The sequence below is a fragment of the Peribacillus sp. 05N428 genome (genome assembly GCF_056397085.1).
The window spans coordinates 1-115,343 of record NZ_JBFTMS010000009.1; the positions used below are offsets into that span (position 1 = coordinate 1).

General features: G+C 41.3%; 103 protein-coding genes, 1 pseudogene and 2 riboswitches (1 of these 106 running past the window's edge). Of the genes and pseudogenes, 67 read left to right on the forward strand and 37 right to left on the reverse strand.

The genetic code is table 11. From position 1 onward, the window contains the following. Nucleotides 1-205: helix-turn-helix domain-containing protein (locus AC1DIV_RS10915; protein WP_477576380.1), on the reverse strand; the 205-nt coding region annotated here is incomplete at its 3' end. Between the two features lie 107 nt (nt 206-312). Next, a complete protein-coding gene (locus AC1DIV_RS10920) occupies nt 313-873 on the reverse strand; it encodes a nitroreductase family protein (RefSeq protein WP_340874208.1) in 561 nt (186 codons plus the stop codon). Between the two features lie 447 nt (nt 874-1,320). On the opposite strand from AC1DIV_RS10920, the gene AC1DIV_RS10925 reads away from it, so the two are divergent. From AC1DIV_RS10925 to AC1DIV_RS10970, 10 genes are all read left to right on the forward strand, one after another. Further along, nucleotides 1,321-3,069 (forward strand): ABC transporter ATP-binding protein, encoded by a 1,749-nt coding sequence (locus AC1DIV_RS10925; RefSeq protein WP_340874209.1) that lies wholly within the window; start codon nt 1,321-1,323, stop codon nt 3,067-3,069. Continuing rightward, nucleotides 3,044-4,834, forward strand: a complete 1,791-nt coding sequence (locus AC1DIV_RS10930) for an ABC transporter ATP-binding protein (RefSeq protein ID WP_340874210.1) — start codon at nt 3,044-3,046, stop codon at nt 4,832-4,834. The genes AC1DIV_RS10925 and AC1DIV_RS10930 overlap by 26 nt, the downstream gene beginning before the upstream one ends. Before the next feature lie 376 nt (nt 4,835-5,210). Then, a complete protein-coding gene (locus AC1DIV_RS10935) occupies nt 5,211-7,265 on the forward strand; it encodes a carbon starvation CstA family protein (RefSeq protein ID WP_340874211.1) in 2,055 nt (684 codons plus the stop codon). Between the two features lie 13 nt (nt 7,266-7,278). Beyond that, nucleotides 7,279-7,482 carry a YbdD/YjiX family protein gene (locus AC1DIV_RS10940; protein WP_251541563.1) on the forward strand — a complete coding sequence of 68 codons (204 nt, stop codon included), beginning with the start codon at nt 7,279-7,281 and terminating at the stop codon, nt 7,480-7,482. 302 nt (nt 7,483-7,784) lie between these two features. Next, on the forward strand, nt 7,785-8,999 hold the full coding sequence (locus AC1DIV_RS10945) for an ammonium transporter (protein WP_034305862.1): 1,215 nt from the start codon (nt 7,785-7,787) through the stop codon (nt 8,997-8,999). A 14-nt stretch (nt 9,000-9,013) separates the two neighbouring features. Further along, nucleotides 9,014-9,376, forward strand: coding sequence for a P-II family nitrogen regulator (locus AC1DIV_RS10950; RefSeq protein ID WP_048685015.1), 363 nt, complete (start codon nt 9,014-9,016; stop codon nt 9,374-9,376). After that, a complete protein-coding gene (locus AC1DIV_RS10955) occupies nt 9,366-9,605 on the forward strand; it encodes a hypothetical protein (protein WP_340874212.1) in 240 nt (79 codons plus the stop codon). Before AC1DIV_RS10950 ends, AC1DIV_RS10955 begins: the two co-directional genes overlap by 11 nt. A 337-nt stretch (nt 9,606-9,942) precedes the next feature. After that, nucleotides 9,943-10,593 carry a LytTR family DNA-binding domain-containing protein gene (locus tag AC1DIV_RS10960; RefSeq protein ID WP_323066546.1) on the forward strand — a complete coding sequence of 217 codons (651 nt, stop codon included), beginning with the start codon at nt 9,943-9,945 and terminating at the stop codon, nt 10,591-10,593. A gap of 131 nt (nt 10,594-10,724) precedes the next feature. Next, on the forward strand, nt 10,725-12,251 hold the full coding sequence (locus AC1DIV_RS10965) for an acetyl-CoA hydrolase/transferase family protein (protein ID WP_477576382.1): 1,527 nt from the start codon (nt 10,725-10,727) through the stop codon (nt 12,249-12,251). A 394-nt stretch (nt 12,252-12,645) separates the two neighbouring features. Continuing rightward, nucleotides 12,646-13,752 carry an AI-2E family transporter gene (locus tag AC1DIV_RS10970; RefSeq protein ID WP_323596649.1) on the forward strand — a complete coding sequence of 369 codons (1,107 nt, stop codon included), beginning with the start codon at nt 12,646-12,648 and terminating at the stop codon, nt 13,750-13,752. A gap of 55 nt (nt 13,753-13,807) precedes the next feature. On the opposite strand, the gene AC1DIV_RS10975 is transcribed toward AC1DIV_RS10970, so the two are convergent. The 5 genes from AC1DIV_RS10975 to AC1DIV_RS10995 all read right to left on the reverse strand — a co-directional run bounded on the left by AC1DIV_RS10975 (nt 13,808) and on the right by AC1DIV_RS10995 (nt 20,272). Further along, nucleotides 13,808-15,226 carry an NAD-dependent succinate-semialdehyde dehydrogenase gene (locus AC1DIV_RS10975; RefSeq protein WP_048685027.1) on the reverse strand — a complete coding sequence of 473 codons (1,419 nt, stop codon included), beginning with the start codon at nt 15,224-15,226 and terminating at the stop codon, nt 13,808-13,810. A 215-nt stretch (nt 15,227-15,441) separates the two neighbouring features. Continuing rightward, complete coding sequence (locus tag AC1DIV_RS10980) at nt 15,442-16,710, reverse strand: dicarboxylate/amino acid:cation symporter (protein WP_095390446.1); 1,269 nt, start codon at nt 16,708-16,710, stop codon at nt 15,442-15,444. 219 nt (nt 16,711-16,929) lie between these two features. Then, complete coding sequence (locus tag AC1DIV_RS10985) at nt 16,930-17,850, reverse strand: ketopantoate reductase family protein (RefSeq protein WP_477576384.1); 921 nt, start codon at nt 17,848-17,850, stop codon at nt 16,930-16,932. Nucleotides 17,851-17,997: 147 nt separating this feature from the next. Then, nucleotides 17,998-18,561, reverse strand: coding sequence for a 3D domain-containing protein (locus AC1DIV_RS10990; RefSeq protein ID WP_063577450.1), 564 nt, complete (start codon nt 18,559-18,561; stop codon nt 17,998-18,000). A gap of 646 nt (nt 18,562-19,207) precedes the next feature. Then, the gene (locus AC1DIV_RS10995) at nt 19,208-20,272 is read right to left on the reverse strand and encodes a M20 family metallopeptidase (protein WP_340874218.1); all 1,065 of its coding nucleotides are present in this window, start codon (nt 20,270-20,272) and stop codon (nt 19,208-19,210) included. Between the two features lie 163 nt (nt 20,273-20,435). Between AC1DIV_RS10995 and AC1DIV_RS11000 the strand changes: the two genes are divergently transcribed. Continuing rightward, a complete protein-coding gene (locus AC1DIV_RS11000; RefSeq protein WP_477576385.1) occupies nt 20,436-20,942 on the forward strand; it encodes a general stress protein in 507 nt (168 codons plus the stop codon). 49 nt (nt 20,943-20,991) lie between these two features. On the opposite strand, the gene AC1DIV_RS11005 is transcribed toward AC1DIV_RS11000, so the two are convergent. The 3 genes from AC1DIV_RS11005 to AC1DIV_RS11015 all read right to left on the reverse strand — a co-directional run bounded on the left by AC1DIV_RS11005 (nt 20,992) and on the right by AC1DIV_RS11015 (nt 25,152). Then, complete coding sequence (locus AC1DIV_RS11005; protein WP_477576387.1) at nt 20,992-22,986, reverse strand: methyl-accepting chemotaxis protein; 1,995 nt, start codon at nt 22,984-22,986, stop codon at nt 20,992-20,994. Between the two features lie 199 nt (nt 22,987-23,185). Beyond that, nucleotides 23,186-24,658, reverse strand: coding sequence for a PH domain-containing protein (locus AC1DIV_RS11010; RefSeq protein WP_477576389.1), 1,473 nt, complete (start codon nt 24,656-24,658; stop codon nt 23,186-23,188). Continuing rightward, on the reverse strand, nt 24,658-25,152 hold the full coding sequence (locus AC1DIV_RS11015) for a PH domain-containing protein (RefSeq protein ID WP_034305830.1): 495 nt from the start codon (nt 25,150-25,152) through the stop codon (nt 24,658-24,660). The genes AC1DIV_RS11010 and AC1DIV_RS11015 overlap by 1 nt, the downstream gene beginning before the upstream one ends. 303 nt (nt 25,153-25,455) lie before the next feature. On the opposite strand from AC1DIV_RS11015, the gene dacB reads away from it, so the two are divergent. The 3 genes from dacB (at nt 25,456) to bluB (ending at nt 28,685) form a co-directional block, all read left to right on the forward strand. Next, on the forward strand, nt 25,456-26,877 hold the full coding sequence (gene dacB / locus AC1DIV_RS11020) for a D-alanyl-D-alanine carboxypeptidase/D-alanyl-D-alanine endopeptidase (RefSeq protein ID WP_477576435.1): 1,422 nt from the start codon (nt 25,456-25,458) through the stop codon (nt 26,875-26,877). 469 nt (nt 26,878-27,346) lie between these two features. Beyond that, nucleotides 27,347-27,952 carry a uridine kinase family protein gene (locus AC1DIV_RS11025; RefSeq protein ID WP_477576391.1) on the forward strand — a complete coding sequence of 202 codons (606 nt, stop codon included), beginning with the start codon at nt 27,347-27,349 and terminating at the stop codon, nt 27,950-27,952. 91 nt (nt 27,953-28,043) lie between these two features. Next, on the forward strand, nt 28,044-28,685 hold the full coding sequence (bluB, locus tag AC1DIV_RS11030) for a 5,6-dimethylbenzimidazole synthase (RefSeq protein ID WP_048685051.1): 642 nt from the start codon (nt 28,044-28,046) through the stop codon (nt 28,683-28,685). Between the two features lie 119 nt (nt 28,686-28,804). Here the strand turns inward: bluB and rpoN are convergent, their stop codons facing one another. Next, the gene (gene rpoN, locus AC1DIV_RS11035) at nt 28,805-30,160 is read right to left on the reverse strand and encodes an RNA polymerase factor sigma-54 (protein WP_477576393.1); all 1,356 of its coding nucleotides are present in this window, start codon (nt 30,158-30,160) and stop codon (nt 28,805-28,807) included. 381 nt (nt 30,161-30,541) lie between these two features. Here rpoN and AC1DIV_RS11040 point away from each other — a divergent pair, with 381 nt between their 5' ends. The 3 genes from AC1DIV_RS11040 (at nt 30,542) to AC1DIV_RS11050 (ending at nt 35,058) form a co-directional block, all read left to right on the forward strand. Continuing rightward, nucleotides 30,542-31,867: an aminotransferase family protein gene (locus AC1DIV_RS11040; protein WP_477576395.1), complete on the forward strand. Its 1,326-nt coding sequence runs from the start codon at nt 30,542-30,544 to the stop codon at nt 31,865-31,867. Between the two features lie 18 nt (nt 31,868-31,885). Beyond that, nucleotides 31,886-33,319: an aldehyde dehydrogenase family protein gene (locus AC1DIV_RS11045; protein ID WP_034306540.1), complete on the forward strand. Its 1,434-nt coding sequence runs from the start codon at nt 31,886-31,888 to the stop codon at nt 33,317-33,319. A 218-nt stretch (nt 33,320-33,537) separates the two neighbouring features. After that, complete coding sequence (locus AC1DIV_RS11050; protein ID WP_048685059.1) at nt 33,538-35,058, forward strand: aldehyde dehydrogenase family protein; 1,521 nt, start codon at nt 33,538-33,540, stop codon at nt 35,056-35,058. A gap of 206 nt (nt 35,059-35,264) precedes the next feature. Here the strand turns inward: AC1DIV_RS11050 and AC1DIV_RS11055 are convergent, their stop codons facing one another. Then, nucleotides 35,265-37,313 (reverse strand): molybdopterin oxidoreductase family protein, encoded by a 2,049-nt coding sequence (locus AC1DIV_RS11055; RefSeq protein WP_477576396.1) that lies wholly within the window; start codon nt 37,311-37,313, stop codon nt 35,265-35,267. Nucleotides 37,314-37,470: 157 nt separating this feature from the next. On the opposite strand from AC1DIV_RS11055, the gene putP reads away from it, so the two are divergent. The 4 genes from putP (at nt 37,471) to megL (ending at nt 42,956) form a co-directional block, all read left to right on the forward strand. Then, nucleotides 37,471-38,940, forward strand: coding sequence for a sodium/proline symporter PutP (gene putP / locus AC1DIV_RS11060; protein ID WP_477576398.1), 1,470 nt, complete (start codon nt 37,471-37,473; stop codon nt 38,938-38,940). Nucleotides 38,941-39,315: 375 nt separating this feature from the next. Beyond that, complete coding sequence (locus AC1DIV_RS11065; protein ID WP_477576400.1) at nt 39,316-40,383, forward strand: ATP-binding protein; 1,068 nt, start codon at nt 39,316-39,318, stop codon at nt 40,381-40,383. Between the two features lie 47 nt (nt 40,384-40,430). Next, complete coding sequence (locus AC1DIV_RS11070) at nt 40,431-41,567, forward strand: DEAD/DEAH box helicase (protein ID WP_477576402.1); 1,137 nt, start codon at nt 40,431-40,433, stop codon at nt 41,565-41,567. 213 nt (nt 41,568-41,780) lie between these two features. Continuing rightward, a complete protein-coding gene (megL, locus tag AC1DIV_RS11075) occupies nt 41,781-42,956 on the forward strand; it encodes a methionine gamma-lyase (RefSeq protein ID WP_477576404.1) in 1,176 nt (391 codons plus the stop codon). Here megL and AC1DIV_RS11080 read toward each other — a convergent pair. Next, on the reverse strand, nt 42,953-43,690 hold the full coding sequence (locus AC1DIV_RS11080) for a TspO/MBR family protein (protein WP_477576406.1): 738 nt from the start codon (nt 43,688-43,690) through the stop codon (nt 42,953-42,955). The genes megL and AC1DIV_RS11080 overlap by 4 nt on opposite strands. Before the next feature lie 192 nt (nt 43,691-43,882). Continuing rightward, nucleotides 43,883-44,014, forward strand: a riboswitch (FMN riboswitch). 146 nt (nt 44,015-44,160) lie between these two features. Between AC1DIV_RS11080 and ribE the strand changes: the two genes are divergently transcribed. The 4 genes and pseudogenes from ribE to AC1DIV_RS11100 all read left to right on the forward strand — a co-directional run bounded on the left by ribE (nt 44,161) and on the right by AC1DIV_RS11100 (nt 47,582). Next, the gene (ribE, locus tag AC1DIV_RS11085) at nt 44,161-44,799 is read left to right on the forward strand and encodes a riboflavin synthase (protein ID WP_034305702.1); all 639 of its coding nucleotides are present in this window, start codon (nt 44,161-44,163) and stop codon (nt 44,797-44,799) included. Between the two features lie 19 nt (nt 44,800-44,818). Next, a pseudogene (gene ribB / locus AC1DIV_RS11090) lies at nt 44,819-45,457 on the forward strand (3,4-dihydroxy-2-butanone-4-phosphate synthase); the annotation flags it as partial. A 79-nt stretch (nt 45,458-45,536) separates the two neighbouring features. Then, entirely contained in the window at nt 45,537-46,007 is a 471-nt protein-coding gene (gene ribH, locus AC1DIV_RS11095; protein WP_048685088.1) for a 6,7-dimethyl-8-ribityllumazine synthase, read from the forward strand. Between the two features lie 408 nt (nt 46,008-46,415). After that, on the forward strand, nt 46,416-47,582 hold the full coding sequence (locus tag AC1DIV_RS11100; RefSeq protein ID WP_421161623.1) for a DHH family phosphoesterase: 1,167 nt from the start codon (nt 46,416-46,418) through the stop codon (nt 47,580-47,582). A gap of 48 nt (nt 47,583-47,630) precedes the next feature. On the opposite strand, the gene AC1DIV_RS11105 is transcribed toward AC1DIV_RS11100, so the two are convergent. From AC1DIV_RS11105 to AC1DIV_RS11130, 6 genes are all read right to left on the reverse strand, one after another. Next, complete coding sequence (locus AC1DIV_RS11105) at nt 47,631-48,497, reverse strand: YihY/virulence factor BrkB family protein (protein WP_048685095.1); 867 nt, start codon at nt 48,495-48,497, stop codon at nt 47,631-47,633. 365 nt (nt 48,498-48,862) lie between these two features. After that, entirely contained in the window at nt 48,863-50,089 is a 1,227-nt protein-coding gene (locus AC1DIV_RS11110; protein ID WP_063577434.1) for a cation:proton antiporter, read from the reverse strand. A gap of 6 nt (nt 50,090-50,095) precedes the next feature. After that, a complete protein-coding gene (locus AC1DIV_RS11115; RefSeq protein WP_034305691.1) occupies nt 50,096-50,593 on the reverse strand; it encodes a cation:proton antiporter regulatory subunit in 498 nt (165 codons plus the stop codon). A 52-nt stretch (nt 50,594-50,645) separates the two neighbouring features. Further along, nucleotides 50,646-51,209 (reverse strand): tyrosine-type recombinase/integrase, encoded by a 564-nt coding sequence (locus tag AC1DIV_RS11120; protein WP_048685101.1) that lies wholly within the window; start codon nt 51,207-51,209, stop codon nt 50,646-50,648. Between the two features lie 573 nt (nt 51,210-51,782). Next, nucleotides 51,783-52,355: a VanZ family protein gene (locus tag AC1DIV_RS11125; RefSeq protein ID WP_477576408.1), complete on the reverse strand. Its 573-nt coding sequence runs from the start codon at nt 52,353-52,355 to the stop codon at nt 51,783-51,785. 77 nt (nt 52,356-52,432) lie between these two features. Beyond that, nucleotides 52,433-52,855, reverse strand: a complete 423-nt coding sequence (locus AC1DIV_RS11130; protein WP_477576410.1) for a hypothetical protein — start codon at nt 52,853-52,855, stop codon at nt 52,433-52,435. A 364-nt stretch (nt 52,856-53,219) separates the two neighbouring features. On the opposite strand from AC1DIV_RS11130, the gene AC1DIV_RS11135 reads away from it, so the two are divergent. Continuing rightward, entirely contained in the window at nt 53,220-53,420 is a 201-nt protein-coding gene (locus tag AC1DIV_RS11135; RefSeq protein ID WP_477576412.1) for a hypothetical protein, read from the forward strand. Between the two features lie 898 nt (nt 53,421-54,318). Here the strand turns inward: AC1DIV_RS11135 and mreBH are convergent. After that, nucleotides 54,319-55,326 (reverse strand): rod-share determining protein MreBH, encoded by a 1,008-nt coding sequence (gene mreBH, locus AC1DIV_RS11140; protein ID WP_034305687.1) that lies wholly within the window; start codon nt 55,324-55,326, stop codon nt 54,319-54,321. A gap of 292 nt (nt 55,327-55,618) precedes the next feature. Here mreBH and AC1DIV_RS11145 point away from each other — a divergent pair, with 292 nt between their 5' ends. The 6 genes from AC1DIV_RS11145 to map all read left to right on the forward strand — a co-directional run bounded on the left by AC1DIV_RS11145 (nt 55,619) and on the right by map (nt 60,457). Further along, nucleotides 55,619-56,716, forward strand: coding sequence for an AbrB family transcriptional regulator (locus AC1DIV_RS11145; protein ID WP_336863761.1), 1,098 nt, complete (start codon nt 55,619-55,621; stop codon nt 56,714-56,716). A 384-nt stretch (nt 56,717-57,100) separates the two neighbouring features. Next, nucleotides 57,101-57,892: a flagellar motor stator protein MotA gene (gene motA / locus AC1DIV_RS11150; protein ID WP_063595237.1), complete on the forward strand. Its 792-nt coding sequence runs from the start codon at nt 57,101-57,103 to the stop codon at nt 57,890-57,892. Continuing rightward, nucleotides 57,885-58,640 carry a flagellar motor protein MotB gene (motB, locus tag AC1DIV_RS11155; RefSeq protein ID WP_340874244.1) on the forward strand — a complete coding sequence of 252 codons (756 nt, stop codon included), beginning with the start codon at nt 57,885-57,887 and terminating at the stop codon, nt 58,638-58,640. Before motA ends, motB begins: the two co-directional genes overlap by 8 nt. 45 nt (nt 58,641-58,685) lie before the next feature. Next, entirely contained in the window at nt 58,686-58,961 is a 276-nt protein-coding gene (locus AC1DIV_RS11160; RefSeq protein WP_072272367.1) for a late competence development ComFB family protein, read from the forward strand. Between the two features lie 127 nt (nt 58,962-59,088). Next, nucleotides 59,089-59,604 carry a type 1 glutamine amidotransferase domain-containing protein gene (locus tag AC1DIV_RS11165; RefSeq protein ID WP_034305681.1) on the forward strand — a complete coding sequence of 172 codons (516 nt, stop codon included), beginning with the start codon at nt 59,089-59,091 and terminating at the stop codon, nt 59,602-59,604. A 106-nt stretch (nt 59,605-59,710) separates the two neighbouring features. After that, nucleotides 59,711-60,457, forward strand: coding sequence for a type I methionyl aminopeptidase (map, locus tag AC1DIV_RS11170; RefSeq protein ID WP_034305678.1), 747 nt, complete (start codon nt 59,711-59,713; stop codon nt 60,455-60,457). 40 nt (nt 60,458-60,497) lie between these two features. On the opposite strand, the gene AC1DIV_RS11175 is transcribed toward map, so the two are convergent. The 4 genes from AC1DIV_RS11175 to AC1DIV_RS11190 all read right to left on the reverse strand — a co-directional run bounded on the left by AC1DIV_RS11175 (nt 60,498) and on the right by AC1DIV_RS11190 (nt 62,843). Further along, nucleotides 60,498-60,740: a DUF2164 domain-containing protein gene (locus AC1DIV_RS11175; RefSeq protein ID WP_034305676.1), complete on the reverse strand. Its 243-nt coding sequence runs from the start codon at nt 60,738-60,740 to the stop codon at nt 60,498-60,500. 12 nt (nt 60,741-60,752) lie between these two features. Next, on the reverse strand, nt 60,753-61,268 hold the full coding sequence (mobB, locus tag AC1DIV_RS11180; protein WP_063595233.1) for a molybdopterin-guanine dinucleotide biosynthesis protein B: 516 nt from the start codon (nt 61,266-61,268) through the stop codon (nt 60,753-60,755). Then, nucleotides 61,256-62,521 carry a molybdopterin molybdotransferase MoeA gene (locus AC1DIV_RS11185; protein WP_336863768.1) on the reverse strand — a complete coding sequence of 422 codons (1,266 nt, stop codon included), beginning with the start codon at nt 62,519-62,521 and terminating at the stop codon, nt 61,256-61,258. Before AC1DIV_RS11185 ends, mobB begins: the two co-directional genes overlap by 13 nt. A 97-nt stretch (nt 62,522-62,618) precedes the next feature. After that, nucleotides 62,619-62,843 carry a DUF1128 domain-containing protein gene (locus AC1DIV_RS11190; protein ID WP_034305672.1) on the reverse strand — a complete coding sequence of 75 codons (225 nt, stop codon included), beginning with the start codon at nt 62,841-62,843 and terminating at the stop codon, nt 62,619-62,621. Between the two features lie 231 nt (nt 62,844-63,074). Between AC1DIV_RS11190 and AC1DIV_RS11195 the strand changes: the two genes are divergently transcribed. Further along, nucleotides 63,075-63,467, forward strand: a complete 393-nt coding sequence (locus tag AC1DIV_RS11195) for a hypothetical protein (protein WP_063595231.1) — start codon at nt 63,075-63,077, stop codon at nt 63,465-63,467. 16 nt (nt 63,468-63,483) lie between these two features. Next, on the forward strand, nt 63,484-64,323 hold the full coding sequence (locus AC1DIV_RS11200) for a YihY/virulence factor BrkB family protein (protein WP_340874247.1): 840 nt from the start codon (nt 63,484-63,486) through the stop codon (nt 64,321-64,323). 229 nt (nt 64,324-64,552) lie between these two features. Here the strand turns inward: AC1DIV_RS11200 and AC1DIV_RS11205 are convergent, their stop codons facing one another. Further along, complete coding sequence (locus AC1DIV_RS11205) at nt 64,553-66,472, reverse strand: heavy metal translocating P-type ATPase (protein WP_336863772.1); 1,920 nt, start codon at nt 66,470-66,472, stop codon at nt 64,553-64,555. Between the two features lie 332 nt (nt 66,473-66,804). Next, entirely contained in the window at nt 66,805-67,971 is a 1,167-nt protein-coding gene (locus tag AC1DIV_RS11210; protein WP_048685135.1) for an MFS transporter, read from the reverse strand. A 189-nt stretch (nt 67,972-68,160) separates the two neighbouring features. Between AC1DIV_RS11210 and cax the strand changes: the two genes are divergently transcribed. Both cax and AC1DIV_RS11220 read left to right on the forward strand, forming a co-directional pair. Beyond that, a complete protein-coding gene (gene cax / locus AC1DIV_RS11215) occupies nt 68,161-69,219 on the forward strand; it encodes a calcium/proton exchanger (protein WP_477576437.1) in 1,059 nt (352 codons plus the stop codon). 462 nt (nt 69,220-69,681) lie between these two features. Continuing rightward, nucleotides 69,682-70,494, forward strand: a complete 813-nt coding sequence (locus AC1DIV_RS11220; protein WP_336863776.1) for a YfkD famly protein — start codon at nt 69,682-69,684, stop codon at nt 70,492-70,494. 33 nt (nt 70,495-70,527) lie between these two features. Here AC1DIV_RS11220 and yfkAB read toward each other — a convergent pair whose 3' ends face one another. Beyond that, the gene (gene yfkAB, locus AC1DIV_RS11225; protein WP_373689780.1) at nt 70,528-71,649 is read right to left on the reverse strand and encodes a radical SAM/CxCxxxxC motif protein YfkAB; all 1,122 of its coding nucleotides are present in this window, start codon (nt 71,647-71,649) and stop codon (nt 70,528-70,530) included. A 156-nt stretch (nt 71,650-71,805) separates the two neighbouring features. Here yfkAB and AC1DIV_RS11230 point away from each other — a divergent pair, with 156 nt between their 5' ends. Further along, nucleotides 71,806-71,991: an SE1561 family protein gene (locus AC1DIV_RS11230; protein WP_034305661.1), complete on the forward strand. Its 186-nt coding sequence runs from the start codon at nt 71,806-71,808 to the stop codon at nt 71,989-71,991. A 292-nt stretch (nt 71,992-72,283) separates the two neighbouring features. Continuing rightward, complete coding sequence (locus AC1DIV_RS11235; RefSeq protein ID WP_340874249.1) at nt 72,284-73,852, forward strand: fumarate hydratase; 1,569 nt, start codon at nt 72,284-72,286, stop codon at nt 73,850-73,852. A 49-nt stretch (nt 73,853-73,901) separates the two neighbouring features. On the opposite strand, the gene AC1DIV_RS11240 is transcribed toward AC1DIV_RS11235, so the two are convergent. Further along, nucleotides 73,902-74,039, reverse strand: a complete 138-nt coding sequence (locus AC1DIV_RS11240; RefSeq protein WP_164468808.1) for a hypothetical protein — start codon at nt 74,037-74,039, stop codon at nt 73,902-73,904. Between the two features lie 111 nt (nt 74,040-74,150). Here AC1DIV_RS11240 and AC1DIV_RS11245 point away from each other — a divergent pair, with 111 nt between their 5' ends. From AC1DIV_RS11245 to AC1DIV_RS11265, 5 genes are all read left to right on the forward strand, one after another. Further along, nucleotides 74,151-74,336 carry a hypothetical protein gene (locus tag AC1DIV_RS11245; RefSeq protein WP_289348749.1) on the forward strand — a complete coding sequence of 62 codons (186 nt, stop codon included), beginning with the start codon at nt 74,151-74,153 and terminating at the stop codon, nt 74,334-74,336. 147 nt (nt 74,337-74,483) lie between these two features. Next, on the forward strand, nt 74,484-75,269 hold the full coding sequence (pdaA, locus tag AC1DIV_RS11250; RefSeq protein WP_063596049.1) for a delta-lactam-biosynthetic de-N-acetylase: 786 nt from the start codon (nt 74,484-74,486) through the stop codon (nt 75,267-75,269). Nucleotides 75,270-75,391: 122 nt separating this feature from the next. Further along, nucleotides 75,392-76,276, forward strand: coding sequence for a DNA-3-methyladenine glycosylase family protein (locus AC1DIV_RS11255; protein WP_063595228.1), 885 nt, complete (start codon nt 75,392-75,394; stop codon nt 76,274-76,276). Further along, on the forward strand, nt 76,273-77,658 hold the full coding sequence (rlmD, locus tag AC1DIV_RS11260; RefSeq protein ID WP_048685151.1) for a 23S rRNA (uracil(1939)-C(5))-methyltransferase RlmD: 1,386 nt from the start codon (nt 76,273-76,275) through the stop codon (nt 77,656-77,658). The genes AC1DIV_RS11255 and rlmD overlap by 4 nt, the downstream gene beginning before the upstream one ends. A gap of 117 nt (nt 77,659-77,775) precedes the next feature. Next, nucleotides 77,776-78,303: a YehS family protein gene (locus tag AC1DIV_RS11265; protein ID WP_048685154.1), complete on the forward strand. Its 528-nt coding sequence runs from the start codon at nt 77,776-77,778 to the stop codon at nt 78,301-78,303. Between the two features lie 151 nt (nt 78,304-78,454). On the opposite strand, the gene AC1DIV_RS11270 is transcribed toward AC1DIV_RS11265, so the two are convergent. Continuing rightward, nucleotides 78,455-79,354 (reverse strand): 3-hydroxyacyl-CoA dehydrogenase, encoded by a 900-nt coding sequence (locus AC1DIV_RS11270; protein ID WP_340874250.1) that lies wholly within the window; start codon nt 79,352-79,354, stop codon nt 78,455-78,457. 205 nt (nt 79,355-79,559) lie between these two features. On the opposite strand from AC1DIV_RS11270, the gene AC1DIV_RS11275 reads away from it, so the two are divergent. Continuing rightward, complete coding sequence (locus tag AC1DIV_RS11275; protein WP_063595226.1) at nt 79,560-80,345, forward strand: SDR family oxidoreductase; 786 nt, start codon at nt 79,560-79,562, stop codon at nt 80,343-80,345. A gap of 526 nt (nt 80,346-80,871) precedes the next feature. On the opposite strand, the gene AC1DIV_RS11280 is transcribed toward AC1DIV_RS11275, so the two are convergent. Further along, entirely contained in the window at nt 80,872-81,003 is a 132-nt protein-coding gene (locus AC1DIV_RS11280) for a hypothetical protein (RefSeq protein ID WP_258832873.1), read from the reverse strand. A 374-nt stretch (nt 81,004-81,377) separates the two neighbouring features. Between AC1DIV_RS11280 and AC1DIV_RS11285 the strand changes: the two genes are divergently transcribed. The 6 genes from AC1DIV_RS11285 to AC1DIV_RS11310 all read left to right on the forward strand — a co-directional run bounded on the left by AC1DIV_RS11285 (nt 81,378) and on the right by AC1DIV_RS11310 (nt 88,866). Continuing rightward, nucleotides 81,378-82,568: a glycine C-acetyltransferase gene (locus AC1DIV_RS11285; RefSeq protein WP_340874254.1), complete on the forward strand. Its 1,191-nt coding sequence runs from the start codon at nt 81,378-81,380 to the stop codon at nt 82,566-82,568. A 45-nt stretch (nt 82,569-82,613) separates the two neighbouring features. After that, nucleotides 82,614-83,573: an L-threonine 3-dehydrogenase gene (locus tag AC1DIV_RS11290; RefSeq protein ID WP_053533708.1), complete on the forward strand. Its 960-nt coding sequence runs from the start codon at nt 82,614-82,616 to the stop codon at nt 83,571-83,573. Nucleotides 83,574-83,904: 331 nt separating this feature from the next. Further along, on the forward strand, nt 83,905-85,302 hold the full coding sequence (locus AC1DIV_RS11295) for an amino acid permease (RefSeq protein ID WP_034305642.1): 1,398 nt from the start codon (nt 83,905-83,907) through the stop codon (nt 85,300-85,302). Between the two features lie 152 nt (nt 85,303-85,454). Continuing rightward, on the forward strand, nt 85,455-85,748 hold the full coding sequence (locus AC1DIV_RS11300) for an RNA polymerase alpha subunit C-terminal domain-containing protein (protein WP_048685166.1): 294 nt from the start codon (nt 85,455-85,457) through the stop codon (nt 85,746-85,748). Nucleotides 85,749-85,843: 95 nt separating this feature from the next. Further along, nucleotides 85,844-86,764 (forward strand): type I pantothenate kinase, encoded by a 921-nt coding sequence (coaA, locus tag AC1DIV_RS11305; protein WP_063595223.1) that lies wholly within the window; start codon nt 85,844-85,846, stop codon nt 86,762-86,764. 596 nt (nt 86,765-87,360) lie between these two features. After that, nucleotides 87,361-88,866 (forward strand): malate:quinone oxidoreductase, encoded by a 1,506-nt coding sequence (locus AC1DIV_RS11310; RefSeq protein ID WP_048685171.1) that lies wholly within the window; start codon nt 87,361-87,363, stop codon nt 88,864-88,866. 357 nt (nt 88,867-89,223) lie between these two features. Here the strand turns inward: AC1DIV_RS11310 and AC1DIV_RS11315 are convergent, their stop codons facing one another. Next, on the reverse strand, nt 89,224-90,276 hold the full coding sequence (locus tag AC1DIV_RS11315) for a potassium channel family protein (RefSeq protein WP_063595222.1): 1,053 nt from the start codon (nt 90,274-90,276) through the stop codon (nt 89,224-89,226). 672 nt (nt 90,277-90,948) lie between these two features. Between AC1DIV_RS11315 and AC1DIV_RS11320 the strand changes: the two genes are divergently transcribed. The 4 genes from AC1DIV_RS11320 (at nt 90,949) to AC1DIV_RS11335 (ending at nt 95,028) form a co-directional block, all read left to right on the forward strand. After that, nucleotides 90,949-92,286 (forward strand): YjiH family protein, encoded by a 1,338-nt coding sequence (locus AC1DIV_RS11320; RefSeq protein WP_063592195.1) that lies wholly within the window; start codon nt 90,949-90,951, stop codon nt 92,284-92,286. A gap of 516 nt (nt 92,287-92,802) precedes the next feature. After that, nucleotides 92,803-93,579 carry a transporter substrate-binding domain-containing protein gene (locus AC1DIV_RS11325; protein WP_048685177.1) on the forward strand — a complete coding sequence of 259 codons (777 nt, stop codon included), beginning with the start codon at nt 92,803-92,805 and terminating at the stop codon, nt 93,577-93,579. Between the two features lie 73 nt (nt 93,580-93,652). Next, complete coding sequence (locus AC1DIV_RS11330; RefSeq protein ID WP_340874259.1) at nt 93,653-94,297, forward strand: amino acid ABC transporter permease; 645 nt, start codon at nt 93,653-93,655, stop codon at nt 94,295-94,297. Further along, nucleotides 94,294-95,028: an amino acid ABC transporter ATP-binding protein gene (locus AC1DIV_RS11335; RefSeq protein ID WP_048685183.1), complete on the forward strand. Its 735-nt coding sequence runs from the start codon at nt 94,294-94,296 to the stop codon at nt 95,026-95,028. The genes AC1DIV_RS11330 and AC1DIV_RS11335 overlap by 4 nt, the downstream gene beginning before the upstream one ends. Nucleotides 95,029-95,272: 244 nt before the next feature. On the opposite strand, the gene AC1DIV_RS11340 is transcribed toward AC1DIV_RS11335, so the two are convergent. Then, complete coding sequence (locus AC1DIV_RS11340) at nt 95,273-97,780, reverse strand: NEW3 domain-containing protein (RefSeq protein WP_340874262.1); 2,508 nt, start codon at nt 97,778-97,780, stop codon at nt 95,273-95,275. 249 nt (nt 97,781-98,029) lie between these two features. Here AC1DIV_RS11340 and AC1DIV_RS11345 point away from each other — a divergent pair, with 249 nt between their 5' ends. From AC1DIV_RS11345 to argH, 5 genes are read left to right on the forward strand one after another with little or no spacing between them, the layout of a single operon-like run. Beyond that, nucleotides 98,030-99,256 carry an ROK family transcriptional regulator gene (locus AC1DIV_RS11345; RefSeq protein ID WP_048685189.1) on the forward strand — a complete coding sequence of 409 codons (1,227 nt, stop codon included), beginning with the start codon at nt 98,030-98,032 and terminating at the stop codon, nt 99,254-99,256. Continuing rightward, a complete protein-coding gene (locus AC1DIV_RS11350) occupies nt 99,256-100,335 on the forward strand; it encodes an extracellular solute-binding protein (protein ID WP_283867069.1) in 1,080 nt (359 codons plus the stop codon). The genes AC1DIV_RS11345 and AC1DIV_RS11350 overlap by 1 nt, the downstream gene beginning before the upstream one ends. 15 nt (nt 100,336-100,350) lie before the next feature. Beyond that, a complete protein-coding gene (locus AC1DIV_RS11355; protein WP_323598824.1) occupies nt 100,351-101,463 on the forward strand; it encodes an ABC transporter ATP-binding protein in 1,113 nt (370 codons plus the stop codon). After that, a complete protein-coding gene (locus AC1DIV_RS11360) occupies nt 101,460-103,148 on the forward strand; it encodes an ABC transporter permease (protein WP_340874270.1) in 1,689 nt (562 codons plus the stop codon). Before AC1DIV_RS11355 ends, AC1DIV_RS11360 begins: the two co-directional genes overlap by 4 nt. A gap of 15 nt (nt 103,149-103,163) precedes the next feature. Further along, nucleotides 103,164-104,648 (forward strand): argininosuccinate lyase, encoded by a 1,485-nt coding sequence (gene argH / locus AC1DIV_RS11365; RefSeq protein WP_072272376.1) that lies wholly within the window; start codon nt 103,164-103,166, stop codon nt 104,646-104,648. Between the two features lie 8 nt (nt 104,649-104,656). Here argH and AC1DIV_RS11370 read toward each other — a convergent pair whose 3' ends face one another. After that, nucleotides 104,657-104,917: a hypothetical protein gene (locus AC1DIV_RS11370; RefSeq protein WP_477576413.1), complete on the reverse strand. Its 261-nt coding sequence runs from the start codon at nt 104,915-104,917 to the stop codon at nt 104,657-104,659. Nucleotides 104,918-105,096: 179 nt separating this feature from the next. On the opposite strand from AC1DIV_RS11370, the gene AC1DIV_RS11375 reads away from it, so the two are divergent. Beyond that, a complete protein-coding gene (locus tag AC1DIV_RS11375) occupies nt 105,097-105,303 on the forward strand; it encodes a hypothetical protein (RefSeq protein ID WP_323598822.1) in 207 nt (68 codons plus the stop codon). A gap of 133 nt (nt 105,304-105,436) precedes the next feature. On the opposite strand, the gene AC1DIV_RS11380 is transcribed toward AC1DIV_RS11375, so the two are convergent. The 3 genes from AC1DIV_RS11380 to AC1DIV_RS11390 all read right to left on the reverse strand — a co-directional run bounded on the left by AC1DIV_RS11380 (nt 105,437) and on the right by AC1DIV_RS11390 (nt 108,728). Further along, nucleotides 105,437-106,915, reverse strand: a complete 1,479-nt coding sequence (locus AC1DIV_RS11380; RefSeq protein ID WP_323598821.1) for a sodium:solute symporter family protein — start codon at nt 106,913-106,915, stop codon at nt 105,437-105,439. Continuing rightward, complete coding sequence (locus AC1DIV_RS11385; protein WP_048685209.1) at nt 106,912-107,112, reverse strand: DUF3311 domain-containing protein; 201 nt, start codon at nt 107,110-107,112, stop codon at nt 106,912-106,914. Before AC1DIV_RS11385 ends, AC1DIV_RS11380 begins: the two co-directional genes overlap by 4 nt. Nucleotides 107,113-107,384: 272 nt before the next feature. Then, nucleotides 107,385-108,728, reverse strand: a complete 1,344-nt coding sequence (locus AC1DIV_RS11390) for an amino acid permease (RefSeq protein ID WP_477576414.1) — start codon at nt 108,726-108,728, stop codon at nt 107,385-107,387. A 208-nt stretch (nt 108,729-108,936) separates the two neighbouring features. Next, a riboswitch (glycine riboswitch) is annotated at nt 108,937-109,015 on the reverse strand. A gap of 493 nt (nt 109,016-109,508) precedes the next feature. On the opposite strand from AC1DIV_RS11390, the gene AC1DIV_RS11395 reads away from it, so the two are divergent. From AC1DIV_RS11395 to AC1DIV_RS11410, 4 genes are all read left to right on the forward strand, one after another. Beyond that, entirely contained in the window at nt 109,509-110,897 is a 1,389-nt protein-coding gene (locus AC1DIV_RS11395) for an amino acid permease (protein ID WP_340874279.1), read from the forward strand. 64 nt (nt 110,898-110,961) lie between these two features. Next, entirely contained in the window at nt 110,962-111,174 is a 213-nt protein-coding gene (locus AC1DIV_RS11400) for a hypothetical protein (RefSeq protein ID WP_477576416.1), read from the forward strand. 80 nt (nt 111,175-111,254) lie between these two features. Beyond that, nucleotides 111,255-111,392, forward strand: a complete 138-nt coding sequence (locus AC1DIV_RS11405) for a hypothetical protein (protein WP_477576418.1) — start codon at nt 111,255-111,257, stop codon at nt 111,390-111,392. Between the two features lie 188 nt (nt 111,393-111,580). Next, entirely contained in the window at nt 111,581-111,655 is a 75-nt protein-coding gene (locus AC1DIV_RS11410; protein ID WP_419721567.1) for a BBE domain-containing protein, read from the forward strand. 110 nt (nt 111,656-111,765) lie between these two features. Here the strand turns inward: AC1DIV_RS11410 and AC1DIV_RS11415 are convergent, their stop codons facing one another. After that, complete coding sequence (locus tag AC1DIV_RS11415) at nt 111,766-111,978, reverse strand: hypothetical protein (RefSeq protein WP_034305596.1); 213 nt, start codon at nt 111,976-111,978, stop codon at nt 111,766-111,768. A 471-nt stretch (nt 111,979-112,449) separates the two neighbouring features. Here AC1DIV_RS11415 and AC1DIV_RS11420 point away from each other — a divergent pair, with 471 nt between their 5' ends. From AC1DIV_RS11420 to AC1DIV_RS11430, 3 genes are all read left to right on the forward strand, one after another. Continuing rightward, on the forward strand, nt 112,450-113,361 hold the full coding sequence (locus tag AC1DIV_RS11420; RefSeq protein WP_340874287.1) for a LysR family transcriptional regulator: 912 nt from the start codon (nt 112,450-112,452) through the stop codon (nt 113,359-113,361). 133 nt (nt 113,362-113,494) lie between these two features. Next, complete coding sequence (locus AC1DIV_RS11425; RefSeq protein ID WP_340874289.1) at nt 113,495-114,517, forward strand: LLM class flavin-dependent oxidoreductase; 1,023 nt, start codon at nt 113,495-113,497, stop codon at nt 114,515-114,517. 74 nt (nt 114,518-114,591) lie between these two features. Next, on the forward strand, nt 114,592-115,343 hold the 5' portion of the coding sequence (locus AC1DIV_RS11430) for an LLM class flavin-dependent oxidoreductase (RefSeq protein WP_340874292.1). 583 nt of this gene lie beyond the right edge of the window; only the first 752 of its 1,335 coding nucleotides appear in the window; the start codon lies at nt 114,592-114,594; its stop codon lies off the right edge, out of view.

A 115,343-nucleotide genomic window follows, 5' to 3' on the forward strand; every position in this document is an offset into this window, starting at 1 on the left:
TAAGTACATCCATTTTAAACTCCGTAGAATAACTTGTATAGGATTTCTTAAATCCATCGGCTCCTTGAATTTGGTATAAACGAACCCATCCTTGAATCATTTGATACGAAACTTCAAATATTTTCTGAAGATCCATATAGCTGTGCTTTTCTTCAAGGTAAAGTCGTACAATGAATATTTTCTGTTCGGCAGAAAAATTAGCCATAAAAAACACCCCGTAAATGTTAGTTTGGTGTCTAACATTTACGGGGCAGTTCAAGTTTGTCTACAGTCTGAGACTCCAACTGGAAGATTGGAGGCTTTCCTTTTATGTTAGTCCATAATGGTCAGGAGTTGATCGATCGCGTTCCTTGGACGCGGGGCAGGGATCATATCGGGATAGCCAACGTGAAGGCTGCCGACGATCTTCTCGCCTGGGTTCACGCCCAAAGCTTCACGAAACTCCATGCTGTGTATCATGCCGTATGTTTCCCATATCATCCCGATTCCCTGTTCCCAGGCAAGCAGGCTGAAATTCTGGATCAAGGCACTTGTAGCCGCATAATCTTCTTCACGTGTCATGGGATTCGGATTCTCTTCCATGATCACTGCGACAAACATCGGTACACCTATGAGTTTATTATATCCTCGCTGTCCGGCTGCTTTTTTCTTTTCAGGGTCCTTCTCTTTGCCTTCCATGAATGCACGTGTTGCTTCTGCGAGTTTTAAACGGCTATCACCATGCACCACGACGAAGCGCCATGGCTGGGTCATTTTATGGTTCGGTGCCCATGTCGAAGTTTCCAATAATGATTGGATGGTATCAATAGGAACAGGAATGTCCTTAAATCGTTTGATGCTGCGCCGTTCTTTAATGATATCTTCTAGTTTCATGATCATCCTGCTCCTTTAATCATATATGTAAGTTTAATAGTTGAAAAAAATAATCCCCGGCTGCCTAATATGCTTCCAATGTGAATAAATTACTTGAATAAAGAGGGGGCAATATTCTAGTGACTTGCATTCGCTAATGAGCATATAATTTTACTAGGCACAGAGAAGCCGGGGCGACATTGTATCTATGTACAATATCAAAAGGGTACGATAAGAGAATATCGTAATTGCTTATCAAATTTCAGAGATCGATAATGAAATTGAAAATCATTATCAATTAGAATTTTCGCTTATTTCCTGTTATTTGTCAAGGGTATTTATAAAAAAAATTCAAGATATTTACCAATGCTTTAAAACAGTTAAAATCTTTTAAAAAATCTGTATAAAAATGTATAATGAGAGGATGAAAAGATGCTATTTACATACGGAGAATCGAAGGTGTCATAGATGAAAAAATTGTCCTCATTTCTTAAGCCATACTGGCTTTTGATCATTCTTGCTTTATCCTTAATGATTGTCGAGCTCGGGGTAGAGCTATTACAACCTCTATTTATAGCAAAAATCATTGATGATGGCATTTTGCAGAAAGATTTATCGGTGGTGATTAAATGGGGAAGTGTCATGGTTGGACTTTCCGTTTTTTCATTTCTTGGCGGGATCGTTAATTCATTTACGGCATCACATGTAAGTCAAAGCTTTGGACATGATGTCAGGAAAAGCCTTTTTGGTAAAATACAGGCGTTTTCTTTTGCGAACTTGAATAATATCCCGACTTCCTCGTTGATCACAAGGATGACGAATGATGTTACCCAACTTCAAAATACGATTTTTATGGGCTTGCGTATCATGGCAAGGGCGCCGTTGATCGTAATCGGCGGAGCGATCATGGCTATTGCGGTCGATTTGAAATTATCCCTCGTATTGGTCATTTCAATTCCGGTTCTGGTTTTCTTCTTGGGATGGGTTATGAAGCGGGCGGCTAATCTGTTTAAGCTCGTCCAGAAAAAACTCGATAATGTCAATGGAGTCATGAGGGAAAACCTGATAGGCATGCGCTTGATCAAAGCTTTTCTTCGTAAGGAGCATGAAATCGGCCGATTTGACGATGCGAATGAAGAGTTGAAAAGAAAGACTGTGTCTTCCCTTCGTTTAATTGAAACGACGATGCCTGTGCTGATGCTTGTCATGAATGTGGCGATTCTGATCATTCTCTGGCTTGGAAGTGAATTTATAACAACGGGAGATATACAGGTAGGGGAAGTTGTGGCGATTGTCAACTATGCCACGAGGATCGCGGCATCCCTTTCCGTTTTTTCATGGCTGATCATGGTCATTTCCCGTGCAAAGGCTTCAGCGGAACGTGTGACGGAAATATTTGAAACCCCGATAGATATTGATGAAGGTAAGGCGGAAAGCAAGAGTGGGGCCGTCAATGGGGGAGGCATTAAGTTTCTGGATGTATCTTTCCGCTATCCTGGAACCGAAACCCCGATATTGAAAAACCTGACCTTCTCCATCGATCCGGGAGAATCGCTTGCCATCATAGGAGCGACAGGATCAGGGAAAACATCACTGTTTCAGCTGATTCCGAGATTATATGAAGTTGAAATCGGCTCCATTCAAATTGATGGCCAAGATCTGAAAGATATTCCCTTGAATTCGCTGCGGAACAGGATCGGCTATGTACCGCAAGAGGCCCTGCTTTTTTCGGGGACCATAAAAAATAATGTCGCTTGGGGAAAAGAGGGTGCCTCGATGGAGGAAATCATGGCTGCGGCCATGCATGCTCAGGTCCATGAGACCGTAATGAAACTTCCGAAGCAATATGAAACCCAGTTAGGGCAAAAAGGAGTGAACCTTTCGGGAGGGCAAAAGCAGCGCTTATCGATTGCAAGAGCATTGGTGCGCAAACCGAAGATTCTCCTTCTGGATGATAGTACAAGTGCCTTGGATTTGAAGACGGAAAGTAAATTGCTTGCCGCTTTAAAGGACTATACATGCACAACGCTCATCATTACACAAAAAATCAGTACAGCCATGGAGGCTGACAAAATCTTGTTGCTGGAAAGCGGTCAAGTCCTTGCGCTGGGGAAACATCAGGATTTGATGCAAACAAGCGATCTTTATCGAAAAATCGTTCACTCACAGTTTGGGGAGGAGGGGATTTCGCTTGAGTCGAAGAATATCCCCCGATAAGGCAAAGTCTAAACCGGTCAACTCCTGGAATACGGTAAAAAGGATCATTCCCTACTTGGCAACGAATAAAAGCCTGCTATTTTGTGTCCTTTTCATGGTACTGATAAGCTCGGTTTTGGGATTGCTTGGACCCTTTCTTGTTGGGATGGCCATTGATGATTATATTGTCACAAGAGATAGCGGGGGGCTGATCAGCCTTCTTTTAGGGCTTCTCGGAGTCTACATATTTTATTCCCTTTCCATGTGGCTTCAGAATTATTGGATGATCGGAATTGCACAGGATACGGTTTATGCGATGCGCAATCAACTATTCAAAAAGCTTCACCAGTTGTCCATTCCCTTTTTTGATCGGCGTCAGCACGGGGAGTTGATGAGTAGGGTCACGAATGATATTGAAAATGTCAGTTCCACTTTGAATAGTTCCGTCATCCAGATCTTTTCAAGTGTGCTGACACTTGTCGGGACGATCGGAGTCATGCTGTATTTGAGCCCTTTATTAACTATTTTAACCTTATTCATCGTTCCTCTCATGTTCTTCGGTCTGAAGTGGATAACGAACAGGACGGGAAAGCTGTTTAAAGCACAGCAGAAGAACCTTGGAGAACTGAATGGGTTTATAGAAGAAACGATTTCCGGACAACGGATCGTAAAGGCTTTTTCACAGGAAGATAAAGTGATCCGTGATTTTATCATCCGGAGTGAAAATTTAAAGAAAGCCGGATTCCTATCACAATCATACTCAGGGCTGATCCCAAAACTGATGAATTTACTGAACAACTTAAGTTTCACGGTAATAGCCGCTGTCGGCGGGTTTTTGGCGCTGAGTGGCATAGGTACGGTTTCCATCGGGGTCATTGTCATCTTCACAGAGTACTCAAGGCAATTCACCCGTCCGCTCAATGACCTGGCTAACCAATTCAATACACTCCTCTCAGCTGTTGCCGGTGCTGAACGGGTTTTCGCCATACTTGATGAAAAAGAAGAAGAAGTGGATGAGAAACAGGCTTCTGAACTTCGTGAAGTCCGCGGTGAGGTGGACTTTGAGGGTGTTTCCTTTTCGTATAATGATGAGGAGCAAACGATATATGATGTTAGTTTCCATGCAAAAAAAGGGGAGACCGTCGCGCTTGTAGGTCCCACGGGGGCAGGTAAGACCACGATCATTAATCTTCTTGCCCGTTTTTACGAGCCGAACAGCGGCCGGATATTGATTGACGGCCAGGATATCCAACAGGTGACGAGGTCCAGTCTCCGTAAGCATATGGGCTTCGTTTTACAGGATTCCTTCTTGTTTCAAGGTACGATTCGTGAAAATATCCGCTACGGCCGGCTGGAGGCGGAAGATGAAGAAGTGGTGAATGCAGCCAAGCTTGCCAATGCCCATTCCTTTATCATGAAACTGCCAGATCGATACGATACCATCTTGAATCAAGATGGCAGTGGAATAAGTCAGGGGCAGCGCCAGCTAATATCGATTGCCAGGGCTATTTTAGCGGATCCCGTTTTATTGATTTTGGATGAAGCGACAAGTAGCATAGATACGATAACCGAGCTTAAAATCCAGGAAGCATTACAGCGCTTGATGGAGGGAAGGACAAGTTTTGTCATTGCCCACAGATTGAATACAATTCAGCAAAGTGATCAAATCCTCGTACTTGATGAAGGAAGGATCATTGAAAAAGGATCCCATGATGAATTGTTGCGGCAGAGGGGTTTTTATTACGATCTAAACCGCAGCTCATTAAGGGAAAATCAGATAGGATAAAGAAAAAATGTGTGCCATCCGGCGCGCATTTTTTGTGTTGGTCCCATAATGAGCATCATAAACTTGGGGATTGCATCCCGTTCATTTAATGATGAATCTTCTAAAAATGCGTTCACACAATACGATTTTTATAAAGCATGGAAATCATTGATTCCACCAAAGTGGGAAAGGAGGGAATTATCGACAAAATAATGGAAAATACTTTACAAATTGACTAAATTGCTATTGCTAAAAAACCTTATGGTAACATATAATTCAGAATATATATAAAATTCTTTAAATTTAATGGGTACGGGGAGAAATACTGCCCTGACCCCTTATAAATGAAGGTTTTTTATAGTTGTACACTAGATCGATAGAGAGGAGATGGAAAAAAATGAAAGCGCTTAAGTCTGTTATTCTTTGGGGGATCATATCTGCATTGGGTGCGGTGAGCTTTGGTTTCGTCGCGCTAAACCGGGGGGAAAGCATCAATGCCATGTGGATTGTTACTGCGGCACTCTGTGTTTATTCAATTGCATACCGCTTTTATAGTAAATTCATTGCACGGAAAGTGTTTGAGCTAGATGACAATCGCCAGACTCCATCGGAAGCGAATAATGATGGGAAAGATTATGTACCTACAAACAAATGGGTGTTGTTTGGCCACCACTTTGCAGCAATTGCCGGAGCTGGACCTCTCGTAGGCCCTATCCTTGCAGCGCAGATGGGATATTTGCCAGGGACGCTATGGCTTGTAGTCGGAGTTGTTTTGGCTGGTGCCGTACAGGATTTCATCATTCTTTTCGGTTCGATGCGCCGTAACGGCAAATCTTTGGGAGAGATGATCAAAGAGGAGATTGGACCGATTACAGGCTTGATAGCGATGATCGGTATCCTCGGTATCATGATCATTTTACTGGCGGTACTTGCCCTGGTTGTCGTAAAAGCGCTGGTGGGCAGTCCGTGGGGAATGTTCACGATTGCCTCGACCATACCGATTGCAGTCCTGATGGGCATTTACATGCGTTATATAAGGCCGGGACGGGTTGGTGAAGGGTCGATTATCGGAATCATACTTTTGATGCTCGCGTTATATTTCGGCCGCTTTGTAGCCGAGAGTGCAACATTGGCGCCAATGTTCACTTTCAGCGGGGAAACGATTGCCATCATGTTGATTGTCTATGGTTTCGTTGCCTCCGTTTTGCCTGTATGGATGTTATTGGCACCGCGTGATTATTTAAGTACATTCTTGAAAATCGGTACGATCATCGGACTTGCACTTGGTATCTTTATTGTCATGCCGAGCCTTGAAATGCCTGCCGTCACTCAATTCATCGATGGAACGGGACCTGTATTTTCCGGCAATTTATTCCCGTTCCTATTCATTACGATCGCTTGTGGAGCGGTATCGGGATTCCATGCACTCGTTTCCTCAGGTACAACTCCTAAAATGATTGAACGCGAATCACATGCACGTCCAATCGGATACGGGGCGATGTTGACTGAATCCTTTGTAGCCATCATGGCGATGATTGCCGCCTGTGTATTGACGCCAGGCATCTATTTTGCCATTAACAGCCCGGGGGCCGTTGTGGGAACGGAACCAGCGCAAGTGGCTGCTACGATATCAGATTGGGGTTTCCTTGTGACACCTGAGATGATTACCGGCCTTGCAGACGATGTTGGGGAAGAGACAATTATATCCCGTACTGGAGGAGCTCCAACCTTTGCAATCGGCATGGCCCATATCTTCTCCCAAGTGATTGGGGGTGCGTCCCTGATGGCGTTCTGGTATCATTTCGCGATACTGTTCGAGGCATTGTTCATATTAACCACGATTGATGCAGGAACCAGGGTGGGACGTTTTATGATACAGGATATCATCGGCACCTTTTACAAACCATTTGCCGAAACGAATAAATGGCTGCCCAATATAATTGCGACTGCCATTTGTGTAATCGGTTGGGGGTACTTCCTTTATCAAGGGGTCATTGATCCTCTTGGCGGAATCAATACCCTTTGGCCATTGTTTGGAATTGCGAATCAGATGCTTTCCGCCATTGCATTGCTGCTTGGGACGACGGTCCTTTTCAAAATGGGCAAAAAAGCGTACACATGGGTCACTCTTGTGCCCACTACATTCTTGTTGATAGTGACCATGACGGCAGGGTGGCAAAAGCTGTTCCACGAAAACCCGGCAATTGGCTTTTTAGCACATAAGGATAAATTTAAAGAGGCTTATGATAGCGGGGAAGTTCTTGCTCCGGCAGCCAATCTGGCCGAGATGAAGCGGGTTATCGTCAATGATTATGTGGATGCTGCCCTATGTGCCATCTTCATGATCGTGGTGATCACGGTCCTGATTTCTGCCATTAGGTTATGGATAAAAGTCTTGAAGAACCAGAAAATAGATTTACATGAAACGCCTTATGTATCAAGGTCGTCATAAGGGAGGGAAAGCGATGTTGAAAAGAATAATTACAATTCTCAGCTACAGAAAGCAATTCATCAGTTTGCTCGTCGGCGTGCCAAGTTATGATACGTATGTGGCACATATGAGAAAGCATCATCCTGAAGATCCCGTGAAAACCAGGAAAGAATTTTTCTGCGAAGCCCAGGATGAACGGTATAACGCAAAGGGGGGGAAAGTGTCTCGTTGCTGTTAATGAATATTTATTGAAGGGTCCTCAATAGGAGGGCCCTTTTTTTAATGGTTTTTTCGAGGGGGAATAAGTGGAGGGTGAAATGTAACAGCCATGGAGTCGTGAAGATGTGGAAAAGTGACTATTAACCAAAAAAATCACATTTGCTGATCCTTTATTCTTATTGATGTTATATAATCTAACATTTTTTATGAAAAATACAAAAATTAAGTTGAATTATTAGAAAATTAAGTATATGATAAAAAATATAACATAATAGTGTTAGTAAACATAACATATATAAAAAATAAGGGGGAAAAAACAGTATGCAAATGGCAGATTCGGTATTCATGTTTTTGGCGACGATGATGGTTTGGCTAATGACACCAGGAATTGCCCTATTTTATGGAGGTATGGTAAAAAGTAAAAATGTCTTGAATACGGCAATGCATAGTTATATGCCTCTGGCTGTCATTTCTATTCTTTGGGTGCTGATTGGGTATTCATTATCATTTTCACCTGGTAATTCACTTCTGGGCGGTCTGGACTGGGTTGGTTTAAAGGATGTGGGTTTTGCACCTGGACCTTACAGCGAAACAATTCCCCATAGTTTGTTCATGTTATTCCAAATGACTTTTGCCGTTTTAACGGTCTCGATCATTGCGGGTGGCATTGCCGAACGGATGAAGTTTTCAGCATTCCTGATTTTTACGATCCTATGGTCTTTATTCGTATATGCTCCCGTTGCACACTGGGTATGGGGGGGAGGCTGGTTAGCGGAACTGGGTACACTTGACTTTGCAGGTGGCAACGTTGTTCATATATCTTCAGGGGTTGCAGGTTTGGTATTAGCAATCATGTTAGGTAAAAGGAAAGAGTCGGGGGACAGTGCACCGCATAATCTTCCTTTAACATTTCTTGGAGGATCATTAATTTGGTTCGGTTGGTATGGCTTCAACGTCGGAAGCGCACTGACAATCAATGAAGTGGCGATGAATGTATTCGTTAATACAGCTGTTGCAGCAGCTGCTGGTATCATTGGATGGCTGATCGTCGAGTATATGGCTAATAAAAAGGCAACATTGCTGGGTGCAGTATCCGGAGCCATTTCTGGCTTGGTGGCCATTACACCCGCTTGCGGATTCGTAACGCCCGCTTCATCAATCATCATCGGTGTCATCGGCGGTGCCGTTTGTTTCTGGGGCGTATTCTTCCTGAAGAATAAACTGGGTTACGACGATGCGCTTGATGCTTTCGGGTTACATGGAATCGGCGGGACATGGGGTGGCATCGCTACAGGTTTGTTCGCGACAACTTCCGTAAACGAAAGCGGTGCAAATGGTTTATTCTATGGAGATTTCAACTTGTTGTGGAAGCAGCTTGTAGCGATCATTGCGACATATATCTTCGTTGCCGTGGTCACTTATATCGTTGCTAAAGCCATTAACCTTTTCGTACCGTTGCGTGTCAGTGAAGAAGATGAGTCAATGGGGCTTGATCTTACACTTCATGGAGAAAAAGCTTATCACGAATCCATTTAAATGGGGGTGCTCATATGTCCGAGATTTTAACGAAAATAGAAATCATTACACGTCCTATCCAATTTGAACAATTCAAAGCGGAACTTGCAAAAATAGGGGTAAGCGGAATGACAGTATCGGAAGTAAAAGGAACGGGTCTTCAGAAAAGTTATGTGGAAACATATAGAGGCAGAAATCGTGAAATGTCATTGCATGATCGAATGAAAATCGAAATCGTCGTGTGTGAAGTGCCAGTTCAGGATGTTGTGGATGTAGCAAGGAAATTCTTGAGTACCGGTAAACCGGGTGACGGTAAAATCTTCATATATGAATTGGCGAATGTTGTGAATATCCGTACCGGTAAAGAAGGTCATGATGCGTTAAAGAATGACATCTGATGATCAATTCCGCCGGATACAGAAGATAAAAGAAAGGGAGCTGAAAATGGGGAGACTGGTCCGAATTGTTAATGCAAAAAAACAGAAGATCGTTAATACGCTCATTTCAGAGGATGTATATCAACCTGATGACAGACCCTTTTTATTGGAATTGCCACTGAAAAATTTAGAAGAGATTTTATCACTCCGATTAAAATCCACGTTTCAAAATCCCCGTTCAAAAAAATAACCTTTCAGCCGTTATCCTAGGGGAGAGCGGCTTTTTTTGTTTGATGTCCAGCTGGATTGTGACATTTAAATATTAGTATATTAAGGAAACCTTTTTTCTTGAATCCCCCATGGAAATCGCGGAGCATTCCAACTATAATGAATAAGGATATAAATTTAAATACGATTTTTTTGCTTTTTTCGACGCTTTTCGCTTAGTTACTTCAATTTTTCTTTAATTTTCCGAAAAGAAAATTCAAAAAAATGTAAATTTACCAAAAAACTATGAATTACTTCATGAATGCCCCTGCTTAATAATAGGGAAATTATTAATATGTTCTTTTAAGAGGTGAAAGGAAATGGATCAATTTACGGTCGAATCCGTTTTAAATATCATCAGGGAGTTTGTTCCGAAGGATGCTTCAATTTCTGTGGCTGATTCCGAAAAATACATTTATTATCAACCGAGCAAACAAGTGGACTTAAGAATAAAACCAGGTGATTTAATCAGTGAAAATACGGCGACATATAAAGCGCTGAGCGTCCGTAAAAAAATAGGGGTGCAAGTTGAAAGTAATGTATTTGGCGTACCTTACTATGGGCTGAGTGTTCCTATCATGGACGAGGGCAATCCTTTAGGGGCGGTAACGGCCATCTTGCCGTCAAAGCCATTAATTTTACCGACATCATTCCTGACCATTAAAACAGATGACCGCTGGATACCGCTTCCATATGTTGAAATTATGTATCTGGAAGCTCAAAATAGGAAAACTAAAATTCAGTCCGAACGTGTGAGTGGATTTCATAAAATGAATTTAAGTGAATTGGAATTCATTTTACCTAGTGATTTATTCATTCGTGTGCACCGTTCGTACATCGTCAATATCAACTATATAAAAGAGATCCTTCCTGATTTCCATTCTACATTTTTATTGATAATGAAAGATAACTCCAAAATCCAGGTCAGTCAAACATATGCAAGTCAATTCAGGAGGGCTTTGGGGTTTTAGTGATTCTCCTTTGTGTGAAAGAAATGCTGGTTTATGCCCAATTTAAGGCTTTTCATTCGAAAATGAATGTGACGATTACACAGGATTGGTAAAATTAAGTGTAAGAAAAGCGAAAAATGGGGGTCTTTTGTATGAACGAAAGCGTTTTCAAAAAAATTCGCAACGAACAATTTAAGGGGAAAGTAGTTACAGCGGAAGAAGCAGCTTCATGGATTAAAAATGGGATGAAACTAGGTATGAGTGGATTTACCCGTGCTGGTGATGCTAAAGTTATTCCGATGGCTCTAGTTGAAAGAGCTAAAACTGAAAAATTCAAAGTTGACGTATATACTGGTGCCTCATTAGGACCGGAAGTCGACCAACATATGGCGGAAGCAGGTATCATAAATAAACGTTTGCCGTTCCAAGCGGATAAAGGCATTCGCAATAAAATCAATGCTGATGAAGTAACTTATGTGGATCAGCATTTGTCTCATACAGCTGAACAAGTTCGTCAAGGCATTGTCGGACCGATAGATTTTGCAATCATCGAAGCATTGGCGATTACGGAAGATGGATTGATCATCCCGACAACTTCTGTAGGCAACTCAGCCATATTCGTTCAAGAAGCTAAACATGTGATCATTGAATTGAACGTATCCCATCCAGAAGGATTGGAAGGGATGCATGATATATATACACCGGCTAAACAAGGGGAACGCGAACCGATTCCTATGACTAAAGCAAGTGATCGCCTTGGATCGATAGGCATTGCGGTTGATCCTGAAAAAGTAATGGGAATCGTCGTTTCTACAGATCTTGATGCACCTTCTACAATCGTGCCGCCGGATGAAGAAACTGCAACAATCGCCAACCACCTCATTAACTTCCTTCGTGGAGAAATCAAGGCTGGCCGTTTAACTGAAAGCCTTGCTCCGCTTCAGTCGGGTGTAGGTTCAGTGGCAAATGCAGTATTCGCTGGCTTCCTTGATTCTGAATTCAAGGATTTGGAAGTTTATTCAGAAGTGCTGCAAGATGCGGTATTTGATTTAATCGATGCTGGAAAGGTTAAATTCGCTTCAGGGTGTTCGATTACATTAGCTGAAGAAAAAGGGAAACAAGTTTACGGTGAGCTTGAAAAATACCGTGATAAACTAGTTCTTCGTCCACAGGAAATATCTAACCATCCTGAAATCATCCGTCGTTTGGGCTTGATTTCAATCAATACAGCGTTAGAGTGCGATATCTATGGTAATGTAAACTCGACACATGTTTCTGGGACAAGAATGATGAATGGAATCGGCGGATCAGGAGATTTTGCCCGTAATTCACGCCTAGGCATTTTCGTAACGAAATCATATGCAAAAGGCGGCAAAATTTCCAGTATCGTTCCTTTCGTTTCGCATGTGGATCATACTGAACATGATGTGGATGTATTAGTGACAGAGCAAGGGATCGCTGATTTACGTGGCTTGGCACCAAAAGAGCGCGTAGAGTTAATCATAGAAAACTGTGCTCATCCTGACTACCGTCCACAGCTACGTGCATACTTCACTGAAGCTGTTGCGCAAACGGGCGGGCATCAAACTCCGCACATACTTGAAAAAGCATTTTCATGGCATACGAACCTAGCTAAAAACGGTACGATGCTTGAAGTGGTTCTTCAAGATCAAAATTAAGACTCAAAACCCCGCCAATACAGCGGGGTTTTTTATTTGGGTCCGTCTCCGGTATAGGTGAAAACCAATGAATCTTTCGTCACATCAATGGAATATTGAAAGGTAAATAGATTATTTCTCCTAAGTAATTTGTATGGTGTTTCCTATTGATTCTTTTTCCTGCGACAAATAACAGATTTAAAGTGTAAAATGATGCTTAACCATCAAATGGATAGGGAACTGTATCTTTAGGCTTTTTTCTTTTATTTTTGTATATAATTATTCATTCAAGTTATAGAAATATGGTAAACTGCTAACAATGAAAGATTATCATACATAGAATTTTTCACATTCATGATGTTGTTTCCTTAGAAATAGGGAGTTATATAGAATTGCTTATAGTGGAGGAGATAATTTGTTCAAGCAAAAACTGCATTTTTGGACGTTAGAGTTATTACTATTGTCTTTACTTTTTTATGTTGGTACAAAGATTTCTTTTCTTTTTGAACCAATAGTCATTTTTACATCTACATTGTTCTTTCCAATCTTGATTTCGGGTTTTCTCTACTTTTTGTTCAACCCTACCGTTGATTTCCTCGTTAAAAGGAGAGTGCCAAGGGGATTGGCGATTTTATTGCTTTACGTATTTTTCCTTGGGTTGATTAGTTTACTGGTCGGTCTGGTTGGCCCGTCACTTTCCAAACAGGTTACGGACTTAATCAATAACCTTCCGGATTATTTCAATCAAACAAGGAAGTTCATTGAAGATTCTGCGGAGTCAAAATGGTTTTTATGGACGGTGGAACAAGATTATGTACCTCTGCAAGAAGTAGGGGATTCGCTGCAAAAATATTTGACCAACTTACCTAGTAATATAACGAACAGTTTAACTTCCGTTTTCAGCGTGGTGACGAATATTACTTTAGTGGTCGTAACGGTTCCTTTCATCCTGTTTTATATGTTGAAGGATGGGGATAAGCTTCCGGCCGCCATTATGAAATTCGTACCGGTTCGCTATAGAAAACCAGCTTTAACAGTACTTCAGGAAACTGGCGGGACGCTTACTACATACATACAAGGGCAGATTCTTGTTTGCATGTTTGTCGGGATCGGAACGTTCATTGGGTATTTGATCATTGGTTTGCCTTACGCGTTCTTATTCGCGCTGATTGGTGCTGTAACCAATATCATTCCATATGTAGGCCCGTTTATCGGAGCTGCTCCTGCTGTCATTGTGGCATTGATTCATTCACCGACAGAGGCATTATTGGTCATTCTGGTGGTAACGGTCATTCAGCAATTGGATGGTAATTTCATTTCACCGCTAGTCATCGGGAAAAAATTGAACACACATCCGCTGACCATCATCATCCTATTGCTCGTGGCCGGAAACATTGCCGGTATCATCGGCATGATTTTGGCCGTTCCGACCTACTCGGTTGTTAAAACGATAGTATTGAATATCGTTAAATTCATCAGGATCCGAAAAGAGGAAAAGCTTGAAGAAGATATATTGGAATGAAAAAACGGGCCCGACTCAATTGAGTCGGGCCCGTTTTCTTAGTGTGGTAAATAGGTCACAAACCTAAGGAAATATATTTTACTTCCAAGAATTCTTCGATGCCCTGGTGTCCGCCTTCACGGCCGAGTCCGCTTTGCTTGAATCCGCCAAATGGAGCTTGCGGAACGGAAGGAAGTCCATCGTTCAAGCCAACAATACCGAATTCAAGTGCCTCGGTGAATTTGATGCCCTTTGTGATGTTTTCAGTGAAGACGTAAGCTGCCAAACCGAAGATGGAGTCATTTGCCCTCTTGATTGCCTCTTCATCAGTCTTAAAGGAGGCAATGGGAGCTAGTGGACCAAATGTTTCTTCCTTCATGCAGAGCATGCTGTCATCAATGTTGGACAATACGGTCGGTTCAAGAAAAAGGCCGCTTATTGATTTGCCGCCAGCTTCGAGCTTAGCGCCGCTGCTGATTGCTTCATCAATTTGTTTTTGAACCTTATCCACTGCATTTTGATCGATAAGCGGACCGATATCGACGCCATCTTCCAGTCCATTTCCTACCTTTAGTTCCTTGACCTTGGCAACGAGCTTTTCGATGAAGGCCTCTTGAATGGCTTCGTGGACATAAATGCGATTTGAACAGACGCATGTTTGTCCTGCGTTACGGAATTTTGAACTGATGATGCCATCAACCGCTTTATTAAGGTCGGCATCCTCAAGAACGATTGCTGGTGCGTGACCTCCGAGTTCAAGCGAGATTTTCTTTACCGTGTCTGCTGAGCCCCTCATCAGGGTTTTGCCGACTTCTGTAGAACCGGTAAACGTCAATTTACGAACCCTCGTATCTTGAAGCCAAGTTTCGCCGATTTCTGAGGATTTTCCTGTCACGACGTTGATGACTCCTTTTGGAATGCCGGCTTCTTCAGCTAATTCAGCCATTTTTAAAGCTGTTATGGGAGTAAGGTTTGCCGGTTTAATGACGACTGTGCAGCCGACGGCAAGCGCTGGTGCCACTTTTCTTGTAATCATGGCTGCAGGAAAGTTCCAAGGCGTAATGACAGCTACAACTCCGACAGGCTGTTTAGTCACGAAAAGCCGCTTATTGGACACGGAAGCAGGAATCGTTTCGCCGTATACCCTTTTTCCTTCTTCGGCAAACCAAGATAAAAAGCCATTGGCATATGTCATTTCACCAAGAGCTTCTTTAAGGGGCTTTCCTTGCTCTTCAGTCATGATTTTTGCCAGTTCTTCTTTATGATCATCAATCAATCGATGCCATTTCCAAATTAGTTCAGCGCGTTCGTAGACTGAGAGTGCAGCCCAGCCCGTAAAGGCTTCATATGCGGCATCTGCAGCCTTCGCCGCTTCAGTTGCACCGCCTTTAGGAACGGTGGCAACTACTTCATCCGTTGCCGGGTTTCTCACTTCAATTTTATCCAATCCAAAATCCGACCACTCACCGTTAATAAATAATCCGTAATCCTTCATGATAAAACCTCCTAATTTGGTTAAATCCATCAAACTACTAAAACTTTAAACTTTATACTTTATACTTTTACCTGTTACATAAAAGTATAAACACTTTTCAGTGATTCTGAAATTTATTTGATTGGCTATTTATAGAAAAATGGCTTTCATTGCTAGAAAGGGAGAAATACACAAAAAAGAGGTGCAAGTTGCACACCTCTTCATTCAAGGTTCAATTATTTTTCCGATGAGACAGCCACTTCACTCATATCACCTGAGATGGCTTGGTTTGGATTGAATTCACCTTCTGATTTAGAAATGACCACTGTAGCGACACTGTTACCGATAAGATTGGTGATGGCGCGTGCTTCTGACATGAAGCGGTCGACCCCAAGCAGTAATGCCATTCCTTCAACTGGAATCATTGGGAAGGCAGCTAATGTTGCAGCAAGTGTGATGAAACCGGATCCCGTTACACCGGCAGCACCTTTGGATGTTAACATCAAGATTCCTAGAAGGGTCAACTCCTGCCAGATGCTTAAATCGACACCATAGGCTTGGGCGATGAAAATCGCAGCCATGGATAAGTAGATGGAAGTGCCATCAAGGTTGAAAGAATAACCGGTTGGGACAACCAAACCGACTACCGATTTTGAGCAACCGTATTTTTCGAGTTTTTTCATCACGCTTGGCAGGGCGGATTCCGATGAAGAGGTTCCTAAAACTAAGAGGATCTCTTCTTTTATATAGGCAATGAACTTGAAAATATTAAAGCCATACATTTTTGCAATCGAGCCAAGGATAAGAACAATGAAAAGTGCCATTGTGATATAAACACTGCCCATTAATTGTCCTAACGAGGTTAAAGAACCAAGGCCAAACTTACCGATTGTATAAGCCATTGCTCCAAATGCGGCCAATGGAGAAACTTTCATGATCATACCGACGATGCCGAAGAAAATGTCGGCAATATGCTGAAAGAAAGAAACGACTGGCTGCACTCTCGGTCCCATTGCCGCCATTGATAATCCGAATAATACGGCAAAGAATAGAATAGGGAGTAAGTCTCCGCCAGCCAGTGCGGCAACGGCATTATCAGGAATGATATTAGAAATGAAAGCAACGGCGCCATGTTCCGTTTCGGAAGCGGCTGTCGTATATTGTGATACATCTCCGCCCTCGACTGAATCGATGTTAAAGCCTTTACCAGGTCCCAGCAGATTGACCACGATGATTCCGATGGCAAGTGCGAAAGTGGTAACGATTTCAAAATAAAGCAGGGCCTTACCGCCGATGCGGCCAACCTTTTTCATATCACCCATACCGCCAATTCCGATTACGACGGTTAAGAAGATGATTGGTGCGATGACCATTTTAATCATTTTAATAAATAAATCAGCCAATATCTTCAGTTGTTCACCGAAAGCAGGGAAGAAGAAACCGACTGTTATACCCAGAATGATACCGATGATGACCTGAACTGTTAAATTTTTTAATATTTTCAAGGGGCATTCTCCTTTGTTATATGATAGCGCTTTCTTAACTTGATAATAGTGTAACAGAAGAAAGAATCAGAATATTCTTTTGGTGATATTGTTTTCTTTTTGTTCTTTTTGGTCTTGGGGATTTTGAATAACTGAAGAGGAATTAAAAGTGAAGATTAGGATATAAAGAGATTACTAAGCCGTAAAAAAATACCGGTGGAGCACCGGTATTGGCGAAAATCAATTTTCAAATGGTTTTATTAGTGCATATAGGGTTCCAATCACAGGAAGTTTCAAACCGACCTTGTCGGCTAGGCGCAGTGCACCGCCCTGTAAATGTTCCACTTCGAGGGTTAGGCCCTTCCGGCGGTCCTGGTGCATCGAAGAGGTGGATTCATCAGGTAAGCCTGCCATGTTTTCCAACGCTTGAGCAATATTCTCCACAGTAATTCCGACGTCATAAGCATTTGCAAGCTCCTTCATTTCAACAAGGACCTTTTCTAGCAATCCATTGGTTTCCGGGTATCTCCGTATCGTGCCGATAGGGAGGTTCAATGCTGTTGTCACACCGGAAAATGCGGTGATGAACATGTATTTGATCCACATCCTGATCAATATGTTTTCCGTTCTGCTTACCTTCATGATAGCTGATCCCGCCGCCTGTTCGAATTCATCACAAATCTTTTTTTGTGACGGATGAAGCGGGCCATAGATTAAATCGTGATTTTCATTGGAGTGAATGACATGACCTTTTTCATCAAGGGTGGCGATGATGAAGGCACTTCCTCCCAAGACGGCTTCATCGCCCAGCGCCTCCTGTAAAATGGATATATGCTCCAATCCATTCAAAAGCGGGAGGACCTTTGCGCCCTTTTCAACAAGGACCTTTAAATCTGTAAGAGTGCCTTGCAGATGCTGTCCTTTTACGGCGAGAATCACGAGGTCGACCTTTTCTATATCATTTACATTCTCTGTGATATGAAGGTCGTTGAATTGGTAGTTTCCATGTGGGCTGGTTATGCTGATCCCGTTTTCCTTCAATTGTTTGGCGCGGTTTTTTCGGACAAGGTATTGAACATCCTGTCCGGCCTGCTGCAACCTGCCCCCAAAGTAGGAGCCGAGTGCCCCGGCCCCTATAATGACAATATTCAAAGCGCACACCTCTCTTTTGATTAAGATGTACTAATCATAACATTGACTGAAATTTCAGTAAATATTTCCGTTTGAAGGTCAACTGGTTGTTTAGATGTTTGTAAGAATGGGAAAAACAAAAGACCAGCCTGAAAGGTTTCAGGCTGGTGCTTATCATTATTTATAGATTTTTACTTTAACGGTTTTTCTGCCCCAATTGATAGCTTTTGAGTGAGAAGAGTAGAAGACGTCAATTTTATTCCCTTTGATTGCGCCGCCTTTATCTGCCGCAATGGCATCCCCGTATCCTTCTACATGAACTTTTGTTCCTAGTGGAATGACCTTAGGGTCGACCGAGATGGCTTTTACGTTAGGGTTTTTCTTTAAGTTAAGACCAGATGCTGTAATCCCGCTGCAGCCTTTGCAGTTCGCAGTGTAAGCTGTTGCCTTCACCGTGATCGTTTTATATTTCTTGGATGATGATGATGTTTTTGCTTTAGCTTTAGGTTTAGCAGAGGTCGATGTTTTCTTGACCTTTAAAACTTGTTTTGGATGGATGTTATCTTTTTTCAGGTTGTTCCAACTTTTGAGTTGATTGACTGTTATATTATGTTTATTGGCGATACCCCATAGTGTGTCGCCGCTTTTAACTTTGTATGTAGTAGTAGCAGCCGATGAAACTCCGGAAAAACTAAATACCAAAAAGAAAGCAGTGAATAGTGGAAGTAGTATTTTTTTCAAAATGAATAGTCTCCTTTGTTTTAAATCGTAGACTTAGAATAACAGGTCTTTATGACAATAATGTTTCGGTGGAATAGTAATTGTGTTACAAAAAGGTTTCCCTTGATAAATAAATGTAATATAAACTAGGTCAAAAGTACTTATCAGTTAAATGTGAATATATTATTTATTATGTCAGTATAAGCATATTTTTGTTAAATAGTGTTGATGTAATGGCACATCCTGTATGATGAGGTAACATATGGATGTTAAATCCCTGGTTTTAAAGTCCTGTATATTTTGTAAAAAAACAACGTAATAATAGACGATTGAATGCTGTTTATTTTAGTGGGAGAGGATATTCGGAACATGAAAAAAGCCGACATCTATGTGATGCCGGCTCAAACTTAGACAAAATCGATGAAAATCGAGTTTGTCTAAGTTTTTTTGAGAGCTTGTTAAAATTCGAACATTGATTTCCACTCCAGGCACTCGCTTTCCGCGGGCGGTCCGGGAGCCCCTCGGCGCCTTTGCGCCTGTGGGGTCTCCCTTGGACGCGCTTTTCCCGCAGGAGTCTCGCACCTTTCGTTTCAATCAACTTTGTTTTTAAAATGTAGATAGACTTCCTTTTGTCTATATGTGATGCCGGCTTTTTTCATGATTTGGATTAATGTAAAATAAATTCAGAAGCGAAATCGACCAGCATTTTTTGGTAGACTGCTACTGATTCAAGATTGACGCATTCCCTATCTCCATGCCAGTTCTCGCCTTTTGGTCCGAATTCAATCGCTGGGATATCATATGCCGCAAAAAAGACGGTATCTGCAGAGCCATGTTGTCCAAAAATGACAGCATCTTGCTTGGTGTTTCTTTCGATAATCGGTCGGAGCAAAGTGATGAATGGGTCTGATTCTTCGGTTTTTACAGGTTTACTGTACATATTAAGGAGAACATTATTTCCTGTCACACTTTCGATCTGAGCAATGATTTCTTCCATTGTTTGCGTAGGAAGATAGCGAATATCAAGACTTAGCAAACAAGCATCCGGTACCTTATTATAGACATCCCCGCCTTTTATTTTTGCTAGGTTAAGTGAAGGGGAAGAGTAAAGGGGAGTATGATCCCGGGTGAAAGGAAGTTCCTTTATTTTTTGATAGAGATCATAGGCCTTTTCAATTGCATTCACGCCTTCCCATGGACGGCTTCCGTGTGCAGATTTGCCGGATACTTCAATATCGAGACGAAGGGCACCCTTTGCCTGGAGTCCGATTCCCAGTTGCGTCGGTTCAGCACAGATTACAAAGTCCCCCCGATAACCATGTTTCGCTAAATATCCGGAACAGTTCAACCCGCCAATCTCTTCATCGGATACGATCTGTAGCTGGATTTTTAAACCTAAGTCCTTATCTTTCAGTTCGGTAAATGCACACATCATCCCTGCAACTCCAGCTTTCATATCGGCTGTTCCGCGTCCATATAAATTTCCTTCATGAACCTCAGGGAAAAATTGATCCGGCGTACCGCTGACAACATCGACATGGCCATTCCAAATTAGGGTTTTTTCCCCGCTGCCAATCTCGCTAACAAGCATTTTATAACCGTTATTTACAATCACATTCACGGTAAGTCCTTGATCTTTAAGCCAGTCCGCACAGTAATCAACCGCTTGGTTGGCTCCTTCTTTCGATGAACTGTCGATAGATACTAAATCTTTAAGTAACTCGATGAGCAAAAAGAAAACCTCCTAAAAATATGCATACTACTATTATATATACCCTTTCTGAATAAGGGTTAACTCGAAAATATTTTCCTGTTAAATAACGTTTAGCACTTTCATCCCCTGGGGTATGTAAAGGGGGAGCGACAATTTACATTCTTTAAGGAGGATGATAGATATGGATAAACGTATAATTGGTGTATATGAAACTGGAGAAGAAGCTATAAAGGCTGTTGAGTCATTACAGGCCCAAGGGTATAATCGTGAAGATATTTCAGTGGTAGCTAAAGATAAAGAAGAATTAAATGCAGTGAATGAAGAAACGGGTACAAAAGTTGAAGAGGGGCTCGCAGCTGGTGCGGCGACTGGCGGTATTTTGGGCGGTGCTGCCGGATTATTGGCAGGTGTGGGTGCGTTGGCGATTCCGGGAATCGGGCCGGTACTGGCTGCAGGACCGCTTGCTGCAACATTAGCCGGAGCGGCTGTAGGCGCTGGAACAGGAGGATTGGCCGGTACATTAATCGGAATGGGCATACCTGAAGACGAAGCGAATAGTTATGAAGCGGATGTAAAGAGCGGCAAATTGCTTGTGTTAGTCGATTCGGATGCGAGAAAATCCAGTTCTTCTTACTCGGGAATAACCGAAACCGATGCAACGCTGACGAATGGCAGAAGAACTCTATAAGGCGTCATTTTAAAAAGGACGGATCCCTTAGGGGCCGTCCTTTTTTTGATTAGAATGTGAATTTCTTTATTTCTTTGTGCATTTCCTGGGATAGGGCATCCAATTCACTAGCCAGGGCATTTAATTGTTCCATGGAAGCATTCGTTTGTTCTACGGAAGCTGATACCTCTTCGGTTCCTGCCGCAGTTTCCTGACTGATTGAATTTAATTTTTCTGCATTGCCCGCCATCCGTGTGACTTCGTTTACCATATCGTTCATCATCTCTTTTATTTCGTCAAAATTGCTGAATGTGTTCGCGATGATGGATGCAATGTGACTGAAAGCATTTTCCGTATCCGTTACAGAAGTATCCTGAAGATGGATTTTTTGATTGACTTGATCAATCAAATGAACGGTATTGGTTGTATCGTTTTGCATGGCTTGAATGATTTCAGAGATTTCTTTCAGTGATTTTTCCGTTTGTTCGGCCAATTTCTTCACTTCATCGGCAACAACTGCAAACCCTTTTCCGTGTTCACCAGCCCTCGCTGCTTCGATGGCAGCGTTCAGGGCGAGTAAATTCGTTTGTCCTGCAATCCCGCTTATGGTTTTTACGATCGCACTGATATCATTGGATCGTGCATCCAATGATTTGACTGCCGTGCTCATCTTATTGGATATCTGGGACGTTTCATTGAATTGTTGTTTCAGGCCTTGTACTTGAGTGATTCCGTTTTCGGAAGCCTTGAACATATTTTCGGATTCCGTGGCCATTTTTCCCGTTTGCGCCTCAAGATCATTGATTTTGTCAGCCAATAGCTTTACGGCCATTTCGTTATTCTGCCCGACTTCGATTTGGTCTATGGCACCGGCTGCTATTTGTTCCATCGTCATGGCCACTTCGTTAGCTGCTGCTGAATTTTCATCGGCACTGGCCACTAGCGTCATGGAGGAATCAGATACTTTATCGGAAAGGTTGTTGACAACCCCTAACATATGACTCATATTCCTGGTCATTAAGCTGGTGTCTTCTGCAAGTTGGCCAATCTCATCTTTTCTGGAAATGGAATTCCAGGAGGTGAAATCGCCGTCAGCCATTTTCCGTATGGATTCCTGCAGCTTTTTAATGGGATTCGTTAAAGAACGGGTGATGAAGATGGTAGATAGTGCAGTGACGGTAAAGACAATCAATAGTGTGATGACATTATCGATTATCATCGGGCTTGCCCGGACTTTCACTTCATTTTCCTCCATTACCCCTGCTATTCTCCATCCGGTGGTAGGATTTGTGGCGTATCCGACGATCCGGCTTTGCCCTTCAAATTCCTCGATCATTGATCCGGATTCACCTTTCATTTTTTTGAAAATATTTTCCTTTGATATATCCTGTTGAATTTTTTCCTTGTCTGGATGTGTAACGAATGACCCTTTCTGATCAAGCAAAACCGTATAGCCCGTTTCGCCGAATTTCGTTTGATTGACCATCGTGATCAATGTATCGATCGAGATGTCGACACCTAGCACGCCTATTAATTCATCACGATCATCATATATGGCTTTTGCTGCCGTAATGACAAGTTCATTCGTAGCCTGATCGGTATAAGGTTCCGTCCAAATGGTCTTGTTTTTTTGTTTTAATGCGGATTGATACCAATCCCTCTGTCTTGGGTCGTAGTCAGCCGGCAATTCAGTTTCTGGGAATATAAATGCTTTTCCATCTTTCTCTGTGCCGAGATATATACCATTTATTTCAGAGTTACTGGTTTGCGTATAAGAAAATTCATCCATTATGGATTCGAGGTTCTTATCATAAGAAATCATAATAGGATATTTACTGATTCTATCCAATTGGTTTTCCGTTTTTTGAAAGAAGGTCTCGAAAGAATCGTTCATTGACTTGACTTGCTCTTCCGTCGTTCCGGTAAGTTCCTTGGTCGTCAACTCGATACTATTTTTATAGCTCATGTAGGAAATGGCCATTCCGCTTATCATGATCAAAGCTAAAAAGGGAATCAATATTTGTTTTTTTAGCGAATTAAAATACCAGTCTGTCAGTCTTTTCATCTTTAAAATTCTCCTTATATACTTCAAATTAATTTTGACTTCTATTTGATATTTCGGTCTTCTTTCGCTTTTTTTGAAGGGACAAGTTAGAGAATTCCAATATTAATTTTGTCGTGAAGTGCAAAGGTGGGAAGGGGGTGGAATATAGTGGATAAAAAAAGAGCTGACTGCCATGGTCAACTCTTTCATTCATTGAATACTATTCGAATTGGATATTTTTTGTCCTGTCCATATACCATGTGTAAAATTCGTCTGCATATTCAACGGATACATCTTGGAGCTTTGTATGGTGTACAGGCTTGGAGCGGTTGATCGTTTCAATTGTGGCAAGCCCGAAAAGCTTTTGCAGCTTCGAACGTTCCACCTCAATTTGAATGACCTTGCTTCTTTTGGTAATGAATAGTGATGTTTCCAAACTTCCGGATTTGAACTGAATGAACTCATCATTTAACAAGTAACGGCTATTTTTGTAATCCATTATTCTCAATGTATAAATGAGGACGAGTAGAATCAGCGAGATATACCATAGGGAGGGTTTGAAGTAATAAATCGCCAATGTTGTGAGAATCCAGAAAAAGCTGGGCCGCAGCATTCGGATTTTGAAGGCCTGTTTCGATAGTGACCTCATTGATCGTTCCACTTTGTAAGCGGGTAAAATCTCTTCTACCATCCCATATGCCCGTTCAATTGATAAAAAAGGATAGAGGGTGTTCGTTTCCAGCTCTTCATCACCGGTGCTTCCTGCACTGATCAGTTTCACTTCTGCCAACCCCAGCACTCTTTTAATGATTGATTGGGTGATTTCGACTGCTTGTACTTTTTCTTTGCGAATGGAAAAAGCAGATTCGTCCAGAACACCTTTCTTGATATATATGCGCTCGTGATCGGATGAAATTTCATATTTTCCATATCTAACGAATGTGGAAACGATTCCGAAGGCAACGGCGACACATATGAGGCCTGCAATAACGATGGTAATGATCCACCATGTATCCAATAACTTGGCAAGAAACCCTTCGGCGTTCTCCAAATCGAAAAAATCATCGAGTGTATTATATAACGTAGCCAATATCGGGATAAGAGCCAGGAAACTGAGTGATGTAAAGGAAGCTTTCAGCACATCATGTTTGCTTGGAGTGAAATGGATCGTTTTTTCATTGGCTGGTTCCATATCCTCAGCAATTCGTTCTTCGGGAATATCCGCTTCAATAACCGGAAGTTCCTGTTTTGAAGCATATTCCCCCTCAAGCCGTTCGGCCTCTTTTCGGGAAATCATCTCGAAAGGTACGCTACCCTGATCACCAGTCATCCCCGTTTCGAATGTTAAAGAGGTCAATCTGAAAATCTTATGAAATAACGTCGTGCGTTGCTGGACATTCTGAACCTTATGAAGCGGGACAGTTCGATACGATTTCGAGACAAGCCCTGAAGTAATGTATAAGGTACCTTCTTTGATTTGGTATTTGTATGTATACCATCTAAGGATGACAGAAATGACTTTCCAAACCAAATAAACTAGAAAGCCGATTTGGAGTACCTTCATATACATCTTTTCAGAACCGAAATTCAGGACATAAAGCATGATTATGAAAAATACATTTCCTTTCAGCAATTTCCAAAATTCGAAAGGGATTTTGATAGGGTGTAATCGTTTTGCGTGTTCTTCCATCATTAATCCACTTCCTTAATTTTTGCGAAATGGGCAATTTTATCTCGTAATTCATACGCCTCTTTCTCGGGGATGGCTGGTATGTCATGAGAGTCGCCCATTGTTCCGATGCTTAGGGAATAAAGGTTGTATTTTCGCAAAAACGGTCCTTGGTTCAATTTGACAGATTGAACCTTCGTCATCGGAATGAGTTCATGCGTTTCACTCCATGCTCCACGTTTTGTTTGAATGAATTCTTCGTTCACGTCGTAACGCCAATACTTTTGCAAAAGTATCGGTTCAATGAAGATGGACCAGATAGCATGGAAAAAAGATAATACGATAAGTCCGTTTAAAATCCATCCAATCCATTCTTTCCAAGTGAAATAATCATCAACAAATAATAGGATGCCAAGGACGGCGAGGATAATGAGATTGGTAATGGCTTCAGTCATCCGCCACACCTTCACTGATTCTTTGGATATTTTCTTCGTTGGTGGCTGTATCTTGGAATACATATATTCACTCCTTACTATGTCTTTATACTTATACGGATTATCTTGCAAAAAAGTTCCCTATTAAAGGTATATGTATAGAAATTATGCAGCCCATGCCGTGGAGTGGCGGGCGAATAATCGTGCAGTTTCCCGAGTATGTATAAATAAGGAGTTTTCTAGTGGATCTTTTCTTTTTATATGACCGAATAATGGACAAGATAGAAGTGGTGAGTTTCTAAAGTGGGAGTGATAGGTTTGACGTATAAAAGGAAGTTGAGTTTTATATTCTTCCTGTTTTTGATTTGTTTTTTTAATGGAGAATCGATGCAGGCTGCGAATGATGATGGAAACCTAGGGCAGGAAATTCAACGAATATTGGAGCAATCGCCAGGATTGGCTGGGGCGTTGACGGGAATTTCCATCCGTTCAGCTAAAACGGGGGAAATGATTTATGAACGGGGATCGCAAACGAGATTGCGGCCTGCTTCGAATCTTAAGCTTTTGACAGCAGCAGCTGCGTTGGAAACTTTAGGGGAAGATCATGCTTTTCAAACGGAACTATACATAAAAGGAGTGCAGGTTGGCCAAGTTCTGCAGGGCAATGTATACCTGAAGGGAAAAGGGGATCCCACATTATTGGAAAAGGATTTTGATGAGCTGGCAGCTTCACTGAAGCAAAGGCACGTTAAGTTCGTTCATGGGGATCTTATAGGGGACGATTCTTGGTATGATGATGTTCGTTATTCCCAAGACTTGGTTTGGAGCGATGAACAGGAATATTACGGTGCAGCCGTTTCGGCTTTAACTGCTTCCCCGAATGAAGATTACGATACCGGTACCGTCATCGTGGAGATAGCCCCTGGGGAAAAGGCTGGAAAGAGGGCAACGGTAAAGCTGGAGCCTGAAACCGATCACGTGAAGGTCATCAACAAAACGAAAACTGTATCGGCAGATGCTAATAATAAAATTGAAATCGAACGGTCTCATGGCACACAAGTCATTACGGTGACCGGGACCATTCCGGAAGATGCCGGGGTGACCAAAGAGTGGATCTCGGTGGAAGATCCCACAGAATATGCCTTGAGCCTATTTGAAAAATCAATGAAGAAACATGGAATTAAAGTGTTGGGAAAAAGGGAAAAAGGGAAAACGCCAGTAGGAGCGGACATGATTGCCACTCATCAGTCCATGCCGCTTTCACAGCTGCTTATTCCTTTCATGAAATTGAGCAATAACAGCCATGCCGAGGTTTTGGTGAAGGAAATGGGCAAAGAGGCAGATGGGGAGGGAAGCTGGAAGGATGGTTTGAAGGTTGCTCGAAATCAGCTGAAGAGTATGGGTCTCGATATGCAAACGATCATGATGCGTGATGGGTCTGGAATTTCCCAAGTCAATATGATTCCAGCGAATGAAATAACGAAGCTGCTGTATGCCATTCAGGAAAAAACGTGGTTTCCTGCTTACTTGAATGCTTTACCGATTGCAGGCAACGAAAATCGGATGGTGGGCGGTACGCTTAGAAAGAGGATGAAAGGGACACTTGCAGCCGGGAATGTCCGCGCGAAAACAGGGACAATTTCAGGTACGAGCTCCTTATCAGGTTATGTGACGACCAAAAGAGGGGAAAAAATCATATTTTCAATCATCCTTAATAATTTTGTAGAAGAAAAAGGCATTACGGCAATCCAGGATAAGATAGCCGTAATGCTCGCAGAACAGGAAAACCTATTGGGAAGCGGCCATTAGTATCCATGGAAAGCTAAGTTGAAGTTCAGGATCTGCGAGAAAAAGCCAAATCATTTTCTTCGGCAAGTCCGAATTGGCAGCATAATGCCGATAAGCCATTTTATTTGCTGACCCGATCAGGTTTCAATCGCAGATCCGAATGGCGTATTCAAATCGATGGTCATTATATAACATTGCATCAAGTCGCATTCGAACCTTCGAAGGCCTTTCTCCGATATATATGTCTATAACAAGAAGTTTTCAAGTCCATTACATGGAAAGTCCTGGCCGTTTGATCGTAGACAGTTTCTCCATGAAGTGGAGGGAAAGGGGCCTTTTCCTTCTCTGTTTCTTTAATCAGACATGAAGCTTGGGAGCAAATTGGATTTTATTCAATGCCAGCATCTTCTGCTTATTTTTTTAAATTATCCCCTCAAGGAAGGAGTTTAAGGGAGGATTAATAGAAATAAGTAGTATAGGGGGAATGCTTATGAACTTTCCAACACTCAATGGACAGTATACGATCAGCAGTCTTATAGCTGAAATTCACGAAATTTCCAAAAAACGCTCACTCTATATATTGGCCATAGATGGCCGGGGCGGATCTGGAAAAAGTACACTCGCTGCCCGTATCCAAGCAGAATGTCCAGGTAGCGTGGCCGTTCATATGGATGATTTTTATTTGCCGTCATCGGAAAGGGTTCAACTGCCTCCATCCCAAAAGCCTATCGGGGCGGATTATGATTGGGAACGGGTTTGTAACCAAATCCTAAAACCTCTTACAAAGGGGAAAGAAGCAAGATATCAAAGGTATGATTGGGAAACGGACACTATGGCCGAATGGCATGAAGTTCCTGCTGGGGGCCTTGTCATTATAGAAGGAACGTATTCTATCCGTAAAGAATTGGCAGGGTACCCTGATTTCACGATTTGGGTGGAATGTCCCCGTGATCAGCGTTTGAAACGTGGCCTTGAGCGGGATGGTGAAGATGCGCGTCAAATGTGGGAGGATAATTGGATGGTTCATGAAGATCTCTATGTGGGTGTGCAAAGGCCTCAAGAAAGAGCGGATCTTGTTGTGGACGGAATGAGCTGAGCCAGAGGATATTTTAATTGTAAGGGTTTACCTATAAAATATATTGTATGTTTAGATGAATTTCCGGGGAGCCGGAAACAGGGGGGAAACTATGTTTACTAATGAAGAACAAGCTGCCGTATATAAAGCCATTTATAACCGCAGGGATATCAGGAGTTTTTTGCCAAAGCCTATTTCAAAGGATATACTCCGCAGAATTTTGGATGCTGCACATCATGCGCCGTCTGTAGGATTCATGCAGCCTTGGAGTTTCATCGTGATTTCGTCTCAGGAAACAAAGGACAGTTTGGCATGGGCAGCGGATAAAGAAAGAAGGGCCCTCGCTATTCATTATGAAGGAGGTAAAGAAAATAAGTTTCTTAGTTTGAAAGTGGAAGGGTTAAAAGAAGCACCATATACCATTTGTGTTACATGCGACCCGACACGGGGAGGCTCCCATGTTTTAGGGAGGAACTCCATTCCGGAAACCGATATCCTATCCACTGCCTGCGCCATTCAAAATATGTGGCTGGCTGCCTATGCGGAAGGATTGGCAATGGGATGGGTAAGCTTTTACAAGAAAAATGATATTCGTGATATTTTGGAGATTCCGCCGCATATAGAACCTGTTGCACTCCTGTCGATTGGCTATACGGATCAATATCCGGATAAACCTATTCTTGAACTTGCCAATTGGGAAAAAAGAAGGCTGATGGATGAACTTATTTTCGAGGATAAATGGGGGAATAAATAAACCGATATATTATAATTCCAAAACTGTTTATTAAGCCCCTGGTTCAGGGGTGGAAAAAATAGAAGACTCTTACAATAGATACTCCATTGTAAGAGTCTTTTTAAAAATTCGGTTTGATTTTAAAATCTGCGCCGTTTTGAAGATCCTGGTATACCGAGGTCTTCACGGTATTTTGCAATAGTGCGGCGGGAGATCTTCGTCCCTTCATTTTCGAATATTTGACAAAGTTTCTGATCTGAAAAAGGCTTTATTTTATCTTCATCGGCAATCAGGACCTTTATTTTTTCTTTGATGGTGGTCGATGATTCGGTTGCTGGGCTGTTCACGCGGTGTAACCCTCTAGTAAAGAAGTTCCTTAGTTTAAAGAGGCCATGCGGCGTCTGGATATATTTATTGCTCGTCGCCCTGCTGATCGTTGATTCATGAAGCTGAAGTTTTTCCGAAATGTTCTTCAGTGTCATAGGTTTTAATCCCGTAATTCCCTTCATGAAAAACTCATGCTGCTCCTCCACGATTGACGCGGTCACTTTGTAAAGCGTCATTTGCCTTTGTTCGAGCCCTTTTAACAGTAATTGGGCATCATTTATGTGCCCTTTTATATAATCTTTAGCTGGATTAACAGAATTGATGGCGACGTGGTTCTTGTAGTAAGGATTGATGGAAAGTTTAGGTGTACAGCTATCGTTGACCGTTATCAGAAAACCTTCTTTATCTTTTTCCACGTAAACGTCCGGAACGATGTAATGAGTCATATCATCGGAAAAGTGACTGACAGGACGCGGGTTTAACGTACGGATGAAATCCGAGGCCTCTTGTACTTCCTGAACGGTCACTTGGTGAAGGGCGGCAATTTTCCTGTAGCGTTTTTCTGCTAAATCTTCTAAGTGCTTTTTAACGATCTTATACGCCAATTCATTGTGATTCTCATGCTCACGCAGCTGAATGAGTAAACAATCGGTCAGATCTTTAGCACCGACTCCAATTGGGTCAAGGGATTGCAATATTTGAATCATATTTTCGATTTCTTCCACGGGTACGGAAAAATGCGAAGCAGTCCAATGGACATCCAATTCTAGAAATCCATAATCATTTAAGTTTCCAATCAAAAATTGGAGAATCTTCTTTTCAAATGCATTCAATGAACTTAGTAAACTCAATTGTTCCAGTAAATGCCTTTCAAGTGTTTCTGTGCTGACTGAATGATTGTTGATAGGGTTGTAATCATTGTCTCCGTTGAAACCTTTACTTTTAGAGGAAGAACCACGTATCTGAGAATTTATTTTAGTATGAATACTTAGTGATGCGAGGGGTTCTTTAAAGCTAATTTCGAGAACGGGATTTTCGTAAGCCTGCCGGTTCAGGAAATCTATCAGTTCATGGGTGGAATATTGAAGGATATTGATCGATTGCTGTAATTCAGGGGTTAATGACAACTTCAAGGTTTGTTTTTGGTACAGTTCAAATCCTACCTGCATATATATCAACTTCTTTCATTTAGATTAACATAGCGGCTCAAAATTAATGAAAAAATATTAACATGATAATAATACAAATCTTCCGAAAATTCAACATTGTGTGTCAGGTTTTGTAACATCAAATAGAAATAAAGAGGGGGATTCGAAAAAATGCTTGTCATTCAGTAGTAATCTAATGAATGGGAGTTGATTGATTCGAATGTGAATCAAATGATTTATATGTGAATCAACACGTGCTTCTATTGATTTATATATGAATCATTTTAAATTGAATACCTTTAATATAAGGCTCATATAATTTGGCATGCTTCTTGCTACATCTATAAATATAAAAATAAACTAGCTTGAAAAAATCCATTACATGAGAAGGGTGTTTTTTACATGATTAAAGAGACTACGAGTATTCAGGAATTAATCGATTTGGATAAAAAGCATTTTATTCATCCGACTACTGCAATCGAACAACAGCAGGCAGATGGTCCAAGTTTCATCTTTAAGGAAGGAAAGGGAATATATCTTACGGATGTCACGGGCAGGACTGTCATTGATGGCATGGCTTCACTTTGGAATGTGAATATTGGACATGGACAAGAAGAGATGGCTGAAGTCGCGAAGGAACAAATGGCCAAATTAGCTTTCACCTCAAGTTTCGCCACTTTCAGCAATGAGCCAGCAATCCGTTTGGCGGCCAAAATCGCATCCATCGCGCCTGGGGATTTGAATGCAGTTTTCTTCACTTCAGGTGGATCGGAGTCGAATGATACAGCGATCAAACTTGCTCGTCATTACTGGCTTTTGAAAGGGCAGCCTAATCGTCAAAAAATCATTTCCCGCTCGAAGTCCTATCATGGAGTGGCAATGGGAGCTACAAGTGCGACTGGCCTGAAGCCGTTCCGGGATTTCACGAATTCAATCGCACCTGACTTTTATCATGTGGACGGTTCCTCCATCGAGGAGCTGCGTAAGGTCATAGAACAGGAAGGACCGGAAACGATTGCGGCATTTATCGCTGAACCGATTCAAGGAGCCGGTGGCGTGAACCTTCCTCCTGAAGGCTATTTTAAGGAAGTAAGGGAAATTTGTGATGAATACGGCATTTTGATGGTGACGGATGAAGTCATTACAGGTTTCGGAAGAACAGGGACTTATTTTGGGATTGAACACTTTGGTGTTGTGCCTGATATGATGTGCTTTGCAAAAGGTGTGACGAGCGGATATGCACAGTTAGGCGGGGTCGTCCTGAATGATAAGATGCATCAGGATTTCATTGCCCTATCAAAAGGTACGCTTTTACACGGCTACACATACAGTGGCCATCCGATGGCATGTGCGGTTGCTTTGAAAAATATTGATATAATTGAACGTGAAAACCTTATAGAAAACTCGAAACAGCGTGGTGAAGAGTTGCTTGCCGGCTTTAAGAAGCTCCAAAGCAAACATCCGATTGTTGGTGATGTGAGGGCACTTGGACTAATTGGAGGCATCTCCATCGTAAAGGACAAACAAACAGGTGAAGGCTTTGAGACACAGCTTGCTCCAAGACTTGTTGCCGAAGCTGCGAAGAATGGTTTGATTTGCCGTTCGGTTACGTTTGATCAAGATACACTTGTATTCGCACCGCCTTTAATCATTACTAAAGCAGAAGTCGAAAGAATGATTGAAATCCTTGATGAGACATTTACTGCAGTCGAAAAAGAAATTTTATAAGAGGTGAAAGTGATGGTCATGACGGAAACGCTGAAAAAGAAATTATACATTAATGGTAAATGGCAAGAAGCTGAAAAGTTCACGACACTAAAGTCCCCTTATAGCGGGGAAGTTCTAGCGGAGATTCCCTCGGCAAGCCTTGAAGATGTCGAGTTGGCCATAGAATCAGCCTATCAGGCTAGAAAAACGATGGCAGCTTTACCTAGTCATAAACGCGCTGCCATACTTGAAAAGCTTGCGAGCCTTTTGGAAAGCCGCAAAGATGAGGCAGCTGAAATTATTGCAAAAGAGGCAGCGAAACCGATTAAAACGGCAATGGTTGAAGTATCCCGGACGATTGCCACATATAAATTTGCAGCAGAGGAAGCAAAAAGGATTCATGGAGAAACATTGACGATGGATGCCACAGCTGACGGAGAAGGAAGGATAGGATACACGGTCCGTGAGCCTCTAGGCGTTGTGGGTGCGATTACGCCATTTAATTTTCCGATGAACCTGGTTGCCCATAAAGTGGGCCCGGCCATTGCTGCCGGAAATACACTCGTCCTGAAACCTGCGAGCCAAACACCGCTATCTTCACTGTTTCTTGCTGAATTATTGGCCGAAACGGATTTGCCGGCAGGTGCGTTTAATTTAGTTACCGGAAGCGGTTCGGTAATCGGTGATAAATTAGTCACCGATTCACGGGTGAAGAGCATCTCATTTACTGGAAGTCCGGCTGTAGGAATCGGGATCCGTAATAAGGCCGGGTTAAAGAAAGTGAGTCTTGAACTAGGTTCGAATGCGGCTGTCATCGTGGATAAAGGGATCGATATCGATAAAATCATCCAACGCTGTGTATCGGCAGCATTCGCTTTTCAAGGGCAGGTCTGCATTTCCTTACAGCGCGCTTATGTTCATGAAGAGGTGTATGATGAGTTCGTCAAAAAATTCACGGAAGCAACGAATGGCTTGAAACTGGGAGATTCTTTGGACCCGTCTGTGGATATTTCAGCATTGATCAGCGCCGGGGATGTTCAGCGAAGTCTGGATTGGATCGGTGAAGCTAAACAACACGGGGCGATAGTTGCAGCAGGAGGTAAATCTGAAGGGAATATCCTGCATCCCACTGTGTTGCTGGAAGTGGATGCCATGCTTAAGGTATCTTGCCAGGAGGTCTTCGCTCCAATAGTTTTGATCAATAAGGTTTCCTCCGTTGAGGAAGCGATTGACTTTGTCAATGATTCCGAATTCGGATTGCAGGCCGGGATTTACACGGAAAATATCAATCTAGCTCTTTCTGCCGCAGAAAAATTGGAAGTCGGCGGTGTTATCATTAATGATATCCCAACTTACCGTGTTGACAACATGCCATATGGCGGAGTCAAAAAAAGCGGGACTGGGCGCGAAGGATTGAAATATGCCATTGAAGAAATGACGGAAATGAAATTGGTCATTATTAATCGGAATTAATCAGAAAAGAGGTGAGCAGCTGCTCATCTCTTTTTTTCTGTGAAACTTGGAAGAAGTTTTGCCTATGAGTTATGCAAAAATGAATAGGTAATTCACGACTGAATTTAAAAATGACAGGAAAGGGCAAAAAAACGTGAGTTACCTAAAATTTCAAACTGGCATGAATCTTGCTCATATTTATATATAGGTAGATAACTTAAAACAGAGGAGGAAATTACATGCAGGAAACTTTGCAAAATAATACGAAAAAAGAAGGAACGGGAGCATTGGACTTAAAGATGTTCATCAATGGGGAATGGGTGAATTCGACTTCGGGTGAGAAGAGGGATGTATTGAATCCGGCCACGGGGGAAGTTATTGCCAAAGCAGCGGAAGGAACACAGGAAGATGTGGATGCAGCGGTCGAGGCAGCAAAATATGCTTTCTATGAAGGTGGTTGGTGGGGAACTCCTGCCGTCGAAAGAGCTCGCATTTTGTTCAAAATAGCCGACAAAATAGAAGAAAAAGCTGAAGAACTAGCTGCGTTGGAAACATTGGATAATGGGAAACCATTGCGTGAGGCTCGTTTTGATATAGCTGATTCGGCAGCATGTTTTAGGTATTATGCAGGATTGGCCACAAAACCGACAGGTCAGACTTTTGAAGTTCCTGACGGCCAGCAATCGATGGTCGTAAGGGAACCGATCGGTGTATGCGGGCAGATCGTTCCTTGGAATTTCCCGCTAATGATGTCAGCCTGGAAACTCGCTCCGGCGCTTGCTGCAGGAAATTCCGTTGTGTTCAAACCATCTGAAATCACTCCGGTGACGGCGGTCAAACTATTTGAAATCATGGATGAGGTAGGATTGCCAAAAGGTGTCGCGAACCTTGTGTTAGGAGCGGGGCCAGTTGTCGGACAAGCCATTGCAGAGCATGAGGAAATCGATAAAGTAGCCTTTACAGGAGGCACGGCAACAGGGCGTAAGATCATGGAGGCTTCGCTGGGTAACCTAAAGAAAGTCACATTGGAGCTCGGCGGCAAATCTCCTAATATCGTATTTGCGGACTCTGATTTTGAGACTGCCGTTGATTATGCTCTATACGGGATTTTCTGTAATCAAGGACAAGTGTGCTCAGCAGGCTCCCGTTTACTATTGGAAGAATCCATTTACGATCAGTTCATTGCAAGTCTTACTGCGAAGGCGAAAAAAATCAAAGTGGGTTCAGGTTCTGATGAAAACAGCCAGATGGGACCTATCGTTTCAGAAGCCCATATGAACAAAATATTATCGTATATCCAAATCGGAAAAGAAGAAGGTGCCAAATTAATCGTCGGTGGAAATCGAATTAAAGAAGAAGGCATGGATAAAGGTTACTTTGTCGAACCTACTATTTTTGTTGATACGACACCGGATATGCGGATTGTGCAGGAAGAAATTTTTGGACCGGTGCTTGTCGTTCAAAAGTTCAAGGATGAAGCGGAAGCCCTTCGACTTGCCAATGATACGAAATATGGTTTAGCGGGAGCGGTCTTCACGAATGATATCTCAAAAGCGTACCGTGTCATTAAAAAAGTGCGTGCCGGCATCACGTGGATAAACTCATATCATCCGACTTACAACGAAGCTCCTTGGGGAGGGTTCAAGCAAAGTGGAAATGGACGCGAACTGGGAACTTTCGGTTACGAAGCTTATACCGAAGTGAAGCAAATCAATAATAACTTGGATATCCAGCCAACAGGCTGGTTTGATGAAGAGTAAATAGCTTGAAGAAAAAAGGCTGTTCCTTGAGGAACAGCCTTTTTATATAGAATCGCAGATATAATCCGAGAATCGCAGATATAATCCGAGAATCGCAGATATAATTCGAGCAGATATAATCCGAGAATCGCAGATATATCATCCGAAAATCACAGATATAATCCGAAAATCGCAGATATAATCAAAGATTGCTAAACATTTCTTTACTATTGTTGGACTTTTTCAAGATCAACCCGTCCTGAAAAGAAAACGGCGCCATTACCCATATCCGCGAGGCGATCTGGGGTAAGGGAATTGATGTGTTGCTTTGTTTCGGGCGTATTCTGCCACAAGCCTTGGCTGACAAGAACGCCTGGTAACACATTTTCTCCGGGAGCAGCGGTAAGCAAACATTCACCGCGACCGTTCCAGATTCTAACCATATCTCCGGCGGCTATTCCCATTGTTTTGGCATCGGCGGCATTCATGTGCAGTTTCGGTTCCTTTTCCATGGAGATATGTTTGGCATTATTTGAAAAGGTTGAATTCAAGAAATTGTGATTAGGTGCCGGAATGAATAAAAATGGCAGGTCGCTGTCTTTTATGATTGGCGTATATGTGGGCAATGGCTCGTATCCATCCCGCTTCATCCGTTCGGAATAAAGTTCGATTTTACCGCTTGGTGTCGGGAGTTTGCCTGGGAACATCGGCTGCATTTTGGCTTTGACAAATTGATTCCTTGAAAGGGAGTCATAGGTGATGCCTTCCAAATGCGGGTTGTCGGGAAAATCCAGAGCCTGCCGTATCATATCTTCCTCTGAATCTCTAAATGCTGCTTGTTCCCCAAATCCCATCCCGGCAGCCAACAGTTTGAACAATTCAACATTCGATTTCGATTCGCCATATTTTTCGACTACAGGTTTTTGTATTTGGACGTAATTATGCCAATATGAATTATAAAAATCCTCCGTTTCATAAGATGACGTGGCAGGAAGGACGAGGTCGGCAAACATGGCCGTTTCGGTTAAGAATAGATCATGGACCACTGTGAATAGATCTTCCCGCATTAGACCTTCCTGCACCTTATTTGCATTCGGAGCGACAAGTGCTGGGTTGGAGCCGTATACAAACATGGAGCGAATCGGGTTTTCTTTTTCCATAAGAGCTTGGCCGATTTGGTTCATATTAATGGTCCGGGTAGCTTTATTTCGCAATAAATCAGGACGTCTTAAGGCATTTATATTAAAGGCCAGATATCCTGAATTCCCTTTGATGGCTCCGCCGCCTTCCTCCATCCATTGGCCGGTAAGGGCAGGCAGGCAGGCAATGGTACGTACCGCCATGCCTCCATTGTCATGGTGCTGCAGGCCATTGCCTATCCGAACGAATGATGGGCTTGTAGTGCCATACATCCTGGCAAGTTCATATAAGTCATCAATGGGAACGCCAGTTATCGCGGAGACGGTCGCAGGGTCATATTGGCGGACATGTTCGCGCAATTCAGCAGCACCCACTGTGTATTCATTCAGAAAGGGCTGGTCGACTAGATTCTCGGCATAAAGAATATGCATTAATCCGAGGGCAAGTGCACTATCGGTGCCAGGCAGAATCGGAATGAACCAATCTGCCCACTTGCCGGTTTGGTTTTTATGAACGTCAATGACAACTACTTTGGCCCCGTTTTTTCGGGCTTGCTGGGCAAGTGTCACTTGATGCATATTAGTGCTCACAGCGTTGATGCCCCACATGATGAAAAGCTTCGTATGAATCGTTTCTTCTGGATCGATGCCGAATGAACCACCCATTGTATAGTTGTATCCGACTGAGCCTGCCGCATTACAAATGGAACGCTCGAGCATGCTTGCACCGAGTTTGTGGAAAAAGCGGCGATCCATCCCCTCAGCGCTGAGGTTGCCCATGTTTCCGTAAAAGCTGTAGGGAAGTATGCTTTCCGGTCCATGCATTTCGATCAAGTCTTTCCAATTGGAAGTGATTGTGTCAATGGCCTCTTCCCAGCTGATTGGAACGAAATTCCCTTTTCCCTTCGGACCGATGCGCTTTAATGGCTGTTTTAAGCGATTGGAGTCATATAGGCGGGCAGTCATGTTGCGGACTTTGTTGCAAATATTCCCTTTTGTGACTGGATGATCAGGGTCTCCTTGAACTTTAATGATTTTCCCATCTTTTTTGTGGAGAAGTAAACCGCATTGATCAGGACAGTCAAGAGAACAAACAGAGGGAAAGACTCCATCTGGCTGATTGATATAGGATTGCATGGCGCATTCCTCCTAAATGATTTATTCTAATAAAATGAATTTTCTTACTTATATTGAAAGTGAAATCGTTGAAAGGTGCAAGAACTTCTTAACATATGTTTTTTTTTCTGATAAGCTTACAAGATGAAAATTAACCTATAAATAGGAGGATTCATTTTTGGAATATGGAATTATAATATCAATTGCAATATACATGGCAGGCATGCTTTTAATTGGTTATTTGGCCTATCGGAAAACGGCTAACTTAACCGATTACATGCTTGGCGGCCGGAACTTGGGCCCGGCTGTAACGGCATTGAGTGCAGGGGCTTCCGATATGAGTGGCTGGCTGTTGATGGGTCTTCCTGGTGCGATGTACATAAGCGGGTTGAGTGCTGGCTGGATTGTCATCGGCCTGTGTGCAGGCTCTTATTTAAACTGGTTATTCGTGGCACCAAGACTTCGGACATATACGGAAATTGCCGGCAATTCGATTACGATTCCCGACTTTTTGGGAAATCGGTTTAAAGATGGCTCCCGGGTCTTAAAAGTGGTATCAGCATCGGTCATTTTAATTTTCTTCACTTTTTATACCTCTTCAGGCATGGTAGCCGGCGGTGAGCTTTTCCGTACGGCTTTCAATTTAGATTACCGGTGGGGTATCTGGCTGACCGCGAGCGTTGTTATTCTTTATACATTATTTGGCGGATTCCTGGCTGTCAGCTGGACGGACTTCGTACAAGGTACAATCATGTTCATTGCCTTAATTCTAGTACCAGTTGTCACGATTGTAAATATTGGGGGCTGGAATCCTACCTTCAATGAAATAAAATCGATTAACCCGAATTTATTGCATGTTTTTGAAGGAACATCAACCATTGGCATCATATCTCTTCTGGCATGGGGGCTTGGTTATTTCGGACAGCCTCATATAATCGTTCGATTCATGGCGGTCTCATCTGTTAAAGAATTGAAAAGTGCACGGCGTATCGGTATGGGATGGATGATTTTTGCTATCGTCGGAGCGATGTTCACCGGATTGGTGGGAATAGCATATTTTAACCTGACAAATAGTCCTTTAGGGGATAGGAATGCTGAGTCCGTCTTCATCATATTAGCTAAAGAACTGTTTCCATCTTTAATTACAGGCTTCTTGTTGGCTGCGATTTTAGCGGCGGTCATGAGTACGATTGCATCACAGCTGTTGGTATCGGCAAGTGCTCTGACAGATGATTTCTATAAGCAGTTCATTCGGCCGAACGCACCTGATAAGGAATTAGTGCTGGTAGGTCGGTTTGGTGTGTTGGCGATATCTGCCATTGCCCTATTATTGGCTTTTAATCCAAGCGGTACGATCCTTAAATTGGTTGGTTATGCATGGGCTGGTTTTGGGGCGGCATTCGGTCCTGTCATTTTGTTAAGCCTGTACTGGAAACGGATGACGAAATGGGGAGCCTTGGCGGGAATGATTGTCGGTACGGCAACCGTGATCGTCTGGGATATGATCGATAAGTTTGCTGAAATATACGAAATCATTCCTGGTTTCATCGCTGGTTCAATAGCGGTGGTCGTTTTCAGCTTACTATCGGCCAAGCCTACAAAAGATATCGAAGAAGAATTCAATCAAGCCATTAAAGACCTCTCTTGATTTATTGAAAATCCAGTAGTAATGCTGCTGGATTTTTTAACGATATAAAACAATGATTACTATATATATGTTACAATATCGATAGAGTCCTTATGTTGAAAACATGAGGGCTTTTTTTGAGTGATTTGGGAATAATAAACCAAAAAACAATACAAAGGAAAAAATATGAACCAATCTCATAAAATTGCATGTAAAGTGGCTTTTATATATATATTCATTGGGGTCTTATGGATTATCATTACGGATTACATCTCTATGACGCAGGCAAGGTCAGATGTTCAGATATATGCAATGTTTCAACATTCCAAAGGGTGGATGTTCATATTCATAACCGGACTTTTCCTATACTTCATAATCAGGTATTGGACGGGGAAAATGTTGAGGTCCCAACAGGAATTCATTCTGAAGGATGAACAGTATCGGTCGCTGTTCAAGCATAACCCGGATTGTGTCCTTGAGCTGAATCTCGAAGGAAATGTCGTTTCGATAAACCCGGAAGCAGAAAAACTGTTAGGTCATCATAGTGACAATTTGAAAGGCAAGAATGCGAATCATCTCATCAACTGGAATGAAAGTGATAAAGTAGCTGAATTCTTTCTACAGTCCCTTCAAGGGGAGGCTGTAAAATTCGAAACGTCCATTCAGAATAGCAGTGATGAACAACGGATAATCCGTGTAACTTTTTTACCGATCATCGTCCACTCGGAAATGCTTGGAGTATATGCCATCGTAAGGGATATCACCGAATTGCGGCGCGAAGAGGAATTGATGATCATGTCTGAAAAGCTATCTGTTATCGGACATCTGGCTGCGGCCGTCGCACATGAGATAAGGAATCCGCTGACATCTTTAAAAGGATTCGTACAGTTAATGGATATGACCCAGGAAGTGAACCCGCTGCATTCTGATATCATGTTGAAGGAAATTGACCGAATCAATATTATCTCAAGTGAACTTTTGGTTCTCGGGAAGAAACAGGATGTCGCATACTGCAGGATCGATCTTGCCGACAGTTTACAACAGGTATTCACGTTGATGAAAGCAGAAACGAATTTGAATAATATCGAAATGGGGCTAAGGATTAAAACCGCCGAACCGATTTATATTATGGCTGATTCAATTGAACTTAAACAGTTGGTAATCAATATCGTCAAGAACAGCATTGAAGCGATTGAAGATAATGGGGAAATTGATATATCTCTGCAAATAATCGATGGACATGCTGTAGTCAGCGTGAGTGATAATGGCATGGGAATGGGGCCCGAGCGCCTTGAACGGATTGGTGAGCCTTTTTACTCGACGAAGGAAAAAGGTTCAGGGATCGGGCTTGCAATTTGCCGGAAAATCGTTCATCGCCTTCAGGGGGAAATGGATTTTGAAAGTGAGATAAACAAAGGGACGACGGTTACAATTCGTATTCCGTTGGCTACTGGACAAGAATAAATGGTACTATGAAAGATAGGAAAAGTTTTATATTAAAGGAGAACGATATGAGCGAATTACCTGAATTAATAAACGATAGAAAACCATATATACAAGAAGCCTGGAAAAAGTCCGGATTCGGACAACTTACCCCGATACAAACGAAAGCGATCCCCGTGATTGTCGAGGGAAAGGATATCATGGCCGAATCACCGACAGGTACAGGAAAAACATTGGCATATTTACTGCCATTGCTGGAAAAGATTGATCCTGAAAAAAAATCGCCCCAAGCTTTGATTCTGGCATCATCACGAGAACTGGTCATGCAGATCAATGAAGAAATTCGCATTTGGTCAGAGGGAAGCGGCATTACGGGTGCAGCATTCATCGGCGGTGCTAATGTGAAAAGGCAGTTGGACAAACTGAAGAAGCGTCCACAAGTGATTGCTGGAACACCGGGACGGATTTACGAATTGATTGCCCAAAAGAAACTGAAGATGCATGAAGTTAAGACGATAGTACTTGATGAAGGTGACCAATTGATCATTCCAGAGCATATGGGAACGATCAATAATATTATCAAAACAACACTAAAAGATCGACAAATCATGGTATTTTCAGCAACCCTGCCAGAGGAAACGGAAAAAGCGGCCAGGGGATTCATGAATGAACCCGAAATGATCAAGGTCGATAAAAATGAAAAAATGGAATCCAAGGTGGACCATCTTTACTTTGTTGTTGAGAGACGGGAAAAGTCCAAGATTCTCGAGAAAATCACAAGACTTAAAGATGTGAAGGCACTTGCCTTCCTGAATGATATTGCGGAGCTTAGCGTCTTACATGAAAAGCTGAGTTATAAAGGTATTGAAATGGGCGTGCTTCACGGTGAATCCAATAAAGTCGACAGGGAGAAAGCACTGCGCAAGCTTCGTTCCGGAAAATCCCCGATGCTGATAGCAACGGATGTAGCGGCAAGGGGGCTCGATATTAAAGGCCTTACTGCGGTCGTTCATATTGATATGGCTGACAATATCGAACAATATATCCATAGATCCGGGAGAACTGGGCGTGCAGGTGCAGATGGTACGGTCATTTCAATCGTAACGGAAAGAGAAGAGCGAGAGTTGAAAAAAATGGCTCGTGAACTGGAGTTAGCATTAACGAGAGTAACCTTCTATGGTGGAAACATCGTAGTCGATGAATGATTCGCAAAAAGGGACGGCCATGCGGCTGTCCCTTTTTTGCGAATGCCCAGGTAAATCCAACTGGACTTTTTCATCTATTGCCATGGAGTAATCATATTATATTTACTATAAATTCAGGAGTTCATTTATGGGTGATGATCATGAATGAAAACGCTTCCTTTATATGGATTTTTGACATATGATAGCAATAGACATAGGTTAGGAGGAGACGGTATGACAGGAAAGTATAAAAAGTTTGAAACGGCAGTCATCCATGAAGGATATGACTCGAAGAAGCATTTGGGAAGCTTGGCAACCCCCTTATTCCAAACTTCAACATTCACTTTCGAAAATGCCGAGCAAGGGGAAAGGCGTTTTGCCGGTATGGAAGATGGATATATTTATTCACGCCTTGGAAATCCAACGGTACAAGTGCTTGAAGAAAAGATTGCCGCACTGGAAGGCGGGGAAGCTGGTCTTGCTTTCGGTTCAGGCATGGCTGCCGTTTCAGCAGTACTTTTTGCGTTAACTAAAACAGATGATCACATCCTCTGCTCACAGGGGGTATATGGTTGTACATTCGGCCTTCTGCAGCTAATGAAAAATAAATACCGGATCACGCATGATTTTTGTGAAATGGATACTGAAGAACAGGTCAGGAAAATGATCCGGCCGGAAACGACCTGCATCTATGTAGAAACCCCGATCAATCCGACGATGAAAATGATTGACTTACAGATGGTGGTGAAAGTTGCTAAGGAATATAATGTGACGGTCGTAGTCGATAATACGTTTTCGACGCCATACCTACAGAGACCGCTTGAGTATGGCTGTGATATCGTCCTTCATAGCGCTACGAAATATCTTTGCGGGCATGGGGATGTCGTTGCAGGACTTGTCGTCGGTAAGAAGGAATTCATGAATCAGGTAGCTGGGACTACACAAAAGGATATCGGTGGAATCATTTCACCTTTCGATGCCTGGTTACTATTGCGGGGGTTAAAGACCTTGCCTGTCAGGATGGACCGTCATTCGGCCAATGCAATGGAAATCTTTCATGAACTTAAGAAACATCCAAAGGTGAAAAAGGTATATTATCCAGGTGATGAAGCTTCCCCGGATCATTATATCATGCAAAAACAGATGAAACATGGCGGCGGCCTTATCTCTTTCGAATTGCATGGCACAAAACAGGATGCACAGGAATTCCTCAATAAATTGAATCTAATTAAAATTGCCGTAAGTCTTGGGGATGCCGAAACATTGATCCAGCATCCCGCTACCATGACGCACTCTGCCGTTCCTGAAGCTTCAAGGGAACAAATGGGCATCAGTGACCAGCTGGTCCGTCTCTCAGTTGGTCTAGAAGCTTGGCAGGATGTCTGGCAAGATCTTCAGCAAGCATTTTAGGCTACCATATTCCTTCTACTTTTTATGAAGATGGTTATGGATATGATAAAAGTAATGGTAGCGAGGATATAAGAAATGTCCGTGATTACAGGATAGGCGGAGCTATTTCGTATCCCGATGCCTATGAACGCCCAAACGAATACGAGAGGATAGCACCAATCCCGGTTTTTACCTGCGAAGACAAAAGCCAGGATTGTTGCTGCAATCAGCAGGACGATCGTCCAGGATAAACTGGAAACCCCAAAACCGTCCCATTTGATATACGTGAGGTAATAAGAAATGTCAGCGATCGTCGCAACACTTACCCAGCCTGTATAAACGGAAAACGGAAATAGGTCGAAAGCAGTGTGTTCCACTTTTTTAATGCTTGTATAAATGACCATTAAAGTAGCCAAAAGAGCAATGATGATGAATACGGATAACAAAAAGTGTTCATAGTGCCAAGCTAAAAGCCAAGCTCCATTCAAGACACAGCTTAAAGCGAACCAAGGGAAGGATGCCTTATAAGCAGGTCTGTTTTGATGTTTACTTAAAAACTGCCTGAATACCCAGATGGCGAGCAGGAAATAGATCAAGCCCCATATGGAAAATACATATCCGGCAGGAGTGAAAAGGACATTAAGTTTATCGGAAATCTCTCCTGATGTCTGGCCGTTCAATGGCAGGAAATTGGCTGAAAAATTCATCGTGACGACGAACAGATAGAAAATCAAGTTGATGATGGAAATAAGCATTAAGCTTCCTCCTTATATGAAATGTGATCCCCTAATCCTATTCCACATATTTATCCTGCCTAACCTTTTTGGAGCACATCGGGGTTAAATTTACATAAAGATAGGAAGTTCCTGTAACAATTGAACCATTTAAGGTTAGAAATTTTACATCTTCACTTTATGGTGATAAAATATTCAAAGATTCATATTATTTTAGTCCTTCGGGGTCGGGTGAAAATCCCAACCGGCGGTGATGAAGAAATTCTAAGCCCGCGAGCCTGTTAAAAGGCAGGATTTGGTGAGATTCCAAAGCCGACAGTACAGTCTGGATGGGAGAAGGACGTGTGGAACCCAAGTGTATACGTACGCCTAATTTTTCGAAAATGAAAATATTAGGCTTTTTAGGTATACAATTTTTTTCACTCATTTCTCCTGCTAACTCCTTAGGCCATCCTAAGGGGTTTTTTATATTTTATAAAAGGGGGAAAAACATGTTTACGGGAATCATTGAGGATATCGGTACCGTACATTCCTTGAAAAAAGGAAAAAGCAGTATGGAGTTATCGATTCGTTCTGAAAAAATCCTTGAAGATGTGCATCTGGGGGATAGTATTTCAGTCAACGGGGTCTGCTTAACGGTAACGTCCTTCACGAAAAGTTTATTTACGGTCGACGTGATGCCGGAAACGGTCAAAGCTTCCTCGATCCGGACGTTAAAATTGGGATCACCTGTTAATCTCGAACGAGCCATGAGTGCACAGGGAAGGTTTGGCGGTCATTTTGTTTCAGGTCATATCGACGGGACCGGAACGATCATAAAAAAAGAACGGAAAGAAAATGCCGTATATTATGTAATCCAATTGGAAGAAGGGCTTAGTGCCTTTTGCATTCCAAAAGGTTCCGTGGCCATTGATGGAACCAGCTTGACGATATTTGGGATCGAAAGGAACCTTTTGACGGTATCATTGATTCCATTGACTCATCAGGACACCATATTGGGACAAAAAGCGGCTGGCGATATCGTTAACATCGAAAACGACATGATTGGGAAATATATAATACATCAAATGAAAAATGGCAATCCAAAACCAGGACTGAATTTAGAGTTTTTGGCAGAGCATGGATTCTAATAAAAAGGGCGGTGTAATGATGTTCCATACAATAGAAGAAGCAATAGAAGATTTGAAGGCTGGCAAGGTAGTAATCGTGTCCGATGATGAAGACCGTGAAAATGAAGGGGATTTTGTAGTGTTGGCCGAAAAGGCGACACCGGAAGCGATTAATTTCATGGCGACTCATGGACGTGGTTTGATTTGTACGACCATCACTGAACAACTGGCAGCAAAATTGAAACTGCATCCTATGGTTGGAGAAAATACCGATCATCATGGCACTGCTTTTACGGTAAGTGTCGATCATAAAAGCACCTCTACAGGAATCAGTGCTTTTGAACGGTCCTTGACCATCCTTGAGCTTCTTAATGAAGATTCGGTCGCTGAAGATTTCCAAAGGCCTGGTCACACTTTTCCGATAGTCGCTAAAGAAGGCGGCGTATTAAGAAGGGCAGGACATACGGAGGCATCGGTGGACTTGGCGAAGTTATGCGGTGCCGCTCCAGCCGGTGTCATTTGTGAGATCATGAATGAAGATGGATCGATGGCCCGCGTATCCGATTTAGAAGTCATCGCTGATAAATTCAACCTGAAGTTCATTACGATAGCCGATTTGATTCGGTATCTTCAACAAAATGATCCAATCGGGAAACAGGAACTTGAACTGAACATCCCGAAAGCTTGAAGGATTTTTAAGGAATGAAATCTTAACATGAAAAAAAATTATTGTTTTTAAAAATTAGGAGGAATTGGACATGGGGAAAACTATTGAAGCACAATTAATCGGATCAGGATTGAAAGTAGGAATCGTGGTAGGAAGATTTAATGAGTTTATCACAAGCAAGCTTTTAGGAGGGGCGTTGGATGGTCTTAAGCGTCATGGCGTTGATGAGAATGATGTTGACATCGCGTGGGTCCCTGGTGCTTTTGAACTTCCGTTAATTGCTAAGAAACTTGTGAATACAGGTAAATATGATGCGGTAATCGGTCTTGGAACGGTAATCAGGGGTGCTACTTCACATTATGATTATGTCTGCAATGAAGCAGCTAAAGGCATGGCATCCGTTTCATTGGAAACAGGTGTACCGGTTATCTTCGGTTTGCTGACAACTGAGAATATTGAACAAGCCATTGAACGTGCTGGAACAAAATCAGGTAACAAAGGCTATGAAGCTGCGGTTAGTGCCATTGAAATGGCCAACCTTGGAAAATTGATAGAACAGTGATTTCAATAAGGAAGCCGCAGGAAATAACATTCCTGCGGTTTTTTTTGATGTGCCGGATCGTGGGTCTGATTGAGTCAAATTTCTTCAACCATTTGGCAATTCTTCTTAAGTTCGTAAAGTTCCTAGCCATTGATCGATTAGTTATTGCGGCTCTTCGACACTCACCTAAACCCCTTCAATGGAAATACCCCGATTTCAAAGTAATGTGTTTTTTCATTATTTATCATTATAAATTATGGGAAGTAAGGAATCATTAGGTAATTACTCGAAAAAAAACCGAACAAAAGCGTCACGTAATGGAAGCAAGATAAAATATGCAGATATGATTATGCTACAATTGTAAAGATTGCAATTTAAATTCATGTTTTTAGGGAAAAGTAAATTTATTAGTTATTAGGAGGGGTTTGTGTGTACCATCTCTTTACACATAATGATTTAGATGGAGTGGGGTGCGGCATTGTAGCTAAGCTGGCATTCGGGGAAGATGTAGTGGTTAGTTATAATTCAATTGGTCGCCTTAATCAGAATGTAGGCGCATTTCTTGAGCAGGCCAAGATTGAAGATACATTGATCGTTACTGATCTATCGGTTGATGAAGATAATGAAAAAATGATTACTCAGTTTGTGGAAGATGGAGGCAAGGCTCTGCTGATCGATCATCATAAGTCAGCACTGCACTTGAACGAACATGATTGGGCATCTGTAACTGTCGAACAGGAAGATGGTAAACAGACGGCAGCCACATCATTATTCTATCAGTATGCAATTGAAAATAAATTGCTGGAACCTTCAAGCATTGTCGCTGAATTCGTTGAATTGGTCCGTCAATATGATACTTGGGAATGGGAAGTCAATAAAAATACAACGGCAAAGCGATTGAATGACCTGTTTTTCATGATTCCGATAGAGGAATTCGAAATGAAAATCGCAAATAAGCTGTCCACGGCTGAAAGTTTCACTTTTGACGAAGTGGAACAAACGCTTCTGAATGTTGAAGAGAGTCGAGTGGATAGGTACATAAACAGGAAAAAAAGAGAAGTTTATCAAGCTACGGTCGGTCCCCATACAGCTGGTGTGGTCCATGCAGAGTCATACCACTCGGAATTGGGAAATGAACTGTCGAAGGAGTTCTCACATCTGGATTATATAGCCATACTGATGGTAGGAAGTAAAAGAATCAGCTTCCGGACAATCCACGATGATATAGATGTTTCTGAGGTTGCTGGCAAGTACGATGGTGGCGGCCACCAAAAAGCCGCAGGTTGTACGATGTCCGAAAAGGCTTATAGCCAATATGTCGAAAAGACCTTCTATGCCGAGCCCCTTAAACGAGACGCACATAAGAATCAATTGAATGTAAAAGGATCCCCAGAGGGTTGCCTATATTCAACAAGAGACAAACAGGACATATTCATCTATGAAGATGAAGAAGAGGAATGGATTGTTGAAATCAACGGCAAACAACAGAAAAAAACATTCGATACATTTGCGGAAGCGGAAAAATACATGAAGCGGAAATACGCTGCATGGCTGGCCCATGATGAAAGATATGAAGAGTTTGTCAATAAAGGTTAATTAGAAAAGCGGCTGTCCGAATGGGACAGCCGCTTTTTAATCTTGATTTTATCTTTTAAGCGGGACAGGATGAACGATCGTGCGTGACTGTTTTTTTGGAATGGAATTTTGGCGATGAAGAATTGCATTGATTTCTCCGCCGATCACAAAAATCAGACCACTCAAATACAGCCATAGCATCAAGATGATGACGCCTCCTAAACTGCCGTAAGTGGAAGAGTAGTTGGCAAAATTACTGACATAGAATGAAAATCCAAGTGATATTCCCAGCCAAAGTACAGTTGCGGTCACTGCGCCAGGGATGACATGTTTAATGGGAAAACTTTTATTCGGTGCAAAGCGATATAAAAAGGCCAGGACAAGTGAAATGACCACAACCGCGATGACCCACCGTAATAAGCTGAATAAGATTTGCGTTTCTTCTGGGATCGGAATTACCTGCTGTAATAATTCGATGATGACTTTTCCGAAGACGGGGAGACCTAACATGACGATGAATGCTACAACCAGGCCTAATGTCAATATAATGGAAATGAAGCGGGCTTTAATGAAATTCCTTGTTTCTTCCACATCATAGGCAATATTCATGGAATGGATGAACGCATTCATTCCGTTGGAAGCGGACCATATCGTTCCAAGGAAACCAAAAGTCAGTAACCCGCCGTTCCGTTCAGATAATATGTTGATGATATTTTTCTCGATGACTTCCATCGTTTCTGCAGGCATGAAGGTTTTTATCGTGTCGAGGGCTGTCTGAATATCGATGTTCAGATAAGGTAATATGGACAGCAGTAAAATGAGCAAAGGGAATAGTGCCAGTAAATAGTAATAAGCTTGTTCTGCTGCCAGCCCGGTCACACGATCTTCCTTTATTTCTTTAATAAGTTTCTTTGAAAATTGGATCGACTTATTCATCTGGGCATCACTCCTGAATAGTTACTTAGGTTATCTGCTTCTATTCCCTCTGTTCATGTAAGTTAATCCTCAAAAGAAAAGAAATTGAAACCTCTAATCCGGGCACTTGTAGAAGCTTGTGACAATGACATAACCCGCAAAACATATTTGGAGAGTTTAAATGTTTGGTAAAGTCAATTAAAATCCCAAAATCTCAAATTTTCTCGATTAACTGTGAATAGATGCTGATGATAATTCAAGGACGGCACCAATACTACTACTAAGTATGATTTTATGCCCGTTTTCTAACAAGTATTATCATGTTAGTGAGTTATAAAAGGTAAACAGAAAAAAGGCCAGTAAGCAATTTCTCTGGCCTTTTTCTTCTATTGGACTTCTTTTTCCTGTTTCTTTTGAACCTTCGGAGGGGTCCATTTGAATACTTTATTTAGGATATTATAGATGTGTTTGGATTCTTTTGTAAGGATCGGCCCAAGAATCGCTAAGGTTAAAACATAAAGTGCCGCAAACGGGGTTAGTATAGGCATTAAACCTCCTGCAATGCCTAAGTTGGCTAAAATGATGGAGAATTCGCCGCGTGAAACGATCGTTAAACCGATGTTTGCGGAAGCTCTGTGAGATAAACCGGATTTGCGTCCGGCAATCATACCAGCTGCAAAGTTACCGATTATGGTGATGATGACGGCACCAAGAACCATCCAGACAGCTCCGCCAAGGGTCGTCGGATCGATACTCAAGCCAAAGCTGAAGAAAAATATGGCCCCGAAGAAGTCTCTGAAGGGAATGACAAGTTTCTCAATCCTGTCGCTATGCTCTGTTTCAGAAAAGACCAGGCCGAGCAGTAATGCACCAATGGCTTCTGCAACATGAATCGTTTCCGAGAAACCGGCGATGAAGAATAGTAATGCGAACACGACGATGATAAAAATCTCATCGGAGGTTATATTGAATAATTTGTTAAGGACCCCAGATGCTTTCCGGGCGATAACGAAAAATATCAGCATATACCCAATCGCGATAAATGTAGAAAGTAATGTTCCCCAAACGGAACCAGAAGAGCTTAATACCAATCCGGATACGACTGATAAATAAACAGCGAGGAAGATATCTTCAAACATGATGATGCCAAGGATTAGCTCCGTTTCATTGTTACCGGTCCTTTTAAGGTCCACAAGTACCTTTGCCACGATGGCACTTGAAGAAAAACTGATGATCCCGGTTAATATCAGGACCTCTTTTAATGGAAGACCTAGCAGGAAACCATACAGCAAGGCCATTCCCACGTTGATTAAAATGTAATAGGTTCCGCCTGTCACGATATTTTTCCCTGACTTCATAAGCTTTTTGACGGAAAATTCAAGCCCAAGGTAAAACAGAAGGAATAAAATACCGACACGACCGAGGAATGCTATGATTTCATCACTTTCAATGAAACGCAGGTCAATTAATCCGAAGTGCGGGGCATGGGGGCCAACGAGCATCCCGATGATAATTAATAGCGGAACATTTGATATTTTGAATTTACCTGCAACGAGAGCGGCTAATGCCACTAGAAGTAGGGCAGTTCCCACTTCAAAGACTAAATGATCCATATGAGCTTAGTCACTCCTTTCGTCGGTCAATAATTCTCTTATCAGGTTACGGATATCTTTTCTTTCACCGGATATTACAAGGGTGTCGCCTGTTTCGATGATGGAGTCTGGACCAGGATTATTCAGTTGTTTTTTGCCTTTTTTAGAATGGGCGATGACGGTCACGTTATAATTGCTCCTGATATCAATCGAACCAATCGTTTGATTGATGGCCTTTGAACCGGGTTCGACTTTGAACCATTCGATCACCAAGTCACCCAATGACATTTCAATTGTTTCAAGTGCTTGTGGTTTATAGACCATGCCGCCTATGATGGAAGCCAGTTGCCGGGATTCCTGATCATTAAGGGTGATGCTCGATATGACGTCCTCATGTTCATTATCAAAATGGTATAATTCCCGACGGCCATCATCGTGAATGACGATTACTAACTTTTCATCATTTCTCGTTATGATTTCGAATTTTTGACCAATACCAGGAAGTTCACTTTCTCTAATTTTCACTGGAATTCCTCCTTAAAATGTTGGTTAGAGTTAATAGAAGATAGGAGAATGTTTATAAGTTAACGTCAATATTCGTCTTGAATTTCTTCTCCTTGGATATACCGATGTATTTTAATGTCTCCGATGGACTGGAATGATGGTAATGCTTCTGTATCAAGGCCAGTGACACTCCTTGTTTATAGGCATGGTAGCCAAAAGTCTTACGCATCGAACTTGCTCCGAATTTGCCTGTCAGCCCTGCACCTTCCACAGCATCATGGATGATTCGGTGCGCCTGTTGACGTGTAATCGGCTTTTTTGTTTTAGGGGAAAGAAATAAAAACTGACCTTCGATAACCTTCGAGCCTTTAAGGTATTCTTGTAAGGCGGTACGGACTTTCAGGTTCAAATAAATTTGGTTGACTTCGTCACTTTCAGTCCGTTGCTCATAGAACTCCTTGATTTTGCCCGTTTCATCCAGAACGCTGGCGACGGTGATTTCGAGCATTTCATTTATCTTCATACCTGTATTGATGCCGAGTACAAACAATAAATAATCCCGACTGGAGTGAGCGCGTAAGTATGTTTTTATTTTGCTGATTTGATTGATATCCTTAAAGGCTTCTACATATTCCATAGATCTTCTCCTCTTACCAATGTAACATAATTACATTATAACACAAGTTATGTAACATTGCATGCGTTAAGTCCTTTAAGGCTTCTCCAAAAAGCAAAGTACTGTTGAACCGAAAAAAGCTTTTTCTTATTCTCTACACAATTAAGTGAAAATATATATATCAGTTTCTTTTAAAAGCAAAAAGGGGTTTGTCTACATTTTTTTATGGCTTGTACAATGTGGGCGTGTATGTAACGAGAGGCACTAAGGCTTTCCAGAGGCGGTACGGGAGCCGCATCGGCTTTCAGCGAGGCTGCTGAAAAACTAACGGTTTTGAATGAGTTATTGTTTTTTTTCAACAAAAATAGATCACTTCCTGTACGATAATGAACAGGAAGTGATCTATTTCTTTCATATTTAGTTACTTTTCTGCTTTGATTTTCGTGAAAATTCGTTTGAGGTTGACTGCGAAAATGGCTGTTGCTCCTTGAATTCTCATGCCAAATAGAGACCCGCTGATGATGCTTCATCATACCCGTGTCTGTGTAGTCGGATAATGATTTGAAATGGAGTTTTTCACAGGATAAATCGTTATTATGTATTATTGATATGTTTAACTATGGAATTAAACTTTATATGCCACTTTCTCACAAGGATATGAAACGTTAATCTAAATAACTTAAATAAAATGAAGTATCCTAATAATGTCCCTGATATATTAAAGATTACATCATCAATATCAACAAATCTAAAAGTATATCCTGCATATAAAGCTGTTAGTAGTTGACCTGATTCGATAATTATTCCAGTTAATACACCAGCTATTAAAATTTTCTTAAATGAGGCTTTAAATAAGAAGGGTAATCCAAAGCCTAGTGGGACAGTCATTAAAATATTAAAAAAGCTCAATTTGGTAAATTCATATTTAAATGGGGTTAAATTCATTTCTCTCCAAACATTTTGCCCCCCAAATGCTTCTCTTTGATCATCATCTACATAAATGGGAAATTGAGTGAGGTTTATAACATTACATAAATAAACATACATAATTGTATAGAATAAAAGATAGGTATAACTTTTTTTGAAACTTAATTTTAGTATTAGTGCCAAAATGATATATAAAATTATAAAACTGTAAAGAATCCAACCGCTGAAATGATAAACCATTTTAGAGACTCCTATCGTAAAAATATTTTCTTAATAAAGAAAGAACTTATAAAGAATTATAAGCTCTTTCCAGTTGTTTAATTTGATATTTTTCCTGAACCTTTTATATTTCTACCGTCATCAACTCTAAAAATTTGCAAATAATACTTAGTACCCCCACCTAGACCTGAATAGCTACCTGACACACTAGAAGAAGTACCATTTTTATTAGGTGTAGCTTTTATTGTACCAAAACTGTTACCTGAGGTCTTATTCCATAATTGATAAGTTATGGGGTTAGGACCAACAGGGCTAGGGTCAGAGCTATATTGATAATGTGTACCACTTAATTTTGCAGTTCCTTTATTTAATTTAAAATATTGACCGTTTTTACTTCCATCAACTATACGAAGATTCATTGTAAAGCTATAAGCGTTAGTTGCTGCAAAAGCAAAAGAGGGCATTGCTATTATAATTGATAATAAACATATTACTGAAACTGAAAATAATTTAGTTTTCAATAATTACACCCTTTCCGTTTTTTTTAGATGTGACCACATATTACCTATTTGTTAACAAGTACTATAGTATCGTAAATATTCACAATTTACGTCTCAATTTTGAAATGTTCTGTTTCAGAAAAGAATAATAGTATAAAGAAATAAATGGTGAAATGATGTTTGAATATTTAATTTTATTTTAAGTTCATGGTGAATAATAATTGCAAGTTAATGAACAACAGGTGTATTAAAGGAAGTGGTTGTAACGCAGATAATTCAAGTTTATCGAGTTGGGGTATAACCATGAAAAAACAATCTTTTACATAATCACTATGTTATTTATCAGCATACGATTTTAGTAGTAAAGAAATTAAGGTGAAATTTAATGATGTCGAGTGTTAGAAATCTGGGCTATGTGTCTAATATCAGTATTTATGATAAGCCTAAAAAAGTCGCAATTTTAGACAGCCTTATTAATAATCAGCAACCTGCATTAAATGGACAAATTGTTACTAAATATGACGTAATTAAAAAAATAATTATACAAAAGATATCTATGGTCATGGAACTCCAATTGCAAGCATAATTGCCGCAAAGGAAAATGAAGAAACTGTGCAAGGATTGAAAATGAAAGTAATCCAAAAAATCAAGTATATTTAGGACTGCTTGATTGATGCTTTGATGTGTGTGATGAATTTCATCTAGTTGTTAGAAAAGATATGGGTTCGATACAAGGGTTAGAAGAAATAATAAATAAGTTAAAAGCATCATTAATAGAATTGAGATGCGAGTCAACATGGGCTAGTACCACTCTTGGTGATGATCAAACAGCAAATGTTTATTATTTTCACGCTGACGAGAATGCAAAGAAAAGAAAATTATAAGATTGATTACAAAATCGCTTTATGAGTGGGATATGCCAAATTTACCTGAAGATTTGTCATTTTTTAAACAAGGAAAGTTTTGGTTTGGCTACTTCTTCGCATGAAAAAATGCTTTATTTATCCTGAAAATGATACCGAAGCTTCTAGGATTAAGGATATTGAAGGTTAAGAATTCAAGAATTGGAAGATTAACAAATGGGAGTTTTCCTTGATTAAAATAAGGGTGAATCCTATATACCTTTACAAAGCATGAAAGAGTCTCAACTTGAGGTCTTTTTTCTTTTTATTGGATACGCAAAAAAGGTTGCTGGAGGACGGCGCTATGGGGATAGGCGTATCACCTTAGAATTACGTAACCAAGGTGCTCGCATCAAGTGTAATTTTGTATAGGATGAAACAAGTCCTTCCATTCCATGTTTTAGATAGCGACCCATCTTTTCAGAGGGGATAAACCTCATGTCTTTCTTGTTCTTTTTCCTTCTAAGTACTCTAAAACTGCATTTGATTTTTGGTCTATCGTATATTTAGGAAAAAAACCGCACCCCAATTGTTAAATGTTGTCTAACAATTGGGGTGCGGTTCAAAGACAGCCATTTATTTCTAGTACACGGCTTTTTGTAATTTGTGAATGACCTCTAGTGAAAGCCCGGTTCCGATGGCAACTGATTCAAGCGGGTTATCCGCAAGTTGGACAGGGACGACGATTTCATTCGTCAGCCATTCCTGTACCCCGTTGAGAAGTGCACCCCCGCCGGATAGGATGACTCCTTGATCGACGATATCCCCGCTCAATTCAGGAGGACAATCTTCCAAGGTGGCCCTTATCGCCTCCAGTATATGAAGAAGCGATTCCTGGATGGCTTCCTGGACGTCAGTGGATGATATTGTAATCGGTTTTGGTAGCCCCGTTACAAGATCGCGGCCCCTGACTTCCATGGTGATCACGGAATGTTCAACGAGTGCGTAGCCGATTTCTTTTTTTATTTCCTCGGCTGTTCTTTCCCCAATCAGCACATTATGTTTTTTCCTGACATATTGGCTGATATCTTCATCCAATTGATCTCCGCCAATTCTGATTGAATTGCAGGAAACGACGCCGCCATAAGAAATGATTGCGACTTCAGTCGTTCCGCCGCCGATATCAACGATGACATTGGCAACGGGCTCTTCGACAGGCAGGCCCGCACCTATTGCTGCTGCTACTGGTTCCTCGATAAGGTGGACCTGTTTCGCTCCGCAGCTTTTGACTGCATCCTGAATGGCCCTTCTCTCAACTGAAGTGGAACCTGATGGTGTACAGACCACTACACTAGGTTTGCGAATCGATAAACCTAGGGCCTTGCTTGCTTTTTTCATGATTTCCTTAAGCATTTGCGCGGTCACATTAAAATCCGCAATGACACCATCCTTAAGCGGACGGATTGCCACGATATTTCCAGGTGTTTTCCCGATCATGTTTTTTGCATCAACACCGACTGCCAATACTTTATTAGTCTCTATATCAATGGCCACCACAGATGGCTCATTAAATACGATTCCTTTATTTTTACTGTAAACTAGCGTATTTGCAGTTCCTAAGTCAATGCCTATTTCTGTATTTGATAACATCTAGTCACCCCTCCATAAGAGTTTGACCCCCTATATATATTATTCTACCTTTTATTGCGAGTTTGTGGGGGTGGGAAATCTAGTAAATGGTGGAAGTGCCATGCTGTTTCTTTTCATGGAGCGAAAACATGATTAAATATAAAAAAGTGCACTGGAGAAGGCAATTGCTTTTAGTATATTTCCATGCTGCGCTCCTTGCTACAGTCGAAACAAGCGTGGATGACAGCTTTGAACCAACTTATTTTATGTTAAGATATAGATGAAAAACCGCTTAGATAAAGAAGGTAATTTTGTGAGTGTAAATTTAATCGAGAGTAAGAGTTTTAGAATCATTTTTACAGCTTTTCTAGCATTCCTGGGTGGTTACGCGTTTGATAGCCTTGGCATATACCTGCCATGGATGCTAGGACCATTATTCGTCGTGATGATTGCGAAAGTGAAGTTAAGGAAGTACTTATATTGGTCTAAAACCTTTAGAAGTACTGGATTGGTCATTCTAGGTTTACAATTGGGCAGTTCATTCACGAAACAATCGTTAAATGAGATGATTGAATATCTGCCTGTAATGCTTTTTACGACAATCGCAATCATTTCATTTACAGTGTTGACTGGCTGGTTTATCGGAAAACGAATGAACTTATCCTTGGGCACATCCATGCTTGGCAGTTTCCCGGGAGGTCTTTCCCAGATGGTGGTCTTAAGTGAGGAAATGAAGGATAGTGATGAAACGGTTGTAGGCTTTATGCAAACACTGCGGGTCATCCTGGTGATTTCCATTGTTCCGTGGATTGTGACTCATGTAATGTCAGTTGAACCAGGTGCGGTAATGGCCGTCACGGAGCGGCCGTTTTTCTTATTTGAATATGATGGGAAATTAGCCATCATGATGTTGTTAACCTTGCTAGTGTTCATTTTCATCACAAAGAGAGCCAATTTTCCGCTGCCTTTTTTGCTAGGACCTCTCATGGCAGCAGCACTATTCAATTTAGCAGGCCCAGGTGCCCCGCAGATTCCTGACTTTTGGTTGAACCTGTCGCAATTGTTGATCGGCGCACATTTAGGCTACACACTGAAGGTAGATAATCCCCGACTTTTCAGGAAGATGTTCGGAGCCGTGTTCGTCATTAATGTCCTATTGATTGGATTTTGCTATTATCTATCCATTCAGTTTGCCCCAGCCCTATCTTTACAGGCGAATGAACTTTTTTTGAGCATGGCGCCAGGCGGCGTCGCCGAAATGGCAGTCACAGCCATGTCTGTGCATGTGGATTTATCCGTTGTCACAAGCTTTCATTTATTCAGGATCTTATTCATTTTATTTTTTCTGTCCCCCATCATAAAATGGCTGGCCGGAAGAAACCACGGGAAACAAGAACAGGGACAAAGCTGACAGGCTTTGTCCTTTTCTTTCGGAAAAACTGAAGAGTGAGAAAAAATGTCAGCAATATGCGGAATTTACGAGTAAAGTGTGAAACTCACAAGTAAAAGCACGAAACCCACGAGTAAAAGTGTGAAACTCACGAATAAAAGCGTGAAAACCACAAATAAATGCGCATATTCCAGATGTTATGAGAAAATCATGTACGGAACATGCTTGAGGTTCCATTCTTGAAGGAATATTTGTGCTGTTGATAAGCTCATGCAGGCAATAAGGTGGGTAGATTTTGTGATGATTTAATGAAAATTGAAATCGAATAGTAAAATAATCCTCACTTTTTTTAAACTTCATCCGATATAAGGAGGAGACGAGACTTTAAATGAATGGGTGAGTATTATGGATATAACATCAGTTTTGGGCGTAGTTCTTGGTATTGTAGCCATCTTAGTCGGAATGGTGTTGAAAGGTGTTAGTGTAACGGCGCTGATTAATCCGGCGGCTATTTTGATCATCATTGTAGGGACGATAGCTGCTGTCGTAACGGCTTTCCCTTTGTCGGAATTAAAAAGACTGCCAAAAGTATTCAAGATTTTATTCTTTGAACAAAAATTGACAAAGCCGGAAGATTTAATAAAAACCTTTTCGGAATGGGCGGTCATTGCCAGGAAGGAAGGCTTATTGGCCTTGGAAAGCATTTCGGATCAGGTGGATAATGCCTTTTTGAAAAATGGCTTGAACCTAGCAGTCGAAGGTCAGAGTGCCGATTATATTCGTGATATTTTAGCAGAGGAAATAGACGCGATGGAAGAACGTCATCTAAGTGCGGCGGCAATTTTCAGTCAAGCCGGTACATACGCTCCGACGCTTGGCGTATTGGGTGCGGTAATCGGGCTGATTGCTGCATTGGGTAATATGGCTGACACGGAGGCATTGGGACATGCCATATCTGCAGCGTTCGTCGCGACCTTGATGGGGATTTACACGGGGTATGTGTTATGGCATCCTTTTGCCAATAAGCTCAAACGGAAATCGCAGCAGGAAGTCAGAATCAAAGAAATGATGATTGAAGGGATTTTATCGATCATCGAAGGGGAAGCGCCGAGAACGATTGAACAGAAATTAACATCATATTTGCCTGCTGGAGATCGTAAAAAGTGGTTGGAAGGCGATGTGAGAGAAGATGGCTAGCCGCAAAAAGAAACAAAGGCATGAAGAGCATATCGATGAATCATGGCTGGTTCCCTATGCCGATATCTTAACATTGCTTCTTGCGCTTTTTATCGTTTTATTCGCTTCAAGTTCGGTTGATGCAGTAAGGTTCCAGCAGTTGTCCAATGTATTTAACCAGGTTTTTACAAGCGGAACGGGTTTTATGGATTTTCCAAGTGATTCCCCCAGCAATGAGCCGACGTCACCAGAACAAAGAACAGGTGCAGAAGATCTTGAGAAGCTAGGGGAAAACGAGCAGGAAGAACTTACGGAAGTTCAGGAGCGCGTAAATGCCTATATCGAAAAGAATGATTTGACGGATAAATTGGGAACGAACCTTACTGATGAAGGCATGTTGATTTCAATTAGGGAAAATGTGCTGTTCGAATCGGGTGTGGCCGAGGTGAGAAGTGAAAACCGTAAAATTGCTAAAGAAATCTCGGAGTTACTGGTCATGGACTTACCCAGAAACATCATCGTAAGCGGACATACCGATAATATTCCTATTAAAAATTCCAAGTATGAATCCAACTGGGACCTGAGTGTGATGCGATCCGTGAATTTTATGAAACTTCTCCTCGAAAATAAGGATTTGGATCCCGAAATGTTCAGTGCTAAAGGACATGGGGAATTCAAGCCGGTTGCTTCCAATGAAACGAAAAAAGGAAGGGCGAAAAACCGGAGAGTTGAAATCCTAATCGTTCCACGGACAGCGATAAATGAGTGAAAACCTGTCAGGAATGGACGGGTTTTTCTTTTTGAAGGAGAATATATGGAAAGAGAATACACAAATGTGATGGAAGAAATCGTTGTGACATGGGTGCAGGTTTTAATGTCAGGTATAGAATACCAAACATTTTGTTCGTGCAGGAAATGTAAAAATGACATCATCACATTATCATTGAATAACCTGCCTAATTACTATGTAACCACGGAAGTAGGGCGGAAAAGGATATTTGGAAATTTGAATACAGAAGAAAACAGGAAATGGATCAATAAAAGAATCATCAATGCGATACACGTTGTTGGCCAGTACCCTAAACATTGATTCGCGGTATTTTACTCATAAACAAAAGGTCAACTATTAATTATGTGTTTTATTTATAGTGTCAGAGGGAACATAAATAAAGTGCAAAGTAGGTTCATTCGATCAAAAATTGAGGAGATGAATGATTATGGGTAAAAAAATCGCATGTGTAGTAACGAATATGTTTGAGGACTCGGAGTATAGTGAACCGGCAAAAGCATTTGAAGAAGCCGGCCATAAGGTAACGACGATTGAAATGGTAAAAGGGAAAACGGTTAAAGGGAAACAAGGGGAGGTGGAAGTCGAGATTGATGAAAGCATCGACTCGGTGAAACCGGAAAGTTTCGATGCGTTATTCATCCCCGGTGGGTTCTCGCCTGATCAACTGCGTGCTGACGAACGCTTCGTATCTTTCGCAAAATCGTTCATGGATGATAAAAAACCTGTATTTGCGATCTGTCATGGTCCGCAGTTGCTGATTACGGCCAAAACACTTGAAGGACGCCACGCAACAGGGTATACATCCATTAAAGTCGATATGGAGTATGCAGGTGCCACATATTTGGACAAAGAGGTTGTGGTTTGCGGCAACCAGCTTGTAACCAGCAGGACACCTGAAGATCTTCCGGCATTTAACCGGGAATCGCTCAATCTATTGAAATAATGAAAAATCCCGGCAGCTGCCGGGATTTTTCATTTTAAAGGATTCATATACTTCAATCTTTGCAGTAAAATAAAAGGAGAGACGAATAAAAAAGGAAGTGTCACGATTGATCGTATTAAAATCTGCACGTGAAATTCAAGCGATGCATGAATCGGGTAAAATTTTGGCAGCTTGTCATAGGGAGATTGCAAAGTTGATTGTTCCTGGTGTGACAACATGGGAAATAGAAGAATTTGTTGAAGGATTCTTAAAAAAACATGGTGCGAAGCCGGAACAAAAGGGTTACAAAGGGTATGAGTATGCGACATGTGCCAGCATAAATGAAGAAATCTGTCATGGTTTCCCTCGTAAGACCCCTTTGAAAAACGGAGATATCGTAACGATTGATATGGTCGTCAATTATAATGGGGCCCTTGCTGACTCTGCTTGGACGTATACGGTCGGTAAGGTTTCAAAGGAAACCGAACATTTAGTGAATGTGACGAAGGAATCTTTATATAAGGCGATTGAAGTATGTGTGGAAGGCAATCGGATTGGAGATATAGGTCATGCCATACAAACATATGTCGAAGCGGAAGGCTTCTCTGTCGTTCGTGATTTCATCGGACACGGGATAGGGAATGTCATTCATGAAGAGCCTCAGGTTCCGCATTATGGACTGCCGAATAAAGGTCCTCGTCTTAAGGAAGGAATGGTATTCACCATCGAGCCAATGGTAAACGTAGGTACATATAAAGCAAGCCGGAACCCGAATGGATGGACGGCATCCACTGCAGATGGGAAATACTCGGCTCAATATGAGCATACGATTGCCATAACGAAAAACGGTCCGCTTATTCTAACCGAACAGTGAATATAAAAAAACAGCATCGATTATGATGCTGTTTTTCATTTTAATCAATGGGGCGTTCCAATGAATACAAATCCTCTTCGATATTTCCTAATCTGTCCTCCATGACTTTTTTAGCATCTTTGATCCCTTCATTGTAAATAAAGGGAGCGATATTTTCGAAAATGAACTGCAAGTGATTTTCAGCAGCAATTTCACCGATTTCCTTCCCATGTTCCTGATACACATATTCTTGGATACTTTCGATCATTTTACGGCGTTTTTCTATGGGGAATTGAATGAACATTGTCCCACTCCTTCATATTTGTTCTAAAAACCATGTAATGAATTGATCCGAATCCAAAGGGAAGACAGGTACTGAAGCATGATTCCTGGTTCGTTCAAGACATTCGGGCCAAGCCACCGCTGCCTTGACATTGGTAAGCCGTTCCAATAACGGGAGGTCACTTTCTTCCTTGATTAAAATGACCTTGGGAAAATCCTCTTGCTTATACCCTTCAATTAAAATCACATCAGGGAGAAATAGACACAGTAATTGAATCAGCTCAGTGATAGGGGCGCTCCCCCTGAAATTGCCGAGCAGCTCGATTGTTCCATCTCCTTCAACAAGTGAAGCGGCCGCCCCAGCAAGAAAGTGTTTATTGGAATCCTTCGTGCCTGTAACATCTGGTTTTCCGCCATGTCCATGATGTTTTAAAACGGCTGTCTCTAATTTTGCTTCGCGAAGCTTTTTGATTAAAGTCGTTATGAAGGTCGTTTTTCCTCTATTTTGGTAGCCAACCACCTGAAAAATAAAGGGCTTCACCAAGGCCATTTGGAACCTTCCTGGTCATCGAGGAGCAGGATGTCCACGAAGTCTCCCGTTTGGAAACCACGTGTCCCCCCAGGTAAGACGGTCAGTGAATTGGCACCTGCCAAGCTTGTTGTAATATTGGATTTATCCACACCGCTTGGAATTACCTTCATCTGGCCAGATTCGTAAAATAATCGGGTGCGAAGCAGACGTGAGAAAGGATTGGGTTTTAAGAAGTCCTCTGCCAATTGGGCCGTCTCTTTTCTTAAATGCGGATGTTCCGAGAACAGCATCGTGCGGATGATCGGTCTTGCAAATAGTTCAAAGCCGACATAACTGGCGGATGGATTGCCGGATAAACCGAATAAAAATTTGTCATTATATACCGCTACGGTCGTCACGCTGCCGGGGCGCATGGCCACTTTGTTGAATAAGACATCGGCGCCAATCTTTTGATAAATATCCGGGAGAAGGTCAAAATCACCGACAGAAACTCCTCCTGTTGTAATGAGCAGATCCACTTCCTCCAAAGCAGTTGAAATGGCCTCGTAGCTTAATTCGAATTCGTCCTTAAGCTTTCCGTAAAAACGGACTTCCCCCCCGGCCCTCCGAATTTGGGCGGAGATGGCATGTGAGTTGCTGTTTCGGATTTTCCCAGGCTGCAACGGTTCATGAACATCAAGCAGTTCCGATCCCGTAGCGAATAATCCGACGACAGGCTTCCTGGCAACTGGCACTTCCGCATAACCGAATGTTGCCAGCAAGCCGATGATCCCTGGATTGATCGCTGTTCCTTTTTTTACAAGAACATCGCCTTTCTTAGCATCCTCGCCTTGAAAAGAAACGTTTTCGCCTTCCTTAAGTGAGCGTTTAAATGATATGTACTTCTTTCCGTCCTTTTCGAATTCCTTCGTAAGTTCAAGCATGATTACGGCATCACACTCAGCTGGCATCTGGGCTCCAGTCATGATTCTTGCCGCTTGATTTTTTTGAACGGGAATAGTCGATACCATACCCGCAGCCAACTCTTCCACCACTTCGAACTCGAGAGGGTTATTTATGGAACCTTCAGAAGTATCCTTGGACCTGAGGGCGAATCCATCATATGGGGAGCGGTTAAAATGCGGAACATCATTTGTAGCTACAATATCCTGAGCCAAAAAACGGTCTTGGCTGTCCTCTAGGGGAATCAGTTCCACATGTCCTGTTAATTTATGCTTCATCACTTTTTCCACTGCTTCTGCGATGCTGATGGGCGTTCTTCTTTCTACCATGCTTACAACTCCTGTCCGTTTTCAATTTCTATATCAAATGTAGCAGAAATTTTTGGAAAATGAAAAAAATCCTCACCGGTATGGGAGGATTTGAATGTTACTTATTACGCAGTCTTCCAAGTTCTTCAGCGATCGCTTCCATTTCACGGACACTGAAATTCGTTTTTTTCATCACCATTGTATAAATATCGTGCAGTTCTTCGTACATTTCGATATCAAAATGAGTTGATTTGATTGCACCGAAGTTCATCACTTTTAATTTATCCTTGATTGCCTCGATCATAAACTCGACACTTTCGGCTGTGTTTTGCGTTAAATCCATTTCCTTCATCCTTTCATACGTTCCTAAATTATTTTCATCTTTGCATGATTACCGCTGGAAGTCAATGAGTATTCGGGTGGGATATGAAGCTTGACCCCGGATAATCTTGGTGATCTTCGCGTTTTAAAGTGAGAGAGTTTGGGAAAAGATAGGAAAAAACTTTTTTAAACATTGTATAATGGAGAGAGCTACCATTATCCATCAACTAATATATGACGAGGAGGAGAATATATGAGCAACATTCGAGAAGAATATAAGTGTGCCAAGAAAAGTAAATTTATGCAAGCGGTCTTTATTGGGGCGTTAGCTGGGGCGGCAATAAGCCTTTTTGACAAGCAAACGCGTTATTCTGTATTGGAAAACAGCAAAAGCTGCATGAGTAATATGAAGGAATTCGTGAAGAATCCCAATGGGGTGCTTACACAAGTACGTGAAACATCATCCAAGGTCCGTTCCACTGTTGAAAAAATTTCCGAAGATGTATCCTTCATTTCCCAAAAGGTTGAGGAAATGAAAGATATTCCATCACAAGTTGCCCAAGTGGTGATGGAGACGAAGGAAGTTTTTACTGCAGAGGAAGAAGAGCAGTCCTCTAGAGACCACGAACGAATTTCCTTAAATTAAAAAATGGGGTGGAGGTATGGCCAATAAAAAAGAATGGCTGAAAGGCTCATTCTTCAAGACTTTGGTAAAACGGTTACAGGTCGATGATGTGTCGGGGCTTGCCGCACAGCTGTCTTATTTCTTCTTGCTTTCCCTGTTTCCGTTACTTATTTTTTTATTCACTTTATTGGCCTATCTGCCATTTTCACATGAAGATATATTAAATACCGTCCGTACATATGCACCTGACGATTCGATGAAAATCATTGAAGCTAACCTATCGGAAGTGATGGAAGCGAATGGGACTTTATTGTCGTTTGGTGTCATCGGAACGATATGGTCGGCATCGAATGGGATGAATGCAATCATTAAAGCATTTAACCATGCATATGGTGTAAAAGAAAGTCGAACTTTCTTTATTTCCCGGGGAATGTCGATTCTTCTCACTTTAGCGATGATTTTTGTTTTTATTGTCGTTTTATTGCTGCCGGTATTCGGAAAACAGATCGGAGTGTTCCTATTTGCCGAAATTGGACAATCCGATGAGTTTCTTACGATTTGGAACCAACTTCGCTGGGTGGTCAGTACGCTTGTATTTTTAATTGTGTTCACCATCCTTTATTGGATTGCGCCCAACATTAAGCTAAAGTGCATAACCGTACTGCCTGGTGCAATCTTTGCAACGGCAGGATGGAGCCTCGCTTCTTTTTTGTTTTCATTTTATGTGGAGAACTTCGCTAATTATTCCGCAACATATGGAAGTCTTGGAGGGATAATCGTATTAATGGTCTGGTTTTATTTATCGGGGCTCATCATCATACTGGGCGGGGAAATAAATGCGCTCATTAGTGAAAGGAAAAAGCCAGAATGTGCATGAGCTTCCTGGAGTTCCCGTAATAGCGGACTATCATGCTGCGGATACTATTCAAGAAATGACAACTTTTAAAGAGGAGGAGTTCATTCATGAGTAAAAAGGATGGCAGCACAAAACAAAAAGGAAAAAATAAAGGTTCGAACCATAAAACATCAGGTTCTGCAAACGGTAAGAACGGATATCACTAAATGAACATAAAAAAGGGAGCCTTGGATGGCTCCTTTTTCATGGTTTAGTTTCTCAAAAGTCTTAAGCTGTTCAGTATAACGAGGATTGTGCTTCCTTCATGGCCAATGACACCATATGGGAGGTCCAGGAATTGAAGGAAATTGGATGCTATCAGGATCATGATCACCGAAATGGAAAAGATGACGTTTTGTTTGATGATCCGATTCATCTTCTTGGATAATTTGACTGCTTCCGCGATGCGCGGCAGGTCATTCTTCATCAGAACGACATCCGCTGTTTCCAAGGCAACATCCGTTCCTTCACCCATTGCAATACCAACAGATGCTGTTGCCAGAGCAGGTGCATCATTGATGCCATCCCCAACCATCGCTACAGTGCCAAAATGTTCTTTAAGCTTTTTCACTTCAGTCACTTTCGTTTCTGGCAGGCATTCGGCAATATATGCATCAATATGGCTCTCCGAGGCAATCGCTTTAGCCGTTTTTTCACCATCGCCTGTCAGCATGACGGTATGGATGCCCTCATTCCTCAAAGCTTCGATGGCTGTAACTGTCTCTTCACGCATGACATCTTTCAAAGTGAGTATACCGGCAATTCCGTAATCATCTTTAGCATACACGATTGTCTTACCTTGTTCAGCCAATGTCAGCGCAATGCCATTTTGGAATCGTTCTGCTTCACTGCGACCGACGAAATCAGCTTTTCCTACCTGCCAAAGTACGCCATTGATGTATGCTTGAACCCCATTACCTGAGATATCTTCCATGTTATCCGGTTTAATGATATCTCTTTGCAATTTCGTTTTGGCATAACGAACGATCGAAGTTGCTAATGGGTGGTTCGAATAATTTTCAACAGATGCAATGTGAAATAAGAAATCTTCTTCGTTTAAATCTTCGCGGATAATGACATCCGTTACCGCTGGTTTTCCTTTTGTCAATGTACCGGTTTTATCCAAAGCGATCGCCTGCAGGTTACCTAGATTCTCAAGATGGATGCCGCCTTTAAACAAAATGCCATGACGTGCACCATTTGAAATGGCAGAAAGTGTAGCTGGCATAATAGAGGCCATAAGGGCACAAGGAGAAGCGACAACGAGCAGGACCATCGCTCTGTAGAATGTTTCAGTCCAGCTCCACTCCAATAGGAAATGGGGTACGAACATCATCAAACCGACAACCGTCAATACCACTTTTACATAAGTCCCTTCAAACCGTTCAATGAACAGCTGGGAAGGGGACTTTTCACTTTGTGCGGATTGAACGAGATTGATTATTTTTTGAAATAATGTTTCACTTGCCGGTTTGGTGATTTCCACGGTAATCGTACCACGGAGATTAACCGTTCCAGCGAAAACTTCATCATCCAATGATTTACTGACTGGTATGGATTCGCCAGTAATGGCGGCTTCATCGATATTGGTACGTCCGTCCGTGATTTTTCCATCTGAAGGAACTCGCTCACCCGGTTTCACTAAAATCAGATCCCCGACATACAACTGGGAAACGGACACGGTTTCTTCATATCCGTTAGTGATGCGCAGTGCTTCTTCAGGCTGTAAGTCCATAAGTGCCGAAATTTCTTTATGGCTTTTATTCATCGTGTATGTCTCAAGGGCGCCGCTTAAAGCGAAGATGAAAATCAAAATGGCACCTTCCGTCCAGTATCCGATGACCGCAGAACCGATGGCCGCAAAAATCATCAGCATCTCAACATTCAATTCCCGGTCGGCAATCGTATCTTCTATACCTTCTTTTGCCTTGGCAAATCCACCAATCAAGAAAGAGGCTACGTATATGACGATGGAAGTGGACTCCACTCCGTTCTTTGAAAGGGCCCAGCCCAATACTATTAATAAACCGCTGAATAATGCTGCAAAAAGTTCTAAATGAGGTTTTGCTTTTTCCAACCAAGTGGTTTTGCATGTAGCCGGTTGGGTTAAATGTTTAGTATCTGTAGTCATAAGATTCCCTCCCACATTCTTCTCTATTTTGTGTAAATGATATAGATTATCATTTGATTAATATCTAATTGAGAAAGATAATCAACGTCATTTCTCTGGATAAAATATGAAAGCTGCCATCGTAATTGCGATGACAGCAATGTTTTCAAAGGTTTATAAAGGTGATGTCCCTTTTGTTAATATTATATTACCACATATCCTATTCAGAAATAAAGAAGAATGATTCTAATCTAGTAAAAAATATAAAGTATCGAATCTCCAATATACAGGCACTCTTGATAAATACCGGTCAAATTGAATAATAAAAGAAGGAGTCCAGATAATAAACTATATTACATAACAGAAGCAGGCATTTTCTCCTTAAACAAGGCCAATGAAATGAAGACAAGGAAAAGCATGATGCTGATCATGTAGAAAAAATTCCCGCCTTGGATATGTTCAATGACAAGGCCGCCAAAAAATGGACCGCCGATGCTGCCGAGACTAAAGAAAATACTGCATAATAAATTTCCTGCAGGTAATAGGTTTCGAGGCAAAAGATCTGCCATATAACTGATTCCCAGCGAGAAAGTGGAACCAACCATCATTCCGCCAAACATAAAGCAGATGAATAGACCAAGCACTGAATAGGAATAAATCCCTGCAAGCGTGAATATGGCAAATCCTGAAAAAAGGATCGTCAGCAAGGTCTTTCGCCGTCCAAAACGGTCACTTATCATCCCTAAGGGAATCTGGGTAAGCAGGGTCCCCGCGGAAAATGCCGGAATGATGATGGAAACTGCGGTTAAATCGATTCCGGAACGCAGGGCGAATACAGGAAAATTGCTATTCAATGATGCCTCAAGCACGCCGAATGTGAACGGAAGCAAAAATGCGACCCAAGCTATGCGGCTCACTTTCGTAAACCTTTTGAGTGTGCCCAGGAATGAGGTGCTTTCGGAATCATCCTGTTCAGGAAGTTCGTTTCTAATAAGGAAAACAGCAGACCAAGCCAGAAGGCTAAGTATGGATGTGATGATGAAAGGCAAAGACTGATTAATCTCGAGAAGCTTCGTCATCAGCGGGCCTACCATGAAGCCAAGACTGAAGAAAAGTCCATAAATGGCGAGATTCCTTCCGCGCTTCGTTTTAGGTGAAATGGCAGTGATCCAGGTCTGGGTAGCAAAGTGAAGTGTATGATCGCCGATTCCAATGAAGAAACGGAGGACAAACCAAAACCAGAATGATTTCCAAACAGGAAATAAGGCTAGCGATAGAATGACCGTTATCCCGCCAAATATTATCAATGGCTTATAGCCGTATTTACGGAGCGGTGCTTCCATAAAAGGAGAAATCAACAGAATTCCAATATAAAGCGAGGCTGCATGAAACCCGTTCAGGGATGAGCTAAGTCCGTCATTTTCAAAAATGATGGCAATGATCGGCAGAAGCATCCCTTGAGAAAACCCCGATATGCCGACAATTAAGATTAAAACGCTAAAAAGCAATTTATTATTCATAAAATCAAGTCTCCTAAGAAATGTATACCTTCTTGATGTTACATCTTAGGAAGAGGATTAAGCAATAGAAATTTGGGTAAATATTGACAAGAAGAGAGAAGGTGATAAAATTTTCCTTTGTCTTCGCCCGAAGATTTTATATGATAGTTTTTGTTACATAAAAAGAACTATAGGATTGTGAGGAGAAGTATCGTGAATAAAATATTTTTTGGGCTTGTCCTGCTGGGCGTCCCTATATCAGTCATCGGGTCATTTTTGCATTGGCCGAGTGTGATCATGTTCATCGTATATTGCTTAACCATTGTCGCGCTTGCAGGCTTCATGGGCCGGGCTACTGAAAGCTTAGCGATCGTCATGGGACCAAGGATTGGCGGTCTTTTGAATGCAACCTTTGGGAATGCAGTGGAATTGATCATATCCATCTTTTCATTAAAGGCGGGGCTTGTGGGGGTCGTGTTGGCTTCTTTGACAGGTTCCGTATTAGGGAACTTATTGTTGGTGGCAGGCCTTTCATTCTTTGTCGGAGGGACTAAATACAAACGGCAGAAGTTTAATGTATTCGATGCGAGGCATAATGCCGGTCTATTGATTTTTGCGGTTATTGTAGCCTTTGTCATACCGGAAGTATTCACACAAGACATGAGTGAATCAAGCACGATGTCGTTAAGTGTAGGAATTTCCATTATATTGATCTTATTATATCTTGCTGCATTATTCTTTAAATTGGTGACTCACCGCGGGGGATATCAGCATACGGAGAAAACCGAGGAACATGAGGAGGAAGTACCGGAGTGGAGCAGGAAAAAGGCAATTATAATACTTGCTGCCGCTACATTGGCCGTTGCATACGTATCGGAAAAACTTGTCCATACGTTCATCGAAGTGGGGGAAACCTTCGGATGGTCGGAGTTATTCATCGGTGTCATTATCGTTGCAATCGTGGGTAACGCGGCAGAGCATGCGTCCGCCGTCATAATGGCCTATAAAAACAAAATGGATGTCGCAGTGGAGATAGCCGTCGGTTCCACGCTTCAAGTAGCGATGTTCGTAGCTCCTGTCCTCGTACTTATTTCATTAATGTATCCAACGCATATGCCGCTTGTCTTCACAATGCCAGAACTGATCTCAATGGTTACAGCAGTCTTTTTGATGATCATGATATCCAATGACGGGGAAACGAACTGGTTTGAAGGGCTTACCTTATTGGCCGCTTACATCATTATGGGAATCGGATTTTACTTATTATAAGAATGCAGGCCTTCCGATGCGGGAGGTCTTTCTTTTTATAAAAATAAAAATGACTCTGCTCAGGTTAGATTTAGCAGAGTCATTTCTATATTAGTAAATTACCATTCATAAGTTATTCCAAAATTTTTCATCATGCTTTTGTAAAAGTTGAGAAAATATTCTAGAGTGTCACACCATCCTTTTACATCAGATTTAAGTATTAGCGAATTCGTTTTCTGTCATCCTTTAAAAGGGTGTCATGGATTGTTCGATAAGCATACCTCCTGAAGGTTTAATAGGTATGAACGATTTCGCCTCCTTTTTATAATGTAAAATAAGTATAACCGATTTGAGAATAAAAGTAAATATTCTGAACTTTACAAATTTATTACAAAGTTGAAATCGGAATGAAATGTATAGAATGTTGGCTAAAAACAAAATCTATAAACAAATGATTGAACCCCTCAAAAGGAGTGCGACAGCATGAGAAGAATTATTCTTATTACGATGATTGCCCTAATTGCCTTTATTCAGGCGAATGTAAGTTTTGCAGCAGATATACCAGAAGTCAAAGCAAATCCGAATAAGGTGAATATCCCACCTTCCGTATTGAATATTGCAAAGGAGAATACGTATCCGAACCCGACCCAGGATCTTCCGATGCTGCAGCCAAGTAATCTTGCTGAACAATTGATCGAATCGTCGGATATTAAGATTGAAAATCCAGAACTCATCCAAATGTTGAATGAATCCGCAATTGCAAAAGCCCCGCTTGCTTTTGGATACAGGGCGACCATTTACCTTGGCCATTGGGCCTTGAATTATGAGTCTTCAGAAACGGCACCAAACTGGGAATACCAAAAGATCAATACGAATTACTATGATAATCGCGGCGGTGAAGTTCCTTATAAGATCCGTTATGTCCAGGAAAGTCAGAAGGCAGTGAGTGGCGGTCTGACAGCGAAAATCCCTAAGGCTGAGGATGTTCAAAAGATGATGCTGTTAAAAGCCACTGAGAAAACGAATTTGCCTTTGGCTTTTGAAACGATCATTGGAGCTGGTACGAAAAAAGATCAAGTATACAATGTTGCGTCAAATAGGATTGGTTACTTATCCAGTTTTGCTTCCGCCGTAAATGAAAAAGGCAAGGTCACATATGGGGAAGTGTATTTGAACCTAAAAGGAAATAAAAGAACCATTACGATAAAGAACATCACTTCCCAAGGCATCGGTGCATGGATACCGGTTCAGGACCATGTATCCTTCAGCTTTACAGTCTCACAGCAACCCAGGTAAATTGAAAAACTCGCCGGATTGGCGAGTTTTTCTTCATATGGTTGACTTCCTGATCCTGAAGTCCTCTTTCGGGTAGTATGCATTTTTGACGAGTACATTCGGGCCTAGACATTTGACTGCCGGGCAGTGGCAATTCAATTCATTGGCCAGTTTCGAATTCATCCATGTTTCATAGGATTCGGTCAAGGGCTGATCTTTGATATTCCCTAAAGTAGGCGCGTCCCCAAAATCGGTAACGATCACTTCCCCGGTGAAAATATTGATGTTCAACCGTGATCGTCCATCAGGATCATTACGCACAGTCACTTTATGTGAACCATAAAGGCGTTGAAGCAGCTTAATATCCTCTATACTGTTATTGCAAGGATAAAATGGCAGGGTACCGAAAAGCATCCAAACATTTTCATCACGGATATCAAGCAAATGATGAATCGCTTCACGCATTTTGTCCAGTGGTAAAGTTTCAAGTGCCGAAGCGAAATCGCTTGGATACATCGGATGAATTTCATGCCTCTGACATCCCATTTCATCGACGATCTGCCTGTGAATATGCTCAAGATGAGGCAATGTCCGTTTATTAAGCATCGTTTCCGCAGATACCAGTACACCAGCCTTTGTCAGGGCACGGGAATTTTCGATCATTTTATCAAATAATTTCTTTCGCTGTTCCCGGGATGGTTTTCGGTCCATCATGGCAAAGCCGATATCAATGAATTCATCGATCGTTCCCCAATTATGGGAAATGTGGAGAACATCCAAATAAGGAATGATTTCCTCATACCGTTCCAAGTCAAGGGTCAAATTGGAATTGATTTGTGTCCGGACCCCGCGACTACGGGCATATTTCAATAGAGGCAAAACATAATTCTTCACTTGTTTTCTTGAAAGCATCGGTTCCCCGCCAGTAATGCTGAGCGAGCGAAGCAAAGGGATCTCATCAAGGCGCTGGATCAGTAATTCCAGAGGCAGTGCATCCGGGTCCTTGGGCTGGAGTGTGTAACCGACGGCACAATGCTCACATCGCATATTGCAAAGGGTGGTGGTGGTGAACTCCACATTGGTAAGGCTGAGTTTTCCATATTGTTCAACGTCCATATATGCTTCCCAAGGATCATACTTGGGTGTAATTGGTGTTAAAAGGTCTTGCTTGATTATTGACATATTTAAAACTCCTTACGTAATAATGCACTAACCCATTATGAACAATGGGGACAAAAATTGTCAAATGGCGGAGAGCTGCATTTATAGCTTGCCATTGCACTTTCAAGCAGATTTCGTTACGATGAAAGAAGAACGGAAGGAGAGTGCCTCATGGGAAAATCCATTACAGGTAAAAACGAACAATTAACATATTTAAAAGAACGCCTCACGATGTTCATGGAAGTTCTTGATCATATCGAACCGGAAAATACGGAGTTGGAAGATATAGACCGTTTAATCGGCATGATAGATGATTTGGAAGGCAAAGTGGAACAATTCAAAACCCGCGAAGACTAATATCTGTTTCGATAGTATGATTTTTTCAATGTTAATATTCATGAAGGGATGACGAGAAACTTCGTCATCCTTTTTTGATGGAAATGTTTGGTGATGGAATTTAACACATGGGCTATTTCTGGCGCTTTACTCATTTCTCTCCAAATTGCTGTTCATTAAGAAAAATAATTACTTGTTTTCGAAAGATTATGTTAGATGTATAATAAAACGGGTGTTGAATCATTCACTATTTATAGAGAAGCAGGGAAATGATTAAATCTAATCTAGGGGAAATAAGAGGGGGAAGAGAAATTTGGATATTCAAAAATTCCAAGAAAGTATGTACAGTCTTATCGTTGAAACTTCAACGAATCTTCCAAAGGATGTTCGTCGTGCGGTCAAAAGTGCAAAACAACGTGAAAATGCAGGTACTCGTTCTGCATTGAGCCTGACCACCATCACGAATAATATTACAATGGCTGACGACAATGTATCACCGATTTGTCAGGATACTGGTCTGCCGACTTTCAAAATAAAAACTCCGGTTGGCGTGAACCAACTTGAAATAAAAAAAGCAATTCGAAATGCAATCATTTTAGCGACAAAAGGCGGAAAACTTCGTCCAAACGCAGTTGATTCTTTATCGGGTGAAAATAGCGGGGATAACCTTGGGGAAGGTCTTCCTGTCATTAAATTCGATCAGTGGGAAAAAGACTATATTGATGTTCGTCTCATCTTAAAAGGTGGCGGCTGTGAAAATAAGAACATCCAATACAGTCTGCCTATGGAACTTGAAGGATTGGGAAAAGCGGGCCGTGATTTGGACGGAATCCGTAAATGTATCCTTCACTCTGTCTACCAAGCACAAGGACAAGGCTGCAGTGCCGGCTTCATCGGCGTGGGTATCGGAGGGGACCGTTCATCTGGATATGATCTGGCTAAGGCTCAACTTTTCCGCAGTAATGAAGATGTGAATCCGAATGAAGATCTTCGTCAACTTGAAGATCACATCATGAAGACTGCTAATGAATTGGGCATCGGCACGATGGGCTTTGGCGGCGAAACTACACTGCTTGGATGTAAAATCGGTGTCATGCACCGTATTCCGGCAAGCTTTTTCGTATCCGTTGCTTACAACTGCTGGGCGTTCCGCCGTTTAGGAGTGAAAGTCAATCCTGAAACAGGCGAAATCAATGAGTGGTTGTATCAAGAAGGCGAGAAAATCGACTTTGCTCTGGAAGCAGAAAAAGCAGCGAAGGATGAAGTGGCAGCCGCTGCAGAATCGGACGTTGAAGCTTCCCGTGAAATCACCCTGCAAGCACCAATCACGGAAGAACAAATTCGTGAATTAAAAGTGGGTGACGTAGTTCATATTAACGGCAGAATGTATACAGGCCGTGACGCCATCCACAAGCACTTATCTGAAAATCCTGCACCAATCGACCTGGATGGACAAATCATCTATCACTGTGGACCAGTTATGCTGAAGGATGAAGAGGGCAAATGGCATGTGAAGGCCGCCGGACCAACAACAAGTATTCGTGAAGAACCATACCAAGGCGATATCATGAAGCGATTCGGCATCCGTGCAGTTATCGGTAAAGGCGGAATGGGACCAAAAACACTAGAAGCATTAAGTGAACACGGCGGCGTTTATCTAAATGCAATCGGCGGGGCTGCTCAATATTATGCAGACTGCATCAAATCCGTCGAAGGTGTGAACTTCACTGAATTTGGTATTCCAGAAGCAATGTGGCATCTGAATGTTGAAGGATTCACTGCAGTAGTTACCATGGATTCACATGGAAACAGCCTGCATAAAGACGTTCAGCAATCTTCATTGGAAAAATTGGCACAATTCAAAGAACCGGTATTTAAATAAATGTTTGGCAAAAGACGCTCACCAAAAGGTTGAGCGTCTTTTGCATATCTTACTCTTTGATTTCCGGCAGTGGATCGATCCTTGATGAATCCTCCAAATTCAATCCGCTTTTCACAAAATGAACAAACACTCCACCACTTAAACCAAGACAGCCAACAAAGCCTAGAGTGATAACCCATTCCAGCATTACATTCCCCCCTTGGTACATGTATATGAAAAAAAAGGCGAAAATTACCTCAGAAAAGTACAATCTTTTGGAATGGTCGCACATACATTAGAAGAGAAAGGAGGGATTTTCATGCAGAATAACTACATCTTATTCTTTTTCGCCATGTTAACTGGTTTTGCTTTCATCCAACTTCCTGTGGCAAACACGATTTTCTCCGGTCTTGAAACATTCCTTGACGTAGTCGGAATTGTAATCGTTCTCATTTTCGCTATCGCCATTATTTGGAAGGCGGCACAAGCGTTATTTAAGGGATAAAAAAAACATGTGGGCCTATCCTTTTCGGAGGAAGGGCCTTTTTTTTGCGTGGGATTGGTTTTGCGGAAGGAATTCGACCTTCACAATATCATGCATATAAATCTCCATGTTCGAAACAATAAGAAAAAAGACATGGGGGATATTCCAATGAAAAAAATGGTGATTTTATCCGCTTTTATATGCTTGATATGCTCTTTGGCCAGTCCAGCTTTTGCAGAATCCTATAACTGGGGCTTCAATAAAGGAAAAAATGGGACACCTGCCGATGCCGGAAAAAAATTCAATGAAATGCTGCCTGAATATGAAGCGATTTATAAGGGGGATACAAAGAAAAAAGTCGTTTATTTAACCTTTGATAACGGTTATGAAAATGGCTATACGGCCCAGATTTTAGATGTTCTGAAGAAACATGGTGCTCCTGGAGCTTTTTTTGTCACGGGTCATTACTTAAAAACGGCACCTGAGCTTGTTGTCCGTATGGCCAATGAGGGGCATATCGTAGGAAACCATTCATGGAACCATCCGGATATGACCAGCGTGACGGACGATGTGATTCGCACCGAGCTTGAGCGGGTAAAAGAAGCAACGGAAAAATTAACGGGGCAAAAGGGAATGAACTATTTAAGGCCGCCTCGTGGCGTATTTAATGAGAGAACAATGAGGATCGCAAAAAAAGAAGGGTATTACCACATCTTTTGGTCACTGGCATATAGGGACTGGATTGTAGATCAACAAAAGGGTGCCGCTTTTGCACATGATGAAGTGCTTAAGCAGATTCATCCCGGCGCGATTTTATTATTGCATACCGTATCGAAGGATAATGCGGAAGCATTGGACTCGATTCTGACGGATCTTGAAAAACAGGGGTACACTTTTGGTAGCCTTGATGAATTAATGATTGAGAAACAGTTGCCGAACCGAATGCTTTATTAAAATGAGAAGCGGGTCCTGTCGTGATATTTCAGGTCCCGCTTTTATCCATTCTTCTCAATTTAAAGTAATATTTCAGGAAACATGCTATAATACGTGGAAAACTGCTAAAGGATGGATCGCTTGTGTGGACAGAAAAATTACAGGTTCAAGGACCCTATAATTTCGATCTTGTTCTCGAACGATTATCGTTAGACCCACTTCAGGTAGTTGATTTTACTAACAGGACGGTAAAAGTTCCGCTATATATAGAAAAAGAACCAATCGTTTTGCAGGTTCAGGCAATAGGAAATATCGATGAACCATCTTTTATCATCAAAGGTCAATCAGAGGTGTACAAGTCAAAAGCAATCGAACGGTTAAAAAAGGTTTTTCATTGGCATCAGCCATTAGAAGGCGTTTCCCGGCACTTCCGGGAATCCGATTTGCGGGAAATATTCGAAGAGCACCGCGGTACTGCCATAGTCTTGGACTTCGATTACTACAGTTGCCTCGTCAAATGCATCATACATCAGCAATTGAACTTATCTTTTGCCCATACGCTCACGGAACGATTCGTTAAAACTTTCGGCTTCCAGATGGAAGGCGCCTGGTTTTATCCGACACCGGAAACAACCGCCCAACTTCAAATCGAGCAATTAAGAGCCATTCAATTCAGTGGCCGGAAAGCGGAATACGTCATCGGACTTTCCGAGCAGATCATTCAGGGCCATCTCAACCTTGATATAATGGAAAAGCTATCCGATCAAGAGGTTATGGATACACTAATAAAAATACGCGGTATCGGTAGATGGACGGCTGAAAACTTCCTGCTTTTTGGACTTGGCCGGCCGAACCTATTTCCTAAAGCCGACATTGGCATTCAAAATGCCTTGAAAATATTATATGGCTTACCGCAAAAGCCAACCCAAGAAGAAATGGAGTCCTATAGTGTAAAATGGGCTCCATATCTAAGCTACGCTTCCCTCTATTTGTGGAGAAGCATTGAAAAACGGAGTGAAAAGAAATGACAAACATTCAAGATACAAAACTAGAAGTGAATCAAACCCTTCCCCTTACGATTAAACGGCTGGGGATTAACGGAGAGGGAGTCGGCTATTTCAAAAAGAAAGTCGTCTTCGTCCCAGGAGCATTACCTGGTGAAGAAATTGTAGCTTTGGTTACAAAGGTTCAGCCAAACTTCACCGAGGCGAAAATAAAAACCATCCGTAAAGAATCACCGCATCGCATTGCAGCGCCATGTCCGGTTTACGCAGAATGCGGCGGTTGTCAGTTGCAGCATTTGAGCTATGACCAGCAGCTTATTGAAAAACGAGATATCGTCATTCAAGCGATGGAACGTCATTCGAAATTCCCAGTTTCTTCATTAAATATAAAAGAAACGATCGGCATGGAAGATCCTTGGAATTATCGCAATAAAAGTCAGTACCAAGTCGGCCAAAAAGATGGCAAGTTGATTGCTGGCCTTTACGGCATGAATTCCCATACACTGATCGATATCCCGAATTGCCTTGTACAGCATAAGGCAACGAATAAGGTGACACGTACAGTGAAAAAGATACTAAAGAACCTGAACATCTCGATCTATAACGAAAGAAAAAGAAAAGGTGTTATCCGTACGGTCATTACACGGGTAGGATTTGAAACAGGTGAAGTGCAGGTTGTCCTTGTTACGGGAGCGGAGGAAATTCCACAAAAAGATCAGTTGCTAAAACAAATTCGTGACCAATTGCCAGAAGTGAAATCGGTCGTACAAAACATCAACAACCGGGACACATCACTGATCTTTGGCGAAAAAACGATTCACCTGGCAGGCGAAAAAGTCATCAACGAAACATTGGGTGACCTATCATACGAACTATCAGCCCGTACATTCTTCCAGCTTAACCCGGTTCAAACTGTTCGCTTATATGATGAAGTGAAAAAAGCAGCAGCCTTAACCGGCACGGAAAAAGTGGTTGACGCTTATTGCGGTGTTGGAACCATTGGGCTATGGCTATCTGAAAATGCCAAGGAAGTCAGAGGGATGGACGTCATCAAAGAATCCATTGAGGACGCCAAGAAAAATGCCAAAAAACATAAACGCAACAATGTATACTATGAAACAGGCAAAGCCGAGAATATCCTTCCACGCTGGACCAAAGAAGGCTGGAAACCGGACGTACTGGTCGTCGACCCGCCAAGATCCGGCTGTGACCAATCTTTACTGCAGACAATCTTGAAAGTTAAACCGAAAACCATAGTGTACGTATCATGCAACCCGTCCACATTGGCGAAGGACTTACAAGAACTGGGCTCTTCATATCGCGTGGAGGCCATGCAGCCCGTGGACATGTTCCCGCAGACGAGCCATGTGGAAGTGGTAACCTCATTGAAGCTGATTAAAGAATAAGCAGAGTGATCCGGGAATCTGTAAAAGGTTCTCGGATTTTAATCTGCGTTTATTTCCAACCATTTGTGAAATAATGAAAGTACTGTGAAAATCGAGAAATACATAGGAGGGTTTTGGATGCATAATCATGATATATTAATTCGATTAAGATATGCGCTGGATATTAAAAATAAAGATATGGTTGAGATATTTAAACTCGGGGAGATCGAAGTGACAATGGAAGAAGTCATGCAGATGCTCACAAAACCAAAAGATGATTATTATGATGAATATGAAGAATATGATGATATGGATGAAGCTGATGATGGGGTAAACTGCAATAACATGATGTTAGAGTCCTTTTTAAATGGATTGATCATTTTTAAAAGAGGGAGACAAGAGCCAAAACCTGGTCAGCCTCAAAGTCCGGCACCGGCTGTAAAGCATAAGGAAAGTGTGAATAATATCCTTCTGAAGAAACTGAAAATAGCATTATCATTAACCAGTGAGGATATGATTGATATTTTGGAAGAAGCAGGAGTCATGATAACCAAAGGGGAATTAAGCGCTATATTAAGAAAAGTGGGTCATAGGAATTATAAAGAGTGTGGAGATCGATACGCCAGGAATTTCTTAAAAGGATTAACTTTGAGATATAGGGGATAATACTGTAACATGCCCATTATGAATAAGACCATGAAATCGTGAAAAATACTTTTCACGATTTCATGGTCTTTTTTTAATGATGTTATTGAAGGGATATAAAGTGCGAAATAGTAAAGAAACACAAGGGATCCTCAAGGCACCTTCTCAATCATTAGCCTCTTAAAAAGTCTGGTTTTGCGAAATTGGGGTTGGGATATTTATAGAAGCCTTCTCCTGCTTCTCTTCCGATTTTCCCTTTATCGATATACTCTGTTTTCAATAAGTTAGCCAGCTTTTCAACTTCTGGATCACCTGTCGCTTTCGCTTTTGCAAGTGAAATATTATAAGCGGTATTGATTCCTACCACATCTAAAATGGCGAAAGGTCCAAGAGGTGCTCCTGTTGCGACCATCCACGTTTTATCGATGGTTTCCGTATCAGCCACTCCTTTTAATAAAAGCATTTGGGCAGCATCCAAAAGAGGAACCAATAAGGAATTCAATATATAGCCTGGCTGCTCTTTTTGTAAAGGCAGAGGAACCATTCCAATCGCTTTTGCAAATTCAATCACTTCCTCGAACACTTCATTATCCGTTCCAGGATGTTTCATGATTTCTGCGGTATTGTTTTTCCAGATTTCATTAGCGAAGTGTAAAGCCAGGAATTTTTTAGGACGGCCTGTCGCTTCGGCAAATTGGCTTGGTAATAATGTAGAAGAGTTTGTAGCGAAAATTGTTTTTTCAGGAGCGACTTTTCCTAACTCTGTGTAAAAATCCGTTTTGATTTGAACCACTTCCGGAATCGCTTCAATCACAAGGTCAGCTTTGGCAACTGCCGCAGATAAATCACTGTGGAAAGATATACGGGCATATGCAGTATTAAGATCTTCCTCTGTAGCGCCTATGTCTTCTTTATAGTATGTCTTCAAATTAATGATCCTATCTTTTGCACGTTCTAATGCTTCATCATGGATGTCATATACTGACACGTTGAACCCTTTGAATGCGGTTTGAAATGCGATCTGACTTCCTAAAACGCCGCTGCCGGCAATCGTGATATTTTTATCATGCATGGCCATTTCTCCTTTATTTCTCTGAATATCTCTTCTTGTTAATTATGCACTTAACTTGAATATAGATGCAGGAATAAACTTGATATAGTTTTTTTCCCTTTTAAAAAACGGATAAACACTCCTATAGGCAGACCATTTTAAATGGTTTATACCATTCGTTTATGGGAAGAAGAGACATAGAGAAGCTTGATAGGAGGAATGTAAGATGGGCAAAACAATTTTCATTACTGGAGCGGGCAGCGGGCTTGGAAGAGGAGCTGCACTCGGGTTAGCAAAGCAGGGACACCGTGTAATTGCCACAACGGAAATCACTTCCCAGAAAACGGATCTTATGAGGGAGGCGCGGGAACGGGGCTTGGATATGGAAGTCTTCAAATTGGATATTACAAATGAACGTGATCGAGCAAGAATTGATAATCATGACTTTGATGTATTTGTTGCAAATGCGGCGATCAATGAAGGAGGACCGCTCGGAGAAATGCCGATGGACCGATTCAGGGCGATCTTCGAAGTGAATGTTTTTGCTACACTAGAATCCGTTCAGTTTGCTGCAAGAAAGCTGGTCAAAAAAGGAAAAGGGAAAATCGTGTTCTTAAGTTCAATGGCTGGGATCATAACGACACCATACGGCGGTCCGTATGCAGCAACCAAACATGCCATCGAGGGAATGGCATTAACCTTAAAGGATGAGCTGGAGGAGTTTGGGGTGCAGGTTGCGACCATCAATCCGGGTGCCTACAATACCGGTTTTAACGACAGGGCAGCTGAGGAAAAATGGAAATGGTACGATGGAGAAAAGAATTTTACAAGAGCAGAGGATATGAAAAAGCAAGAAAAGGGATTAAAAAACCAATTCGATCCGGAAGATATGATAGAAAAGATGATCGAAATCATCCCGGCTGACCACCATAAATTCCGTACTGTCCATCCCGAGAAAACGGAAAAACTGATGAAAGAGACCGAAAAGAAACGGTGGGACATGGAAATCTGATTTATGGAGCACTACTGTCATAGGTTAGTGCAGTAGAGGAGTAATTTTGTTAGTTGTGCATGGATTGTGGATAAGGAAGAGAAATAGGGAAAATCCTTATTCTCTAGCCCCTTTATCCCATTCTTTTGCATGACTTTTTTGTTTTTTGTACATGAGATTTAATGCAATATCCGAGCTGATCAGCAGCTCATTTTTTAATGTTGTAATGGACTTAAGCGTCCATTAGTACAATGTAAAACAGACGAAAAAGAGGATAATTAATCCCCTTGCTGACTATGGACAAATTGGAAGAACTCGGGTTTGACTGCAGTTTTTATCTTTAAAAAACAATCCAATTGGTTGGAGCGGGTGTTCGGGACTCCTGCTTAAAAAAGCATGTCCAAGGGAGACCCCTCAGGCGCTAAGACTGCTCGAGGAAAGCGATTGCCTGGAGAGGAAAATAAGCCCCAAAAACAATTCATGATTAGGAATGAACCATTCTGAACTTCCTTTTGTCAACAAACTGAAAGAGGATATTCCCCTTGGTTTACTTGTCTTCATTTGTTTGTTCATCAGGTTTTTGGACGATTTCTTTTAATTCCCCAATGTCACCTTTTGCATTGATAATCTCAAAAATCTCATTTAGGCCTTCTGAGGTTTTTTCATCTTCCGTTTTCACTATACCCCTCCTTAATTAGGTTACTGGTTAAGGTCTCCAAAAAACCAGTAGATATAACATCGGTTGCCTTGGAAAATTGATGAAATTCTCTTCGTATTTTCATTGATTTAAACGCATTTTAGGCGGATGTTGATTGTAAGAACTACAAAAATTCAAATTTTTTTGTCCGCACAATATGGACAACATTAAAATTATCCATTATTATGATTGTTATAACACTTAGTATAAAGGGATTTACACTAATTCTGTGTGTGTTTATGGAGAAGACACGTGTATTTTTGGAAAAAAGGGAAAAAATACAATATTTTTAAAATAGGTGTAAAACATATAAAAATCCTGCATGTATTCCAACCATCAATGAGGGGGTATATTAAATGTCAAGTGAAATATTAAATGAATTTTTGAAAGAAAATTTGGAAGATTTAAAAGAAAAGGGACTTTACAACGTTATTGATCCAGTGGAAGGTGCTAATGGTCCGGTTATCACGATTGCGGGCAGGGAGCTAATTAATTTATCATCCAATAATTATTTAGGTTTAGCAACAGATAGACGATTAATAGAGGCTTGCATAGAAGCGACGAAAACATATGGTGTCGGTGCAGGTGCCGTTCGTACGATCAACGGAACGTTAGATATTCATGTCAAATTAGAAGAAAAGCTCGCCGAGTTTAAGCATACAGAAGCAGCCATTGCTTATCAATCTGGATTTAACTGTAATATGGCAGCGATTTCAGGAGTGATGGATAAACACGATGCCATTCTTTCAGATGAACTGAATCATGCTTCAATCATTGATGGATGCCGACTATCCAAGGCGAAAATCATTCCCTTTATCCATTCCGACATGGACGATTTACGGACAAAAGCACATCAAGCAAAGGAATCCGGATTGTATAACAAGATCATGATCATTACCGACGGAGTGTTCTCGATGGATGGGGATATAGCCAAACTTCCTGAAATTGTGAAGATTGCCGAAGAGTTCGACTTAATTACGTATGTTGATGATGCGCATGGTTCGGGTGTATTAGGTAATGGTGCAGGAACGGTTAAACATTTTGGGTTATCGGATAAAGTGGATTTCCAAATTGGAACATTATCCAAAGCCATTGGTGTTGTTGGGGGCTATGTAGCAGGAAAGAAAGATTTGATTGATTGGTTAAAGGTGAGAAGCCGTCCATTTTTATTTTCAACGGCTGCCACACCGGGAGCAGTTGCAGCTAGCATAGAAGCCATCAATATTTTGATGAATAGCTCAGAACTTCAAAATAAGCTTTGGGAAAATAGCGATTACTTGAAAAAAGGCCTAAAAGAATTAGGGTTTGATATCGGGGAGAGCGAAACACCGATTACGCCTTGCATTATAGGTGATGAAGCAAAAACGCAGCAATTCAGCAAGAGGCTGAATGAAGAAGGTGTGTATGCTAAATCCATCGTATTCCCTACCGTTCCAAAAGGTACAGGAAGAGTGAGGAATATGCCTACTGCGGCTCATACAAAAGAGATGTTGGATAGCGCATTGGCCATTTATGAAAAAGTAGGAAAAGAGATGTCGATCATATAAGTAGATTGCTTGTTTCAGAGTTTAAAACATGGGGAGGGATTTTTGATGAAAAAGGTCTTGGTAACGGGAGCTTTAGGTCAAATTGGTTCAGAACTGACGCTAAAAATGAGAGAGGTTTATGGAGCTGACAATATCATTGCGACAGATATCCGAAAAACGGACAGCGATGTTGCTCAATCAGGTCCATTTGAAGTTTTGGATGTTACGGATGAAAAAGCGATGTTTAACATGGCAAAAAAACATGAAGTGGATACGATTATACATTTGGCCGCTTTATTGTCGGCAACAGCTGAAAAGAAGCCGCTTTTAGCTTGGCATTTAAACATGGGCGGATTGGTCAATGCTTTGGAAACGGCACGAGAACTCGATTGCCAATTATTCACACCTAGTTCCATTGGTGCGTTTGGTCCAACCACTCCTAAAGATTGGACACCGCAAGACATCATTCAAAGGCCGAATACGATGTACGGCGTGAATAAAGTATCCGGAGAGTTATTATGTGATTATTATCATCATAAATTTGGGGTTGATACGAGGGGGCTTCGATTCCCGGGACTGATTTCGTATGTCACACCTCCTGGCGGCGGAACTACCGACTATGCAGTTGAAATTTACTATGAAGCGATTAAAAACAAGCGATATACTTCTTACATTGATAAGGGAACGTATATGGACATGATGTATATGCCGGACGCCTTAGCTGCCATCATTGCTTTAATGGAGGCAGATGCTTCAAAATTGAAACATCGGAATTCTTTCAATGTTTCTGCCATGAGCTTTGATCCGGAGCAAATTGCAGCCGAAATTAAAAAGCATATACCGGAATTTGTCATGAATTATGAAGTCGATCCTGTAAGACAATCCATTGCAGACAGTTGGCCAAATACAATCGATTCAACATGTGCAAAGGAAGAGTGGGGATTCAAGGCGGAATATGATTTGGAGAAAATGACCAATGATATGTTGTTAAAGCTGAGATTAAAGTCCCTTTTGGTAACAGCGTAATAAACCTGCCAGCCGAATAAAAGAGTTGCAAAACTCTTTTATTCGAGTTATTTTATACAGGGGAATTTTTACGTATGAGGGGTGAACTGTTATAACCGGTAAAAAGTAAGCGCTTTCTATGGCACCTCGGACAGAATAGAGAAATAACATGAAAATGGATAGTAATCTTTCTGACTGTCAGGAATGCTTAAAAGTGAAGAGTGATTTTATGAGGCGGCTTTAAGAAAGATGAAATAAAGTGGTGCCTGCTATATCATTTCTATACTAAATAGGGAGTGTAATAAGCATCTTGCATAAAATTTCGACTATTAGTAGTGTAGGGGGAAATGGAATGGCAAACAAAGATTTGAATAGGGACTTGAAAGGTCGTCATATTCAGATGATCGCTTTGGGCGGAACGATTGGTGTCGGTTTATTTATGGGTTCAGCCAGCACGATTCAATGGACAGGTCCGTCTGTAATGTTAGCTTATGCGATCTCTGGTTTATTTATATTCTTGATCATGCGCGCAATGGGGGAAATGTTGTACTTAGAGCCAAGTACAGGTTCTTTTGCAACGTTTGGTTATAAGTACATTCATCCATTGGCAGGGTATATGACAGCTTGGAGTAACTGGTTCCAGTGGGTTATCGTCGGGATGGCAGAAATTATTGCAGTGGGGACGTACATGCAGTATTGGTACCCTGATCTCCCTGCTTGGATTCCAGGTTTAATTGCAATGGTGATTCTTGGAGCAGCGAACTTAATTTCCGTTAAATCCTTTGGGGAAATTGAATTTTGGTTTGCACTGATTAAAATCGTAACGATTATTTTAATGATCGTTGCAGGTTTTGGACTGATTTTCTTTGGAATCGGTAACGGAGGGGAAGCCTTAGGGTTATCGAATCTTTGGGAACATGGCGGTTTATTTACAGGCGGCTGGAAGGGCTTCTTCTTTGCTCTCTCACTGGTGGTTGCCGCTTATCAAGGTGTAGAATTAATTGGGATTACGGCTGGTGAAGCAAAAGATCCGCAAAAAACGATAACCAAAGCGATTCAAAGTACCATTTGGCGTATTTTAATCTTCTATATCGGTGCGATCTTCATTATTGTAACCGTTTACCCTTGGGATCAATTAAGTTCGATTGGCAGTCCATTTGTTGCCACCTTTGCGAAGGTTGGTATCACGGCAGCAGCTGGAATCATTAATTTTGTCGTAATCACGGCTGCAATGTCTGGCTGCAATAGTGGTATTTACAGTGCAGGACGCATGCTTTACACATTAGGGATGAATGGACAAGCTCCAAAGTTCTTTGCAAAAGTATCTAATAGCGGTGTCCCTTTATTCGGTACGTTCGGAGTGATCGTCGGTTTAGCGATTGGAGTTGTTTTAAGTTATATTGCACCAGAAAATTTATTTGTGCATGTATACAGTGCGAGTGTACTTCCTGGAATGATTCCATGGTTTGTCATTCTGATCAGTCAAATTAAATTCAGGAAGGTCAAAAAAGCTGAAATGCACAATCATCCATTCAAGATGCCGTTTGCACCTGTTACAAACTACTTGACCATAGCTTTCTTGATCATGGTATTGATCGGTATGTGGTTTAATGATGACACACGTATATCTCTTATGGTTGGAATAGGTTTTCTGGCTATCGTAGCAATTAGTTATTTCGCTTTTGGAATAGACAAGCGTGTACAAGCCAATGCTCAGACAGAGGCTAAGAAGGAGGACAAAGTGGGTTAATCCATCATTCACTTTGGGTTTTGCAAAGGGTTGCTGCGGCAACCCTTTTCCAATGAAATTAATGATAAAATGGATTAAAATGATTGCTTCATTGTAAAGGGTGAACTTTTTATGTTTGGACTTAAAAGCCAGAAGATAAGGAGAAATTGACAATGACCACTTCAAAGAAGAATTTGAGGACTTGCGAAAAGGGACACAAATACTATAAATCCAGCGACTGTCCAACCTGCCCTGTATGTGAGCAGGAACGAAAACCTGATACAGGATTCCTTTCAGTGCTCTCGGCACCTGCCAGACGTGCATTGGAAAGCAATGGGGTAACCTCTTTACAACAGCTATCAACATATAGTGAAAAAGAAATTTTGAAATTCCACGGTATGGGACCAGCTTCTTTACCGAAACTTAGGGAAGCTTTGGAGACAGGCGGGTTATCATTCAAAGCTTAATCAATTTAGTGAATAAGGGATCAGGAACATCTTTTTTATGGACATCATCCTTGTTAAACTAATAGTAACTCTAAAAAGTGAGGTAACGAAAAATCATGAGTTCCTATACTCCCTATTTTGAATTCAATCGAAAAAAGTGGGCATCTTTGCGAAACCATACCCCTCTTCCTTTAACTGAAGAAGAATTGGATAACTTAAAAGGAATAAATGAAGAAATATCCATTCAGGAAGTGGAAGAGGTTTATTTGCCCTTGACTCGTTTGATCAATTTACATGTTGAGGCATCTCAGCAGCTTAACACAGCCACTTCTTCATTTCTAAAAACTGATGCTAAAAAAGTACCTTATATCATTGGGATTGCAGGGAGTGTTGCTGTAGGAAAGAGTACGACTGCAAGGTTACTTCAGACTTTATTATCCAGATGGGATAATCACAGAAACGTAGGTCTTGTCACTACCGACGGTTTTTTGTACCCAAATGATCTTTTAGAAGAAAAAGGATTGATGAAAAGAAAAGGGTTTCCTGAAAGTTATGATACCCAAAAGTTAATCAATCTTATCGGAGATGTAAAAGCGGGAAAAAATAAAGTGGAAGTTCCAATCTACTCACATTTGAAGTATGACATTTTGCCAAATGAAGTGCAGACGATCTGTAATCCGGATATTTTAATAGTGGAAGGTGTTAATGTTCTTCAAGTTGACAAGGAAAATCAAGTATTCGTCAGTGACTTTTTTGATTTCTCACTCTATGTAGATGCAGATGTTAACGACATAGAGCGGTGGTATGTCGAAAGGTTCCTTTTACTTCAAAAGACTGCATTTCAAAGTCCCGAATCCTATTTCCATCGTTATATTGACTTTTCTAAAGAACAGGCCATAAAAAAAGCGACTCAAATTTGGGAAGAAATTAATTTAAAAAATTTACATGAAAATATACTGCCGACAAAAGGACGGGCAAAACTCGTCTTGAAAAAAGGGTCAGAACACAAAGTTGAAAATATCTTCTTGCGAAAATAATAGAAATAATGTTTTTTTGTAATAGCAATAAGTTAAGAAATTATACCAATGAGGGACTATGAGATAAGTCTTAAAATTAAGAATATTATCAGTGACATTACCTTATATTGGTTTAGCTTTCAGTAATTATTGGTATTGTTATAATATCTAATAATTGGATGGAATTTATGATACTAGTTAAAAAGTTAAGAGTTTAGCAATTTCAGGAAGGCCCTTGTTTTTTAGGGAAATGGTTACAGAAAGTTCTAATTTCCCTTTTGTTTTTGTCAATAAATGTGTATTTTCCTGGCTTTTTCGAATCTGTCAATATTATTTCACTAACAGTTTCTTCCTTCAATGATGGGAAGTTGCTGAAGAAATCTTTTAATGCGACTATCGGGGCGGATAAGTTTAAGCTAATTTCTTCTCAAAATCAACATTTTAACAAAAAAAGTAATAGTAGAATATTTTAATCTATGAAATAATAATAATAGATTATGATATAGTTATAAGGAGACAGAAAAGGTGTGTTCCTAGTTCGTGCCGGGCTTTTTTTTGACACCTAAGCAGGAGCGCCTACATCTTTTTTGCAAATATAGGGGATAAGGAAGGTTATAATGAGCAACATACAGAAACAAACAGACGTTATCTTAATTGGCGGCGGAGTCATGAGCGCGACTTTGGGATCATTACTGAAAGAGTTAGCACCGGAATGGGAAATCAAAGTATTTGAGAAGCTTGCAAACGCAGGAGAAGAAAGCTCTAACGAATGGAATAATGCGGGTACGGGTCATTCTGCGCTGTGCGAGCTTAACTATACATCCGAAAAAGCTGACGGATCTATAGATATTAGCAAAGCAATTAAAATAAATGAACAGTTCCAAGTTTCATTGCAGTTTTGGTCGTATCTTGTAAACTGTAAGCTGATTGATAATCCGCAAGACTTTATCATGCCATTGCCTCATATGAGTATGGTGCAAGGGGATAAAAATGTAGCGTTCTTAAAGAAACGTTTTGAAGCGCTGTCCAAAAATCCTCTGTTCCAAGGTATGGAGTATTCCGATGACCCAGCAAAACTGATGGAATGGATTCCACTTATTATGCAAGACCGTCCATCGAATGAATCTATAGCGGCAACAAAAATTGATTACGGTACAGACGTTAACTTCGGTGCTCTGACACGCATGTTGTTTGACCACTTAAAGGCTCAAAACGTCGATATCAAATATAAACATAGTGTTGATAATGTTAAACGTGCCAGTGATGGCTCATGGGAATTAAAAGTGCGTAATGTCGATACCGGTAGCGTAGAACGTCATAATGCTAAATTCGTCTTTATCGGAGGCGGGGGCGGAAGCTTGCATTTACTGCAAAAATCCGGCATTCCTGAAGGGAAACATATCGGAGGATTCCCGGTAAGTGGATACTTCATGGTATGTAATAATCCGGAAGTTGTTGCACAGCATCATGGGAAAGTATACGGAAAAGCTAAAGTTGGTGCACCACCAATGTCTGTTCCGCATCTTGATACACGTTTTATCGACAATAAAAAATCGTTGCTATTTGGACCATTTGCGGGCTTCTCACCGAAGTTCTTAAAAACAGGTTCAATGTTCGATTTAATAACTTCCGTAAAACCGAATAATGTTTTAACTATGTTGGCGGCTGGCGCAAAAGAGATGCCATTGACAAAATACTTGATCCAGCAAGTTATGTTATCGAAAGAACAGCGTATGGAAGAGTTACGAGAGTTCATCCCGAACGCTAAGAGCGAGGATTGGGATTTAGTAGTGGCTGGCCAACGTGTACAAGTTATCAAAGATACTGCTGAAGGCGGCAAAGGTACACTTCAATTTGGTACGGAAGTTGTAAGTGCATCCGATGGCTCAATTGCAGCATTGCTAGGTGCTTCTCCAGGGGCTTCTACTGCTGTTCACGTTATGCTTGAGGTAATTAATAAATGCTTCCCGCAACGCATGAAAGAGTGGGAACCGAAAATTAAAGAAATGATTCCTTCTTATGGAGAGTCACTAATGGAAAATACAGAGCTTTTGCACGAAATTCAAACTTCAACATCAGAGACGCTTGGTCTTAGCAAAAAAAAAGAGCTAGTTTATAGTTAATTTTTGGATATCGAAGCAACATTGAAATTAAAAACAACAGAACCTTTAATCGATCTTTGATTGAAGGTTCTTTTTTTGTTTTAAAGTCTATTCAATTAAGGATGCATATTTGCAGGCAAATTCGAAGAAAATTGAGTTTATGGCTTGTACAATTTGGACGTTGATTGGAACGAGAGGCACTCGGCTTTCCGCGGGCGGTCCTCCCTCGGCTTGCGACTGCGGGGTCTACCCTTGACGCGCTTTTCTAAGCAGGAGTCTCGAACACCCGCTCCAATCAACTTAGTTTTAACTTTAGATAAAACCCTTTTGTCTACAAACTGAGGGATGCCATTATAGCATCCCTAAAGATTTCTGCTTCTAATGTATTTTTGAATTTATTTTGGAAATGGTCTCTTTATCGCAAATAATGAAAAGCTGTGCATCATCGGGAATTCGTGCATCTAATTTTTGGTTTATGTTAAGATCACCACGATCTGCTACCAGTGTGGCCCCTTTATTAAGAAGGTCCATGAATGCATCACGATAGGTTCGCCATTCATCTTGTTTAGAAATCTCATACATCGTCTCTTCATACTTTGAGCTCATAAGTTCTGAATACATGTGAGTGACTCCATGAGAAAATAAGGATCGTACTGCTGCGTGGGAGATCATTTCTTGTGTAGGAATAAACTCATCCACCTTTACACGCTCAAATAAACGAATATGCTTTTGATTGATTACCTCAGCGGTGACGTGTATTGCCGTATTGGTTTTTTCTTCAATGGACGTTATGGCAGTGGCAACTAATAATGTCTTTCCATCGACAAGTAACGGATCCTTTGTAGCATAATTATCTTGTGTTATTTGGTCAGCAAAAATGATAACGCCTTTTGCTTTAGAAAGATTTGCACGGAGTAATGTTTCTTCATCCGTGGCATCCCCGCGAACATAAAACAGACGCTCCTCCATCATGGGGGATTTTTCCAGGTTATCAATGATTACAATATCGATGGTTTCATCAGATTTAAAAATTTCTTGAATTGCTGATTTTGACTTTTCACTCCATCCAATCAGAATGATATGATTTTTACCTGTATATTTCATTTTTCCACCAACTTTACGTTTTTCGATAAGATATACAGATTTAATGATTTTTCCAATAAAAAGACTAACAAGCCCAATACCCGTTATGTATAGACCGATGGTAAATGCTTTTCCAAGATCGGTGACCGGTGCATAGTCACCAAAACCAACCGTAGCAAGCGTTGTAAGAACCCAGTAAACTGAAGTTAAATATGATTCGAACGTCTGTGGCTCTATAGAAAAAGCAATATATGCTGCAACTAATATGTATAAAATGGCAAATGGTATAAAGATTTTCCCTCTTAATTTAATCAGGTAATATATTATTTTTTTTACCTTAATTCTCATCATACCCATCCTAGTTATTAAGTCATCGTCGATTGAATTTATATTTCCCCAATTTAACAGATAATTAAACGTAAGAGTAAGAACTATTTATCCCCAAGTTGGGAGCAAAAAGCATATAAAAGAAAGCTTGATTGGATGTGTGACGTTCAGCTCTGTTTCTTATGCAAAAAAGGGGCAGGAACACTGAGTTTTATCTGCCCAAGCTTAATAGACCACTCATTCAGTTAGTTTTTGGTACCAAAACTATAGATTCTGCTCTTAAATTTCGCTCTGATTTTAATATAGATTATAAAAAGGACAATAATAGATGAATTTTAGAATATAAATTATAAAATAATCATCAAAAAGTAAAATTATTATTAGAATTTTCAGTATACAATGAATGTTAAATAATGAGGAGGACAAGCAAAATGAAAGCGGATACAAGTGAAAGGGTAAAGATATTAAAAAAAGAACAGGATTGCATATAAAAGTCTCGCAACAAGTGGCAGTGCTTCGCATGTTAATGAACAATATTACCGGGTTTTAGTTGTGCACCGGTACACGGGGGATTAAAAGCGGCACATAGCTGGGGTGTTTTGCTGCTGGAATAAGGTGAAACTTTACGTGATTGGATGTGGGCATGACGCCAGAATTTACCCAGTAGGCAATTAAATTATAGGGGGAATGATTATGGAATCACCAAATGTTGCGACAAATACGAAACAAGAGGAGCCGCAGATTCAATCTACTACGAATGTACTGAAGTTTATTATATACAGTTTAATAGGAAGTTTTATGTTTTTTATTCCCATTACCATAAATGGTGTTTCAAGCATACCGATTGATCATATAGTAACATGGATCAAAGTAACCTTGCCGTCAGCCGTTCCCATTTATGCTCTTATTGTCATTCTATTAGGAGCTGTTTATCCATTTATTTCAAAAAGCTGGAGCAAAGATAAGGTATCAATCGTTTTTTCTTTATTAAAAGTATTAGGTGCTGTTGTTGCGATCTTAATATATTTCAAGATCGGACCCGAATGGTTAATGGCCCCAAGTATGGGTCCTTTCCTTTTCGAAAAACTTGTCATACCTGTAGGTCTTGTCGTTCCTTTAGGTGCTATATTTTTGGCGCTTCTCATTGGATACGGGCTTCTCGAATTTTTGGGTGTACTGATGCAGCCGATCATGAGGCCGATATTTAAAACGCCGGGGCGTTCAGCGGTTGATATGGTTGCTGATTTAGCAGGTAGCTATTCCATTGGTATGCTTATTACGAATCGACTATATAAAGAAGGAAAATACACCCTTAAAGAGGCAGCTATTATTGCAACTGGCTTTTCAACGGTTTCAGCAACGTTCATGATCGTTGTAGCAAAAACCCTCGGGCTTATGGATTTATGGTCGCTTTTCTTTTGGGTTTCTTTAGGAATCACGTACCTTGTCACTGCCATTACCGTACGCATTTGGCCATTAAATAAAATGAGCGACGAATATTATTCGGATAATGCGGATCCAGAAGAAGTTATCAAAGAAGGACTTTTCCGAAATGCCTGGAACAGTGCGATGGTGGGAGCAAATAATTCCGTAAGTCTTGGCAGAAATTTATGGGAGAACTTAAAGGACGGTTTTCTTATGACAATGAGCATTCTGCCGTCCATTTTATCCGTTGGTCTCATCAGCCTTGTATTAGCGGAGTACACTCCAATATTTAATTTACTTGGCTATCTTTTTTACCCATTTACCTGGGCATTGCAAATACCTGAACCATTTTTGGCTGCAAAAGCTTCAGCTATAGGAATTGCAGAAATGTTCCTGCCGGCGCTTCTTGTAGTTGATGCACCTCTGGTAACAAAGTTCATCATTGCCGTGGTTTCTGTTTCATCCATATTGTTCTTTTCAGCGACGATACCTTGTATCCTATCAACCGAAATCCCGATCAGCATTACGAAGTTGATTGTAATCTGGTTTGAACGGACACTCATCACGTTAATTATTACGGCACCCATCGCAATATTGCTGCTTTAGTGCAAATCAATGAATCTTAATTCGATCACAAATCGAACGGATGCGTTCGTATTATAAGGTCGACCAGTAATTACTGGTTGGCTTTTTTTGATAGAAGTAGACATGGTAGGACTCACGGTTGCGCGGGACATTTGAAGCAGGGGGAGTGGAAGGCGGAAAAACAATTCCTTGTATTCCAGTTTAAAAGCATCCAAAAGTTAATGATTTAGTTTTTTTCTTATCCAACTAATGGGCATCTACTATTAGGGATGACTAAAGGACCCTGGTGAATACCACCTTCCAATAGTCTTGTTTTAGAGGTATTGATGACATGATCGGCCATTTTTATCGAGAAGGATCCCATAGCCTTTTTATGTTTTCCATCACATGAACAATATTAGGAAAAACATCCATAAAAATTATTTGGAGAAAATAATATTTATTCTAAAAATTCATATTATAATACTTTATTCTTATGCTATATTATAGGGAGAATTATTTATTATCACGTATAATTTAAGAATTGGAGTGATTTGAATGAAGAAACTTGGTTTATTGAGTATGTTTTTGATTTTAACTATCTTTATCTCGGCTTGTGGAACCAATGAAGGAAAAAATGCAGGTGAGGAAAAGAAACCTGAAAAGGTATATAAAGTTGGTGTGGATACGACTTATCCTCCTTTTGAATTTAAAGAGGGGAACGACTATAAAGGTATCGATATTGAATTGATCAATGCAATCGCGAAAGACCAGGATTTCAAAATCAAATTGTCTCCAATGGATTTCGGTGGAATCATTCCGGCTATGCAAGCCAATCAGCTTGATGTGGCCATTGCGGGAATGAGCATTACAGAGGAAAGAAAAAAGGTAGTGGATTTCTCAACACCGTATTTTGATGCAGGGTTAACAATAGTTGTTAAGAAAGATAATACAAGCACTAAAACCGTTAAGGATCTTAAAGGAAAAACCATAGCAGTGAAAAAAGGAACAACAGGTGCTAAATATGCACAGGATAATGCTACGAAACTAGGAATCAAAGTTGTTCAATTCAATGATAGTCCAGCGATGTTCCAGGAAGTGGCCAACGGTAATGCGGATGCCCTTATAGAAGATTATCCTGTCATCTCATATGCAATCGCCCAAAAAGATCTTGGGTTGAAAATCGTAGGTGACCGTTTGAATGGTGACCAATATGGAATTGCTGTATTGAAAGGGCAAAACGAGGATTTATTGAAAAAAATAAATGATGGTCTTGCCAATCTTAAAAAAGACGGCACGTATGATGAAATTATAAAAACGTATCTTGGTGAATAAGGTTAATAAACAATAGATTAAAGCTCATTAGGCGCGCTTATTGCGCGCTTTCTTTTTCAAAGGGGTGAAAGAAATGGATATAATTGTTGCGGCGTTGCCACTTTTATTAAAAGGACTTCAGGTGACACTTTATATCTTTGTGATTGCCATTATCCTAGGGTTTTTGATTGGTTTACTTGTCGCATTGCTGCGACTTGCCCCCATCAAAATCTTGAACTGGATTGCAAAGGTTTATGTGGATGCAATACGAGGGACACCGTTCATCGTTCAGTTATTTTTTATCTATTTTGGTGTGAATTCATTGAATTTGATTTCTTTGGACAGTACAACAGCTGGAATAATTACCGTTGCAATCAATGCAGGGGCATATTTTGCTGAAATAATAAGGGCAGGGATACAATCAATCGATAAAGGGCAAACGGAGGCGGCAAGATCCATCGGGTTCACTGGAGCTCAAACAATGAGATATGTCGTGCTTCCGCAAGTCTTTAGAAGGATGCTCCCTACCATTACGAATCAATCGATCATTAGCTTGAAGGACACTTCTCTATTATCCGTCATTGGTATAGCCGATTTAACCCAGCAAGGTCAGATTCAAGCTTCGGCAACTTTTGAAGCATTCAAGATTTGGCTGGCCGTGGGTGTGATTTACTTTATCATCATCTATTTGTTAACCCTAATTGCTAACTTCATAGAAAGGAGGGTACAAGTTCGATGAGCATCATTACAGTAAAAAACCTAAGAAAATCATTTGGAACTGTCGAGGTTTTAAAAGATATAAATGCAGAAGTGCAGGAAAAGGAAGTAATTTGCGTAATAGGCCCTTCTGGATCTGGAAAGAGTACATTCCTGCGTTGCCTTAACCTCCTTGAGGAAGTTACCGGCGGCGAGGTGGTCATTAACGGACATGATATAACCGATCCTAAAAGGAAAATCAATATAAACAAAGTCCGGCAAGAAGTTGGAATGGTTTTTCAACATTTCAATCTATTTCCACATAAGACCGTTTTGGAGAACATAACCTTGGGCCCCATTAAAATTCGTGCCACCGATAAAGCGGAAGCAGGAAGATTAGCGCTTGAGTTATTGGATAAGGTTGGTCTAAAGGAAAAAGCAAATAGCTATCCGGGGGAACTTTCCGGCGGACAAAAACAGCGGGTCGCCATCGCAAGGGCATTGGCGATGAATCCGAAGATCATGCTATTTGATGAACCGACTTCTGCCCTTGACCCTGAAATGGTCGGTGATGTTTTGGAGGTAATGAAACAACTGGCTAAAGAAGGAATGACAATGGTCGTCGTTACGCATGAAATGGGCTTTGCCCGGGAAGTCGGGGACCGGGTGATATTCATGGATGGAGGGTATATCGTGGAAGAAAATGAGCCGAATGAATTATTCGGTAACCCACAGCACGAAAGAACCAAAGCATTCTTGAGCAAAGTGCTTTAACGGGATGCTTTTAAGATCGTAAATCATGAATGAAGTTGTGCATAAAGTGTGGACAAAGCAATGCGGGAAATGAGGGGAAACCCCAAACGCATGAGCCTTTCCCTCATCTTTGTGCATAACTTTTTTGGTTTTTAGAGCAGGAACCTATCAGTCAGGAGATGTTTTTATTCATATCAATTTCAATCGGGCAAACGTCACAGAAAAGAAACCTATGCATTTAACACATGCATAGGTTTCTTTTTATTTATTTGGCACCGTAACTAATCAAGTTCGTCATGATTCGATATCCGCCTGGAACCTGGCCTTGAATTTGCCTGTATAGGACAAGGTTGGTATAGAGGTAGGTGCCATTACCGTATTTAGCCATAAGGATACCGCCATCAAATGGTTCTTCATTCGGATCAGCCATGGAAATGAATGTTTCATACCGTTCATCCCATTCCATTGGGAAATACAATCCTCTTTCTTGGACCCAATTGCTCCAGTCATCCCTTGTTATTTTATTTGGATAGGTAAAAAGCGCCGATTCTGGTTTCGACACGTTTACTGTGGCTTTTTCATCGGTTACCCGCCAGCGAATCGAAGGATTCCCGAGGGTAAGAGGATATGGAGCCGTCTTCAAGGCATCCCATCCATCACCCGGTTTATGGTATTGCACGACGAGATGTCCGCCGTTTTCCACATACTCAAGTAAGCGCGCGTTATTTGCCTTTAAATCTTCCCTCGATAGATAGGCACGGATGCCTGTAACGATCGTGTCATATTGACTTAAATCACCTTCAGCTAAATCAGCTGCAGTTAACTTCGTAATGTTCAGCCCTGCATTGCTTAAGTAATCTGCCACTTTATCGAATCCGCTTTCAATGTACCCCACTTTTAATGAAGCTGGCTTCAAAAGCTCAAATGCAACGGTATTGATAGCTGCTGGGTATTGGTAATAGAATGTTCCGATATGGTCATAGGAAATCTCCTGAATGGTCGAATCAAAGGTTTTCCCATTGACAGTGGCAGCTGCCTTCACCTGATATTCACCTTTTTGGATGGCCTTCGGTGGTCTGAGGGTGAACTTCACTTGTTTTTCTTCTGATTTTTCATTAAATGATACAGTGGCATTTTGGGGATGAACTCCCCAATTTTCAGGGACTTTTAAAGCGACCTTTGCTGATGCTTTTCCTTCTGTATAATTTTTCAAGGTCACCGTCACTGGGATTTCCTCTTTTACATCTGCTGTATTTACGACGATATCTTCAGGAGATAAGGTAAGGCCAACGTCGGGAAGGACGGCGATCGTTCCATCCAATTCTTCCTTGATGGAAGTTTTTGTGCTCCCGTATTTATAAGAAATGCTGGTCGTAATGGTTGATTCATCATAGGCATGGTAATAAGCTGCATCTTCAGGGACTTCAACCAGGTAGGTCATTGTCGCTGATTTATTAGGTGCCAGATTGACATCTTTTGATTTTGTTTTTGTCTTCCATCCTTTAGGCACGTTCAATGCAGCAGCGACTTTTTTCAATGTTTGTTTCCCGTTATTCTTCATGGTTATGGTTACGTACGTATTTTGACCTTTAGTAAGAATCTTTGAAGCTGCTTCAGCTTGAACCTCGAGCCCTGAGGAGACATAACTGACGTTTTGCAATTGCTCTTCTTTTAATGAGAGCTTATGAAGCAAGTCGTTTTTGATGGCAGGGCTTAGCTTTGCCTTTTTGACTTGCGCAGTCATTGAACGAACATTGGAAAGAGCTTTTTGGGATGTTGAAAAAACACGTTTAGCATGGGGATAAGACTCAATAACAGCGTCCAGATTCCGTTGCAGGTACCTAAATTCACCTTTTAATTTTGAAGCTGAGCGAGGGAGTTTTTCAGCCCATTCAGTAAAATTGTAAGGTACACCTGCAAAAAGGTCCGACTCGCTTTTTATATCAACCGCGCTTTGCTTCAAATCCAAATGGATCTGGCGTGGTGCTGCAGGGATATCAGAACCCATGCCTTGGCTTTTGTGCAGATAGCGGGATTGTTCTCCAAGCTGTGGGTAAGTCATTTTGTATATTGGGTCATATTTACCGATTTCTATCGAAGTGGTTGCTTGATCTGCCGAGGAAACGGGCAAATATAACTTTTTCACTTGCCATACCGATAGACCTTGTTTCAATTGTTGTGGAAACACAGTTGGGTCGGCGGCATCCGTAAAGGCACGTTCACTTAGGATTGTCATTGTTCGATGATGTCCATGCTGGGTATCATCGTTTTGAAAGGATGGCATCAATATATCTGGCTGATACGTCCGAATAAAGCGGATAAGCCGTTCATATGTGAGTTCCTCGCCCCATTTTTGTAATGTTTCCTCTGGTGTTTTAGAGAAACCGAAATCATAAATGGGATCAGAGGTGGTTTCGCTTAGATGATAGGCTTTAACCCCGGTGATTTTTGCAGCTTCTATCATTTCCCTCGAACGGATGATTCCAAGAGCGTTGTCCAGTTCATCCCCAATTTCATTTTGTCCTCCCTCACCACGGTTTGCAATCAGGCTGGATGTTTTCACCCCTAACCCTCTCGATAGATAAGCGAGAAAGTCACTGCGTTCATCATCGGGATGGGCACCGCTGTTCAAGAATGTCACGGTCGTTTCGAGCGGCTTGACCGCATTCCATAATTCAACGTTGGTTTCATCAGGATTTGCAGCGCTGCCTCCAAGCGGCAATGACGCAAGAACCAACAAAAGGGAAAGCAACGATAACAAAGCTTTTTTCATTCTTTAACCCCCTTCAACTTTTATAAAACACCTAAAAAAATGTAGGTTAGTAATGTTTTCTAACTAACCAGACAAAAAAACCTATCTAATAAATAGCACTAATGGTTATAAATGTAAATAATGCGAAGTAACTATTAAAAATTGAACATTTAAACGTTCCGAAAAAATCTTGTGCGTTGAAATTATTTAAGTTATATTTTTACTTAATTAGGAAGATTTACTAACTAAATAATGTAAGGCCGTGATGTGATGAGTTTTAAAAGGACACCCAGTCATCAAAAATATGTAAATAAAAAAAGAATCATTCAATGCATCCAAGAATGTTCACCCATTTCAAGAGCTGAAATCGCCGTTAAGCTTCAGCTAAGTAAACCAACTGTTTCTCAGGCTGTGGATGAACTTATACAGGAGAAGTGGGTATTCGAGAAAGGAATAGGAGTATCCTCATCTCAAGGCGGGAGGAGGCCCATCCAGCTCTTTTTTAATGAAAAGGCTGCCTATATCATCGGTGTCGATATAGGCGGGACGAAAGTGAAAATCGTTTTAAGCGATTTAAGCGGCAACATCCTTGCTGACACTAGTTTTTCAACAAACACTTATTTAAATTCAGGGCTTCTTAAACAAATGGCGATTGAAACGGAGCGGTTAATTGCAAAGAATCAGATTGCGAAGGAAAGGATATTGGGGATGGGAGTCGGGATCCCTGGCATTACGCAAACGGCAAGCGGATTAGTAATAGAGGCACCGAGTTTAGGCTGGGTACAATATCCATTTATAGCAGAAGCGAAGCGTTATTTTGATTTCCCCATCTTTCTGGACAATGATGTAAACGCGGCTGCACTAGGTGAACAGTGGCTGGGTAATGCACAAAATAAGCGGAATTTGCTGTTCATTGCGGTTGGCACGGGAATCGGAAGCGGCATCATCTTGAATAACCAGTTATACAGAGGAGCTTCCAGTGCCGCTGGGGAAATGGGATATATGGTGACGGACAAAGAGGATATAAAACGTGAATTCAAGCCGATTTTCCATAGATACGGCTATTTGGAAAGTGTCGCAGGAGGCAAGTCGATTGGCGGTCATTTCACCAGGGAGGTCCTCAAGGATCCTCACCATTTTTTATTCGAACGGGCCAAATCTTCCGAACTATCAGGGGAGGATGCTTTTTTGGCAGCAAAAAAAGGAGACACGGCAGCTATGGCCATCATAAATGAAGCCATCGAACATTTAGCCTGCGGAATTGTCAATGCGGCTAGTTTGCTAAATCCGGAAGTGATCATTTTAGGAGGTGGTGTATTAAATTCTGCTGAATACATTTTACCTAGAATTCGGGAGGTCGTTGATCGATATCTTCCAAGTTTAGTAGAAATGAAAACTTCACAACTGGGAGAAAACGCAGGGGTGCTTGGAGCGGTTTCCCTTTTCTTAAGGGAACATGATGGCATTTTGAATTTTCGTGATGAGGGGGAATATTAATGAAAAATAGGAAAAAGTCGCTTGTTTCAGTACTGACCTTATCGGCAGCACTATTAATTTCGGGATGTAACGGTACAGATACGAAAACGAATTCGGATGCTGGCGAAAAGGGTGAGCTCGAAGATAAAATCGTTGTTTATTCGCCGCATGGCAAAGATATTTTATCAAAATTCGAAAAGCAGTTCGAAGATAAGTATGGTATTGATGTTGAGTGGCTTGATATGGGGTCTCAGGAAATCCTTGACCGTGTTCGTTCAGAGAAAAGTAATCCGCAGGCAGACGTTTGGTGGGGGGCACCTTCCACGAACTTCAATCAAGCAAAGGATGATGGGCTGCTGGCCGCTTATAAGCCTAGCTATTCCGATAGTCTCGATGAAGGATTCCGCGACCCGGAATGGTATTGGACAGGAACGAGCCAGACACCGGAAGTCATCATGTATAACAGCAAAGAATTATCAAAAGACGAGGTACCGAAAGATTGGGATGAGCTGCTTGATCCGAAATGGAAAGACGAAATCATCATCCGCTATCCGTTAGCCTCCGGAACGATGAGGACAATTTTTTCTGCGATGATCTATCGTACGTATAAGGATACAAATGATCCGAAAGAAGGGTATGACTGGTTAAAGAAGCTCGACCAAAACACGAAGGAATATTCAGCGAATCCTGAAATGATGTATAACAAGGTAGCCAAAGGAGAGGGCTCACTTTCCGTTTGGGCAATGCCGGATGTCGTCATGCTGAAAGAGAATAAAAATTATCCATTTGAGTTCGTCATTCCAGAAAGCGGAACGCCAGTATTGACAGAAGGTATCGCCATCGTTGAAGGTGCCAAGCATCCCAAAGCGGCTGAAGCCTTTTATGAGTTCGTGAATTCACCAGAAGCCGCAAAAACATTAGCAGAAGAATTTTACAGGATTCCGACCAGAAGTGATGTGAAGGGTTTACCTGAATGGATCACGGAAACGGAAATTAAAGCGATGGAAATTGATTGGAAGGCATTCCAGGAAAAAGGTGACGAGTGGATGAAATACTGGGACGAAAATATTAAAAGTGGAGATAAAGAAATTAAAGAATAAGGAAGTGTCGTTGGGATGGCGTCAATAAAAATAGAGAATGTCCAAAAAGCCTTCGGGAAAACGATAGCTGTTGACCAGTTAAATCTGGACATCAAAGAAGGTGAGTTTTTTACCTTTCTTGGTCCAAGCGGCTGCGGTAAAACGACAACACTTCGGATGATTGCCGGTTTTTATTATCCAACTAAAGGTGTCGTCCGATTTGGCGACAAAGATATGACGCGTGTACCTCCGGAGAAAAGAAATACAGGCATGGTTTTTCAAAACTATGCCCTCTTTCCCCATATGACTGTTTTTGAAAATGTAGCGTTTGGCTTGCGTGTGAGAAAGGTTTCTTCTGCTGACTTAAAGAAGAGAGTGCTGGATGCTCTCCAAAAGGTCAGGCTGGAGAGCTACTCGAATCGTCAAGTGAGCCAGTTAAGCGGAGGACAGCAGCAGCGGGTGGCCCTTGCGAGAGCACTGGTCATTGAACCGGAAATATTACTGCTGGATGAACCATTAAGTAATCTGGATGCCAAGCTTCGTGATGAAATGAGAGTGGAAATCTTAAGGCTGCAGCGTGATTATAAGATTACCACCATTTATGTCACACATGATCAGGCTGAGGCATTATCCATGAGTGATCGAATCGCTGTGTTCAATTATGGTGTATGTCACCAGGTCGGGACGCCAACAGAAATTTATAATCGGCCGGCCAATGATTTTGTGGCGAGTTTTATAGGCGAAATTAATCTTTTGCCCGTTCAAGTTGAAAAAGTTCAACAAGATAATATAGAGGTTGCCCTTAAGAATAGTGAACAACCGATTAAATTGAATGTGGGAAATCAAGCTAGGGACGGAATTTCAATCATACAGGGTGATGCTGACCTTGCTGTTTCGATTCGTCCTGAAGCAATCAGGATTCTGGATGTGACCGAAGAAGGAATGAATATCTTTAAAGGTAAAATAAATTCCGTCCAATTCTTTGGATCTGTTGTGAATGTCATGGTGGATGTTCAAGACGTGTTACTGAGGGTCGACGTATTTAACACCCATGATTTTGGATACTTTTATCAAGGAAAGGAAGTGTATGTCCAGCTTCCCGAGAAACAGCTGCGTCTTATCCCTGTCATAAGCGGTGATGCGACATGATTAAAAATCGTGATACGAGATTGACGGTTTGGCTCCTTATACCAGTTGTATTGGTGCTTATCGCATATGTACTCTACCCGTCAGTGAGGACCTTTATTGAAAGTCTGCACAAAGACGGAACGATATCCCTTGGAAATTATCAGGACTTCTTCGTACAGGAATCGAAAACGAACTTAGAGGCTCTTTGGAATTCTGTTTATATATCCTTATTGAGTGTATTGGTCAGTGCCTTGATTGGCATTCCGCTCGCATTCATTTTTAACCGTTACGATTTTCCCGGCAGAAGCTTCTTTTCATCAGCAGCGATTTTGCCGATTGTCCTTCCATCATTGGTAGGGGTCATGGCCTTTATGTTTTTATATGGAGAATCGGGTTTGATTCCAAATGCCATCAAGGACCTGTTTGGTCTCGAGAAGGTTCCATTCAAGATTGGCGGGGTATCGGGAATCCTTATCGTGCATGCCTATACGATGTATGTTTATTTTTATATGACCGTATCCGCTGCAATCAATAAAATAGATCCGTCACTTGAAGAAGCGGCGTATAACTTAGGCGCAAATAAAATCAAGGTTTTTTTGAAGGTGACATTTCCATTATTGACACCTGCCATCGTTGCCGCTTCACTACTTGTTTTCATGATATCGATGGCTTCTTTCAGTGCCCCGTTTTTATTAGCTGGCGGATACAGGGTGTTAAGCCTGCAAATTTATTTTTCAAAAATCAATGGTGATATGGAAATTGCCGCTACTCAATCCGTCATCCTATCCATCGTTTCGATTTCATTTCTATTATTCATGCGTTGGTATCAGAATAGGAAGGATTATCGCATGGCTTCGAAAGGAATAGGCGCACACAGGAGTGAAGTGAGGAACCCATTTATGAAATGGGTGATGGTCCTAACTGGTATCATCGGCGTAATTGTTTTGCTTTTACCGCACTTTACGATTCTATTGCTTTCACTTGTGCCGGATGGAACCTGGACATTTCAAACGTATCCCACAGTATTTAATGTGGAAAATTACAGGCTTTTGTTTGAAGACCCTAATATCTTCAAACCGTTAAGAAATAGTTTACTGATGGCGGTTATTGCAACGTTGGCAAATCTGGTGTTTGGGGTCATAGCGTCTTATGTACTTGTCAAACGGAAATTCGTCGGGAAAAGCTTTGTCGATATTCTGGTCATGATTCCTTGGGCGTTGCCTGCAACGGTCATAGGGATGAACTTGATATTCGCATTCAATGAACCTAGCGTTTTTTCTTTCGGTCAAATCTTGGTAGGAACATTTTGGATTTTGCCGCTTGCCTATTTCATCAGGCATATTCCACTCGTTGTCCGGTCGACTAATGCCGTTCTGGAGCAGCTGGATGATTCGATTGAGGAAGCAGCCAGAAACTTGGGGGCTAAGTGGTTTTATACCTTCAGAAGGGTCATATTTCCGATTATTATGCCTGGTGTTTTATCAGGGACATTATTGGCATTTATCGAATCTGTGGGGGAATTCCCGACCTCGGTCCTGTTGTACACGATTTCAAACAGGCCCATATCCATTGAAATCATGAATCAGCTTCGGATGTTCAATATGGGGCAGGCCGCTGCCTATGGGATGATTCAAATCACGCTGATTGTAATCGTTCTCTTAATTTCGAACAAGTTTTTTGGAATCAAAGCGGAAAAAGCTTTATAAATCGGAGGTTCAAAGATGAGCAGGCTTGAAGAATTTATCAAAAATGAAGGTAGTGTCTTTCCAGGAAAAACCTATGCTAGAGAGCTTCTGATGCCTGTTTTTAATGATCAAAGAGATTACTTATTTGATGCAATGTTCGATATTCATCGGGCACATGTCATCATGCTTTCGGAACAAAAGATCATTAAAGATGAAGAGGCGAAAACCATGCTTGATGGGATTCGGAAAGTGGCCCAAACAGATCTCGCGCAGTTGACCTATCAGCCCCAATTCGAAGACTTATTCTTCATGATGGAGGCAAAGATCGGTGAGGAAATCGGCCATGAACTTGCAGGGAAGATTCATATCGGCCGCAGTCGTAATGATATGGGGGTTGCGATGTACCGGCTTGTTTTGAGAGGTCATCTGCTCCAATTGGTTGGCTATGCAAACCAATTGAGTGAAGCATTCTTGGTGCAGGCTGAAAAACATACAGAAACCTATATTACAGGTTACACGCATACCCAACCGGCTCAGCCGACTACAATAGGACATTACTTTTTAGCCATTTATGATGTGCTTCAAAGGGATATTGGCCGGTTATGGGCAGCCTATGAAACGGTTAACCAATCCCCTTTGGGTGCAGCCGCGTTAACGACCACCGGCTTTCCGATCAGTCGGAACCGTACGGCTGAACTGCTTGGGTTTGATTCGGTGATTGAAAATTCCTATGACTCGATAGGCGGGGCAGATTATTTATTGGAAACCGCAACTGCCATCATGACGTGCATGGTCAATACCGGAAGGTGGATCCAAGATTTCCTGCAGCATGTGACAAGGGAGTTTGGTACATTTCACGTGGCGGACCCTTATGTTCAAGTGAGCAGCATCATGCCGCAAAAAAGGAATCCTGTCTCCATTGAACATTCCCGTTCGATTGCAAGCAGTGCGTATGGTGATGCACTTGCTGCAATGAATATGATTCACAATACACCATTTGGTGATATCGTCGATACGGAAGATGATTTACAGCCGCATTTATATCGCGCTTTTTCGAATGCAGGCCGTGTCATGAAACTAATGTATGCCGTCATATCGACTTTGAAAGTAAATGAAGAACATACAAAGAAAATGGCCGCAAAATCCAGTATAACGGTTACTGAATTAGCGGATACCCTATCAAGAGATTACGACATATCCTTTAGAAAAGCCCATTCGATAGCCAGTCATATTGCAAAAAAGTCGATTAGTGAAGGGAAAGAGCTATATGATTGGGACACACAAGAAATCAACAAGATCATAAATGAATTCGTTTCAGTGAACATAGCAGAAGATGAATGGAAAAAAATAATCTCTCCCGAATATTTTGTGGAAATCAGAAGCATTCAAGGCGGGCCCTCCCCGAAAGAGGTTACGAGAATGATTGTAAATAGAAAACAAAAACTGGAACAAGAGTTGCAGGAATATAAGAAAGTGGTCAAAGAATTGAATGATGGCAGGAAGGCTTTAGTGGATTACTGAAATGAACTTTAACGGGCATGAAATTCACGAGTATTTGCTCGAAACTCACGAGTAAAAGCATGAAATTCACGAGTATTTGCTTCAAACTCACGAGTAAAAGCATGAAATTCACGAGTATTTGCTTCAAACTCACGAGTAAAAGCATGAAATTCACGAGTATTTGCTTCAAACTCACGAGTAAAAGCATGAAATTCACGAGTATTTGCTCCTAACTCACGAATAAAAGCATGAACCTTCTGAAGAGAGTTTTTTTGTTGGCTCGGAAGCAATACGATCCATTTTACTGAGAAAGCTTCATATTTTATGATATATAGTCATTCTTTATCAGGGTGGCTATTTATTTTGGATTTTTAATGCAACTGAGTCATCCCCAGAGACAATGAATGTAGATTTATTCCTAAAAACAATTCTATTATTTGGAAAACATATAATATGAGGAGGAATGTTAATGTCAAATAGATATCAGTTCGGTGTTATCCTGATTTTAATAGCTTTCGTAATATCGATTACTTTTTGTTTGAATCCGGAAGTCTTATTAAGAGGCGGATATGATTTAGCTATTGATGGTCTGGTAGTATCCAGAACCTTGATGATTATTTTTTCGTTGTATTTATTAGTTAAAATAGGGGATTTGTTTATAAACAGAAAAGATTAATAGTCTAAAATGAGGTTTCCCATAAACAATATTGAGAAAGAGACACTATACTTGGAAGCCGATAATAAGTAAGGCTCAGTCTTTTGACTGAGCCTCCAATGTTTATTGATCCATAACCAGTTTCAAATTTGCTTCATATATCGTTAATGGATTTAGGTTCCAACTGAACCGCGTGCTTTTTGAAAGCAATACTCACCGTGATCATCACAATGAAATTGACTGCCAATGCAATGATTCCCACATTCAAATCTTTTGCTGCTTGCGGCAAGGATGGAAACAAGGTCCCTATTGTCGATTGGCTGAGTGTAATGCAGATTACGATGGCCAATCCGGTAATGATGCCGGCGATTGCTCCAAATTTATTGATCGGATTATTCCTTTTCAGACTAAAGAGAAGGGATGGAAAGAGCTGTGTGATGAGACTGTATCCCATAAGAATTAATGCCGACATCGTTTCGCCGCCGTTTAAGGTGAAGTAGACGGCTATAAGGGCAATGATTGGAACAAGGAACTTTGCTAATCGTACAATGTGGCGATCGGATACGGCAGGTGCAAATTCCTTATAGACGTTTTTCGCGAGCAGTGTAGCGACGCTCATCAAAAGCATGGATCCCGGCACCAATGCGGTCAACAATCCAGCGCCGCCGATTATGCCTATAAACCATGGATCAAAGGTCTCGATCGAAAGGCGCAGCAATGAGAGATCTGCATCTGCCCCAACGAGTCCGGGCACTTTCAATATAGCTGTAAACCCAACGAAAAAGACGAATAACAGCATGAGTGTATATAAAGGGCTGATGATGGCGTTCTTTCGAAATACCTTGCCGCTGCGTGCTGAATAAACAGCGCTGAAAACTTGTGGCCACATATAGAAACCGAATACGAGCAATATTACTGTGGAGATGAACCATGATACGCTAAGTCCCTGATCAGGGAACTTTAGAAAACCTGGCTTGGCCGCATCAATCGCTTCAAACATCGGCTGAAATCCGCCAAAGTAATGAATCGGCAGATAAATCCCCAAAAATCCTATTATGGCGACCATCATGATATCTTTAATGACCGCGGTCCAAACTGAACCGTGTATACCGGAGATCATCACATAAATGGTAAGGCTTATCGCCCCCATCCAAACTGCCTCAGACATAGAGATGGCACCATAAGATGCTTCTGAGACAATGATCCCCAATCCTTTCAGCTGCACGACGATCACTGGAATCATCGACACCACACCGACAAGTGCAGCCAAAATTCCTAAACTGGGACTCTTATATTTGCTTACAAAGAAATCGGATTGAGACATCAGTTTATTTTCTTTGGCGTATCTCCATATTTCCGGCAGGAGCCAATAGGATAATACGTAAGACAAAGTAATGTAAATTAGAACATATAGAGCGGGTGCGCCCTTGCCATAAGCCCAGCCGCTGCCGCCAAGGAAGGAGAAGGTCGTATAGATTTCCCCAGCCATCAGCAGAAAGACGAATATCGCACCAAAACCGCGTCCGCCCACCGTCCATTGTTCCAAGTCCATATCTTTTCCTTTTGAAGAGCGTATTCCTAAAAATATCGATAGAAGTAAAAATGCTAAAATGATTAAGAGAGCAATATTCATTCCTGGTCACCTTCCCGATTCCTGGGATCCAGCTTATACATGATGCCGAGTATGGCAGAGGTAAGGACCACCCACATAGCCATCCAGAACATATTGAAAGGCATCCCTAATACATATGGTTCTATTTTATTAACAAAAGGTAGAAATCCCAGTATGCCTATAAAAGGAACTAGTGTAAGAATATATATAATCTTCATTAAACAACCCCCTCCGTTTTAAATAAAGTGAAACGCCCACCAATGGGGGTTTATTCTTCAATGCCACTGATGGATGTGTGAACCGAACCGGATGGAAAATTCATACCTGACCGAAAAGGTCCGATAATATATATTAGCTTACACTATTTTGATATAAAATTTAATGCAGTTGCCTGATATATTTTAGCAGCAGTGCGCAGACAGCCGAACAATGATAGTTCATAAAACAGATAAAGCCTTGAATTCATAGTGAGTTCAAGGCTTTATTTCCTTTAGCTATATTTTTTCCTAGAGTTATATAGTATTACCAAAAGTATGAACCAGATTGGGGTCAAGAGCAGTGATAGTCGTGTAGCTTCAGCGAATAGCATAACAATAAGGATGAACAGGAATAATCCTAATATGGCGTAATTGACAAAGGGTGTAAAAGGAGTCTTGAAAGTCGATTTTGCTCTTAGGTCAGGCCTTGTTTTCGAATATTTGATATGGGAAATCAAGATAATGCTCCATACCCATATGAAACAGATGGCACTGATGGTCGTCACGACGGTAAATGCCTGTTCAGGTATCAGTTTGCTTAATAATGCCCCTATTGATACAACGATTGTGGATGTTAATAAGGCATTGCTCGGAACAGCCTGTTTATTTAATTTTTCCAGTTTAGCAGGGGCTTCGCCATTCCTGCTTAACGTATAAAGTATTCGGCTCGTTGAAAATAAACCGCTGTTGCATGCAGAAGCAGCGGATGTCAAAACGACGAAGTTGATGATCCCTGCAGCGACAGGAATGCCGATTAACGCAAAGACCTCTACAAATGGGCTGCTCGTGGCATCCAGTTGTGTCCATGGGTTGACGCAGAGAATGACGAATAGTGCACCAACATAGAAAAGTAAAATCCGGACAGGGATTTTATTGATGGCAGATGGAATGTTCTTTCTCGGGTTTGCCGTTTCTGCTGCAGAAACCCCGACCAATTCGACACCGACAAATGAGAAGACGACCAGCTGTAAAGATAATAGGAATCCAGAAATGCCATTAGGGAACATGCCCCCATGATTCCATAGGTTCGTTAGGGAAACCGTTCCGCTATTGGTATTGAAGCCGATGATCAAAAGGATGATACCCACGACGATTAAGGCGATGATCGTGATTACTTTAATGATGGCAAACCAGAATTCCAATTCACCAAATAACTTAACGGTCAAAAGGTTCAATCCTAACAGAATGACTAGGCATATTAGAGCCGGAATCCATTGAGGGATATCGAACCAATATTGCATATAGACGCCGACAGCTATGATATCGGCCATTGCGGTCATGATCCAACAGAACCAATATGTCCACCCTGTCACGAAGCCGGCCCATGGACCGACATATTCGGTTGCAAATTCAGTGAATGATGTATATCCTGCATTGGATAAGAGCAATTCCCCTAGTGCCCTCATCACAAAAAACAAGGCAATCCCTATTATCAGATAAGAAAATAATATAGAAGGTCCTGCCAATTGTATGGCTTTTCCGGAACCTAAAAATAATCCGGTGCCAATGGTTCCTCCTATTGCGATCAGTTGTACATGTCTATTTTTTAAATCTCTTTTTAATTCTTGTTTTGCCAATTCTTACGCCCCCGTCTTTTTATAGTCTTGGTAGTGAATGAGTTTACCTGCATGGTCTTGGAGAGAGGGACGTAATTTTTTCGTCCAGCTTTGCCTTTCCCATTGGTTTTAAAGCTGTTGTTTTTAGTCCAACCACAAAATGGACAATAAAAAAAGAGATTGGATAATACCAATCTCTTAAAGGGTTCAGAATAACAATTTTATCATTCGTTACTCTTCTGTCCTTTTGCCTGAGATTGTGAATCCTTCGGCGCTGCATCTTGTACAGTCTCTCCAGAAGCTGCTCCTGCTATAGTGTCATCCATAGCATTCATCGCTTGCTTTTATGCGGTTGTGAAGAAAGTCAGTCAGTATAATTTTCCACTGCTTGATCATTCATTATGCTTATAAAATAATATTGGAATTCTATCATCTATTTTTCGGTAGGTCAACAATTTTTTTGAAAGGAAACAGGCATTATCTGTAGTTTAATAGTGGTCTTAATTTTTATAAAGGTACTTGAAAAATTTATTTTTTTGGATGATCACTATTATGAAATATTGATCATCATTTTTTAAAAATGATATTTTTCGATTAGGAAAATTGCCAAGATATATTTGGCAACTGTTTATTTCAAAAATACAATTGTATTTTTACAGAATATTTACTATTATAAGATAAGAAAACATAAATGAAGTGTTATTGATATTTTTTCGATAGAGCATTTCTAACCGCAATAATTAATAAGTTCGTGGTAAGGATAGAAAAGCATTACCGATATTGCATCTGGGGGAGTTAAACATGTCGAACAAGGAATTAAAGAGAGGGCTGGAATCACGTCACATTCAAATGATAGCTTTGGGCGGAACCATCGGTGTCGGGTTATTCATGGGATCGGCGAGCACGATCAAATGGACAGGGCCCTCTGTAATGCTTGCTTATGCCATCGCAGGTATTTTTATATTTTTCATCATGCGTTCCATGGGTGAGATGCTTTATTTAGAACCGACTACAGGTTCTTTTGCAACCTTTGCGAGCAGCTATATACATCCTTTGGCAGGTTATATGACTGCTTGGAGCAATTGGTTTCAATGGGTAATCGTCGGAATGTCCGAAATCATTGCGGTTGGCTTGTATATGCAATATTGGTTCCCGGAGTTACCGGCCTGGATACCAGGTGTGGTCGCCATGTTCATCTTGGGAGCGGCCAACCTCATTTCCGTTAAATCCTTCGGGGAATTTGAATTCTGGTTTGCACTTATAAAAATCATAACGATTATATTGATGATCGTTGCCGGCCTAGGCCTTATCTTCTTTGGAATAGGGAATGGCGGGGATGCGATTGGATTATCGAATCTTTGGGAAAATGGCGGCTTCTTTACGGGAGGCTGGACAGGATTCTTCTTTGCGCTTTCGCTTGTCGTGGCTTCCTATCAAGGCGTTGAGCTTATCGGCATCACAGCCGGAGAAGCGAAAGACCCAACGAAGACCGTAACAAAAGCGATCCAATCAATCATATGGCGCATATTAATTTTCTATATTGGTGCCATATTCGTCATCGTGACAGTCTTCCCTTGGGATCAACTGGATGACTTAGGCAGCCCATTCGTTTCAACCTTTGCTAAAATAGGTATCACAGCAGCAGCAGGCATCATCAATTTTGTCGTAATCACTGCGGCAATGTCTGGATGCAACAGTGGTATTTTCAGTGCAGGGCGTATGCTTTACACACTGGCATTGAATGGCCAAGCTCCGAAAATCTTTGCTAAAGTATCTAAAAATGGAGTGCCGGCATATTGTACGATCGCTGTACTTTTAGGATTGGGCATCGGAGTTATCCTGAACTATCTTGCACCGCCGCAAGTATTCCTTTATGTGTACAGTGCGAGTGTTTTACCTGGGATGATTCCATGGTTTGTCTTACTGATCAGTGAGCTTAAATTCAGAAAGGTAAATGCCGCTGAAATGGAGAAACATCCGTTCAAAATGCCGTTGGCCCCTTACAGTAACTATGCGACAATAGCCTTTTTACTGATGGTGCTGGTAGGTATGTGGATCAATCCTAGTACAAGGATTTCCTTGGTTGTCGGGATCGTTTTCCTAGCCTTGGTAATAGCAAGTTATTACATGCTGAAAATGGATAAACGAACACCATTGGACGTTAAATCCGATGATGAGATTTCAGGATAAGAAATTCTATTAGAAAGCCCTTCTCTAATTCGAGAAGGGCCTTTTTTGTCCTTGTAGATCAATTGTGGAATTCACGAGTAAAACAGCGAAACTCACGAGTAAAGTCGTTGGATTCACGAGTAAAACAGCGAAACTCACGAGTAAAGTCGTTGGATTCACGAGTAAAACAGCGAAACTCACGAGTAAAGTCGTTGAATTCACGAGTAAAACAGCGAAATTCGCGAGTAAAGTCGTTGAATTCACGAGTAAAACAGCAAAACTCACGAGAAGAAGTTGAATTCACGAGTAAAACAGCGAAACTCACGAGTAAAGTCGTTGAATTCACGAGTAAAACAGCGAAATTCGCGAGTAAAGTCGTTGAATTCACGAGTAAAACAGCAAAACTCACGAGAAGACGTTGAATTCACGAGTAAAACAGCGAAACTCACGGGTAAAGTCGTTGAATTCACGAGTAAAACAGCGAAACTCACGAGTGTAGCTAATTTGCCCCCGTAACAAGGGGGCCAGCAGGGGGAATGAATCAATAAGCTTAGGAATATGTCTTCTTGCCAGATTTTTTCATAGGATGTTGCCCGAGGAAGGGGCTATCTTTTGGAAAGAACAAAGCTTACCGGGCGTATCGTTACACCATTAAAGATTGACCAGTTGCTTAATATGGAGGAAATTTTAAACGGCTTCGAGTAGTGAAAACGAGGTATGATCCATACAATGCGTTTAAGTTCCCACAAAGCATACCGCCATTAAATAAGTGGGGTTGAAAAAGCTTGGATTCACCAAAAACATTCGTTATATAAAGGCCTATTCCTGAATTTGGATATAGGCCTCTTTCTTCTTGTTTTGAATCAATTAATCGAGATAATCCCCAGAATCATTCCGCTTGCTGAGCTTGTACTGTACTGTAAACCTGATTTACGGAAGATTGGGCTTGTGCGATTTCTTGAGCCGCTTGTTTAATGGCTTCTTGTGCCAAAGTTGGATCCGAGGAAGATTTTTCAATTGCTTGTGAAAGTAAGGTTTGCGTAAGGGTAACGTTTGCTTTTGCTTGATTTAATTGATTGATATCAATTTGTTGTTGAGGCATGTAGTTTCTCTCCTTATGTCATTATTAGAATTACTCCATTAGGATGACCTTTCTTTTCTTTTTTATAAGAAGAAAAAAATATAACGTAGACAGGATGTACAGCTTGGAAAAGTTCTGAAAAGGCCAAAAAAGTCCATTGGGGTAAACAATTTAACAATCCAAATTCGTAAAAAAGGTGCATCCTTAGGATTGAAAAGCGGGCAGAAAGAGAACGGAATTATTCGTTTTATTTACTTAGAATCCTGAAATTTTCATCTGCATATTGATATCAAATTGTAAGATAATGAAAAAAAATCGTGACTTATTCGTTGTTCAGTTATTTAAATTATACTTTACTTATTGGATTTATCAGATTAAAATCGGAGAAATAATCATTATAAGAGGATGAGCTGATTGGACAACCGAAAGCTCCTGAACGCGATAAGCGAACAGGAGCTTTTTGCGTTCATTTTGGAAAAAGGAGTTGGCAAGATGAATATTGATCATATTGAAGCTTTTATGTATGTTGTTCACCTTAATAGTTTTCATAAAGCCGCAGAGGCAATGTTTTTATCACAGCCAACGGTTTCGGCAAGGATTAAGACGCTTGAGAGTGAACTCGATTCAGTATTATTTGAGAGGCAAGGAAGAGGAATTATTTTAACTGAAAAAGGGAAAGCCTTCATTCCATTTGCGGATCAAATAATTCGTACCTTTCACCAGGGGAAAAAGCAGTTGAAAACAGGAAGCGAACTGGAGGAAATAACGATAGGGGCTAATATCATTACATCGCAATACTTTATTCCATTTGCTCTTCCTCTATGGAAAAAGGAAAACCCAAATTTACGCTTTAAATTTATTTCAGCAACAAATGATGCATTAATGGAAAAATTGCTTCAGAAACAGGTTGATATAGCCTTTATGAAGGATGTTACACATAGTGGTCTGCAAAATTACAAAACCCTTGATAATTCAATTCGTTTAGTCGTGTATCCAGGACATCCATTTCAACTTCGAACTGGGCTAACAGTACAGGAATTAGCAATGCAGCCGTTGGTATTTTTTGAGTGTGGTGCGCTTGACTGGAACCACGTTCATAAAATTTTTGAAGTATCAAATGTAGAGCCGCGCATTGATTTTCAGGTTGATCACCTGGAAGTGGCGAAGTCGTTAATTCTTAGCAGAAGCTGTATCGGATTTTTACCGTACTTATGTATTAAAAAAGAGTTAGAACAGGGAACTTTGATTGAAGTGGATGTGTCACATTTAATCAAGATAAAGCAGCACATCTATCTGACGCATTTAAATCACGGGATGGAATCCCCTTTATTATGGAAAGACATTCTTTTATCAATAAGGAAATTTGAGAAAAACCATCAGCAATTACAGATACAATCGAATTGATAGATATTTTCTATCAATACAATATTTTTTTCTATTAGTAAAACCATTGCCATTAGCATGTTTTAGGTGATAGGATATGTCAAAATATAATTATTCGCATAAGTAAACTTTGAATTAAATAGGAGGAGAGAATATGAGTTATAAGCTTGGCATTTTAGACCAGAGCCCGATATTTCCAGGGGCTTCAGCATTTGATGCACTACAGCAAACCATTAATCTGGCCAGACTTGCAGAAGAGTGGGGGTATACCCGTTTCTGGGTATCGGAACATCATCATGCCGAACAGCTGGCGGGGTCTTCCCCGGAAGTTTTGATTTCTTATTTATTAGCTCAGACAAAGTCGATTCGGGTAGGGTCCGGAGGTGTTATGCTTCAGCATTATAGTCCATATAAAGTGGCGGAAAACTTTCACGTATTATCGAATCTTTCGCCAGGCAGGGTAGACCTTGGCATCGGAAAGGCACCAGGTGGGCTCCCCTTATCAACGAAGGCGCTACAGTTTGGAACTGTGAATGATGGAAAAGATTTCGAAGAGCGGTTATCTTTCCTGCAAGAAATAATCGAAAATTCAGTTAATGAAACTCACCCGCTTGCAGGCATTCAAGCGACACCGCTACCTTCCGAAAAGCCTAAGCTGTTTCTGCTTGGTGCAAGTGCCGACAGTGCCAGGTTAGCAGCTGAACTTGGGATAGCTTATGTATTTGCTCGATTTATCAACAGTAATGAAACTGTACTTGAAGATGCTGCACACATTTACCAAAGTATCTATCCAACAGGTAGCTTTAAGGTATCGGTTTCAGTGATTGCTGCTCCTTCACAACATGAAGCGGAACAGTTAACAGGTGATCAGAAGATTGTGAAAGTTCATCTCAAAAGCGGTCGCTCTGTCACGGTCCAAACCTTAGCGCAAGCAGAGTTATTCGGGAAGCAGTCTGGGGAGCTTTACGAAATAGAAGAACAGGATTCCGATATTATTGCTGGAACTCCTTCTTATGTAAAAGAAGTCTTAGCAAATTTACATGAAAAGTACGGGGTAGATGAGTTTATCCTACATTCGCCAATTTTAAAGGAAGCAGAAAGGTTCAGATCTTTTCGATTGTTGAGTCCACTTCAATTAGCCTTATCTGAAGTGAAACACGTTACGAGCCAAAATTAAAAGGGCCTCAGCAATTAGGGGAGATGTGGGATGTCAGCATAGTTGAAAACCGACTAATTAAAGGAGGAGTATCGATGTCTGAACAGAGAAAGTTGAAATTTGGAGCGCTTATTCATGGAGTTGGAGGGAGTATATCTGGTTGGAGACATCCAGACATTCAAGCAGATGCCAGTGTTAGTCTTGAATTTTATAAGGAGCAGGCCCAGAAGGCTGAAGAGGGAAAGTTCGATTTACTTTTCATTGCTGACGGATTGTTTATCAATGAGAAGTCAATACCGCATTTCTTAAATCGATTTGAACCACTTACCATTTTATCCGCACTCGCTGCTTTCACATCAAGAATAGGGCTTGTCGGAACAGTTTCCACCTCATACAGTGAGCCATTTACTGTAGCTCGGCAATTTGCTTCACTTGATCACATTAGTCAAGGTCGTGGCGGATGGAACCTTGTTACTACCCCTCTTGAGAGTACGGCCTTGAACTATAACAAAACGATTGAAGAACACCCTGATCATGCCAAACGCTATCGGATAGCATCAGAATATATACAAGTCACCAAGGGACTTTGGGATTCATGGGAGGATGACGCGTTTACTCGGGATAAAGAGTCCGGTGAGTTTTTTGATCCTTCTAAAATGCATCAATTAAAGCATAAAGGAGAATTTTTCTCCGTGCAAGGACCACTCAACATTGCCAGATCTAAACAGGGGAGACCTGTCGTTTTTCAAGCTGGTTCATCAGAAGCTGGCAAAAATTTTGCGGCTAAAGAAGCGGATGCAATCTTTACAGGTCAACCAACATTGGAAGATGCCAAGATATTTTATCA

Bases quoted from the DNA above. Each gene is read 5' to 3' on its own strand.
- megL (WP_477576404.1), top strand. From the start codon at position 41,781: ATGACAGGAAAGTATAAAAAGTTTGAAACGGCAGTCATCCATGAAGGA.
- AC1DIV_RS11275 (WP_063595226.1), top strand. From the start codon at position 79,560: ATGGGCAAAACAATTTTCATTACTGGAGCGGGCAGCGGGCTTGGAAGA.
- ribH (WP_048685088.1), top strand. From the start codon at position 45,537: ATGGGGAAAACTATTGAAGCACAATTAATCGGATCAGGATTGAAAGTA.
- mreBH (WP_034305687.1), bottom strand. From the start codon at position 55,326: ATGTTATCAAATACAGAAATAGGCATTGACTTAGGAACTGCAAATACG.
- AC1DIV_RS11120 (WP_048685101.1), bottom strand. From the start codon at position 51,209: ATGGAATATGTAGAAGCCTTTAAGGATATCAATCAAATCAGCAAAATA.
- AC1DIV_RS11045 (WP_034306540.1), top strand. From the start codon at position 31,886: ATGACGGAAACGCTGAAAAAGAAATTATACATTAATGGTAAATGGCAA.
- AC1DIV_RS11415 (WP_034305596.1), bottom strand. From the start codon at position 111,978: ATGCCTCAACAACAAATTGATATCAATCAATTAAATCAAGCAAAAGCA.
- AC1DIV_RS11200 (WP_340874247.1), top strand. From the start codon at position 63,484: ATGGCCAATAAAAAAGAATGGCTGAAAGGCTCATTCTTCAAGACTTTG.
- AC1DIV_RS10950 (WP_048685015.1), top strand. From the start codon at position 9,014: ATGTCCGAGATTTTAACGAAAATAGAAATCATTACACGTCCTATCCAA.
- AC1DIV_RS11000 (WP_477576385.1), top strand. From the start codon at position 20,436: ATGGATAAACGTATAATTGGTGTATATGAAACTGGAGAAGAAGCTATA.
- AC1DIV_RS11065 (WP_477576400.1), top strand. From the start codon at position 39,316: ATGTTGAGGTCCCAACAGGAATTCATTCTGAAGGATGAACAGTATCGG.
- AC1DIV_RS11325 (WP_048685177.1), top strand. From the start codon at position 92,803: ATGAAGAAACTTGGTTTATTGAGTATGTTTTTGATTTTAACTATCTTT.
- AC1DIV_RS11320 (WP_063592195.1), top strand. From the start codon at position 90,949: ATGGAATCACCAAATGTTGCGACAAATACGAAACAAGAGGAGCCGCAG.
- rpoN (WP_477576393.1), bottom strand. From the start codon at position 30,160: ATGCAGGTAGGATTTGAACTGTACCAAAAACAAACCTTGAAGTTGTCA.
- AC1DIV_RS11385 (WP_048685209.1), bottom strand. From the start codon at position 107,112: ATGAAGATTATATATATTCTTACACTAGTTCCTTTTATAGGCATACTG.
- AC1DIV_RS10940 (WP_251541563.1), top strand. From the start codon at position 7,279: ATGTTGAAAAGAATAATTACAATTCTCAGCTACAGAAAGCAATTCATC.
- AC1DIV_RS11125 (WP_477576408.1), bottom strand. From the start codon at position 52,355: ATGGTTTATCATTTCAGCGGTTGGATTCTTTACAGTTTTATAATTTTA.
- AC1DIV_RS11070 (WP_477576402.1), top strand. From the start codon at position 40,431: ATGAGCGAATTACCTGAATTAATAAACGATAGAAAACCATATATACAA.
- AC1DIV_RS11290 (WP_053533708.1), top strand. From the start codon at position 82,614: ATGAAAAAGGTCTTGGTAACGGGAGCTTTAGGTCAAATTGGTTCAGAA.
- AC1DIV_RS11160 (WP_072272367.1), top strand. From the start codon at position 58,686: ATGGAAAGAGAATACACAAATGTGATGGAAGAAATCGTTGTGACATGG.
- AC1DIV_RS11285 (WP_340874254.1), top strand. From the start codon at position 81,378: ATGTCAAGTGAAATATTAAATGAATTTTTGAAAGAAAATTTGGAAGAT.
- AC1DIV_RS11315 (WP_063595222.1), bottom strand. From the start codon at position 90,276: ATGAGAATTAAGGTAAAAAAAATAATATATTACCTGATTAAATTAAGA.
- AC1DIV_RS11080 (WP_477576406.1), bottom strand. From the start codon at position 43,690: ATGCTTATTTCCATCATCAACTTGATTTTCTATCTGTTCGTCGTCACG.
- AC1DIV_RS11205 (WP_336863772.1), bottom strand. From the start codon at position 66,472: ATGACTACAGATACTAAACATTTAACCCAACCGGCTACATGCAAAACC.
- AC1DIV_RS10945 (WP_034305862.1), top strand. From the start codon at position 7,785: ATGCAAATGGCAGATTCGGTATTCATGTTTTTGGCGACGATGATGGTT.
- AC1DIV_RS11040 (WP_477576395.1), top strand. From the start codon at position 30,542: ATGATTAAAGAGACTACGAGTATTCAGGAATTAATCGATTTGGATAAA.
- AC1DIV_RS11185 (WP_336863768.1), bottom strand. From the start codon at position 62,521: ATGGTAGAAAGAAGAACGCCCATCAGCATCGCAGAAGCAGTGGAAAAA.
- AC1DIV_RS10925 (WP_340874209.1), top strand. From the start codon at position 1,321: ATGAAAAAATTGTCCTCATTTCTTAAGCCATACTGGCTTTTGATCATT.
- AC1DIV_RS11395 (WP_340874279.1), top strand. From the start codon at position 109,509: ATGTCGAACAAGGAATTAAAGAGAGGGCTGGAATCACGTCACATTCAA.
- AC1DIV_RS11195 (WP_063595231.1), top strand. From the start codon at position 63,075: ATGAGCAACATTCGAGAAGAATATAAGTGTGCCAAGAAAAGTAAATTT.
- AC1DIV_RS11050 (WP_048685059.1), top strand. From the start codon at position 33,538: ATGCAGGAAACTTTGCAAAATAATACGAAAAAAGAAGGAACGGGAGCA.
- AC1DIV_RS11105 (WP_048685095.1), bottom strand. From the start codon at position 48,497: ATGAATAAGTCGATCCAATTTTCAAAGAAACTTATTAAAGAAATAAAG.
- AC1DIV_RS11240 (WP_164468808.1), bottom strand. From the start codon at position 74,039: ATGCTGGAATGGGTTATCACTCTAGGCTTTGTTGGCTGTCTTGGTTTA.
- AC1DIV_RS11350 (WP_283867069.1), top strand. From the start codon at position 99,256: ATGAAAAATAGGAAAAAGTCGCTTGTTTCAGTACTGACCTTATCGGCA.
- AC1DIV_RS11175 (WP_034305676.1), bottom strand. From the start codon at position 60,740: ATGTTCATTCAATTCCCCATAGAAAAACGCCGTAAAATGATCGAAAGT.
- AC1DIV_RS11355 (WP_323598824.1), top strand. From the start codon at position 100,351: ATGGCGTCAATAAAAATAGAGAATGTCCAAAAAGCCTTCGGGAAAACG.
- AC1DIV_RS11165 (WP_034305681.1), top strand. From the start codon at position 59,089: ATGGGTAAAAAAATCGCATGTGTAGTAACGAATATGTTTGAGGACTCG.
- AC1DIV_RS11360 (WP_340874270.1), top strand. From the start codon at position 101,460: ATGATTAAAAATCGTGATACGAGATTGACGGTTTGGCTCCTTATACCA.
- mobB (WP_063595233.1), bottom strand. From the start codon at position 61,268: ATGGCCTTGGTGAAGCCCTTTATTTTTCAGGTGGTTGGCTACCAAAAT.
- pdaA (WP_063596049.1), top strand. From the start codon at position 74,484: ATGAAAAAAATGGTGATTTTATCCGCTTTTATATGCTTGATATGCTCT.
- AC1DIV_RS10920 (WP_340874208.1), bottom strand. From the start codon at position 873: ATGAAACTAGAAGATATCATTAAAGAACGGCGCAGCATCAAACGATTT.
- AC1DIV_RS10955 (WP_340874212.1), top strand. From the start codon at position 9,366: ATGACATCTGATGATCAATTCCGCCGGATACAGAAGATAAAAGAAAGG.
- AC1DIV_RS11330 (WP_340874259.1), top strand. From the start codon at position 93,653: ATGGATATAATTGTTGCGGCGTTGCCACTTTTATTAAAAGGACTTCAG.
- AC1DIV_RS11135 (WP_477576412.1), top strand. From the start codon at position 53,220: ATGATGTCGAGTGTTAGAAATCTGGGCTATGTGTCTAATATCAGTATT.
- AC1DIV_RS11230 (WP_034305661.1), top strand. From the start codon at position 71,806: ATGGGAAAATCCATTACAGGTAAAAACGAACAATTAACATATTTAAAA.
- AC1DIV_RS11270 (WP_340874250.1), bottom strand. From the start codon at position 79,354: ATGCATGATAAAAATATCACGATTGCCGGCAGCGGCGTTTTAGGAAGT.
- motA (WP_063595237.1), top strand. From the start codon at position 57,101: ATGGATATAACATCAGTTTTGGGCGTAGTTCTTGGTATTGTAGCCATC.
- rlmD (WP_048685151.1), top strand. From the start codon at position 76,273: ATGACAAACATTCAAGATACAAAACTAGAAGTGAATCAAACCCTTCCC.
- AC1DIV_RS11265 (WP_048685154.1), top strand. From the start codon at position 77,776: ATGCATAATCATGATATATTAATTCGATTAAGATATGCGCTGGATATT.
- AC1DIV_RS11340 (WP_340874262.1), bottom strand. From the start codon at position 97,780: ATGAAAAAAGCTTTGTTATCGTTGCTTTCCCTTTTGTTGGTTCTTGCG.
- dacB (WP_477576435.1), top strand. From the start codon at position 25,456: ATGCAGGCTGCGAATGATGATGGAAACCTAGGGCAGGAAATTCAACGA.
- argH (WP_072272376.1), top strand. From the start codon at position 103,164: ATGAGCAGGCTTGAAGAATTTATCAAAAATGAAGGTAGTGTCTTTCCA.
- AC1DIV_RS10960 (WP_323066546.1), top strand. From the start codon at position 9,943: ATGGATCAATTTACGGTCGAATCCGTTTTAAATATCATCAGGGAGTTT.
- AC1DIV_RS11015 (WP_034305830.1), bottom strand. From the start codon at position 25,152: ATGTATTCCAAGATACAGCCACCAACGAAGAAAATATCCAAAGAATCA.
- AC1DIV_RS11190 (WP_034305672.1), bottom strand. From the start codon at position 62,843: ATGGATTTAACGCAAAACACAGCCGAAAGTGTCGAGTTTATGATCGAG.
- AC1DIV_RS11295 (WP_034305642.1), top strand. From the start codon at position 83,905: ATGGCAAACAAAGATTTGAATAGGGACTTGAAAGGTCGTCATATTCAG.
- AC1DIV_RS11420 (WP_340874287.1), top strand. From the start codon at position 112,450: ATGAATATTGATCATATTGAAGCTTTTATGTATGTTGTTCACCTTAAT.
- AC1DIV_RS11210 (WP_048685135.1), bottom strand. From the start codon at position 67,971: ATGAATAATAAATTGCTTTTTAGCGTTTTAATCTTAATTGTCGGCATA.
- AC1DIV_RS11335 (WP_048685183.1), top strand. From the start codon at position 94,294: ATGAGCATCATTACAGTAAAAAACCTAAGAAAATCATTTGGAACTGTC.
- AC1DIV_RS10935 (WP_340874211.1), top strand. From the start codon at position 5,211: ATGAAAGCGCTTAAGTCTGTTATTCTTTGGGGGATCATATCTGCATTG.
- AC1DIV_RS11345 (WP_048685189.1), top strand. From the start codon at position 98,030: ATGAGTTTTAAAAGGACACCCAGTCATCAAAAATATGTAAATAAAAAA.
- AC1DIV_RS10965 (WP_477576382.1), top strand. From the start codon at position 10,725: ATGAACGAAAGCGTTTTCAAAAAAATTCGCAACGAACAATTTAAGGGG.
- AC1DIV_RS11310 (WP_048685171.1), top strand. From the start codon at position 87,361: ATGAGCAACATACAGAAACAAACAGACGTTATCTTAATTGGCGGCGGA.
- AC1DIV_RS11380 (WP_323598821.1), bottom strand. From the start codon at position 106,915: ATGAATATTGCTCTCTTAATCATTTTAGCATTTTTACTTCTATCGATA.
- AC1DIV_RS11010 (WP_477576389.1), bottom strand. From the start codon at position 24,658: ATGATGGAAGAACACGCAAAACGATTACACCCTATCAAAATCCCTTTC.
- AC1DIV_RS11055 (WP_477576396.1), bottom strand. From the start codon at position 37,313: ATGCAATCCTATATCAATCAGCCAGATGGAGTCTTTCCCTCTGTTTGT.
- AC1DIV_RS11110 (WP_063577434.1), bottom strand. From the start codon at position 50,089: ATGGATCATTTAGTCTTTGAAGTGGGAACTGCCCTACTTCTAGTGGCA.
- AC1DIV_RS11300 (WP_048685166.1), top strand. From the start codon at position 85,455: ATGACCACTTCAAAGAAGAATTTGAGGACTTGCGAAAAGGGACACAAA.
- coaA (WP_063595223.1), top strand. From the start codon at position 85,844: ATGAGTTCCTATACTCCCTATTTTGAATTCAATCGAAAAAAGTGGGCA.
- AC1DIV_RS10975 (WP_048685027.1), bottom strand. From the start codon at position 15,226: ATGAAGGATTACGGATTATTTATTAACGGTGAGTGGTCGGATTTTGGA.
- AC1DIV_RS11025 (WP_477576391.1), top strand. From the start codon at position 27,347: ATGAACTTTCCAACACTCAATGGACAGTATACGATCAGCAGTCTTATA.
- ribE (WP_034305702.1), top strand. From the start codon at position 44,161: ATGTTTACGGGAATCATTGAGGATATCGGTACCGTACATTCCTTGAAA.
- AC1DIV_RS11220 (WP_336863776.1), top strand. From the start codon at position 69,682: ATGAGAAGAATTATTCTTATTACGATGATTGCCCTAATTGCCTTTATT.
- AC1DIV_RS11245 (WP_289348749.1), top strand. From the start codon at position 74,151: ATGCAGAATAACTACATCTTATTCTTTTTCGCCATGTTAACTGGTTTT.
- AC1DIV_RS11375 (WP_323598822.1), top strand. From the start codon at position 105,097: ATGTCAAATAGATATCAGTTCGGTGTTATCCTGATTTTAATAGCTTTC.
- bluB (WP_048685051.1), top strand. From the start codon at position 28,044: ATGTTTACTAATGAAGAACAAGCTGCCGTATATAAAGCCATTTATAAC.
- AC1DIV_RS11425 (WP_340874289.1), top strand. From the start codon at position 113,495: ATGAGTTATAAGCTTGGCATTTTAGACCAGAGCCCGATATTTCCAGGG.
- motB (WP_340874244.1), top strand. From the start codon at position 57,885: ATGGCTAGCCGCAAAAAGAAACAAAGGCATGAAGAGCATATCGATGAA.
- AC1DIV_RS11005 (WP_477576387.1), bottom strand. From the start codon at position 22,986: ATGAAAAGACTGACAGACTGGTATTTTAATTCGCTAAAAAAACAAATA.